Genomic DNA, 112,427 nt, shown 5'->3' with positions numbered 1-112,427 from the left:
TCCGAATGGCTGAAGATCATCAGCCTGATGCTGAACACGTTCTTCTCGATACTGATCGCCGGCCTCTGTCTCTTCGCCATTCTGAAAATTGCATTCGTAGGATAACCGTATCATGGCACCCTCTTCACCCGCTCAGAATGGGAAGGCCTACAAGTACGTCGACCACTCTTATGATGTGATCGTCGTCGGCGCCGGTGGCGCCGGTCTGCGCGCCACGCTCGGCATGGCAGAGCAGGGCTTCCGCACCGCCTGCATCACCAAGGTATTCCCGACGCGTTCGCACACTGTTGCCGCCCAGGGCGGCATTGCCGCGTCGCTGCAGAACATGACGCCGGATAGCTGGCAGTGGCACCTTTACGACACCGTCAAGGGTTCCGACTGGCTCGGCGACGTCGATGCCATGCAGTATCTCACCATGGAAGCGCCGAAGGCGGTCTATGAGCTCGAGCATTACGGCGTGCCGTTCTCGCGCAACGAGGAAGGCAAGATCTACCAGCGCCCGTTCGGCGGCCACATGCAGAATTTCGGCGAGGGACCGCCGGTACAGCGTACCTGCGCCGTCGCCGACCGCACCGGCCACGCCATCCTGCACACGCTCTATGGCCAGTCGCTGCGAAACAATGCTGAATTCTTCATCGAGTATTTCGCGCTCGATCTGATCATGTCGGAAGACGGCAGCCGCTGCACCGGCGTCGTTGCTTGGAACCTCGATGACGGCACGATCCATCGCTTCGCCGCCAAGATGGTGGTGCTGGCGACCGGCGGTTACGGCCGCGCCTATTTCTCGGCAACGTCGGCCCATACGTGCACCGGCGACGGCGGTGGCATGGTTGCCCGCGCTGGCCTGCCGCTGCAGGATATGGAATTCGTCCAGTTCCACCCGACCGGCATCTACGGTTCCGGCTGTCTGATCACGGAAGGCGCACGCGGTGAAGGCGGCTACCTCGTCAACTCCGAGGGTGAGCGCTTCATGGAACGCTACGCACCGTCGGCCAAGGACCTTGCCTCGCGTGACGTCGTCTCGCGCTGCATGACGCTGGAAATCCGCGAAGGCCGCGGCGTCGGCAAGAACAAGGACCACATCTTCCTGCATCTCGACCATCTCGATCCGGCCGTTCTGCATGAGCGCCTGCCGGGCATTTCCGAGAGCGCCAAGATCTTCGCCGGCGTCGACGTGACGCGCGAGCCGATCCCGGTTCTGCCGACCGTCCACTACAATATGGGCGGCATCCCGACCAACTATTGGGGCGAAGTGCTGAATGCCGACAGCAATAACCCTGAGCGGATCATTCCGGGCCTGATGGCTGTCGGTGAAGCGGGCTGCGCCTCGGTGCACGGTGCCAACCGTCTCGGCTCCAACTCGCTGATCGACCTCGTGGTCTTCGGCCGCGCCGCCGCAATCCGCGCCGGCGAGGTTATCGACCGCGCAGCGCCCGTCCCGCATCTCAACGTCGCTGCCTGCGACAAGATCATGGACCGCTTCGACGGCCTGCGCCACGCCAGCGGCGGTACGCCGACGGCGGTGCTGCGTGAAAAGATGCAGCGCGCCATGCAGGAAGACGCCGCCGTCTTCCGCACGCAGGAATCGCTGGAATCCGGTTGCCAGCGCATTTCGGCGATCTGGGGCGAGATGAAGGACATCAAGGTCACCGACCGCTCGATGATCTGGAACTCCGACCTCGTCGAAACGCTCGAGCTGCAGAACCTGATGGCCAACGCCATCACGACGATCTACGGCGCCGAGGCCCGCAAGGAGAGCCGCGGTTCGCATGCGCGCGAAGACTATACGGAAGGCGCATTCGCCGGCCGCGACGACGTCAACTGGCGCAAGCACACGCTTGCCTGGGTCAACGAGGCAGGTGACGTCAAGCTCGACTACCGCCCGGTTCACACCGAGCTGATTGCAGACGGCATCGATCCCAAGAAGATCGCGCCGAAGGCTCGCGTGTACTGATATGAAGGTATTTTGCTGCACCCTTATAATTGGAGCTGTAGCTGCCGCCTCTCCCGCACTCGCGGCAGAGCGGTACAAGCTCCGCGCGCCGGGTGGTGTTCCCGCTGCCGTCGTCAACGAGGTTGGCGTTTGGAAGTCGGCCAATGCCGCGCGCCGGGCGCGTTCGTCGCTTGACGGCGCGTTCATGTCACCAAATTTGGAATGCATCGTTCGGCCTGGGACAAAGGCCGAGGTGATCAAGCGTGAGGGGCCGGTCGCATACGTGCGGGCGAGCAATGCTGCTTTCGGCGGTTGCAGGGGGTACGTGAAAACGGACTTCCTGTCGGCAAACTAGGATCTTAACATGGTTGAACTCGCTCTCCCCAAGAACTCCCAGATCCGCGAAGGCAAGGTTTGGCCGAAGCCTGCGGGCGCCAAGAACACGCGCGAATTCCGCGTCTATCGCTGGAGCCCCGACGATGGCCAGAACCCGTCGATCGACACGTTCTATATCGATGTCGACGACTGCGGCCCGATGGTGCTCGACGGTCTGCTCTACATCAAGAACAAGATCGACCCGACGCTGACGCTGCGCCGCTCCTGCCGCGAAGGCATCTGCGGCTCCTGCGCGATGAACATCGACGGCACGAATACGCTCGCCTGCACCAAGGGTCTCGACGACATCAAGGGCTCGGTGAAGATCTATCCGCTGCCGCATATGCCGGTCGTCAAGGACCTCGTTCCCGACCTGACCAACTTCTACGCCCAGCACCGTTCGATCGAGCCCTGGCTGAAGACGGTCTCGCCGACGCCGGCGAAGGAATGGAAGCAGAGCCACGAAGACCGCCAGAAGCTGGACGGCCTCTACGAGTGCATTCTCTGCGCCTGCTGCTCGACCTCCTGTCCGAGCTACTGGTGGAACGGCGACCGTTATCTCGGTCCGGCTGTTCTGCTGCAGGCCTATCGCTGGCTGATCGACAGCCGCGACGAAGCGACTGGCGAGCGCCTCGACAATCTCGAGGATCCGTTCCGCCTGTATCGCTGCCACACGATCATGAACTGCGCGCAGACCTGCCCGAAGGGCCTGAACCCGGCAAAGGCGATCGCCGAGATCAAGAAGATGATGGTCGAGCGCCGCGTCTGACTGCAAATCGAACGGCGCCGCTTGCGGCGCCGTTTTTCTTCCGGTGGCCGGTCAAACCGGGGAAGAATGCGCGGTCATCACCTTGATGACAAATTCTGCCTTCAGAAGTCCTTCCGCACGGCTTGAATTGCCTCTGTTCCGGCTTAGGTCCTGTCACGGGCAATTTACGGCTGTGCCGACTTGATTAACCAAAGTGAAATACGTTAATTCGAAAATTAGTCCGATGACTATTTTTGATGCGGCAAAGCGAATATTCGGGAGCCTCAAGATGCAGTTGCGATATGCGATGACAGGTGTGGCGGTTGTTCTGTCACTCGCTGGCTGCCAGCGTACGGCCTATGACAACGCTAGTTACAGCAGCCAGCCGGCGCCGCTGACGGCGCAGCCCGTGCCGTCGGTGCAGGGCGGCCAGCTGCCCCCTCCGGGCGGCGCATCGCAGTTCCCGGCCGCACCGAGCGCGGCGCCTGCCGCTCCGGCAGCCCCGGGCGCCATGGCCGCAAACGCTCTCGATGTCACCAAAGAATCGATGGTTGGCAGCTGGCGCGTCAACGGCAGCTGCGACATGTTCCTGACGCTGACCAATCTCGGCAGCGGCTCGCGCGGCGGTACGCGCGGTTGCGCCGGCGAACTGACAGCGATGGGTTCCTGGGAAGTGTCCGGCAAGCAGGTTCTGCTCAAGGACCGCAGCGGCAACCAGATCGGCAGCGTCTACAAGACCGCCGACAACAGCTTCTCCGGCCAGACCAGCGGCGGCCAGGCAATCACCCTCAGCCGGTAATTCATCCGGCGGCAGGTCCGCCGGCCACGCATAGGCGGATTTGCTCTCATGCAGCCAATGCCAGACTACGCCCTGAGCGTCAGCGAACAGTTGAAGTCGCTGACGGCCAACGGTGATTTGCAGGTCGATTCCGCACAGATGGACGTGGCAAAGAACCTGGACCGGGTTCTTTCGCAGCTGAAGCAGCGCCGCCCCGCGGCCAAGTCCAGCGCTCTCGGCTGGCTGTTTGCTTCCAAGAAGAAGGCCGAGCAGGGGATCAAGGGGCTCTACATCCATGGCAGCGTCGGCCGCGGCAAGACGATGCTGATGGACATGTTCTTCGGCATGGCGCCCTGCAAGAAGAAACGACGGGCGCATTTCCACGAATTCATGGCCGACGTGCATAACCGCATCGCCGTCCACCGCCAGAAGCTGAAGGATGGCGAGACCAAGCAGGCGGATCCGATGCCGCCGGTCGCGGCCTCCCTCTATGAAGAGGCCGAGCTTCTCTGCTTCGACGAGTTCACGGTCACCGACATTGCCGATGCGATGATCCTGTCGCGACTGTTCTCAGAGCTTTTCGCCCGCGGTTGCGTGCTGATCGCGACGTCGAATGTCGAGCCCGACAATCTTTACAGGGACGGCCTCAACCGCGGCCTCTTTCTGCCCTTCGTCGAACTGCTGAAGAAGAATGTCGACGTCGTGACGCTCGATTCTCCCACCGATTACCGGATGGAGAAGCTGAACAGCCAGCCCGTCTATCTGACGCCGATCGACGAGCGGACGGATATGGCAATGGATGCGTCCTGGACGCAGATGCTGCATGGGCGCAAGGCGCAGCCGCTCGAAATTCCGATGAAGGGCCGGTCGATCCAGGTGCCGCTCGCCGTCGACCGGATGGCGCGCTTCGCCTTCAGCGATCTCTGCGACAAGCCGCTTGGCGCTGCCGACTTTCTGGCGATCACCGCGCGTTTCGACACGATTTTCATCGACCGCATTCCGCTGCTTGGTCCCGACAAGCGAAATCAGTCCAAGCGCTTCATCATTCTCGTCGATACCCTATATGACCATGGCGTGCGGCTTCATGCTTCCGCCGCGGCCATGCCCGAGGATCTGCTGACCGAACGCAGGGGCACGGAAGGTTTCGAATTCGATCGTACGGCATCGCGTCTCTTCGAGATGCGGAGCGCGGAATATCTTGCGCTGCATCATCAGAAGACCGCTGCCGAGTAACACTTTAGTGACAAATTATCTTACGTTTACGTAAGAATTTTGATATCTAAACGATTGAAAATGCTACACCAAAAATAACACGTTGCCATTTTTTGGCTTTAGGTCTATGCGATTGCGGCATTGGACGACGCCGCCGCGCGCCGCCCGACCGATTATATTCGCAAAGGAAAAGCGAAATGGCGCGTAATAAGATCGCACTCATTGGTTCTGGCATGATTGGTGGCACGCTGGCGCATCTCGCCGGTCTCAAGGAGCTCGGCGACATCGTTCTGTTCGACATTGCCGACGGCATTCCGCAGGGCAAGGGCCTCGACATCTCCCAGTCGTCTCCGGTCGAAGGCTTCGACGTCAACCTGACCGGCGCCAGCGATTACTCGGCGATCGAAGGTGCTGACGTCTGCATCGTCACCGCAGGTGTCGCCCGCAAGCCGGGCATGAGCCGCGACGACCTTCTCGGTATCAACCTCAAGGTCATGGAGCAGGTCGGCGCCGGCATCAAGAAGTATGCCCCGAACGCTTTCGTCATCTGCATCACCAACCCGCTCGACGCGATGGTCTGGGCCCTGCAGAAGTTCTCCGGCCTTCCGGCCAACAAGGTCGTCGGCATGGCCGGCGTTCTGGATAGCTCGCGTTTCCGCCTGTTCCTCTCGAAGGAATTCAACGTTTCCGTTCAGGACGTCACCGCATTCGTTCTCGGCGGCCACGGCGACACGATGGTGCCGCTCGCCCGCTACTCGACCGTTGGCGGTATCCCGCTGACCGACCTCGTCACCATGGGTTGGGTCACCAAGGAGCGCCTCGAAGAAATCATCCAGCGCACCCGTGACGGCGGCGCCGAAATCGTCGGCCTGCTGAAGACCGGCTCGGCCTATTACGCTCCGGCCGCTTCGGCGATCGAGATGGCTGAATCCTACCTCAAGGACAAGAAGCGCGTTCTGCCTTGCGCAGCGCAGCTCACCGGCCAGTACGGCGTCAAGGACATGTATGTCGGCGTTCCCACCGTCATCGGTGCCGGCGGTGTCGAGCGCGTCATCGAAATCGACCTGAACAAGGCCGAAAAGGAAGCCTTCGACAAGTCGGTGGCTGCTGTCGCCGGCCTTTGTGAAGCCTGCATCAACATTGCGCCTGCGCTGAAGTAATTCCCGCGCGCCCCCACGCAATTCAAACAGGAATAGATCCATGAATATTCATGAATATCAGGCCAAGGCTCTCTTGAAGGGCTACGGCGCGCCGGTCGCAAGTGGCGTGCCGATCCTCAAGGTCGAGGAAGCCGAAGCGGCTGCAAAGTCGCTTCCCGGCCCGCTCTATGTCGTCAAGAGCCAGATCCATGCTGGTGGCCGCGGTAAGGGCAAGTTCAAGGAACTCGGCCCCGACGCCAAGGGCGGCGTTCGCCTCGCCAAGTCGATCGACGAAGTCGTCGCTCACGCCAAGGAAATGCTCGGCAACACGCTGGTAACGGCGCAGACGGGCGAAGCCGGCAAGCAGGTCAACCGTCTCTATATCGAAGACGGCGCCGACATTGCCCGTGAACTTTACTGCTCGCTGCTCGTCGACCGCTCGGTCGGCCAGGTTGCCTTCGTCGTTTCGACCGAAGGCGGCATGGACATCGAAGCCGTTGCCCACGACACGCCCGAGAAGATCCACACGATCGCCATCAATCCGGAAACCGGCGTGACGGCTGCCGACGTGGCTGCGATCTCCAAGGCCCTGCAGCTCGACGGCGCTGCCGCCGAAGATGCGAAGTCGCTGTTCCCGGCGCTCTACAAGGCCTTCAACGAGAAGGACATGGCTCTCCTCGAGGTCAACCCGCTGATCGTCATGAAGGACGGTCATCTGCGCGTTCTCGACGCCAAGATGTCCTTCGACGGCAACGCGCTGTTCCGCCATGACGACGTCAAGGCGCTGCGCGACGAGACGGAAGAAGACGCCAAGGAAATCGAAGCCTCCAAGTGGGACCTCGCCTACGTTGCCCTCGACGGCAACATCGGCTGCATGGTCAACGGCGCAGGCCTCGCCATGGCGACGATGGACATCATCAAGCTGTACGGCAAGGAGCCGGCAAACTTCTGCGACGTCGGCGGTGGCGCCGGCAAGGAGAAGGTGGCTGCAGCCTTCAAGATCATCACTGCCGACCCCAAGGTCGAAGGCATTCTCGTCAACATCTTCGGCGGCATCATGAAGTGCGATGTCATCGCTGAAGGCGTCGTCGCTGCCGTGCAGGAAGTCGGCCTCAAGGTTCCGCTCGTCGTTCGCCTCGAAGGCACCAATGTCGAGCTCGGCAAGAAGATCCTGAACGAGTCGGGTCTGGCGATCACGGCGGCTGACGATCTCGACGATGCCGCGAAGAAGATCGTCGCGGCGATCAACGCCTAATTTGAGGACCTGATAGATGTCTATTCTCGTAAACAAGAATACCAAGGTTCTCGTTCAGGGCCTGACCGGCAAGACCGGTACCTTCCACACCGAACAGGCTCTCGCCTACTACGGCACGCAGATGGTCGGCGGTATCCACCCGAAGAAGGGTGGCGAAACCTGGACCGGCTCGAAGGGCGAAAGCCTGCCGATCTTCGCTTCCGTCGCCGAAGGCCGCGAGAAGACCGGCGCTGACGCGTCCGTCATCTACGTTCCGCCGGCAGGCGCTGCAGACGCGATCATCGAAGCGATCGACGCCGAGATCCCGTTCATCACCTGCATCACCGAAGGCATCCCGGTCATGGACATGGTCCGCGTCAAGGCTCGCCTCGACCGCTCCAAGTCGCGTCTGCTCGGCCCGAACTGCCCGGGTATCCTGACGCCGGAAGAATGCAAGATCGGCATCATGCCGGGCTCGATCTTCCGCAAGGGTTCGGTCGGTATCGTTTCGCGCTCCGGCACGCTAACCTATGAAGCCGTCTTCCAGACCTCGAACGAAGGCCTCGGCCAGACGACGGCTGTCGGCATCGGCGGCGACCCGGTCAAGGGCACCGAATTCATCGACGTGCTCGAGATGTTCCTGGCCGATGAAGCCACGACCTCGATCATCATGATCGGCGAAATCGGCGGCTCGGCTGAAGAAGACGCGGCCCAGTTCCTCAAGGATGAAGCCAAGAAGGGCCGCAAGAAGCCGATGGCCGGCTTCATCGCCGGCCGTACCGCTCCGAAGGGCCGCACCATGGGTCACGCCGGCGCGGTCGTTTCCGGCGGCAAGGGCGATGCGGAATCGAAGATCGCAGCCATGGAATCGGCAGGCATCAAGGTGTCGCCTTCTCCGGCTCGCCTCGGCAAGACGCTGGTTGAAGTCCTCAAGGGCTGATCCGACATAAGACCCGGGCGGCGGACTGCATCTGCCTCCTCCGCCCGGCTGACCTTTCGAATGCAGATGTGCCGCGGACAGGCGGCAAATGGAAATGCGGCAGCCGGCGAGATGGCCGGCAAACTCATCTTAGTCAGGAGGCGGGCGGAAGCGTCCGCATAACACCATGGCACGGCAAGAAGCCAACGAGCAGTTTCAGATCACTTCGTTTCTGGATGGCGCAAACGCTGCTTATATCGAGCAGCTCTACGCCCGTTATGAAGACGATCCGTCATCGGTCGACGAACAGTGGCGCACCTTCTTCAAGGCGCTCGACGACGATCCCGCTGATGTGAAGAAGGCGGCCAAGGGTGCATCCTGGCGCAAGAAGCACTGGCCGATCCCGGCCGGTGGCGATCTCGTCTCGGCGCTCGATGGCGACTGGGGCATCGTCGAGAAGGTCATCGAGACCAAGGTGAAGGCGAAGGCCGAAGCCGCAGGCAAGCCGGCGGAAGCCGCCGATGTCCTGCAGGCGACGCGCGATTCCGTCCGCGCCATCATGATGATCCGCGCCTACCGCATGCGCGGCCACCTGCATGCCAAGCTCGACCCGCTCGGCATCGCTGCTCCGGTTGAAGATTACCACGAGCTGTCGCCCGAAAATTACGGTTTCACAGCCGCCGATTACGATCGCAAGATCTTCATCGACAACGTTCTCGGCCTCGAATACGCGACCATCCGCGAGATGATCGAGATTCTCGAGCGCACCTATTGCTCGACGCTCGGCGTCGAATTCATGCACATCTCCAATCCGGAAGAGAAGGCCTGGATCCAGGAACGTATCGAAGGTCCGGACAAGGGCGTGGCGTTCACCCCCGAAGGCAAGAAGGCGATCCTGCAGAAGGTCATCGAAGCCGAAGGCTACGAGCAGTTCCTCGACGTCAAGTTCAAGGGCACCAAGCGTTTCGGTCTCGACGGCGGTGAATCGCTGATCCCGGCTCTCGAGCAGATCCTGAAGCGCGGCGGTTCGCTCGGCCTCAAGGAAGCCGTGTTCGGCATGGCCCACCGCGGCCGTCTGAACGTGCTTTCCCAGGTCATGGGCAAGCCGCACCGCGCCATCTTCCACGAGTTCAAGGGCGGCTCCTACGCGCCTGACGAAGTCGAAGGTTCCGGCGACGTGAAGTACCATCTCGGTGCTTCCTCCGACCGCGAATTCGACGGCAACAAGGTTCACGTTTCGCTGACGGCAAACCCGTCGCATCTCGAAATCGTCGACCCTGTTGTCATGGGCAAGGCCCGCGCCAAGCAGGACATGGGCGCTACCGTCTGGGACGGCGACACCATTCCGCTGTCCGAACGCTCCAAGGTTCTGCCGCTGCTGATCCACGGTGACGCGGCCTTCGCCGGCCAGGGCGTCATCGCTGAAATCCTCGGCCTTTCCGGCCTGCGCGGTCACCGCGTTGCCGGTACGATGCACGTCATCATCAACAACCAGATCGGCTTCACCACGAACCCGGCCTTCTCGCGTTCGTCGCCCTATCCGTCCGACGTCGCCAAGATGATCGAAGCGCCGATTCTGCACGTCAACGGCGACGATCCGGAAGCGGTCGTCTACGGCGCCAAGGTTGCCATGGAATTTCGCATGAAGTTCCACAAGCCTGTCGTCCTCGACATGTTCTGCTACCGCCGCTATGGCCACAACGAAGGCGACGAGCCGTCCTTCACGCAGCCGAAGATGTACAAGGTCATCCGCGGCCACAAGACCGTGCTGCAGATCTACGCCGAGCGTCTGATCGGCGAAGGCCTGCTGACCGAAGGCGAAGTCGAAAAGATGAAGGCCGACTGGCGTGCCCATCTCGAGCAGGAGTTCGAGGCCGGCCAGAGCTACAAGCCGAACAAGGCCGACTGGCTGGACGGCGAGTGGTCGGGTCTGCGCACGGCTGACAATGCCGATGAACAGCGCCGCGGCAAGACCGCCGTTCCGATGAAGCAGCTGAAGGAAATCGGCCGCAAGCTCTCCGAAATTCCGGAAGGCTTCCATGCACACCGCACCATCCAGCGCTTCATGGAAAACCGCGCCAACATGATCCAGACGGGTGAAAACCTCGACTGGGCAATGGCGGAAGCCCTGGCATTCGGCTCGCTGGTCACGGAAGGTCACAAGATCCGCCTGTCGGGTCAGGATTGCGAACGCGGCACCTTCTCGCAGCGTCACTCGGTCCTCTACGATCAGGAAACGGAAGAGCGCTACATCCCGCTCGCCAACCTGTCGCCGACCCAGGCGCGTTACGAAGTCATCAACTCGATGCTTTCGGAAGAAGCGGTTCTCGGCTTCGAATACGGCTACTCGCTGGCCCGCCCGAATGCGCTGACCCTCTGGGAAGCCCAGTTCGGCGACTTCGCCAACGGTGCACAGGTCGTGTTCGACCAGTTCATTTCGTCGGGCGAACGCAAGTGGCTGCGAATGTCCGGTCTCGTCTGCCTTCTGCCGCATGGCTATGAAGGTCAGGGTCCGGAGCACTCCTCGGCACGCCTGGAGCGCTTCCTCCAGCTCTGCGCCGAAGACAACATGCAGGTCGCCAACGTCACGACGCCGTCGAACTACTTCCATATCCTTCGCCGTCAGCTGAAGCGCGACTTCCGCAAGCCGCTCGTGCTGATGACGCCGAAGTCGCTGCTGCGCCACAAGCGTGCGGTTTCGACCCTGGCTGAGATGGCCGGCGAGTCTTCCTTCCACCGTCTCCTGTGGGACGATGCCGAGGTCATCAAGGACGGCCCGATCAAGCTGCAGAAGGATGCCAAGATTCGCCGCGTCGTGCTCTGCACCGGCAAGGTCTATTACGACCTGCTCGAAGAGCGCGAAAAGCGCGGCATCGACGACATCTACCTGCTGCGCGTCGAACAGCTCTATCCGTTCCCGGCAAAGGCGCTCATCAACGAGCTCAGCCGCTTCCGGAATGCGGAAATGGTCTGGTGCCAGGAAGAGCCGAAGAACATGGGTGCATGGTCGTTCATCGACCCGTATCTGGAATGGGTTCTCGCCCATATCGATGCGAAGTATCAGCGCGTCCGTTACACGGGCCGCCCGGCCGCCGCTTCGCCGGCAACGGGCCTGATGTCCAAGCACCTGTCGCAGCTTGCCGCATTCCTTGAGGATGCGCTGGGCGGCTGACCCTCGAAACGAACAACGATCGAAACAAACTGATCAACGGAAACTAAAATCATGGCCACAGAAATCCGCGTTCCAACTCTCGGTGAGTCCGTCAGCGAGGCGACAGTCGGCACCTGGTTCAAGAAGGTCGGCGATGCCATCAAGGCAGACGAGCCGATCCTCGAGCTTGAAACCGACAAGGTGACCATCGAAGTCCCGGCTCCGGCCTCCGGCACGCTGTCCGAAATCGTTGCCCAGGCCGGTGAAACCGTCGGCCTCGGCGCGCTGCTCGGCCAGATTGCCGAAGGTGCCGCCGCTGCAGCCCCGGCTGCCGCGCCCGCCGCTGCCGCTCCGGCCAAGGTTGCCGAACCGGTTGCTGCTGCACCGGCTGCACCGGCTGCCGCACCGTCCTCCATGCCGCCGGCTCCGGCTGCTGCAAAGATGCTCGCTGAAAACAACATCTCGGCGGAGCAGGTCGATGGTTCCGGCAAGCGTGGCCAGGTCCTGAAGGGCGATGTCATCGCTGCCGTTGCCAAGGGTGTATCGGCTCCGGCTGCTGCACCGGCCGCCCCGGTTGCCGCCCGCGCACCTTCGACCGTCGAAGACGCCGGCCGCGAAGAGCGCGTGAAGATGACGCGTCTGCGCCAGACGATCGCGAAGCGCCTGAAGGACGCCCAGAACACGGCTGCCATGCTGACCACCTATAACGAGGTGGACATGAAGGCTGTCATGGACCTGCGCGCCAAGTACAAGGACGTCTTCGAAAAGAAGCATGGCGTGAAGCTCGGCTTCATGGGCTTCTTCACCAAGGCCGTGACCCACGCGCTGAAGGAACTCCCGGCCGTCAACGCCGAGATCGACGGCACCGACATCATCTACAAGAACTTCTGCCACGTCGGCATGGCTGTCGGCACGGATAAGGGTCTTGTCGTTCCGGTCATCCGTGACGCCGACCAGATGTCGATCGCCGAGATCGAAAAGGAACTCGGCCGTCTTGCAAAGGCTGCCCGTGACGGTTCGCTGTCGATGGCCGACATGCAGGGTGGCACGTTCACGATCACCAACGGTGGCGTCTACGGCTCGCTGATGTCCTCGCCGATCCTGAACGCTCCGCAGTCGGGTATCCTCGGCATGCACAAGATTCAGGACCGTCCTGTGGTCGTCGGCGGCCAGATCGTCATCCGTCCGATGATGTATCTCGCGCTCTCCTACGATCACCGCATCGTCGACGGCAAGGAAGCAGTCACCTTCCTCGTCCGCGTCAAGGAAAGCCTGGAAGATCCGGAGCGTCTGGTTCTCGATCTCTAAGCGGAGCAAATCCGATGCGGAACCGGATCAAGCAGGCGGCATTGGCGCTTTTGTGCGCAGCCGCAGTGCATCTTCCGGTTCCGGCTTCCGCTGCCGCCTGGGATATCTCCAAGGCGAGCAGCAATTTCGACCTGGTCTCGCTGGATGATGCAGCCCTTGCCGAGCGCAAGATCACCACGGTGAAGATGGGCGACGTGCAGCTGACATCCGGCCGTATCATCGCCGCCGATCCGCTGGCCCAGCCTGACCGCCCTGCCTTTGTCAGGACCGTGCCTCCCGGCAACTATCCCGTGACTCTTTATCAGGCCTTCGGCCGCGTTGCCGCCGCCAGCATGCGCTTTGGCGAAGGCAAGCCGGTTCGCTGGGAGATGGCGGCGATCCCCGGGCAGGATCCGGCGAGCCTGAAGGACGACGAGATCTTCGGCTATCCTGTCGATGCCGGCCTCGGCGCTTACATGGATGCCGATACGCTGAAGCTCTTGGAAGAGCGGGCGGAGACCGCGCAGGCGGCAAAGCCGGACGAGGATGTGAACTACTACGACATCATCGCCCCGGAACTCGATGCCAACGGCGGGCGCTATGCGCTGCATTCGCCGGTATCGGGAAAGCCGGGCAATGTCGCGATTTTCTGGAGCGGCTGGGGCGACGGTTTCTATCCGGTTTTCTGGGGACTGGCCGAAGACGGTCATCCGCTGGTGATGCTGACGGATTTTTATGTGATCGAGAATTCCGACGGGCGTAAGGAGCCGGTGGCGCAATGAGCAAGAAAGCTAGCCTTGCAGCCCTGTTTGCGGTCTCTGCCCTGACCCTGCCGGATATCGCGGCAGCGGCGGATTGCCTGCAGTCGCATGCCGTCTATGCCGATCGCGATGGTATCTACCAGCTGAAGTTCCAGCCGCTGAACTCCGATGCGGCCGCTGCCAACAACCAGTTCAAGATGACCGTGAAGGACAGCGATGCCGTGCTCGACGGCTATGTCATGCCTTCGGAAGACCCGACGCGGACAATCGGCATGGTGATGTTCCATTGCCCCGATGGCGATGCGACAGGTGCCGATCTCGATGCCTGCACGATCTGGCAGGGGCCGGTCTACGGCGTCGATGCCAAGGGCGTGATCGACAATCTGCCGGCCGAGAAGGCGAATGCCGTCGACAGCATCGTGCTTCCGGCAATTGGTCCGGCGCTTCGCGATTCCACCATTCTCGGCGAAGGCAAACAGGTTGCCGCGCCCTGGGATGTCTTTGCCTTCAAGGAATGCACGAAATGAGCGGCGCACCTGTTCTCCTCGTCACCGGCGGAAGCCGTGGCATCGGTGCCGCGGTCTGCAGGCTTGCCGCTAGCCAGGGATGGCGCGTGGCCGTCAACTACGCATCCAACAAGGATGCCGCTGATGCTGTCGTCAGTGATATCGTAGGCCAGGGCGGGGACGCTTTCGCCGTCAAGGGCGATGTCGGCAATGCGGCCGATATCACCGCAATGTTCGCAGCCGTCGACAAGCATTTCGGCCGGCTCGATGGCCTCGTCAACAATGCCGGTATCGTCGATCAGCCGCAGCGCGTCGATGAGATGAGCGTCGAGCGCATCGAGCGGATGATGCGCATCAATATCACCGGTTCGGTTCTCTGCGCTGCCGAGGCTGTGCGCCGCATGTCGACCCGTCACGGCGGCAAGGGTGGCTCGATCGTCAACATCTCCTCGATGGCGGCGATCATCGGTTCGCCGTCGCAATATGTCGACTACGCGGCCTCCAAGGCGGCGATCGACACGTTCACGATCGGTCTGGCGCGCGAAGTCGCGACGGAGGGCGTGCGTGTCAATGCCATCCGCCCGGGCATCATCGATACCGATATTCATGCGTCCGGCGGCCTGCCGGATCGCGCCAAGGACATGGCGCCTTCCATTCCGATGCAGCGGCCCGGAACGGCCGGCGAGGTCGCGGATGCGGTGCTTTATCTTCTCTCTTCGAATTCTTCCTATGTGACCGGCGCCATCATGAATGTGAGCGGCGGGCGCTAGGCATTTCCATTTCCTGACCAACGGACAAACAAAAGGAAAAGAACAATGGCTTACGATGTGATCGTTATCGGAACCGGCCCTGGCGGTTATGTCGCGGCAATCAAGGCCGCGCAGCTCGGCCTGAAGGTTGCGGTCGTCGAAAAGCGTGCGACCTACGGCGGCACCTGCCTCAATGTCGGCTGCATTCCGTCCAAGGCGCTGCTGCATGCCTCCGAGATGTTCCATCAGGCCGCGCACGGCATGGACGCCCTCGGCATCGAGGTCGCGGCTCCGAAGCTCAATCTCGAAAAGATGCTGGCGCATAAGGATGCGACCGTGAAGTCGAACGTCGATGGCGTCGCCTTCCTGTTCAAGAAGAACAAGATCGATGCCTTCCAGGGCACCGGCAAGATCGTCTCCGCCGGCAAGGTTTCCGTCACCGCCGAAGACGGCAAGGTGCAGGAACTCGAAGCCAAGAACATCGTGATTGCCACCGGCTCCGACGTCGCCGGCATTCCGGGCGTCAAGGTCGATATCGACGAGAAGATCATCGTCTCCTCGACGGGTGCGATCGCGCTCGACAAGGTGCCGGAGACGATGATCGTCGTCGGCGGCGGCGTCATCGGCCTCGAGCTCGGCTCGGTCTGGTCGCGCCTCGGCGCCAAAGTCACCGTCATCGAGTATCTCGACAAGATCCTCGGCGCGATGGATGGCGACGTTTCCAAGCAGTTCCAACGCATGCTCGGCAAGCAGGGCATCGAGATTAATCTCAGCGCCAAGGTTACCGGCGTCGAGAAGGGCGGCAAAGGCGCGAAGGTCACCTTCGAACCGGTCAAGGGTGGTGACGCCCAGACCGTTGAAGCCGATGTCGTGCTGATCTCCACCGGCCGCGTGCCCTACACCGCCGGCCTCGGCCTCGAGGAAGCCGGCGTTAAGCTCGACAACCGCGGCCGCGTCGAGATCGACGGCCACTTCAAGACCAATGTCGACGGCATCTATGCAATCGGCGACGTCGTCAAGGGTCCGATGCTGGCCCATAAGGCTGAAGACGAAGGTGTGGCACTCGCCGAAATCCTCGCCGGTCAGCACGGCCATGTGAACTACGACGTCATCCCGAGCGTCGTCTACACGCAGCCGGAAGTCGCTTCCGTCGGCAAGACCGAGGAAGAACTGAAGGCTGCAGGCATCGCCTACAAGACCGGCAAGTTCCCCTTCACCGCCAACGGCCGCGCCCGCGCCATGCTGGCGACCGACGGCTTCGTGAAGATCCTGTCGGACAAGGAAACCGACCGCGTTCTCGGCGGCCACATCGTCGGCTTCGGCGCCGGCGAGATGATCCACGAGATCGCCGTTCTCATGGAATTCGGCGGCTCCGCCGAAGACCTCGGCCGCACCTGCCATGCGCATCCGACGATGTCGGAAGCCGTGAAGGAAGCTGCGCTGGCGGCGTTCTTCAAGCCGATCCATATGTGAGATCGGTAGCAGGTTAGTATGAAGCCGCGGTCTGAGAGGGCCGCGGCTTTTTTGTGCCTGGCGTTTTGGGCCTTAGCCGGCAGCTCGAGCCCGGAGCCCCCTCACCCTGCCCTCTCCCCGCGGGGGAGAGGGGAAGTTGGCGCAAGGGGCACCCTCGACTTTCCCTTCTCCCCAGCGGGGAGAAGGTGGCCCGAAGGGTCGGATGAGGGGGGCGCGGGGTATGGCGGCGCGCGCGCGTCTCTTCAGCCCAAGGACTTGGGCCGGCTGGATTCCCATGACGAGCACAGGAATGAGGGTGAGTTTGGGGTTTGAGACCTGTAGCCTTCCGGCTCAGTTCACCGCAGTGACCGTAAAGCCCTGCTGACGCAGCAGCTCGATAACGCCCTTGTCGCCCGGCAGGTGCAGGGCGCCGACGGCCATGAAGACGTTGCCGGCGGCGAGGATGGGGGCGGCGCGGTCGGCCATGACCTTGTTGCGGTCGAGGATGATGCGCTGCTCGAAGGCGGCATAGTCGCCGTCACCGCCTTCTTCGGGGGAGACGGTCTTCAGCATCGGGATGGTCATGCCGACGTTGCCCGAGAGGTAGAGGTCAGTCATGGTCTCGACGACGTCGTTCATCTTCGGGCCGAGTTCCAGCGTTTCGATCAGCGACTTCAGATGAAACTCCATCGGCAGCTCGGCCATGGCCTGCAGCTGTTCGGCAAGGGTTTCGAGACCCTTGACCTGCTTGCCTTCCTTGACGGCGTCGGCAGCGATCTTCTGGTCGAGGAACTGGACGCCCTTGGCCTTGCGGGCGATCTCGCAGGCGGGGAGGGCGACGGCGCTGGCAATCATCCAGGGGCGCATGCGCGAAACGGCCGCGAGCGGAATGCCGCGCTGCTTCAGGCCGGCGTCGAGGCGGGCGTAATCTTCCGGCGAGAGCAGCTTCTGGATCGTCGTGCCGTCGGTAAACATCGTCAGATCGGGACGGGCGAGCAGGGCGGCGGCAGCCTTCTTCTCGTCGAGGATTTCGTCGGATTCGATGACGATCGTATCGGCGTTGTCGTGGGCGGTCTGGGCGTAGGCGGGCAGATTCAGGACGCGCGGGTCGGTGACATGCATGCTGCCGAGCAGCCAGGACGGCTTCAGGCCCGGTTTCTCGATTTTCCAGAAGATACCTTTGCCGTTCGGCACGGCATCGGCTTCCTTGACGACTTCGGCATAGCGGGCGGGATCGGATTGCTTCAGCTCGGCCATCAGGTCCTTGCCGGAGCAGCTGTCATCGGCTGCCGCGGCAGGTGTGACCGAGAAGAGGACGGCGAGCAGCGACGCGGCGAGCAGCATGTGGAAGGCCGCGATCAGCCAGAGCAGGATGTTGCCCGGCTGCGCAATCTCAAATCTGCGATGGCCGATGGAAATCGTCATGATTGCTTCCGCTCGCTATGCTTAATCAGATCCATGCTCTACGCCGCCTTCGCGCATATTCCTTTAAGGGAAAGCGTTAACGAATGATTACGCCCTTGGATGGGCACGATCGTAGACCTCGAGCAACCTTGCCGAATCGACACCGGTATAGACCTGCGTGGTGGACAGGCTGGCGTGGCCGAGAAGCTCCTGAATGGTGCGAAGGTCGCCGCCACCGGCAAGCAGATGCGTTGCGAAGGAGTGGCGCAGCGCATGCGGCGTTGCCGTCTCCGGCAGGCCGAAGGCGCTGCGCATCTTCTGCATGGTACGCTGGATGATCGCCGGCTGCAGCTTGCCGCCGCGGGCGCCGCGGAAGAGAGGTTCGGCTGCTTCAAGATGAAACGGGCAGAGCGCGCGGTACTTGCCGACGGCCTCGCTGACGATGGCGAGAAGCGGCACGAGCCGGGTCTTGTTGCCCTTACCGGTGATACGCAGCGAGGTCGCGGCATCGTGGAAATCGCCGGGCGTCAGATCGAGTGCCTCGGATATACGCAGCCCGCAGCCATAGAGAAGCGTCATGACGGCAGCATCGCGCGCCGCGATCCAGGGGGCATCGTGCATCTGTGCCTCGTCACTGACGACGGTGACGGCCTGCCGGTCGGAGAGTGGCTTCGGCAGCGATTTCGGCTGCTTCGGTGAGCGCACCGCGCTGGCGCCTGCGGCGTTCACCAATCCCTTCTTCTCGAGATAGCGCAGCAGCGAGCGCAGGCCGGCGAGATTGCGGCCGAGCGAACGGGCGCCGGATCCTTCCTTGCGGCGGGCGGCGAGGAAGGCGCGGAAATCGGCGGGGCGGAGCGCCTCGATATCCTTCAGCGTCGTGGGGCCGCCGAGATGGCCGGTGAGGAAGGTCAGGAACTGGCGGCTGTCGCGCTCGTAGGCGTCGAGCGTGTGTTCCGAAAGACGGCGTTCGCTTTCCAGGCTCTGGAGCCAGGCGCTGCGCTCGGACATCAGGCGCGGATCGGCGATAATCAAAAGTTCGTTCACGGCTCGGGCCTTGATTTCGGGGCAGTCGCCGCCAATTTTCACCGAGGGACGGTTATGGAATTGCTAATATCGGCCAAGCGCTTGTCATGCTTCGATCATAATAGGTTGCGATAGCTGGTTCCCGGAACGAGGCAGGACTCTTGTATGGCGCGGCGCCACTCCACGACGGCTTTCGGACAGCTCGCGGAAGCAATCGCCCTGGTTTCTCACGGCAACCCCGGCCATATCGTCGATACGCTGATTGCCGAGCGCGGACAGCGGATCGTCAAGAACCCGCTCTGGCCGGTGATGCGGCCCTTCCTCTACACGCTGCTGCGCTACAACAAGGCGCTGCAATTCGCCAATGACGTGGCGAATATGCCGGGCTTCCAATGCTTCGAATATATGAGCAACCTGCTGAGGCTGGATATCCAGGTGCGGCATGCCGAGCGCATTCCGGAAACGGGCGGCTTCATTCTGGTCAGCAACCACCCGACGGGGATCGCCGATGGCGTTGCCGTCTTCGATCTCCTGAAGACGCGCCGGCCGGATATGATGTTCTTTGCCAATCGCGATGCGGTTCGCGTCAATCCGCGTTTTGCGGAGATGGTCATACCGGTCGAGTGGCGCGAGGAATACAAGACCAAGCTCAAGACCCGCGAGACGCTGCAGCTGACCAACCATGCTGTTAAGGAAGGCAAGGCGACAATCCTCTTTCCGTCGGGACGTATTGCCTATTGGGCGAATGGCAGGCTTAACGAGCGGCCATGGAAGAGTTCTGCGGTGGGATTGGCGCGCAAGTACAATCTGCCGATCCTGCCGGTGCATATGACGGCCCGCAATTCCGGGCTGTTCTACTGGTTTGCCAAGTGGTCGACGGAGCTTCGCGACATGACCGTTTTCCATGAACTCCTGAACAAGCGCGGTGACCGGTTCGATTTTACGATCGGCGATCTCATTCCGGTCGAGCATCTGGATGGCGATATCAACGATGTGACGAAGGCGCTCGAGCAGCACACCGTTTTCGGATTGGGCGCTGATGACAGCGCCCGCTTTTCGCCGGTCGCCCGGGAGCCGCAACCAGAGCCGCTGCTCGCCCATTCTTTTTGACGCTGGTTTGCGCTAAAGCGGTCTTATGCGTCTTCGCTCGATGTTTGCCCAGAATTACCGCTCCCTGCGTTCGATCCGTCTGGACCTGGCGGATACGACGCTGTTTCTCGGCGAGAACGGTGTCGGTAAATCCAATCTCTACCGCGCGCTACAGCTGGTGCAGGCGGCAGTGCGCGGGCGGTTGGCGCATGAGCTGGCAGCCGAGGGCGGCATGTTTTCGGTGCTCTGGTCTGGCACCCGGCGCAAATCCGATGGACCGGCGCGAATCCGGCTTGAGGTCGAGATCGTCGACGAGGAGCGGGCGGTCACGTTCCGCTATCACGTCGAAGCCGGGTTGCGTCCGCTGAAGGCCGCCGCTGGCTTTCCGCTCGAGCCGCAGGTGAAGGCCGAGGAGTTGACGGTCGAGACCGGCCGCCGGGCTGTGACGATGATGAAGCGGTCGGGTCCCGGCATTTTCGTGCGCGACGGCGACGGGCGGATGCAGGAGCATCCCGACGAGGCGCTGACATCGGAGACGGCGATCGCGCTGCTCGGCGATGCCGGCAATTTCCCCGAGGTCGCCGCCTTCCGGCGCATCGTCAACAACTGGCGCTTCTTCCATGGCTTCCGTACCGACCGCGCCTCGCCGCTTCGCCATCCCTGCCTTGCCGTGACAGGCCCGATGCTGGACGAAGATGGGGCCAATCTGGCCGCAGTCTTCGCGACGCTTGTGCATACCAGGCAGGATACGGTCGAGCTCGATCGCATTTTGGGCTCCGCTCTCGGCGGCGCGACGCTGGTCGTGCCGGAACCGGGCGAGACGGCGGAGTTCGGGTTGAAGCTGCCAGACTTTCCGCATCGGATATTCCAGCCGCGTGAACTTTCGGACGGGCAGATCCGGTTTCTCGGCCTGGCCGCCGCACTTCTCTCCTACCGGCTGCCGCCGCTGATCGCGCTCAACGAGCCGGAAGCCAGCCTGCACCCGGATATGCTAGGGCCGCTGGCCGATATGATCGCCGAGGCATCGAAGACCAGCCAGGTGTGGATCGTCACGCATTCGGCTCAGCTTGCCGAAGCCGTCCGCGAACGCTGCGGTGTGCGGCCACGCAAGGTGATCCGCGAGAACGGCGCAACCTGGATCGAGGGCATGCGGCTGACGGGCGTGATCTCGGGCGAAGAGGACGATGACGACTAGCATGCGGCGGGTTTCATTTTCACGCCGTAGCGGGCATGGTCTGGCGCGATGAGCACAGATTCGTCCGATCTCTTTGGCGCATTGTTCGAGACACCACCGGCAACCCGCACGGTTCCGGTGCTCGTACCCTTGCCTGCGCCGCGGCCCTATTCCTACGCCGTGCCGGAGGACATGGCCATCGAGCCCGGTTCCGTCGTGCAGGTGCCGCTCGGGCCGCGCCAGGTGATCGGCGTCGTCTGGGACGGCGGCGAGGATGGCGTCGATCCGAAGAAGCTGCGGCCGATCAGCCATGTCTTCGATTGCCCGCCGCTGACCAAGGAGATGCGCGATTTCATCGACTGGGTGTCGGCCTATACGCTCTCGCCGCCCGGTCTCGTGGCGCGCATGGCGCTGAGGGCTCCGAATGCGTTCGAGCCGGAGCCCATGGTGGAAGGTTTGCGCTTCGTCGGCGGCGAACCGGAGCGGATGACGCCGGCGCGGGCCCGCGTGCTCGAGCGTGCCTCCGATGGCGTTTCCTGGACGCGGACGGGGCTTGCCCATGCTGCCGGTGTTTCGACCAGCGTCGTTGATGGCCTGATCAGCCAGGGGATTTTCGAAACGATCTTCCTGCCGCCGCCGCCTGTCGTCGCAAAGCCGGATCCCGATTTTGCCGCCTCGCGATTGGCCGGTCCGCAGAAGGATGCGGCCGAGGATATTCTCGGCGAGGTGCGCAATGGCGCCTTCGCTGTATCGCTGATCGATGGTGTTACCGGTTCGGGCAAGACCGAGGTCTATTTCGAGGCGATTGCCGAGACGCTCAGGCGTGGCAAGCAGGTGCTGATCCTGCTGCCCGAGATCGCGCTGACGGCGAGCTTCCTCGAGCGCTTCCAGGATCGCTTTGGTTCGAAGCCTGCCGAATGGCATTCCGATCTGGCGCCGCGTATCCGCGAGAAGGTCTGGCGGCAGGCTGTTACCGGCGAGGTGCGTGTCGTCGCCGGTGCGCGTTCGGCGCTCTTCCTGCCGTTCGAAGATCTCGGCCTGATCATCGTCGATGAAGAGCATGATCCTGCCTACAAGCAGGAGGACCGCGTCTATTACAATGCCCGTGACATGGCCGTCGTGCGGGCGCGGATCGGTGATTTTCCGATCGTGCTGGTATCTGCAACGCCGTCGGTCGAGAGCCAGGTCAACGGCCAGAGCGGTCGCTATACGACGATCCATCTGCCGACGCGCTTCGGCGACGCGGCGCTGCCGGATCTGCATCTCGTCGATATGCGCCGTCATGCGCCGGAGCGCGGCGGCTTCCTGTCACCGGTACTGATCCGGGCGATCGGCAAGACGATCGAGAAGAAGGAGCAGGCACTGCTCTTTCTCAACCGGCGTGGCTATGCGCCGCTGACGCTTTGCCGCGTCTGCGGGCATCGCTTCCAGTGCCCGCAATGTTCGAGCTGGCTGGTCGAGCATCGCTTCCGCAGCCAGCTGCAATGCCATCAGTGCGGCTATACCGAGCGGACGCCGGAAGCTTGCCCGGAATGCGGCACGCTCGATCATCTGGTCGCCTGCGGCCCCGGCGTCGAGCGCATCGCCGAAGAGGTCGAGCGGCATTTCCCGGATGCGCGTACCATCGTGCTGTCATCCGATATTACCGGCGGCGTGAAACGGCTTCGCCTGGAGCTCGATGCGATCGCCAAGGGCGAGGCTGATATCGTCATCGGCACGCAGCTCGTTGCCAAGGGACATAACTTCCCACTGATGACGCTGGTTGGCATCGTCGACGCCGATCTCGGGCTGGCGAATGGCGATCCGCGCGCCGCGGAACGCACTTTCCAGCTGCTCTCGCAGGTGACCGGCCGTGCCGGGCGAACCGGTTTGAAGAGCCATGGTCTATTGCAGACCTACCAGCCGCAGCATCCTGTGATGCAGGCGATCGTCTCAGGCGATGCCGGGGCCTTCTACGAGCGGGAGATTACCGAGCGCGAGCGGGCGATTTTGCCGCCCTTCGGCAGGCTGGCCTCGATCATCGTCTCGGCCGAGACCCGCCAGGACGCGGAAAGCCATGCGCGCGGCATTCGCAGTTCGGCGCCGCAGGTGTCGGGCATTTCGGTGCTGGGTCCGGCTGAAGCGCCGCTGGCGATCGTGCGCGGCCGCCACCGTTTCCGCCTGCTGGTCCACGGCCGGCGCAATTCCGATATGCAGGCGTTCCTGAAAACCATGCTGGCGCAAGCGCCGAAGGAGCGGGGTTCGGTTCAGGTTCAGCTGGATATCGATCCGCAGAGCTTCCTTTAAAAACAGCTGATCGTGGCCGTTTCCGGCAGCAGACAATCATGCCATAAGGTCAAAAAACATGGGCATGATTTGGGGCTGATTCATGGAGTTCTATTTTCCGGAAACCTTCGGCGAGCAGCTGGCATTCTGCTGCGCGGCATTCACGGCGGCTGCGGGCTTTGTCATCATGTTCGCGCCCGGTTACGCCATGAAGCTCTTCGGTCTCGCGCCGCGCGGCGAGCGGCGGGATGGTTATGCGGAGCAGCGCTCGGTCGGCGGCTTCTATCTCGGCTTCGGTCTGGCGGCGATCATGCTCGCCCAGGACTTCATCTACATGGCGCTCGGCGCCGCCTTCGCGATGGCATTTTTTGCCCGCTTCATCTCCCTTCTTTCTGATAAGGGGAGCACAATTATCAACTATTTACTTCTGGTTGTGCAGGCGGTTCTCGCAGCGGTTCCGCTGGCCTATTCTTTTGGGTTCTTTGCAACCTGAATTACAGGGCTGACGGGCGCCCGCTCGCCTGCTCGAATGCCATTTCACGATTTTGCCGACAGAAAATCATTCGAAAGGCATATTCGGGCATTACGCGTGTTGCGAGTCCCTGCGTCCTATGTTAGACGGACCCCGAATTTCGGAAGAAGCAAGAGGCTTCTCTTGCGATTTCTGGGGGAAATCAAAACGAATTCAAGAGCATAGGTCAGGCGCCCGCCGACGGCCGGATTCTTGAATTGAAATCAGGGAAATTTGTGCCCGTGGCAGACACGTCCCAGCTTACTTCTGGTGTTGCAGAACGATATGCGTCCTCGCTATTCGATCTGGCGCTCGAAGAAGGTGCCGTCGAGAGCGTCACCGCAGATCTCGACCGTTTCCAGGCGATGCTGGATGAGAGCGACGACCTCAAGCGTTTCGTCGCCAGCCCGGTATTCTCGGCTGACGATCAGCTGAAGGCTATTGTTGCCATCAGCGAAAAGGCCGGTATTTCCGGTTTCGTCGGCAACTTCCTGAAGGTCGTGGCGCGCAACCGCCGCCTGTTCGCCCTCCCGGGCATGATCAAGGCCTTCCGTGTCATCGCTGCCCGTCAGCGTGGCGAAATTTCTGCCGAGGTTACCTCGGCCCATGCGCTCACCGCAGCGCAGGAAACCGAATTGAAGGCGGCGCTGAAGGGCGTCACCGGCAAAGACGTGGCGATTGCCGTCACGGTTGATCCGTCAATTCTTGGTGGTCTGATCGTCAAGGTCGGGTCCCGTCAGATTGATACGTCGCTTCGCACCAAACTTTCTACTCTCAAGCTTGCATTGAAAGAGGTTGGCTGATGGATATCCGCGCCGCGGAAATTTCCGCAATTCTCAAAGATCAAATCAAAAACTTCGGCAAAGAGGCTGAGGTTTCGGAAGTCGGCCAGGTTCTTTCTGTCGGCGACGGTATTGCTCGCGTTTACGGTCTGGACAACGTTCAGGCCGGTGAAATGGTCGAGTTCCCGGGCGGCACCCGTGGTATGGCTCTGAACCTCGAATCCGACAATGTCGGCGTCGTTATCTTCGGTTCGGACCGCGACATCAAGCAAGGCGACACCGTCAAGCGTACGGGCGCCATCGTTGACGTTCCGGTTGGTCCGGAACTCCTCGGCCGCGTTGTCGACGCTCTCGGCAACCCGATCGACGGCAAGGGCCCGATCAATGCCAAGCAGCGCGCACGCGTTGACGTCAAGGCTCCGGGCATCATCCCGCGCAAGTCGGTTCATGAGCCGATGTCGACCGGCCTCAAGGCTATCGACGCCCTCATCCCGGTTGGCCGCGGCCAGCGCGAGCTCGTCATCGGCGACCGCCAGACCGGCAAGACCGCGATCATTCTCGACGCGATCCTGAACCAGAAGGCCATTCACGACTCCGGTCCGGAAGGCGAAAAGCTGTTCTGCGTCTACGTCGCTGTCGGCCAGAAGCGTTCGACCGTTGCTCAGTTCGTCAAGGTTCTCGAAGAACGCGGCGCTCTGAAGTACTCGATCATCATCGCTGCCACGGCTTCCGATCCGGCTCCGATGCAGTTCCTCGCACCGTTTGCCGGTTGCGCCATGGGCGAATACTTCCGTGACAACGGCCAGCACGCCCTGATCGGTTACGACGACCTGTCCAAGCAGGCTGTTTCCTACCGTCAGATGTCGCTGCTGCTGCGCCGCCCGCCGGGCCGCGAAGCTTACCCGGGCGACGTTTTCTACCTGCACTCGCGTCTCCTCGAGCGCGCTGCAAAGATGAGCGACGAAAAGGGCGCCGGTTCGCTGACCGCTCTGCCGGTCATCGAAACGCAGGGCAACGACGTTTCGGCCTTCATTCCGACCAACGTGATCTCGATCACCGACGGCCAGATCTTCCTCGAAACCGACCTGTTCTACCAGGGTATCCGCCCGGCCGTTAACGTCGGTCTGTCGGTTTCGCGCGTCGGTTCTGCCGCGCAGATCAAGGCGATGAAGCAGGTCGCAGGCTCGATCAAGGGCGAGCTCGCCCAGTACCGCGAAATGGCGGCATTCGCTCAGTTCGGCTCGGACCTCGACGCCGCAACCCAGCGCCTCCTGAACCGCGGTGCACGTCTGACCGAACTCCTGAAGCAGCCGCAGTTCTCGCCGCTGAAGACCGAAGAACAGGTCGCTGTGATCTTCGCTGGCGTCAACGGCTACCTCGACAAGCTGCCGGTTGCATCGGTCGGCAAGTTCGAACAGGCTCTGCTCTCCTACCTCCGCTCGGAAGGCAAGGCGATCCTCGACACGATCCGCACGGAAAAGGCTATCAGCGACGATACGAAGGGCAAGCTCACTGCTGCTCTCGAAGCGTTCTCCAAGTCTTTTGCCTGATCGGACCCAGTTAGGACGGATAACGGATGCCTTCACTTAAGGATCTGAAAAACCGGATCGCCTCCGTCAAGGCGACGCAGAAGATTACCAAGGCGATGAAAATGGTCGCCGCGGCTAAGCTTCGGCGTGCGCAGGAGGCGGCCGAGGCCGCCCGGCCTTACTCGGAACGCATGGCGGCTGTTCTTTCGAACATCGCCAATGCGGTTACCGATGCCGACGGCGCACCGCTGCTCATGACCGGTACCGGCAAGGATCAGGTTCACCTGCTCGTTGTCTGCACCGCAGAACGCGGCCTTTGCGGCGGCTTCAACTCGCAGATCTCGCGCTTTGCCCGTGATCATGCGCGCAAGCTGATCGCCGAAGGCAAGACCGTGAAGATCTTCACGGTCGGCAAGAAGGGCTTTGACAGCCTGCGCCGCGAATTCGCATCGCTGATCGTCGAGCGCAAGGAATTGCGCGAGGTCAAGCGCGTCGGATTCGATAACGCGGACCAGATCGGCAAGCGCATCATCGAGATGTTCGAAGCCGGCGAGTTCGACGTTTGCACGCTGTTCTATTCCGAGTTCAAGTCGGTCATCAGCCAGATCCCGACGGCCCAGCAGATCATCCCGGCACAGGCGCCTGAAGGCGTTGTCGAAGATGCTGCCCATGCCGGCGCGGTCTATGAATATGAGCCGGATCCGGCTGCGATCCTTGAGGATCTGATCCCGCGCAACATCTCTGTCCAGATCTTCCGTGCACTGCTTGAAAACGCAGCCGGTGAAATGGGCGCCAAGATGAGCGCGATGGACAACGCGACGCGTAACGCAGGTGAGATGATCAACAAGCTGACGCTCAACTACAACCGTCAGCGTCAGGCGCAGATCACCAAGGAACTGATTGAAATCATTTCGGGCGCGGAAGCGCTCTGAGGTTAGAGAAAGAGGGTATTAAAATGGCTAGGGCAGCTACCCCGAAGGCGGCAGCGAAGACCGCCGCTAAGAAGACCGCCACAGGCTCTGTCGGCAAGGTCACACAGGTTATCGGCGCCGTCGTCGACGTTGCTTTCGAAGGCGAACTGCCGGCGATTTTGAACGCGCTCGAAACCACGAACATGGGCAACCGCCTTGTTCTCGAAGTCGCGCAGCACCTCGGCGAAAACTCCGTTCGCACGATCGCCATGGACTCGACCGAAGGTCTGGTTCGCGGTCAGGAAGTCACCGACACCGGCGCACCGATCTCGGTTCCGGTTGGCGACGAAACGCTCGGCCGTATCATGAACGTCATCGGCGAGCCGGTTGACGAAGCAGGTCCGCTGGTTACCGCTTCCAAGCGCGCCATCCACCAGGACGCTCCGGCTTACGTCGAGCAGTCCACGGAAGCGCAGATCCTCGTCACCGGCATCAAGGTCGTCGACCTTCTCGCTCCCTACGCAAAGGGCGGCAAGATCGGCCTGTTCGGTGGCGCAGGCGTCGGCAAGACCGTTCTCATCATGGAACTGATCAACAACGTCGCCAAGGCGCACGGTGGTTACTCGGTCTTCGCAGGCGTGGGTGAACGTACCCGCGAAGGCAACGACCTTTACCACGAAATGATCGAGTCCGGCGTTAACAAGCACGGCGGTGGCGAAGGCTCCAAGGCTGCGCTGGTTTACGGCCAGATGAACGAACCGCCGGGCGCACGCGCTCGTGTTGCTCTGACCGGTCTGACGGTTGCTGAACACTTCCGCGACCAGGGCCAGGACGTTCTGTTCTTCGTCGACAACATCTTCCGCTTCACGCAGGCTGGCTCGGAAGTGTCGGCTCTGCTCGGCCGTATTCCTTCGGCCGTTGGTTATCAGCCGACGCTCGCAACCGACATGGGTCAGATGCAGGAACGCATCACCACGACCACGACCGGTTCGATCACCTCGGTTCAGGCCATTTACGTCCCCGCCGACGACTTGACCGACCCGGCGCCGGCAACTTCGTTCGCCCACCTGGACGCAACGACCGTTCTGTCGCGTTCGATCGCTGAAAAGGGTATCTACCCGGCCGTTGACCCGCTCGACTCCACGTCGCGCATGCTCGACCCGATGGTTGTCGGCGAAGAGCACTACGAAGTGGCTCGTAAGGTTCAGTCGACGCTGCAGCGCTACAAGGCTCTGCAGGACATCATCGCCATCCTGGGTATGGACGAACTGTCTGAAGAAGACCGTCTGGCCGTTGCCCGCGCCCGTAAGATCGAGCGCTTCCTGTCCCAGCCGTTCTTCGTCGCCGAAGTCTTCACCGGTTCGCCGGGTAAGCTCGTTGCGCTCGAAGACACGATCAAGGGCTTCAAGGGCCTGGTCAACGGCGAATACGACCACCTGCCGGAAGCAGCCTTCTACATGGTCGGCTCGATGGAAGAAGCCATCGAAAAGGCCAAGAAGCTCTCCGCAGCTGCTTGATGAGCGACGCTCATGACGAGATCTTCTGCTGCGACTCCCTTCGGGAAGTCGTGGCAGATCTTCCGGCCCCTGCAGCCCCGACCGTCTATAGGGCGGATAACGGCCAGCTGATGATGGTGGTGGGACTGGTCCAGACCGAAGAGGGTCTCGGCTATCTCGATCAGGCGATACAGCACTGCCCGTTCTGCGGGACCAAACTGCAAGATGCAAAGGCCGAGAAGGTAAGTCACTGATGGCTGACAATTTCAATTTTGAACTCGTATCTCCGGAGCGTCTGCTTCTGTCGGAGATGGTGACGGAAGTTGTCATTCCGGCCACCGAGGGCGAGATGACGGTCATGGCCCACCATGCGCCGACGATGACGACCATCAAGCCCGGCATCGTCAGCGTTCGTTCGGCCTCCGGCAGCAAGCAGGACTATGTCGTGTTCGGCGGTTTCGCCGATATCCTGCCGACCGGCTGCACGCTGCTTGCCGAGTCCGCCGTTCCGGTTGAGGAAATCAACAAGGACGAGCTGACCCGCCGCATCGAGGCTGCGCAGAAGGACCTCGAGGATGCCGAGCATCACGAGCACAAGTCCAAGCTTGAGCAGTTCATCCTCGAACTCACGCATCTGCGTGGCGTCGTCGAGCAGGATTGATCGGGACTTTTCCCAAGTGATCGAAAGCGGCCTTCAGGGCCGCTTTTTTGTTTTCAGGCTACCGGATCGACCAGCGCACCCGGGCGGTGGCCTTGCCCGGGTGCGCATCGCAGCCGCGCACCTGCCAGAGCCGCGGCCGTGATCTCTAGGCCGCCGCCTGATAGGGCTGCTCGTTGCGGGCGGCGCGAAGGGCGCGCGCCCACCATTGCAGCCTGCCCATCATCCGGCTGAGATGCCGCAGCGCCTCTTCCGGGCGGTCGAAGTGCCCGTCCTTGTCGAGCCGGTCCCAGGGGGAGACGATGCTGACCGTATCGCGGATCGCGACTGCGTGGAGCTCGGCGAAGACCAGGCGCAGATGTTCGATGGCGCGCAGGCCGCCTGAAATGCCGCCATAGGCGACGAAGGCGATCGGCTTGACGTGCCAAGGCTCGTAGAAGGCGTCGACGAAGAATTTCAGCGAGGCGGGGAAGCTGTGATTGTATTCCGGCGTGACGATGATGAAGGCGTCGGCGCGCTGCAGCCTCGCGGCGATCTCGCCGGTTTCGTCGCCGCTATTGGGGACCAGGCCAAAATCGAGCGGGTCGATGATATCCAGTTCGATCAGCGGGTAGTGGCCGAGCTGGCTGACGAGCCATTTGACGACGCGGTCGCACATGCGGCCGGGCCGCGTGCTGCCGTAGATGACGGCCAATCTGATCGTGGTCTGCATGCATTGCTCCTTCTTTACGATCATCGGGAGCTCGGGTTATAAAACCTCAACTAATATTGAGGTCAACAGTCCATGCAGAAAAATTCGGATGGCATGATGAGCCGGCTGCTCAGCGTCGGCGAGGTAGCGGCACGCAGCGGTCTTGCGGTGTCGGCGCTGCATTTCTACGAGAGCAAGGGGTTGATCGCGAGCATCCGTTCGCGCGGCAACCAGCGCCGTTATGGCCGCGATGTGCTGCGCCGTCTCGGGATCATCAAGGTGGCGCAGCGGGTTGGAATTCCGCTTGCCGAGATCGAGGCGGCCTTCGCGACCCTGCCGCAGGGCCGCACGCCGACGGTCTCCGACTGGCGGACGTTGTCGCAGCTCTGGAAAAACGATCTGGACGACCGCATCAAGCGGCTGACACTGTTGCGCGACCACCTGACGGGATGCATCGGTTGCGGCTGCCTGTCGATCGAAAGCTGTCCGCTGCGCAACCCGCATGACAGGCTGGGCAGCGAGGGTACCGGTGCGCGGTTGCTCGAAGATATCTAGGCGGCGATGCGCTCGGCCTGCAGGAAGCTCTCCAGAGCCGCTGCCTCGTCCTTGCTGAGGTAGAGACCCTTCTTGCTCCGCCTCCAGAGAACATCCTCAGCGGTGAAGGCCCATTCATGCTGCATGAGATAGCGCACTTCGGCCTCATAGAGATCCGACCCGAAATGCCGCCCGAGATCGGTGATGGAGGCCGCCTTGCCGAGCAGGACGGTGGCCCTGGTGCCGTAGCGGCGCGTCAGCCGCCGCGCATGGGCGGGCGCCAGGAACGGATAGGCCGCCTGCAGCCTGGCGACCTCTGCCTCGTAACCCTGCGCCGGAAAGTCGCCGCCCGGCAGATGGCTCTTCGCCGTCCAGGGTGAGCCCTTGGCGCCGATCGCTTCGCCGATCTTCTCCAGCGCATGTTCCGACAGGCGCCGGTAGGTGGTGAGCTTGCCGCCGAAGACATTGAGAAGCGGCGCGGCATTCGCCTCGCTGCCGTCCTTGCCTTCAAGCTTCAGCACATAATCGCGCGTCGCCTCCTGCGCCTTCGAGGCGCCGTCGTCGAAGAGTGGGCGGACGGCCGAATAGGTCCAGACGATATCCTCGGGCCGGACCGGCTCCTTGAAATACTCGCTGGCCGCCTTGCAGAGGTAATCCGTCTCCTCCGCGGATATCCTCACATCCTTCGGATCGCCGCCGTAATCCCGGTCGGTGGTGCCGATCAGGGTGAAGTCGTCCTCATAGGGAATGGCGAAGATGATGCGGTTATCGGGGTTCTGGAAGAAATAGGCTTTGGGACTGTCGAACTTCTTCTTCACGATGATGTGGCTGCCCTGGACGAGGCGGACATGGCGGGCCTCGTTCTGGCCGAAGGCGGCACGGATGACGTGATCGACCCAGGGACCGGCGGCATTGACCAGCATGCGGGCCTGATGCGTTTCGCTGCGGCCCGAGAGCGTATCCACCGTCTCGACGACCCACAGCCCATTCTCGCGCCGCGCCGACACCACTTTGGTCCGCGGCATGATCAGCGCGCCCTTGTCGGCGGCGTCCCTGGCGTTCAGCACCACCATGCGGGCATCGTCGACCCAGCCGTCGGAATATTCGAAGGCTTTCGTAAACAGCGCCTTCAAGGGCTTGGCTGCCGGATCGCGGCGCATGTCGAGCACCGATGTCGGCGGCAGGAGCTTGCGGCCGCCGAGATGATCATAAAGGAACAGACCCAGCCGGATCAGCCAGGCCGGGCGGATGCCGCCCTTGTGATAGGGCAGGACGAAGCGCATCGGCCAGATGATATGCGGCGCCATCGCCCAGAGCACTTCGCGCTCCATCAGCGATTCCCGCACCAGGCGGAACTCGTAATGTTCGAGATAGCGCAGCCCGCCATGGATCAGCTTGGTGGCGCCCGACGAGGTGCCGGAGGCGAAGTCGTTCATCTCCGCCAGCGCCACCGAATAGCCGCGCCCCGCCGCATCACGCGCGATCCCGCAGCCGTTGATGCCTCCGCCGATCACGAATAGGTCGAAAGTCTGGCTGCCCACGCGGTTCTCCAACGATTTAGTGCTTAAAATGAAATCCACTAAGCGCTAAAACGAAAGAAAACGAATGTCAAACGAACCTTTTGCGACAGCGTAAGATTTAATCTTTGGTGCTGCCCGCCCGGTTGGTCTCCACCAGATTGATGCCGCCCTCGGAACAGATGCGGCGGAGCGAATCCAGCGTGCATTCGTCGGTCACGAAGGTATGGACCTGCGACAGGTGGCCGATGCGAACGGGCGCCGTGCGCTCGAATTTGGTGGAATCGGCGACCAGCACGACATGCCGGGCATTGGCCATGATCGCCTGGGCGACCTTCACTTCGCGGTAATCGAAATCGAGAAGCGCGCCATCGGGGTCGATCGCCGAGGCACCGATCACCGCATAGTCGACTTTGAACTGGCGGATGAAATCGACGGCCGCTTCACCGACGATGCCGCCATCCGAATGGCGCACGACGCCGCCGGCGATCACGACCTCGATCGACGGGAATAGTCGCAAGCGACTGGCGACATTGATGTTATTGGTGATGACCATCAATTCGTGATGCTCGATCAACGCTTCGCCGACTGCTTCCGTCGTCGTGCCGATATTGATGAAGAGGGAAGCATTGTTCGGGATGAGCGCGGCCGAGGCACGGCCGATCGCCGTCTTCTCGTTGGCCGCGATCGAGCGGCGCGCCTCGTATTTGACGTTTTCGGTACCGCCAGGGAAAATCGCGCCGCCATGGATGCGCGTCAGTACCCGGCTGTCGCAGAGATCGTTGAGGTCCTTGCGGATCGTCTGCGGGGTGACCGAGAAGCGGGCCGCTAGGTCTTCCACCAGCACGCGGCCCTCTGACTTTGCGATGTCGAGGATCTCGGTCTGCCGTCCGGACAGAAACATGCTGCGCCTCCCTTTCTTTCGTTTCTTGCGATCATATGTTAAAGCGAAAATTGCGCAATCGGCGACTGCCAGCCGGAGTGGGGAGGGCCTCAGCGTGTTTCATCCAAAGCTTTTCGAAAACCGCAATGTCGTCGTCACGGGGGCCGGGCGCGGCATTGGCCTCGAGGTCGCACGCCAGTTTCTCGATTGCGGCGCACGCGTCGCCGTTCATACCGGCCGCAGCAAGAGCCGCGACCTTCCGGACTTCCTGCTGACGGCCGAAGCCGATCGTCGCGCCGTGCTGATCTCAGGCGATTTCAGCGAGCCGGGCGGCACCGCCACTTTCGCCTGGAAGGTGCTGGATGCCTTCGGCACCATTCATGTGCTGGTCAATAACGCCGGGACGATGGTCGGCCGGTTTCCGGCGGGTGAGTTGACGGATCAGGATTATGAGGCGGTTACCCGGCTTAACCAGACCTCCGTCGTCGAGGTAACGCGCGCGCTGCTGCCGGCGTTGCGGGCCGCCAAGGGTGCGGCGATCGTCAACACCGTATCGATATCGGCGCTGACCGGCGGTAGCCCGGGATCGGCGATCTATTCGGCCTCGAAAGCCTTCGTTTCCACCTATTCGAAGGCGCTCGCGCGCGAGCTTGCGCCTGACATGATCCGGGTCAACTGTGTTTCGCCGGGCACGATCGAAACCGACTTCCATGAGCGCTATTCGTCGCGCGAAAAGCTTGAGGCGACACGCAAGACCATACCCTTGCAACGGCTCGGAACCTCCGAGGATTGCGCCCCCGCCTACCTGTTTCTGGCCGCGCCTTCCTTAGCGGGCTACATCACGGGGCAAGTTCTGGAGATCAATGGCGGCCAGCTTATCTGCTGATTTACTTGGACTATTTTTGGTATTTTAGTAAAATTGCGCAGTATATCGGTCTGAATATGGTATCGCTTGGGCCCGTCCCAACCCGTCCATCAGAGAATCCGAATGCGCTTGCCTACAACTGCGCCGGGAACAGCCGGTCAGGAACTGCAGAAGCTTGCCGAAAAAGCTCACGAAGCGAGCAGCCTCCTGAAGGCAATGGCACATCAGACGCGCCTTCTTATTCTCTGCATTCTCGCCGAGCAGGAAAAGACCGTCAGCGAGATCGAGGAACTGCTTGGCGTGCAGCAGGCCATGGTATCGCAGCAGCTGGCGCGGCTGCGCATGGAAGGACTGGTCAACACCCGTCGCGAAGGGCGTCTCGTCTATTACAGCCTCGGCAATGACAGCGTCGCATCCTTCCTGGATTCGCTTTTCGCCATGTTTCCGGCGCCCGCTGCCCGTTGAGGCAGGTCTTGCTAAGCTTATGATGTCCCGCCAAAGATGCCCGGACGCACAGTTCGGCAGGAGGCCGGATGATCGACAAGCTGGAATTCTTCATAGCTCTTGCCAATGAAAAGCATTTCGGCCGCGCCGCCGAAGAATGCGGTGTTTCGCAGCCGACGCTATCAGCCGCGATCCGGCAGCTGGAAGACCAGCTCGGCGTGATGCTGGTGCAGCGCGGCTCGCGTTTTCAGGGGCTGACGCCGGAGGGGCAGCGCGTGCTCGAATGGGCACGCCGCATCGTCGGCGATACGCGCACCATGCGCGAGGAGATGCGCACGGCCCGCAAGGGTCTTTCCGGACACCTGCGGATCGCCTCCATTCCAACGGCTCTGGCTATGCTGCCGCGGATCACCACGCCGTTTCAGGAGCGCCATCCTGACGTGACCTTCTCGATCGTCTCGCGCAATTCGCTGCAGGTTCTCAGCATGCTCGAAAATCTCGAGATCGATGCGGGTGTTACCTATCTGGAGAACGAACCGCTAGGGCGGGTAACTGCCGTGCCGCTTTATGCCGAGCGCTATAATCTGATCACCGCGGCCGGCAGCCCGCTTTCGGATCGCGAAACTGTGACCTGGCGTGAGGTTGGCAATCTTCGGCTTTGTCTATTGACCGCAGACATGCAGAACCGCCGTATCATCAACCGGCATCTCGCCGAAGCCGGGGCCACAGCGCATCCGACGCTCGAATCAGGATCGATGATCGTCTTGTTTTCCCACGTTCGAACGGGGCGCTGGGCGAGCATCATGCCGCGAAATGTCGCGGAATCATTCGGTTTTCCTGCCGAAATCCGGATGATCCCGATTGTCGAGCCCGAGGCCGATCATCTTGTTGGCCTGGTTGCGACGCATCGCGAGCCGTTCACGCCACTCGTCTCTGCGCTGTTGCATGAAGCAAGGATTCTCGCGGAGAGCGAAGATCTTTGATAGGAAAATCCTATCAACTGACGGAACAGCTTTATTGATCGGTTGCATGTTCCCTGAGACACTTCCTGTCACAATGTCATACCAAGCTGGGGGAGCATGGTGTGACGGCTGATAACGGGAAGCCTCGGGAGGCCTGCCACAATGAATGCTCACGTCGCCAATGGCGATATTGCCGAGCGCACCCGCGCGATCGTCTCGCACCTTCGTTCCCTCGAAGGCCCGCTCCTTCCAATCTTGCATGAAGTCCAGGATGAGTTCGGTTATGTGCCGCAGGAAGCGCTTCCTGTCATTGCGCATGAGCTGAACCTGTCGCGCGCCGAAGTGCATGGCGTGGTGACCTTCTATCACGACTATCGCGACCATCCTGCAGGCCACCATGTCCTGAAGCTCTGTCGGGCCGAGGCCTGTCAGTCGATGGGCGGCGACGCCGTGGCTGAGCGGGTCAAGAAGCTTCTCGGCATCGATTTTCACCAGACGACGCTCGATGGCAGCGTGACGCTGGAGCCGGTCTACTGTCTCGGGCTTTGCGCCTGCGCCCCGGCGGCAATGCTCGATGGCGAGCTCTATGGCCGCATCGATGACGAGACCATTGCCGAATTCGCAGCGGAGGTTCGGCGATGACCGTCAAGATTTTCGTTCCTCGCGATGCGGCTGCACTTTCGCTCGGCGCCGACAAGGTTGCCAAGGCGATCGCTTCAGAAGTTGCAGCACGCGGCCTCGATGTGAAGCTGGTACGCAACGGCTCGCGCGGTATGCTCTGGCTTGAGCCTCTCGTGGAAGTGGAAGTCGACGGCAGGCGTATCGGCTATGGTCCTGTGAAGGCCAAGGATGTCGCCGGATTGTTCGAGGCTGGGCTTGTGTCGGGTGGCGATCACGCGCTCTGTCTTGGGGAGGTCGAAAGCCTCCCATTCCTCAAGGAACAGACCCGCCTGACTTTCGCCCGCTGCGGCATCACCGATCCGCTGTCGCTCGACGATTACGAGGCGCATGGCGGTCTTGCCGGGTTGAGGCGCGCTGCCGCGATGGCGCCTGCCGATATCGTCAAGGAAGTCACCGATTCCGGTCTGCGCGGCCGCGGCGGCGCAGGCTTTCCGACCGGTATCAAGTGGAAGACGGTTCTCGACGCCCAGGGTCCGCGCAAATACATCGTCTGCAACGCCGACGAGGGCGATAGCGGTACCTTTGCCGACCGGATGATCATGGAAGGTGACCCCTTCGTGCTGATCGAAGGGATGGCCATCGCAGGTCTCGCGACCGGCGCCACCAAGGGCTTCGTCTACACGCGCTCGGAATATCCGCATGCGATCGCCGCGATGACGGCGGCGGTCGAAATCGCCCGCAAGGCCGGCGTGCTCGGTCCTTCGGTCATGGGCTCGGGCAAGGCCTTCGATATCGAAGTGCGCATGGGCGCCGGCGCCTATGTCTGCGGTGAGGAAACGGCACTGCTGAACAGCCTGGAAGGCAAGCGCGGCATCGTGCGCGCCAAGCCGCCGCTGCCGGCGCACAAGGGCCTGTTCGCATCGCCGACCGTCATCAACAACGTCATCTCGCTGGCCTCGGTGCCTGTCATTCTCGACAAGGGCGCGGCCTTCTATCGCGATTTCGGCATGGGCCGTTCGCGCGGCACGATCCCGCTGCAGATCGCCGGAAACGTCAAGCATGGCGGTCTCTATGAGACGGCCTTCGGCTTGTCGCTCGGCGATATCGTCGACAAGATCGGCGGAGGCACGGCGACCGGACGGCCGGTCAAGGCGGTTCAGGTCGGCGGCCCGCTCGGTGCTTATTTCCCACGCGCGCTATTCGATACGCCGTTCGACTATGAAGCCTTTGCCGCCAAGGACGGGCTGATCGGCCATGCCGGCATCGTCGTCTTCGACGACACGGCCGACATGCTGAAGCAGGCGCGTTTCGCCATGGAATTCTGCGTCGTCGAAAGCTGCGGCAAGTGCACGCCCTGCCGCATCGGCTCGACACGCGGCGTCGAGACGGCGGACAAGATTGCCCAGGGGATCGAACCGGAAAAGAACCGGGCGCTGCTCACCGATCTCTGCAACACGATGAAATTCGGCTCGCTCTGTGCTTTGGGCGGCTTCACCCCATATCCGGTGATGAGTGCGATGACGCACTTCCCGGACGATTTCGCTCCCACACCCCTTATCGAAGCGGCGGAGTAAAGACCCATGTCTCTCGTTCACGAAATTGACTACGGAACGCCGGCTTCGAAATCCGAAGCCATGGTCACGCTGACCATCGATGGCCGCGAAATCACCGTGCCGGAGGGCACGTCGATCATGCGTGCTTCCATGGAAGCCGGGATCCAGGTGCCGAAGCTCTGCGCCACCGATATGGTCGATGCCTTTGGCTCCTGCCGCCTCTGTCTCGTCGAGATCGAGGGCCGCAACGGAACGCCTGCGTCCTGCACCACGCCGGTTGCCGCTGGTCTCGTCGTCCATACGCAAACGGGCCGCCTGAAGGATATCCGCCGCGGTGTGATGGAGCTCTATATCTCCGACCACCCGCTCGACTGTCTGACCTGCGCTGCCAACGGCGATTGCGAATTGCAGGACATGGCGGGCGCCGTCGGACTGCGTGACGTTCGCTACGGCTATGAGGGCGACAATCACGTCAAGACGCGCAGCAACGGCGAGATCAATCTGAAATGGATGCCGAAGGACGAGTCGAACCCGTACTTCACCTATGATCCGTCGAAATGCATCGTCTGCTCGCGTTGCGTTCGTGCCTGCGAGGAAGTGCAGGGTACATTCGCGCTGACGATCGAGGGGCGTGGTTTCGGCTCACGCGTTTCGCCCGGCATGCACGAGCATTTCCTCGATTCCGAATGCGTTTCCTGCGGCGCCTGCGTGCAGGCCTGCCCGACGGCGACGCTGACGGAAAAATCGGTCATCGCCATCGGTCAGCCGGAACATTCGGCCGTCACAACCTGCGCCTATTGCGGCGTCGGCTGTTCGTTCAAGGCGGAAATGCGCGGCGAAGAGCTGGTGCGCATGGTGCCCTGGAAGGATGGTCAGGCGAACCGCGGCCACTCCTGCGTCAAGGGCCGCTTCGCTTACGGCTATTCGACACACAAGGACCGTATCCTCAACCCGATGATCCGCGAGAAGGTCACTGACCCCTGGCGGGAAGTGACCTGGGACGAGGCCTATGCGCATGTCGCCTCCGAGTTCAAGCGCATCCAGTATCAGTATGGCCGCGAAGCGGTCGGTGGCATTACCTCGTCGCGCTGCACCAACGAGGAGACCTTTCTCGTCCAGAAGCTGATCCGTGCCGGCTTCGGCAATAACAATGTCGATACCTGCGCCCGCGTCTGCCATTCGCCGACCGGCTACGGTCTCGGCCAGGCTTTCGGCACATCGGCCGGTACGCAGAATTTTGACAGCGTCGAGCATTCCGATGTCGTGGTCGTCATCGGCGCCAATCCGACCGATGGTCATCCGGTCTTCGGTTCGCGTCTGAAAAAGCGGTTGCGCCAGGGCGCCAAGCTGATCGTCATCGACCCCCGCCGCATCGATCTGGTGCGCACGCCGCATGTCGAGGCGGCCTATCACCTGCCGCTGAAGCCCGGCACCAACGTTGCGGTCATGACGGCGCTGGCGCATGTCATCGTCACCGAAGGCCTGTTCAACGAGAAATTCATCCGCGAGCGCTGCGACTGGTCGGAATTCGAGGATTGGGCGGCCTTCGTTTCGGAACCGCAGCATAGCCCCGAGGAGACCGAGAAGTTCACCGGCGTTCCGGCTGCCGATCTGCGCGGTGCGGCACGACTCTATGCGCTCGGCGGCAATGGCGCGATCTATTACGGCCTTGGCGTCACCGAGCACAGCCAGGGCTCGACGACGGTCATGGCGATCGCCAACCTTGCCATGGTGACCGGCAATATCGGCCGCGAAGGCGTGGGCGTGAACCCGCTGCGTGGCCAGAACAACGTGCAGGGTTCCTGCGATATGGGCTCGTTCCCGCACGAGCTGCCGGGCTACCGCCATATCTCCGATGACGCGACCCGCGATGTCTTCGAGAAGCTCTGGGGCGTGAAGCTCAACAACGAGCCTGGCCTGCGCATTCCGAACATGCTGGACGCGGCTGTCGATGGCACGTTCAAGGGCCTCTATATCCAGGGCGAGGACATCCTGCAGTCCGACCCCGACACCAAGCATGTGGCGGCTGGCCTCGCAGCGATGGAATGCGTCGTCGTGCAGGATCTCTTCCTCAACGAGACCGCCAACTACGCGCATGTCTTCCTGCCTGGTTCGACTTTCCTGGAGAAGGACGGCACCTTCACCAATGCCGAGCGCCGCATCAACCGCGTGCGCAAGGTGATGACGCCGAAGAACGGCTACGCCGACTGGGAAGTGACGCAGAAGCTCGCCCAGGCGATGGGCCTTAACTGGAACTACAAGCATCCTTCCGAGATCATGGACGAGATTGCCGCGACGACGCCGAGCTTTGCGATGGTCTCTTACGACTACCTGGAAAAGATGGGCTCGGTTCAGTGGCCGTGCAACGAGAAGCATCCCGAGGGATCGCCGATCATGCATGTCGACGGTTTCGTTCGCGGCAAGGGCAAGTTCATCCGCACGGAATATGTCGCGACCGACGAACGGACCGGCCCGCGCTTCCCGCTGCTGCTCACCACCGGCCGCATTCTCAGCCAGTACAATGTCGGGGCGCAGACGCGCCGTACCGATAACGTCGCCTGGCATCCGGAAGACCGGCTGGAAATCCATCCGCATGACGCCGAGCAGCGTGGCATTCGCGATGGCGACTGGATCAAGCTGCAGAGCCGCTCCGGCGATACGACGCTGCGGTCGCTTATCACCGAGCGCGTGGCGCCGGGCGTCGTCTACACGACCTTCCACCACCCGACGACACAGGCCAACGTCATCACCACCGATTTCTCCGACTGGGCGACAAACTGCCCGGAATACAAGGTGACGGCGGTGCAGGTTTCGCCTTCCAACGGGCCGACGGAGTGGCAGCTCGAATATGACGAGCAGGCCCGCCAGAGCCGCCGTATCTCCGGCAAGATGGAGGCCGCCGAGTAATGTCCGACCGGCACACGCGCATCCCTGTCAGCCGCATCGCCCGCAAGGGCGGTGTGGTCGTGCCGGGTGAGCGGATCGTGCCGGAAGAGGTGCCGATCGCCTTCTCCTATGGCGGCAGCTCGCATGCGGTGATGATGGCGACGCCCGGTGATCTTGAGGATTTCGCCGTCGGCTTCAGCCTGACGGAGGGTATCATCAGCTCGATGGAGCAGATCTCCTCGATCGAGGCTATCGATGGCGACATCGGCATCGACGTGCAGATCATGCTTGCCGATGACGTCGAGGATGCTCTGCGCGCCCGCCGCCGCAGCATGGCCGGGCCGGTCGGCTGCGGGCTCTGCGGCATCGAGTCGATCGAGCAGGCGGTACGAAAGGTGCCGGATGTGTCCGCTGCCGGTGTGACGCTGACGCATGCCGATATCGTCCGGGCGGCTTCGCTGCTGAACGAGGCGCAGCCGCTGCATCGCGAAACCCGGGCCGTCCATGGCGCAGGATTCTATCTGCCCGGCGAAGGGCTTCTTGCCGTCCGCGAGGATGTCGGCCGTCACAATGCGCTCGACAAGCTCTGTGGCGCGGTGATCCGCTCGGGCCGAAACGGTGCCGGTGGTGCCGTCGTCGTTACCAGCCGTATTTCGGTCGAGATGGTGCAGAAGACGGCGATCTTGGGGGCATCGATCCTGATCGCCATCTCGGCGCCGACAGCGCTTGCGATCCGCACGGCCGAAGAAGCCGGAATGACGCTTGTTGCGCTGGTGCGCGGCGAAGACTTCGAGATTTTCACCCATCCAGACCGCATCTCGCCCGAAAGCATCGCCGATGTCGCATGATACCCGTTCCAAGCTGGTCTACATGGCCAATCAGATTGCCACTTTTTTCAAGACCCAGCCGGCCAACGAGGCGGCTCAGGGAGTTGCCACGCATATCAATAAATTCTGGGAGCCGCGCATGCGGCGCCAATTTTTCGAGATTCTGGAGCAGGAGAATAACGGTTTCGATCCCTTGGTGATTGAGGCGTCTTCCCTGATCCGCAAGCCCGAGCCGGCGGAGCCTATCCGGCAGTAAGCATCGTTTCGCGCAAGGGGGGACGCAGGTTGTCATTGCCTGTTCGAGCGCGATTCATGTCAGCAAGGTCAGATCCAGGAGGAACTTATTCATGACCGCAGCGGATACATCAGGAGCAGGGGTAGTGGCGGGCGCTGGCCTGCTTGATCGTGAGCGAATAATTGCGCAGCCGGGGTTCAACCGCTGGCTCGTGCCGCCGGCCGCACTCGCCATTCATCTGTGCATCGGCATGGCATACGGCTTCAGCGTGTTCTGGCTGCCGCTGTCGAAATCTCTCGGCATCAGCGCTTCGACTGCCTGCCCGGATCTGACACTGGCTTCGGCCCTGTTCACCACCAGCTGCGATTGGCGCGTCGCCGATCTCGGCTGGATCTATACGCTGTTCTTCGTGCTCCTCGGCTGCTCGGCAGCGATCTGGGGCGGCTGGCTTGAGCGGGTCGGTCCGCGCAAGGCCGGTTTCGTTTCCGCCTGCTGCTGGTGCGGTGGCATTCTCGTCGCCGCCGTCGGCGTCATGACCCATCAGCTATGGCTGATGTGGCTCGGTGCCGGTGTGATCGGCGGTATCGGCCTCGGTCTAGGCTATATCTCGCCGGTCTCGACGCTGATCAAGTGGTTCCCGGACCGCCGCGGCATGGCAACCGGCATGGCGATCATGGGCTTCGGCGGTGGCGCGATGATCGGCGCTCCGCTCGCAAACCTGCTGATGAACACCTTCAAGACCGACACGTCGGTTGGCGTCTGGCAGACTTTCGTGGTCATGGCCGTCATCTACTTCGTCTTCATGATGGGCGGTGCCTTCGGCTACCGCATCCCGCCGGCCGGCTGGCGTCCGGAAGGCTGGACGGCGCCTGCCGCCAAGAGCAGCATGATCACCACCAAGCATGTGCATCTGCGCGATGCGCACAAGACCAAGCAGTTCTGGCTGATCTGGGCGGTGCTCTGCCTCAACGTTTCCGCCGGTATCGGTGTTATCGGTATGGCGTCGCCGATGCTGCAGGAAATCTTCGCCGGTTCGCTGATCGGCCTGCCGGATGTGGGCTTCGCGCAGCTTGATGCAGGCCAGAAGGCATCAATCGCAACGATCGCGGCGGGCTTCGCCGGTCTGTTGTCGCTCTTCAATATCGGCGGACGGTTCTTCTGGGCGTCGCTGTCCGACAAGATCGGCCGCAAGAACACCTACTTCACGTTCTTCATCCTCGGCATCGTTCTCTATGCGGCGGCACCGACGCTTGCCGACATGGGCAACAAGGCGCTCTTCGTTCTCGCCTTCGGCATCATCCTGTCGATGTATGGCGGTGGCTTTGCGACGATCCCGGCCTATCTCGCCGATATCTTCGGCACGCAGTTCGTCGGCGCCATCCACGGCCGTCTGCTGACGGCATGGGCGACCGCCGGTATCGTCGGCCCCGTCGTCGTCAACTATATCCGCGAGGCACAGATCTCGGCCGGCGTTGCACCCGGACCGGCGCTCTATACCGGCACGATGTATATCCTCGCTGGCATGCTGGCGCTTGGATTGATCGCCAACCTCTTCGTACGGCCGCTTGCCGACAAGTGGTTCATGTCGGACGCAGAAGTGGCATCGCTGCAGGCGAAATCGGCGGCCGCCAGCGCCGGGCCGAGCGGCTCGTTCGGCATCGGCCGCGGCGGTTTCGACGCCAAGGCGGCTCTTGCCTGGGCCGTCGTCGGCATTCCGTTGCTGTGGGGTGTCTGGGTGACGCTGAAGGCGACGCTTGCGCTGTTCGGCTGATCGGAACTGATGATTTGAGAGAGGGGGCATGCGCTTTGCGCGTGCCCTTTTTCGCATAAAAAAGGCGCCTCCGGGGCGAGGCGCGAAAATTCTGGAGTTGAGCTGTTGCCCAGGAATACCCGGCGCCGAGGCGCCGGGTACTGCCGGGGGAGGCGGTCACCGCATTGCGATGACCATGCGGCAGAGCTTGACGAGGCTCGCCTCGTAGCCGCCGGAGCCGAGGATGTCGCGGCAGCGCAGCTTGACCTTGGCCTTTTCTGCAGCCGACATGTCATTATAGGAGTAGGTCGGGCCGTTGGGGCCGCGCGGACCGTTCGGGCCATCAGGACCGCCGGGGCCGTCCGGATCGTTCGGGTCGATGCCAGGCAAGCCGAGGGCGATATCGACGAGCGTGTTGCCGCCGAGACCAGCCTTGGCCTTGGCGCTGACGAGGCCGGGACCGCCGACAGTGGCGTTCACATCCGCATTGAGCCCCTTCGTGCCGCCGACGCTGGCCGTGGTGCCGACGCCGAGGCCCTTGGTTGCGCCGCCGAGCGTCGTCTTGCTGTTGATACCGTTGGTGCCGCCGACGGATGCGTTAACGCCGAGGCCGCCCTTCGAGGTGCCGCCGACGCTGGCATTGACGCCACTGGAGCCGCCGATCGAGGCGCTTAGCCCGCGGCCGCCATTGTTGCCGACGCTGACGCCGTTGCTGCCGCCAATGCTGAGGCCGCCGCCACCGCTCTTGCTGCCGCCGCTGCTGCTGCTGCTCTTGGAGCCGCCGCCAAGGGCGCTCCCCAGGCCGCCGAGCAGGCCTTCAGCAGAAGCCTGTGCCGGAATGATGAGCGATGCACAGCTGATTGCGACTATGGCGATCGCCGATTTATGATACTGCATTTCCAACCTCCAAAACGATTCTGCCAGGACCCCATGCCCAGGCTTGGAAATCAAAATTGGAAGCGCGCGCTTTCCGTCTCGGGATGTCAGCAACCAAGAGTGGCTGTCTGGTCTCTCGTTGATACAATATAAGAATATACGTAAGTTCTAATGTTGTGTAGCTGTTTCGCGCTAAGGTTGGTTTTGCTTATTTGTACAGCTAAAGAGATCTAAACGAAAAAGATCGCAATCTGTATAGATCATTTTCCATTGCGCAATAATTGGAAAGTTCTGGAATTTATAGCGATTGCTTTTATTAGGATTCCCGGAAATTGGCTGCGGGAAAGCATTGTTCGCATTGTCGTATTGCATAACGGCGCTTGTGCCGCTCCGAATTTGATTTCGTCAATCGTAATATTCTAATTCAATCAAGGATTACGCATCTGGTGGCTGTTGATCAGCACGTTTTGCTTGCAATGATGGAATGAAAAGGCCCCGCAGAGCGGGGCCGGAGTAACAGTCGTGCTTGCCTGGAGCTTAGAATTCTTCCCAGCTATCGGCCGCCGGAGCGGCTGCGCCATGCGCCTTGGCAACGCGGGCGACCAGATGCAGGGCCGGGGAATTATGCATCTGCCGTGTGGCGGTGCGCTGTTGCATTTCATTGCCGAGACGGAACTGGCTGAGAAGCGATCTCAGGATCTCGGCTTCGGCCGCAAGCTTATGGCTTGCCGCCGTGCTCTCCTCGACCATGGCTGCGTTCTGCTGCGTCGCCTGGTCCATGGTGTTGATGGCCTGGTTGATTTCCTTCAGACCCGTTGCCTGTTCGCGTGAGCCTTCGACGATTGCCGAGACGTTGGTATTGATCGCGGCGACCTGCCCGAGAATTTCCTCGAGCGCCTCGCCGGTGCGGCCGACGAGGCTGACGCCGTTCTTCACCAGCTCGCTCGACTGGTTGATCAGCGCCTTGATCTCCTTTGCCGCACTCGCCGAGCGCTGCGCCAGTTCGCGGACTTCCTGTGCGACGACCGCGAACCCCTTGCCGGCCTCGCCGGCGCGGGCGGCTTCGACGCCGGCGTTCAGCGCCAGAAGATTGGTCTGGAAGGCGATGTCGTCGATAACGCCGATAATGTTGGTGATCTCGCGCGAGGATTGCTCGATCTGGCCCATGGCGGCGACCGCGTTGCGCACGACGACGCCGGACTGTTCGGCGCCCTGCTTGGTCTTGGCGACGAGCGAACCGGCCTCGGCGGCGCGGTGGCTGGAGTCGTTCACGGTCGTGGTGATCTCTTCCAGCGCCGCTGCCGTCTGCTCGACGGAGGCGGCTTGCTGTTCGGTGCGCTTGGAGAAGGAGTCCGCTGCGCCGCCGATCTCCTGCGAGCCTGCCGCGATCGCCACGGTATTCTCGCCAATCGTCGTCAAGGTATCGCGCAGCTTTTCGATTGCGGCGTTGAAATCATGGCGCAATTGCTCCATCGACGGCACGAAGGCGGTGTCGACGGTTTGTGTGAGATCGCCCTCCGAGAGCAGCTTCAGCGCTGCGCCGAGGCGGCTGATGGCGCTCATGCGTTCGGTGACATCGGTGGCGAATTTCACCACCTTATAAACGCGGCCATCGGCATCGATGATCGGGTTATAGGCGGCCTGGATCCAGATCTCCTTGCCGCCCTTGCCGTAGCGGACGAATTCATTGGCGATGAACTCACCGCCCGCGAGGCGGCGCCAGAAATTGGCGTATTCCTCGGTGCGCGCATAGGCCGGATCGCAGAACATACTGTGATGCTTGCCGGTGATTTCGGAGAGGCTGTAGCCGAGGCCTTTGCAGAAATTCTCGTTGGCCGTCAGGATCTCGCCGTTCGGCTTGAACTCGATGACAGCCTGGGAACGCGAGATGGCGTTCAGCTTGCCGGCGTCGTCGATCGACTGGCGCTTGGTCTCGGTGATGTCAGAGGCGAACTTGACGACCTTATAGGGCTTGCCGTTCTTGAAGACGGGATTGTAGGTCGCCTGGATCCAGATCTCGCGGCCACCCTTTGCGAGGCGCTTGTAGGCGCCGCTGTCATACTCGCCGCGGCCGAGCCGCGCCCAGAATTCGCGATACTCGGCGGTTGCCGCGTAGGCGGGGTCGCAGAACATGCTGTGGTGCTTGCCGGTGATCTCATCCAGACCGTAGCCAATGGCCCGGCAGAAGTTGTCGTTGGCCTTGAGGACATTGCCCTTCAGGTCGAATTCGATGACGGCTTGCGATTTCGAAATGGCATCAAGAATGTATTTTGCATCGGAAGATAAACCAAGCATCCCCGTTCCCCATTTGTGGCCGGCGCGCCCTGCGCCACGGCAGAAAATGCCCAAATGCAATCTATGGATTTCGACGGAGGCTATTCTCGCTAAACGGGATAACTTCAACTATCGGAAAACATAGTATGCTTTTGTCGCAACCAATGATGCTAACGGGAAGGTTAATTTAGCGTATAAAAGAGATTGCTAATAAGATTTGTTTTGGCCACAAGTTTTCATCGGTGATTTCTGCTGGGCATGAAATTCTACCGGGCACGAAAAAGGCCGCCTCAGAGGGCGGCCTTTTATTTGAGCTTCGTTGTGGCGCGCAGTGATCAGGCGGCCAGCTCTTCGGCTTCGTTTTCCTTGAACATCTTGGCGAGGTTCAGGAAGCAGATCATGCCGTTTTCCGAAGCGATGATGCCTTCGCAGTAAGCGCGGTCGAAGGAAGCGGTCACTTCCGGAACCGGCTGAACCTGGCTGGACGAGATCGTCAGGATGTCGGAGACGCGGTCGACCAGCATGCCGATGACCATGCTGTGAACTTCAGCAACGACGATTGCGCTGCGTTCGTTGGCGACGGTGCTCTTCATGCCGAGTTTGTAGGCGAGGTCGATGATCGGGATGACCGAGCCGCGCAGGTTCATGACGCCGATGACATCGGTCGGAGCATGCGGGATCGGCGTCGAAGGGGCCCAGCCACGGATTTCGCGGATGGTTGTCGTCTTCACGCAGAATTCCTGATCGTGCAGCCGGAAGGCAATGATCTCGAGCGTGTCGCCACTGAAACTATTGGAATTAATGGTGCTCATTAGAAATCTTCCCAGTTCTCGTAAGCCAGAGCGGCTGCGCCGCCATTGGCGCGGACAGTACTTACCCGTTGACCACGCGGCGTTCCGTAGGCGGCTGGCGCGTTTGTGGCTTTGTTGTTGAGCTTAGCCAAAGAGTGTTGCGCAAATCTAAACTGTGACAGCAGAACTCTGAGGTTTTCGGCCTCTTTGGAGAGCTTGCCGCTCGCCGCAGTCGTCTCCTCGACCATCGAGGCATTGTCCTGTGTCACCTGATCCATGGCGTTCACCGCCTTGTTGATCTCGTTCAGCCCTGTCGACTGCTCGCGGGCGGCTGTAACGATGGCGACGACGTTGCTGTCGATCTCGGTCACCTGCGAGACGATCTCTTCCAGCGCATTGCCGGTTTCGCCGACCAGGGTGACGCCGCTCTTCACATGCTCGGTCGATGCGGTAATCAGCGTCTTGATTTCCTTGGCCGCGTTGGCGGAGCGCTGGGCGAGTTCGCGGACTTCCTGGGCAACGACGGCGAAGCCCTTGCCGGCCTCTCCGGCGCGGGCAGCCTCGACACCGGCGTTGAGCGCCAGAAGATTGGTCTGGAAGGCAATCTCGTCGATGACGCTGATGATGTTGCTGATCTCGCGCGACGAGTTGGCGATCTGATCCATGGCGCCGATGGCCTTACGGACGATGCTGCCGGAGTGCCCAGCGCCTAGCTTGGTCTTGGCCACCAGTTCGCCAGCCTCGCCTGCGCGCTTGGCGCTGTCGGCGACCGTCTGGGTGATCTCCTCGAGAGCAGCCGCAGTCTCCTCGACGGTCGCGGCCTGGCGCTCGGTGCGGCGGGAGAGCTCATCGGCTGCGATGCTCATCTCGCGGGAGCCGTGGGCGATCGCGTCGGTATTTTCGGCAACGGTGCGCATGGCATCGCCCAGCCGCTCGACGGCGCTGTTGAAGTCGAGGCGGACCTTGTCGAGGGCGGGGAGGAAGGGCGTGTCGATCAAGCCGGTAAGATCGCCGGCGGCGAGTTTCGTCAGGCCCCGGCCGAGCTCGTCGACGGCGTGGACACGGCTGGTGATGTCGGTCGCGAACTTGACGACCTTGAAGACGCGGCCGTTCATGTCGAAGATCGGGTTGTAGGATGCCTGGATCCAGACGACCTTGCCGCCCTTGCCGATGCGCTTGAACTCTTCGGCGACGAACTGGCCGGACGCGAGCTTGGCCCAGAATTCGCGGTAGGCGGGCGAGCCGGTATAGGCCGGTTCGCAGAACATGCTGTGGTGCTTGCCGCGGATTTCGTCGAGCCTGTAGCCCACGACGTCAAGGAAGTTGCCGTTGGCGGTGAGGATCTCGCCGGCCGGGGTGAATTCGATCACGGCCTGGGCGCGGGAGATCGCCTCGATCTTGCCGATGGCGTTCGCCGACTCGAGCTTGGTCGCAGTGACATCGGTCGCAAACTTGACGACCTTGTAGGGCTTGCCGTTGGACAGAAGCGGGTTGTAGGTCGCCTGGATCCAGACTTCGCGGCCGCCCTTGCCTATGCGACGGTATTCGCCGGCGTCAAATTCGCCGCGGCCGAGCTTTGCCCAGAAGTCCTTATAGGCCTGCGAGGCGACGTATTCCGGCTCGCAGAAGATGCGGTGGTGCTTGCCGACAATTTCGGAAAGCTCGTAGCCGACTGTGCGGCAGAAGTTTTCGTTGGCGGTGAGGATATTGCCCTGCAGGTCGAATTCAATGACGGCCTGCGATCTGTTGAGCGCCGAGAACATCGCCTTGGCGTCGGTTCCTGAAACTATTGAAAATAACGGCATCGTCGTCCCTTATGGAGACTGCGCCTCAGGCGATACGGGGGCGGCTCTCTTGCCGGAACAGGGCAACAGGTGTCCGCACCTGCATCGCATCCGGTGCGGCAGGTCTGAGCTCAAATAAATCCTGAAAACCCGGCTCCTGCCCCCGCAAATACGCCCTGGTGTTTCTACTAAAGTAATATAATTATTTAGATTAAGAATGAGTAACTGCGGCATTTTACTGCCGCATATTAGTAATGTTTTCCTGAGGATGGCCGAAAATACTTCCCCGGAGTTGCGGCCGGGGAAGTGGCTGCAGACTTCAGGTAATCGTCTTTTCGATCTGCTCGACAGCCCACTCGACCTGCTCCTTGGTGACGACCAGCGGAGGGGCGAGGCGAATCGTGTTCTCGTGGGTATCCTTTGCGAGCAGGCCGCGCTCCTTGAGACCGTAGCAATATTGGCGGGCGCCACCTGCTTCCGGCTCCAGCTCGACGGCCAGCATCAGGCCGCGGCCGCGAACATCCTTGACGATGTTGGAGCGGATCGAGCGCAGGCCTTCGAGGAAGTAGTCACCCATCTTCTCAGCATTCTCGATCATGCCTTCTTCGGTCAAGACCTTGAGCGCGGTGCGGGCGACGGCGCAGGCGAGCGGGTTGCCGCCGAAGGTCGAGCCGTGCTGGCCGGGCTTCAGGACGCCGAGGACTTCGCTGTTCGAGAGAACGGCGGAAACCGGATAGAAGCCGCCGGAGAGCGCCTTGCCGATCAGCGTCACGTCGGCTTCGATGCCTTCATGCTCTTCGGCAAGCAGTTTGCCGGTGCGGCCGAGGCCGGTCTGGATTTCGTCGAGGATCAGCGTGACGTTATGCTGAGTGCAGAGCTCGCGGACGCGCTTGAAATAGCCCGCCGGCGGGATCTTGACGCCGGCTTCGCCCTGGATCGGCTCGATAAGGGCGGCAACGGTGTTCTCGTTGATGGCGGCGGCAAAGGCGTCTGCATCGCCGAAGGCAATGGTGCGGAAGCCCGGGGTGAAGGGTCCAAAGCCGGTGCGCGCATCGGGATCGGTCGAAAAGCTGATGATGCTCAGCGTGCGGCCGTGGAAGTTGTCCGAGCAGACGATGATCTCGGCCTTGCCCTCCGGCACGCCCTTCACTTCGTAGCCCCATTTGCGGACCGCCTTGATGGCGGTTTCGACGGCTTCGGCGCCGGAGTTCATCGGCAGGATCTTGTGCGAGCCGGTGAGCGCTGCAAGCTCTTCGTAGAGATAGGCCAGCTGGTCGTTGCGGAAAGCGCGCGACGTCAGCGTCAGGCGCCCGGCCTGCTCGACCATGGCGGCGAGGATCTTCGGATGGCAGTGGCCCTGGTTCACCGCCGAGTATGCCGAGAGGCAGTCGAGATATCGCTTGCCGTCGGTATCCCAGACGTAGACGCCTTCGCCGCGGGTCAGGACGACGTCGAGCGGCTTGTAGTTATGGGCGCCGAGCCGCTGTTCGGTGGCGATCAGGCTTTCAGATGCGTTCATGGCCGTGTTCCCTCAGATTATGCGGCGCGTGTCGGACGGTCGAAGATACGGCGGCCGAAGAGGCTTGCCGTCAGCTCGACGAGGACGCGGGCACTTTTGCCGCGGTCGTCGAGGAATGGATTGAGCTCGACGAGGTCGAGCGAGGAGACGAGGCCGCTGTCGGAGAGCATCTCCATGACTAGGTGGGCTTCGCGGAAGGTCGCGCCGCCCGGAACCGTCGTGCCGACGCCGGGCGCTATATCGGGATCGAGGAAGTCGACGTCCAGGCTGACATGGAGAAGGCCGTTCGCCGCTTCGACGGCAGCCAGGATTTGCTTCATGATCGCGGCAATGCCCTGCTCATCGATCGAGCGCATGTCGAAGACGTTGACGCCGTGCTGCTTGATCAGCACGCGCTCAGGCGCATCGACGGAGCGGATGCCGACCTGGAAGACATGGCGGGGATCGACGAAGGGGCGGTTCTTCGGCAGGATTTCGGCAAATTCTGCGTTGCCGCTGAAGAAAGCCACAGGCATGCCGTGGATGTTGCCGGAGGGCGAGGTTTCCGGCGTGTTGAAATCGGAATGGGCATCGAGCCAGATGACGAAGAGCGGACGGCCCTTTTCGGCGGCATAGCGCGCCATGCCGGAAACGCTGCCCATGGAGAGGGCGTGGTCGCCGCCCAGAATCAGCGGGAAGCGGCCGGCTGCTGCCGCTTCGTAGGTGCTTGCTTCCAAAGCGCGGGTGAAAGCGCCGACGATGCGCAGGTTATGGGCGTTCGGATGGTTCGGCAGATCGCGGGCGGGGACGATCTGCAGGTCGCCTTCATCCTTCACGTCGTGGCCAAGCTCGATCAGCGTCTGGTCGATACCGGCGATGCGTAGCGCTGCCGGGCCCATGGCCGCGCCTCTGCGGCCGGAGCCTTCTTCGAGGGGAACACCAATGAGGGTGACTGCGCGCGACTGAACGTCCATTCCGGGCTCCGTTTCCGAGTTTCGAGTTGCATATTCGGCTATCGGCGCGGCGGCAAAAAGATGGAAAATTGCCAAAAGAAAAGCGCCATTGTACAGATTGATCACATCATTTGAGCAAAGTGAACATCATGGATGATCTGGATCAGGAACTGCTGAGCGCGCTGCGCCACAATGCGCGCACGCCGGTATCGTCGCTTGCGGCAATGACCGGCGCGTCACGCGCCACCGTGGCAGCACGTATCGACCGGCTGGTAGCGAATGGCACGATCGCCGCCTTCACCATCCGTACCGGTCATGAAGTGCGCTCGGCCGGTGTCCGGGCCATCATTCTCATCGAGGTTCTCGGCAAGCTCGCCGACAAGGTGGCCGATCAGCTGCGCGGTCTTCCGCAGGTGCGCGCGCTTCACAGCACCAACGGCAAATGGGACTTTATCGCCGAACTGGAAGACCGTGATCTGGTTTCTTTCGACGAGACCCTCCGGCGCATTCGCCTGATCGACGGCATCAACGTTACCGAGACCAACATCCTGCTGAAGACCAGCAAGACGGTGTTCTGATCAGTATTCGTGCTCGTAGACAACGCCTGCTTCGCCAGAGCCGTTGCCGCCGGCCGCACCACGCAGCTTCACGCCGCGGCCGACATCGAGATTGATGACCGCCTTGGCGCCCGCTTCGCCGCCCTGCTGCAGCTCGAAATAGGTGCGTTCGTTGAGATAGCGGCCGACGCTGACGCTGGTCTGGCCCTTCTCGTCGGTGCTGATGTCGAGATCGTCGACGCCGAGCTGATTGCGCAGGCCTTCGAAGAGCGAGGTCGAGCGTCCGCCCGCCAACTGGCTGACGGCATCGGCAAGCTGGGCGATCTGCACCGGCGAGAGCTTCGACATCGACTGACCGAAGATCAGCTGCGCCAGCACTTCGTCCTGCGGAAGGGCGGGGGAGGAGGAGAAGGTAATGGCGGGATCGGTGGCGAGACCCGCGACATCGACGGTCAGCGTCGTCGTGCCCGATGTCGAGCTGGCTTCCATGTCGAGCGCCGGTGTCAGGTCGCCGGCGAAGGTGATGCGGCTCTTGTCGGTGAAGTTCATGCGCCGATTGAGGATCGTCAGGCGGCCGCGCCGCATGGTGAAGCCGCCGGAGACGACGGGCGAGGCTGCCGTTCCCTTGATCGTGACGCTGCCGCCGAGCTCGGAATCGATGCCGCGGCCGCGGACGAAGATCTGCGAGGGCGCATCGAGCCGCAGGTCGAGGGCGATGGTCGAGGATTTCTGGCTGGCGCCCTGGTTGCCTTCGTCGCGCAGCTGGGCGCGAACGGCGGCAGGCGCATGGATATGCTTGATGTTGATCTCGCGCAGCGATGTCGGCAGCTTTTCCGGTACCGTGATCGATGCCTTTTCGAGATTGAGGCGGCCGCTCAGCGTCGGATTGGACAAAAGCGGGCCGCGCATGCCGAGCGTGCCGTCCACCGTGGCGACAACCAGCGTGCCGTCGACATAGACGGCCTTGTCGAGCTTCACCTCGATATTGACGGGGTAGCCGCTGTTCGGCTGGATGCCGACCGTGCCGCTGGCGGAGATGGCACCGCCGCTGGCGAGATTGGCGCTGAAGCGGGAAATAGTCGCCTGCTGACCATTCATGGTGATGTTGGCGGTCAGGTTGTTGAGCGCAAGATTGCGGCGCACGTCGACCAGCTTGGCGCCACTGGTGTTGATCGTGCCGTTGATCACGGGGCCACCGGCGTTGCCGGTGATGCGCAGATCGATATCGGCAGCACCATCGGCGACAAGGCCCTGCTGGGCGAGTTGCGCGCCGAGAATGGCGAAGGGAAGATTGCCCTTGAACTGCAGGTTCAGGGCGCGCTGGCCTGCTATGCCGACGCTGCCGCCACCCTTCATCGACAGGCCGCCTTCGCCGCTGAGACCGGTATCGATCGTCAGGGTTTGACCTGCGAGCTTGCCATCGGCGGTGATGCCGAGCGGCGCGAGCCCGGCGCTCTTCGTCTGGCTGGTCGCGGCATTCTTCCAGTTCAGCTTGAAATCTACATTCGGGATCGGCAGCTTTCCGGCGGCGCTTGCACTGCCCGAGATCGCGCCCTCGGCGCCGAGACCGGGAACGAAAGCGTTGGCGATGCCGGCCGGCAGATTGGCGATGTCGGCATTGGCCTTCAGCGAATTGGCATCTGGACCGGCGACCGTGAAGCTGCCCTTGCCCTTCAGCGACAGGGCGCCGCTGCCGCTGGCATTGACGTTGAAGTTCAGCGTGTTGCCCGACAGCGTGCCATCGGCCGAGACGCCAAGGCCGGTGACGTTGGCGGCTTTCGTATGGCTCGTGGCCGCATTCTTCCAGGTCACCTTGAAGTCTGCAGCCGGGTTCGGAAGCTTGCCGGATGCCTTGGCGGTGCCGGAGATTAGGCCCTCGGCGCCGAGGCCGGGAACGAAGGGATTGGCGAGACCAGCCGGGACGTTGCTGATATCGGCACCGACATTCAGCATGTTCGCATCCGGGCCGGAAACGATGAAGTTGCCGTTCGCCTTCAGCGAGAGGCTGTTGGTGCCGCTCGCCGTGGCATCGAAATCGAGCTTGTCGTCGGCGAACTTGCCCTTGGCCGAGACATCGAAGCTTGCAAGCTTTGCCTTCTTCGTCTGGTCGGTCGCGGCATCGCTCCAGGTCAGATTGAAGTCGGCAGTCGGCCGCGGCAGTTTGCCGGATGCCTTGGCGGTGCCGGAGATCAGGCCTTCGGCGCCGAGGCCGGGAACGAAAGGATTGGCGAGGCCGGCAGGCAGATTGCTGACGGTCGCATCGACGGAGATCGCGTTGGCATCGGGGCCTGCGACCGTGAAATTGCCGAGCGCCTTCAGCGACAGGCTGTTCTTGCCGCTGGCGGCCGCATCGAAGTCCAGCCTGTTATCGGCGAACTTGCCCTTGGCCGTCACATCGAAGCTGGCGAGCTTTGCTTTCTTCGTCTGATCGGTTGCGGCGTTGGCCCAGGTCAGGTCGAAATCGGCGGTCGGCGCCGGAAGCTTGCCCTTGGCCTTGGCCGTGCCCGAGATCAGGCCCTCGGCGCCGAGGCCCGGCACGAACGGGTTTGCGAGACCGGCGGGGACGTTGCTGAGCGTCGCGTCGACTGAGAGCGTGTTGGCATCAGGCCCGGCGACGGTGAAGTTGCCGAGAGCCTTGAGAGACAAGCTGTTGGCGCCGTCGGCGCTGGCATCGAAATCGAGCTTGTTGTCGGCAAACTTGCCCTTGGCGGAGACGTCGAAGCTGGCGAGACCGGCCTTTTTCGTCTGGCCGGTTGCCGCGTCGGTCCAGGCAAGATCGAAGTCGGCGGTCGGGCGTGGCAATCTGCCGGTCGCCTTCGCCGTTCCGGAAATCATGCCTTCGGCTGCGAGATCCGGAACGAAGCCGTTGGCGAGGGATGCGGGGACATTGCTGACGGTCGCATCGACGGAGAGGGAGTTGGCCTGAAGGCCGGAGACAATGAAATTGCCGGTCGCCTTGAGGCTCAAATCCCTGGCGCCCGCCGCATCGACAGTGAAATCGAGCGCGTCTCCGGCGAAGGTGCCGTTTGCGGTTATGCCAAGCTTGGCGAGACCGGCTTTGACGGTCTGGCTGGTTGCGGCGTCCTTCCAGGTCACCTTGAAATCGGCGGTGGGTTGCGGAAGCTTGCCGGATGCCTTTGCCGTTCCGGAGATGATGCCCTCGGCGCCGAGATCGGGAACGAAGGCATTGGCGAGAGCAGCCGGCACATTGGCGATCTCGGCATCGACGGATAGCGCCTGTGCATCAGCGCCCGCTACCGTGTAATTACCCGATGCCTTCAGCGACAGCTTCTTGTCGCCTGCCGCGGTGGTCTCGAAATCCAGGCGGTTATCGGCAAACTTGCCGCCTGCCTCGATTGCGAAGCCGGAAAGGCCGGCCGCCTTGGTGTGGCTGGTGGCGGCATCCTTCCAGTCGAGCTTGAAATTAGCGAGCGGTGCTGCGGGTGTGCCGGTGACCGTGACCGTGCCCGAGATCGTTCCGGCCGCTTCGAGCTTGGGCACGAAGGTGTTCGCGAGGCTTGCCGGCAGATCCTTGATCGTGGCGTTGATATCGAGCGTTTCCCCGGCCGAGCCGGAAACGCTGACCGAGCCGTCGCCGGTGCGGATCGTCAGGCCGTCGAGTTTGGCTGCGCCACCCGAGATGGTGACTGCCGTCGGTGCAGCTAGGTCGACTGCAATGTTGCGTGGCTTGGCGGAGAGCTGGTTCAGCTCGATCTTCATGTCGCCGCCGTTGGTCTCGACGGCACCGGCCGCGACCAGCGGATTAGCATCGTAGGTCGACGACAGATCGAAATTTGTCCGGTTCTGCTGCTGGGTGAAATTCAGCGCCAGACCGCTGATCACATTGGCGCCCGACGAAATCTCGTCGGCCTTGACGACGCCGCTCGCGGCGAAGGCCTTGAGGTCGCTGATCGTCACATCGATATCGGGCCGGACGAGCGAGAGGCCGTCGCGGCGGATGCCGCTGCCGCTTGCCTTGGCGGCGATCGAAATCTTGCCGCCGTCATTGGCGATGTCGAAGCCGCCCTTGAGGTCGCCCTCGGCACGCTGACCGGCAAGCGCCGCAAGCAAGCCAACATCGGGGAAATCGAAGCTCAGCTTGCCGCTTGGCAGGAAGGAGGGCGTCAGCTCGATATTGCCGTTCAGCTTGTTGGCGCCGGCCTCGACGGAGATCGACGGGATGCTGGTGATGCCGTCCTTGGAAAGGGCGTTGGCATTGATCGTCAGCGGCTGGCCGTCGATCGCGCCCTTCGCCTCGATCGTTGCCTGCGGTGCGGCTGGGTCGGCGGTGCCGGTGATGTTGACGTCAAGGTTCGAAAGCGTGCGGTCGACCGTATGCAGCATCGCCGACTTGAGATTGGCCTTGATCGCAAGGGCCGAGAGCGCGCCGCTGACATTGACCGTGTAACCGACTTCACCGCTGGTGTTCTCGGCGAGCTTGGCGATATCGGGCAGGCGCCCGCTGAGATCCGCAGCCAGCGTGTCGCCGTCGAGCGTCACGTTGCCGGCTGTTTCGATCGTGCCGGATTTCACGATCAGGTTCGACAGGTTGATCTTCGACGGGATCGTGCCAGCGACCTGGGTCTCGATCGAGATCGGCGTATCGAAGCGTGGAGCGACGGCGGGCGGGAGAGCTGCCGGCTCGATGGTCAGCTTGGCATTGCCCGTCAGCGCCTGGCTTGCCAGCCGGTAGGTGCCGTTGACGCTGCCGCTGGCATTGGCGCTTTCGAGCGTCGTGCCGTTGAAGCCGATGCTGTCAGGGGCAATCTGGATCGGGGCAGCGAGCGTGACCGGGCCCTGGATTGCGCGGTTGAGGTTCGGATCGAGGAAAGCCGTATCGCCGGCCACCAGCCGGATCTGTACGCCGCCGCTACGCTTGGCGATGTTGAAAGCGTCGCTCTTGGCTGTGAGCTTGACGTTGCTTGCCGTTGCCTGCGGCAAGGTGACGGCGTCGAGCGAGGCGCTCGCGTTCAGGCGGGCTGCCTGGGCATCGCCCGTCAGCGCCAGATTGAGGCCGCTGATCAGGAAGCGCGCCTCGCCTTTTTCGAGCGGCCAGCGAAAATCGACCGGACCCGACGTCCCGAGCACATTGGCGTTGAGGCTGTTGTTGCCGGCGGGATCGAGCGTCCCGGAGGCGGCGATGACGACCGAGCCGGTCGCGAGATTGCCGGTCTGGATGTCAATCTTGCCCTTGTTGTCGAAAGTGGCGGCGAGATCGATATTCGTCTGGCCGGCAAAGAGCGGGCGGAAGGGTGGGGGAAGCAGCGAGCTCAGATCGCCGCCGCCTTTCAGGTTCAGTTGGTGAAGCCCCTCGGGCGTGAGCACATGCTGGCCCTCGATCGAGGCGCGCGGCTGGCCATCGAGCGAAGCCTGCAGCTTGGCTTTCCAGTTGGAGATCGGTCCGTCGCCGTCGATGGCGACATTGACGGCAGGTTCGCCCGGCAAAGACAGCAGCGTTGCCAGAAGCCCGCCCTTGGGCTCGGCCACCTGCGCCTTCAGCCGTAGCTGATTTTCTCCAGGGATGAAGGCGACGTCGGCGCTGAGCTTGGCGTCCGGCACGGACTGGCGGTTGACGTTGATGACGGCATGGCCGCCGTCTTGGTCGGCCTGCACATTGCCGTTCGCCATCAGCGTGAAGGCGCGTCCGGCCAGCTGTTCGCTGAGATTGATCTGCGGCAGGGCGATGTTGTCGACGGCGATATTGATCGGCAGTTTGAAGCCGCCTTCCTCGCCGGTATCGGGCGGGGAGGGCAGGGTGCGGATCGGTTTACGCACGACGGTCACCGACTGGATGCCGATCTGCTTGGCGTGGAAGGTGCCGGTCAGAAGTGCTAGCGGGTTCCAGTTGATCGAGATGCCGCGGGCTTCGGCAAAGACACCGCGCGTATCGGAAATCGTCACCTGCGCCGCATCGAGACCGCCGGTCAGCAGACTGCCGGGCTCGCGGATCGCGATGTTCATGTCGCGGTTGGAGATGATCTCGGCGACCTTCTCCGTCACGATGCGCGAACCGAAGGTGGTGAAGCCGAAGATGGCAATGGCGATCGCCGCGGCCACAAGCACGACGCCCAGCCCGTAGCCGAGCAGCCTTACGATCCAGTTGATGAGCTTCGTCAGTGCTTGCATGAAGGCGGACACTATCCCGTTCGCGAGGTGCTGCAGCGGCCAAGCGGCTGCTTGTCACACCGTTAGAATGATTGGCCTATGCCGGCATAGATGCCATAGGCCGTGCCATTTTCGTACTTGTTCAGCGGTACGGCAAAATCAAGCCGCAACGGGCCGAAAGGCGTTGCATAGCGGATGCCGACGCCCGCACCGGCCCGGAAATCCCCGAAATCCGGGAAGGTCTCGGCGGAGACCGTGCCGACATCGAGGAAGGGCACGATGCCGATCGTATCGGTGATCCTCACGCGCGCTTCTAGCGACGCGGTCACGTAGGACTTGCCACCCGTCGCCTCGTTGTCGGCGTCGTAGGGCGAGATTTCCTGATAGCCGTAGCCGCGCACCGATCCGCCGCCGCCTGCGAAGAAGCGGCGGGTCGCCGGGATGTCCTGCAGCTCTCCGCCGACCATGAAGCCGGCCGCGAGCTTGCCTGCAAAGACGACATTGTCCTCAGCGCCGATTGCCTGATAACCCGAGATCGAGCCCTCGAAGGAGGAGAAGATCGTGCCGTTGAAGGCTTCATAGCTCGGGGTTGCCGCGAGCGTCGCGCGGTAGCCTTCGGTCGGGTTGAACTTGTTGTCGCGGGCGTCGCGCTCATAGGTCAGCGGCAGAGCGAAGGTCAGGTATTCGTTCTGGCCGAAAGCGTCGTCGTCCTTTTCGTAGCTGATCTCGCCGGCTGCCGAGACGGTGTCCTGATCGCTGAGCTCATAGGCATAACCGAGCGAACCGGTAAGCAGCGAGGCATTGTAGGCATCCGGGTTTTCGGTCTTGGCGAGGATCGATGCCTTCAGCGTTCCGGCAGGCAGGAAGGCGCCGGGCTTGGTAAAGGAGATGCCGGCCGAGTAGTCGAGATTGCTGATGTCGTTTTCGCCGAGACGGCCGACAGCGCCTTCGATGCGCAGCGATTCCGCCTCGCCGAAAAGGTTGCGGTGGCCCCAGTAACCCTGAACGCCGAAGCCGTCGATCGTCGAATAATTGGCGCCGAAGCCGAAGTAGCGCTGCTTGCCTTCGGAGATCTCGATGGTCATCGGCAGTGTGCCATCGGCAGCAAGCTCGTTGGCTTCGTGAATGGTGACGCTGGAGAAGACGCCGAGCGCCCGCAGCCGGTCACCGGCCTTTTTCAAGGCTTCGGGCGAATAGGCATCGCCGCGGTTGAGGCGGGAATAGCGCTGGATGAAGTCCGGTTTCACACCCTTTTCGCCGGTGACGCCGACGGAGCCAACAGGTGCGACCGGGCCGCCTTCCGTGGTGATGATGATGTCGACGGTGTTGCTGCGGTGGTCCGCGACCACTTCGCGCTTGGTGAGCTTGGCAAGTGGGCGACCCTCGCTCTTCAGCTGCTCGACGATCTTGTCGCCGGCCTTGATGATGACGAGGGATCCGGCTTCCTGGCCGGGCGCGAGGTCATAGTCGGCCGGATTGCGCATCGCCGCATCGCCGCCGAACTGGACATCGCGGACATGGAAAACGGGGCCCGGATCGACGGAGACGTTGACCGGGACCGGTTTCGAGCGGTCGAAGACCGGATTGGGCGGCAGATCATCGATATTCTTGCCGCCGATGGTGATGGTGACGACACCGCCGTAGCGGGCCTTTTCGTAAAGCGTGGCGATCAGCCGGTCGCGATCGTCGCGCGCCTTGACGACGACGCCGAGATCGCCGGAGACGGGCTTGTCCTTGTCGCCGACGAGGCGCGAGCTGTTCTGCAGCGCTTCGGTGAGATCGGGATCGGCGGTGCCCGCGGTCAGGTCGACGTCATAGCGCACCGGATCAGGAACCTGCTCCGCGTCGCTATCGTCCTTGCCGAATATCGTTATGCCAAACAGCTTGAAGGCGTATGCCTCATCGACCAGAATCGGCGAAAGCGCGGCGGTTGCCGCGATCACCATCATGGTGCCTGTCCGCCGATACGCGAAACCCGCTTTCGGTGTCTTCCCTCTGATCTGCATCCGCCGCTTTTTGTTACATGAAAATGAAGCTTCGCGTTGCCCAGCCGCGGGCACCTTAGCGGCAAAAATGCGAAACGTGTACCAATTTAAGTTGTTGCTGGGCTAATTTAGTACAAAAAATGAAAAATCCCGGCGCTGGCCGGGATTTCTGCATCGTTGAATTTAAGTCTTAGTAGCCGCCGCGCGGGCAGTCGTCGATATAGCGGTTGCCGTTCCGGTCGCGGTAGTAGCACTGGCCAGGCTGCTCGGCGACACGGCCGATCAGGGCACCAGCGACACCGCCGATCGCTGCGCCAACAGCGGCACCACGAACATTACCGGTTGCAACGCCGCCGATCACGGCGCCGGATGCGGCGCCAATGCCGGCACCCTGCTGGGTTGGAGTACAGCTCGCGATCGAGAGGCCGACGAGTACGAATGCAATAATCTTCTTCATTTTCATCTCCTGGGTTGGCTGCCCCCCGGGCAGCAGCTGTCCCTCACGTGTTTTTCTTTTTGTCACGCTGCCTGCAAACTATGGCGTAAAGAAATCGTGTCCAGCAAGTGCCACGAAAAATCCGGTCACGCTTCATTTCAGAACGTTGCAAGAGGGTCGGCGGCTTTTCCTCCCGCATAGTGAAGCAAAATTGATACAACTCCCTAAAGTAGCGGTTGATAGTGCAGGGAAAAAGTCAAATGATGCCGCTTGTGCCTGGAGGAGGCACGAGGAGGACATCATGGCGAAAGTCAAACTGACGGTGAATGGCCGCGCGGTGAGCGGCGACTGTGAAGAAAGAACGCTTCTCGTCCATTTCATTCGCGAAAAGCTCGGCCTGACCGGCACCCATGTCGGGTGCGACACGACCCAATGCGGTGCCTGCGTCGTTCACATGGACGGCAAGTCGGTGAAGAGCTGCACGATCCTTGCCGTCCAGGCATCCGGCTCATCGGTGACGACGATCGAGGGGCTTGCCGCAAACGGCGAACTGCATCCGGTCCAGGCAGCCTTCAAGGAGCATCACGGCCTGCAATGCGGCTTCTGCACGCCCGGCATGGTGATGGCCTCGGTCGATATGATCAACCGGCATGGTGGCCAGCTGGACGAAGAGACCGTCCGCCACGAGCTCGAGGGCAATATCTGTCGTTGCACCGGCTATCACAACATCGTCAAGGCCGTGCTGTCTGCCAATGCCGAAATGCATGGCGGCGCCAAGCAGGCTGCCGAATAGCATCTCCCTGAATTCGTCTGGCAGCTGCCGAACACTGTACTCTTTGGCGGAATGCCAGGCCCGAAACCCCATTGGAGGACATCATGGGTGTTGAAGGAATTGGTGCACGCGTCGCACGCAAGGAAGACAAGCGGTTTTTGACCGGCAAGGGCCGCTATACCGACGACATGGTCGTCCCAGGGATGAAATACGGCTATTTCATCCGCAGCCCGCATGCACATGCAAAGATCAAGAATATCGACGTTTCTGCCGCCAAGGCGATGCCTGGCGTGATCGACGTGCTTGACGGCAAGCAGCTGCTCGCCGACGGCATCGGCAATCTGATCTGCGGCTGGATGATCCATTCGCGTGATGGTTCGCCGATGAAGATGGGTGCCTGGCGGCCGCTGGCGGTCGATACTGTCCGCTATGTCGGTGATGCCGTGGCGATCGTCGTTGCGGATTCGCTCGGCGAAGCACGGGATGCCGCCGAGGCCGTCAGCATTGATTATGAAGAGCTTCCTGTTGTCACGGAGGCCGTCGAGGCACTGAAGCCCGGGGCACCGCAAATACATCCGGAATCATCCGACAACCTGATCTTCGACTGGGTGATCGGCGACGAAGGCGCGACCGACAAGGCGATTTTGGAGGCCGCCCATGTCACCGAAATCGAGCTGACCAACAATCGTCTTTCGCCCAATCCGATGGAGCCGCGCGCGGCGCTCGGGGTCTACGATTCCGCCGAGGATCATTACACCTGCTACACGACCAGCCAGAACCCGCATGTCGCACGCCTTGTGATGAGCGCCTTCTATAATGTCGCGCCGGAAAACAAGCTGAGGGTGATCGCGCCCGATGTCGGCGGCGGCTTCGGATCGAAGATCTATATCTATCCGGAAGAAATCGTTTGTCTCTGGGCTTCGAAGAAAACCGGCGTTCCCGTGAAGTGGAACTCCGATCGCACCGAGGCGTTCCTGACGGATGCGCATGGGCGCGACCATGTCTCTAAGGTGAAGATGGCCTTCGACAAGGATCATCGCATCATCGGCCTGAAGGTCGATACGATCGCCAATCTCGGCGCCTATATGTCGCTCTTCTCCTCCGCGGTGCCGACCTATCTCTACGCGACACTGCTTTCCGGCCAGTACGACATCCCGGCGATCCACGCCAATGTCCGCACCGTCTATACCAACACCGCGCCTGTCGATGCCTACCGCGGTGCCGGGCGGCCGGAAGCGACCTATCTGCTCGAGCGGACGATGGAGACGGCGGCGCGCGAGCTCGGCATTTCGCCGGCTGAACTCCGGCGCAAGAATTTCATCCGCTCCTTCCCGCATCAGACACCCGTGATCATGATGTATGATGCCGGCGACTACGATGCGTCGCTGAATGCGGCGATGCAGGCTGCCGACTGGAGCGGTTTCGAAAGCCGCCGGGCGGAGGCTGCGAACCGCGGCATGAAGCGCGGCATCGGCATGAGCTGCTATATCGAAGCCTGCGGCATCGCGCCGTCTCAGGCGGTCGGCTCGCTCGGTGCTGGTGTCGGCCTGTGGGAATCGGCGGAAGTGCGGGTTAATGCCGTCGGCACGATCGAGGTTCTCACCGGCTCGCACAGCCATGGCCAGGGCCACGAGACAACCTTCGCACAGTTGGTGGCGGACCGTCTCGGTGTTCCGATCGACAGCGTTTCGATTGTCCATGGCGACACCGACAAGGTGCAGATGGGCATGGGCACCTACGGCTCGCGCTCCGGCGCCGTCGGCATGTCCGCAGTCGTCAAGGCGCTCGACAAGGTGGAGGCCAAGGCGAAGAAGATCGCCGCGCATCTGATGGAAGCCGACGAGAGCGATATCGTCGTCGAAAATGGCGAGCTGAAGGTTGCCGGTACCGACAAGGCGCTGCCGTGGTTTCAGGTGGCGCTCGCCTCCTACACCGCGCACAACCTTCCGGCGGGCATGGAGCCGGGCTTGAAGGAGACGGCGTTCTACGATCCGTCGAACTTCACTTTCCCGGCGGGTTGCTACATCTGCGAGGTCGAGGTTGATCCGGAAACGGGCCATACCAAGATCGTGCAGTTCGTCGCCGCCGACGATTTCGGCAATATCATCAACCCGATGATCGTCGAGGGGCAGGTGCATGGCGGTATCGCCCAGGGCATTGGCCAGGCGTTGCTCGAAGGCGTCCACTATGACGAGAACGGCCAGCTGCTGACGGCGAGCTACATGGATTACGCCATGCCGCGCGCCGACGACCTGCCGTCGTTCAAGCTGTCGCACCAGAACACGCCTTGCCCCAGCAATCCGCTCGGCATCAAGGGCTGCGGCGAGGCGGGTGCGATCGGCTCTCCGCCGGCGCTGATGAACGCCATCACCGATGCCATCGGCAACAACATGCTGACCATGCCCGCCACGCCGCAGAAGGTGTGGATGGCGGCACGCGCAACGAACTGAGGAGGACGGGCCATGTATGAACTCAATTATCACCGCGCTTCTTCAGTCGATGAAGCCGTCAAGCTGATCTCGGGCAAGCCGGAGGGCAAGTTTGTCTCCGGCGGCATGACACTGATCGCGACGATGAAGCAGCGGCTCGCCGCGCCGAGCGATCTCGTCGATCTGCGCCACATCGATGCGATGAAGGGCATCAAGGTCGATGGCCGCAAGGTGACGATCGGCGGGGCAACGACGCATGCCGAAGTGGCGGCCTCGTCCGCCATCCGCGGCGTGTGTCCGGCTCTCTGTGAGCTCGCCGGGCTGATCGGCGATCCGCATGTCCGGCACATGGGTACGATCGGCGGATCGATCGCCAACAACGACCCGGCCGCAGATTATCCGGCGGCGATGCTGGCGCTTGGGGCGGCCATCATCACCAGCAAGCGGCAGATCGCGGCAGACCAGTTCTTCACCGGTCTGTTCGAGACGGCGCTCGCGGATGGCGAGATCGTCACGGGTGTCAGCTTCGATGCGCCGGACAAGGCCGGCTACGCCAAGTTCCGCAACCCGGCCTCGCGCTATGCGATGACCAGCGTTCTCGTGACCAAATCTGGGGGGACGGTTCGCGTCGGTATCGCGGGTGCGGGCAGCAACGGCGCCTTCCGGCATGGCGGCCTCGAGGCGGCTCTTGCTGCCAACTGGTCGCCGGATGCGGCGATGGGCGTTCAGGTCGATGCAAGCGGCCTGCTGTCCGATCTGCATGCCAGCGCGGAATATCGCGCCAATTTGATAAAAGTCATGACGAAGCGCGCGGTTGCGGCTGTAGGTTAGCTACAGGGCAATTGACGGCATTCCCGATATGTCAACCCAGCCGCTTTATCGGCTGGGTTGAAGCTTTTTCGTCTGGAATGATTCAAAAATATGCGCCTTTTGCCGCAGTTGATGCTAAAGCAGGGGCCATGGGTTGACGCGCGTCGGTGTGCCCAGCAAAACGGTCGCGCGATACTGGAGCATATGCATGGATTTCGAAGCGTTTTTCAAAAGCGAGCTGGAAGGTCTTCACGCCGAAGGCCGCTATCGCGTTTTTGCCGACCTTGAGCGCCACCGCGGCAGTTTCCCGCGTGCGACGCGCCACACGGCCGACGGCCCGAAAGACGTAACAGTCTGGTGCTCCAACGACTATCTCGGCATGGGCCAGCATCCCAAGGTGATCGAGGCGATGAAAGCCGCCATCGAGCACTGTGGCGCGGGTGCGGGAGGCACCCGGAATATCTCTGGCACCAACCACTACCACGTTCTGCTTGAGCGCGAACTCGCCGATCTGCACGGCAAGGAAGCCGCGCTGACCTTCACGTCGGGTTATGTCTCGAACTGGGCCGCACTCGGCACGCTCGGCGGCAAGATCCCCGGCATGATCATCTTCTCCGACGCACTGAACCACGCTTCGATGATCGAAGGCATTCGCTATGCGAAGTGCGAGAAGGTGATCTGGAAGCATAACGACATCCACGATCTCGAAGCCAAGCTGGCGGCCGCTGATCCGAAGGCGCCGAAGCTGATCGCTTTTGAAAGCGTCTACTCGATGGACGGCGATATCGCGCCGATCAAGGAGATCTGCGATCTCGCCGACAAGTACGGCGCGATGACCTATCTCGATGAAGTGCATGCCGTCGGCATGTACGGCCCGCGCGGCGGCGGTATTGCCGAGCGCGAAGGCCTGATGGACCGGATCACGGTCATCGAAGGCACGCTTGCCAAGGCTTTCGGCGTCATGGGCGGTTATATCGCGGCGTCGACGGCGCTGTGCGATTTCATCCGCTCGTTTGCCTCGGGCTTCATCTTCACGACCTCGCTGCCGCCGGCGCTCGCTGCTGGTGCCGTCGCTTCGATCCAGCACCTGAAGTCGAGCCCGTTCGAGCGCGCCCGCCATCAGGACCGGGTCCGCAAGCTGAGGACGATGCTCGATCAGCAGGGCATCCCGCATATGCCGAACCCGAGCCATATCGTGCCGGTCATGGTCGGCGATGCGGCCAAGTGCAAGTGGATCTCGGATCTGCTGCTCGACAATTTCGGCGTCTACGTGCAGCCGATCAACTATCCGACGGTGCCGAAGAAGACTGAGCGCTTGCGCATCACGCCGACGCCGCAGCATACGGATGCCGATATCGAGCATCTGGTCGGCGCGCTGCATTCGCTCTGGTCGCGCTGCGCATTGGCGCGGCACGTTGCCTGAGCGGAAAAGAAAAATAGATTGATAAACAAATGGCCGCTTAAGCGGCCATTTCCTTTTGGGCGATGATTTCGCCGGCGCGGCGCCGCGCCTCGCCATCGGCGGCAAAGACGTCTTCCATCGTTGCCGCCGCCTTGTAGCCGGTCATGTCGTCCATGACGCGCTCGGCGATATCTGCCATCTCCAGGAAGCCGATCCGTCCATCGCAGAAGGCGTGGAAGGCGATCTCTTCGGCTGCATTCATGACGGCGCCCTGCAAGCCGCCACGCTCGAGCGCGGTGCGCGCGAGGCGCAGGGCAGGGAAGCGCACTTCGTCGGGCGCCTCGAAATCGAGCCGTGCGAGCTTTGCAAAATCCAGCCGTTCGACGTCGAGCTTCGAGCGGTTAGGGTAGGTCAGCGCATAGCCGATCGCCGTGCGCATGTCTGGGCAGCCGAGCTGCGCCAGCACCGAGCCGTCGACATAACCGACCATCGAATGGATCACCGACTGCGGATGGACGATGACTTCCACCTGGTCGGGACGCAGATCAAAGAGGTGTTTCGCCTCGATCATTTCCAGCGCCTTGTTGAACATCGAGGCGCTGCCGATCGAGATCTTCAGGCCCATCGACCAGTTCGGGTGGGCGCGGGCGATATCGGCGGTAACACCGGCCATCTGCTCACGCGTCCAGGTGCGGAACGGACCGCCGGAGGCCGTGAGAACGATGCGCTCGATCGCATGGTGCTGGCCGTCTTCGAGCGACTGGAAGATGGCGCTGTGTTCGCTGTCGACAGGGATAAGCTGCCCGCCGCCTTCGGCCACGGCCTTGACGAAGAGCTCGCCGGCGGACACCAGGCATTCCTTGTTGGCGAGCGCGATGTCGGCGCCGCGTCTGGCGGCTGCCAATGTCGGTTCCAAACCGGCCGTCCCGACGATCGCCGCCATGACGACATCGGCGTCGCGGGCGCCGGCCTCGATCAGGGCTTCGCGGCCTGCGGCGACCTCGATGCCGGTGCCGGATAGTGCATCCTTCAGGGCGCCGTAGCTTGCCTCATCGGCGGTTACGGCGAGCTCCGCGCCGCAGGCTTTTGCCTGCTCTGCCAGCAACGCGACATTGGCGTTGCCGGATATGGCGACGACCTCGAAAGCTTCGCGGCCACCAAGCTGGGTGACCACATCGAGCGTGTTGACGCCGATCGAGCCGGTTGAGCCGAAAATGCTGAGGCGCCGCGGCGCGTTAGGGCCGGTCTTCATGCGCGTGTCTTATCCAGAGCCGTCATTTGTCTTCGGCTCTAGCGCGCTTTCCGGGGTGCGGCAAGTGTGCAACGCAGCAGTTTTCTCTTCCAGCGGGGTTTACAGAGCGGCATCGGGATGGGATTCTTATAACATCCGTGGAGGATGACGGGATGCGCGGCTGCTTGCGCCATCGGTGTATCCCAGCGCTCCGGCGCATCGGGTAGAGGGCATCGCGATGCCTCTGCCATTTCAAAAATCGGGAGGATCGACAGAGGTGCCGCAAGGCGCATCTGCATGATTGTCGCGCGCTTCAGGCGCCAAGGGACCGGCTTGCTGACGATGCTGAAAATGACCTTTCTCTTCGCCGTAGGGGCTTTCGCCGCGCTTCCCGCGCGGGCGGATAATCTGCTGATCTGGAACCCCGTGCAGGTGTCCGATCAGTCCTACAAGGCGACGATGGGTTTCCGTCTGCCGTTCGAATGGGAAACGAGCGCTGGCGCCGATCTCGGCCTCGCGGCAACCGATGGCGATGCGATCCTGCCTGGATCGGGGCAGGCGACCCTCTGGGGCAAGATCACCCGCGTCAGGGTGACCCCGGCCGGCAATGCGCAACAATCGGCGGGCGTGCGGGTCGATACGCTGCGGGGCAGCGGATCGCTGATGCTCAGCCGAGCGAAGAGCTTCATCCTGTCCGACTCTCTCGACCTGCAGACCAGCCGCTTCGTCAATGTCGGCTACGATCCGCTTGCGGCGCGCCAGACCTCGGTGACGGCGACGCAGGCCGTCAAGCTCATCTATCCCTGGACGGGAACATCGCTGACGGCGAATGGCAGCGTTACCGATTTCGGGCAGGATTTTTCGAGCACCGTCGGCGTCAGCCAGAACATCCTGCCGAACCTCAATCTCAACGCTGCCGTCAACGATCCGCTCTCCGCCGGGCGCGCCGCCAGCGTCAACGTCAACTACCGCGTCACCTGGTGATCTGAAACCAAGCCCGGCCTCCGGCGTTTCTCTGAGATCACCAGAAGGAGGACGAGTGATGGTTTTCAAGGAAGCCACATTTCATGGCAAGCAGCCGGAGATCGAGGTGGAGTTCGTCAATCACGCGGCGTTGGAAATCGCCGCTGCCGAGGCGCTGGCGATCGCCGGAGATATCGATGCCTCGGACGTGCAGGTGACGTCCGATGCCGACGATATCGTGCTGACGGGCACGGTCGCGACCGTCGCCGAAATCGAGCGGGCGACCTCGATCGTCCGGGCTGTGCAGGGTGTCCACGACGTCCGCAACCAGATCCTGCTCGGGTAAAATTGCGCGCGTTAACCATTAACAAAAGATTAACGTTCTGTAATTGGACCCCACCTGCCTTGCGGCCTAGGTCTAGAGCCATGCAACTGGCTTAACCGGAGGTGCCGCAAATGCATCGCATGGAAGAGATGAACCGCAGGACCTGGCGCAATCCGATCGCCCGGCGCGATTACCGGGCGAGCACCGGCTTCATCAACGAAGGCGAACGGCTGGTGTTTGAGATCGCGCGAAAGCGCGCGATCGGCGGGCGGATACTTGATATCGGCATTGGCGGCGGACGGACGACCGGGCTGTTTTGCGATATCGCCGCAGACTATGTCGGCATCGACTATACGCCTGAAATGGTGGAGCTTGCCCTGCGCAATTATCCGCAGGCGCAGCTTGCGCATATGGATGCGCGCGATCTCTCTGCTTTCGGCAATGCCAGCTTCGATCTCGTGCTGTTCAGCTATAATGGCATCGATTCCGTCGATGCAGAGGGACGGCGAGCCGTCCTTTCCGAGGCGTCACGCGTGCTCAGGGCAGGCGGGACCTTCGTCTTCTCGACCTTCAATCGCAACTGGCATGGGTTCGGCGAAAAGCGGGCGCGCTCATCGATCGTCTGGTCGAACGATCCGCTGCGGCTCGGCTTTCGGCTGGTGAAGCATGCGATGGGTCTCGTTCGCGAGCGCCGGTTTGCCCCGCTTGAGCAACGCGAGGGCGAACATGCGATTCTGCTGCATCGCGCCCATGACTTCGGCATCATGGTCTATGCCACGACGCCGCAGCAGCTGCGGGCGCAACTGGGCGCCAGCGGTTTCGACGGCGATCCGATGCTGTTTTCCGTCGATGGCCATCTTCTCGGCGGCGAAATCCTTCCCGAGGAAGAGTATTTCCACGTGGTCGCCTACAAGCCGGCGCTCAGCTGATCAGCCGGCGAAGCGCTCGACAAGGAAATGCGAGCCAGTGCTGGCGCCGGCGACACGGTCGGTCTTCTGCGTGGTGACCGGACCCTGCGGATGATAGGCGAGCACCAGCAGGATGGCGCTGATCGCGACATAGGCGATGGTGAGCAAAGCAAGTTTCTGACGCATAACAAAACTCCTGTTTTGCCAGCTTAACGTCCGCCTTTTCTCAAAGTTCCAGCTGCGGCGATTGGCGTCCGCCAACTAAAAACCGGCCGCGTGGCGGCCGGTTTCAATCATGCAGAGTTACCTGTTAGCGGCAGACGCGGGTCTTCCTGACGACCCAGTGTCCGTGTTCGTGAATGCGGGCCGTCTTCGTGTAGCAATGCGTCATGACGTGCATCGGCTTGTGCCAATGATGGTCCGGACCGCGCTCGGTGGTGGTGACCGTCATGCTGGCCGCCTGGGACGGGGCGGTGGTGGAGACAATGGCGGCTGCGGCAAGCATGGAAGCAAGAATAAGAGATTTCATGGTTTTGGCCTTTCAATTAACCGGACGATGAACTCGCCAGACGGTGGGCCGGTTCCAACCTTACGAAATATTTAGGTTTTTCGCCCGAAGGCGGCTATGATCAGCTACCGCTCAATTTCTGCGTGGGGTTGCCCAAGCGGGCATTCGGACATCGAGTGCGGCCAATAAGCAACGGTCCTGCCTTCGAATTGTCCCCTTTGCGATCAGAACGTTAAGGACGTTCTTCATTGCCCATGGAAACAATGAAGGCTGTTTGGATCGTTCTGCGATCCCATACGTTATTTGTGGCTGGGTTTGCTTGCCGGTGCGTTTTCGATCTGAAGCTGCCGGTGCCATTTTGAGAAGGAGACCATGATGAAAAAGACCATTGCGATGGTAGTTGCAGCAGCTTCGCTTGCCCAGGCTTGCGTTACGGCGGCCAGTGCAGCCGATATGGTCCGGACCTACGAGGAACCGGATACGCGCGGCGGCGTCAAGATCGGCATGCTCACCTGCGATATCGGCGGCGGTCTCGGCTATGTGCTGGGTTCTGCCAAGGAAGCTGATTGCGTCTTTAGCTCGACGATCGGCAATGAGGTCACCGACCACTATACCGGCGATATCCGCAAGCTCGGCATCGACCTCGGCTTCACCACCCGCAGCCGCCTCGTCTGGGCCGTCTTCGCACCGACCGCCGGCTATCACCGCGGCTCGCTCGGCGGCCTCTATGTCGGCGCATCGGCCGAAGCCACCGTCGGTGCTGGCGTCGGCGCCAACGTCCTGATCGGCGGAACCTCCGGCTCGATCCACCTCCAGGCCCTCAGCGTCACCGGCCAGCTCGGCCTCAACGTCGCTGCCGGTAGCGCTTCGATGACGCTGACCCCAGGCTGATTTTAGGGCTATTCGCGCCCCTTCCGCGCGAGCGGGAGGGGTGTGCTACTTTTCAGCAACGCCGACATTCGCCGACGTTACGGCGGCGTGAGATGGCTTGGTTCCCTGATGTACCCGGGAACGCTGCGGGAACATCCCGCGATAAATTATGCCTATTTATCTGAAAATAATGGTGATTCCGACGCGATTCGAACGCGTGACCCTCAGATTAGGAATCTGATGCTCTATCCTGCTGAGCTACGGAACCACTTGGGGCTCATGCATACAAAAGGCTTGGCGGGAAGCCAAGCCTTTTTCAGGTTTCGCTGCAAGTATCGGATCAGGCGCCGAGGCGCTGTTCGGTGAGGCGGACCCAGTAGGAAATGCCGTGGGCGATCGCCTCGTCGTTGAAATCGTAGGCCCGGTTGTGCAGGCCTGCGGTGTCGCCGTTGCCGATGAAGATGAAGGCGCCGGGGCGGGCGTTCAGCATGTAGGAGAAATCCTCGCCGCCCATCATCGGATCGATCTCGGGATTGACGTTTGCCGCACCGGCGATGTCGGTTGCCGTCGCGATCGCGTGGCCGGTCTCGTCGGCGTGATTGACGGTCACCGGGTAATTGCGATGGAAGGCGATTTCGGCTTCGGCGCCGTGGGTGGCGGCAACGCCGTTCACCACCTGCTTGAATCGGCTTTCGGCGAGGTCGCGAACCTCACCATCGAGTGTTCGGATCGTGCCGGCGATCTGGGCGTCGTTCGGAATGACGTTATGGGCGAAGCCGGCGTTGAACTTGGTAACGGAGATGACGACCGAACGCAGCGGATCGACGGTGCGGGCGGCGATCATCTGCAGGTTGGAGACGATCTGGGCGCCGATGGCGATCGGGTCGATCGTCCGGTGCGGCTGGGCGGCGTGGCCGCCGCGGCCCTTGATGGTGACGGTGAATTCGTCGGTCGCTGCCATGATCGGGCCCTTGCGGATGGCAAACTGGCCGACGGGCAGGCCCGGCAGGTTGTGCATGCCATAGACCTCTTCGATGCCGAAGCGCTCCATCATGCCGTCCTTGACCATCAGGTTGCCGCCGCCGCCGCCTTCTTCGGCGGGCTGGAAGATGACGGCGACGTTGCCGGTGAAATTGCGGGTCTCGGCTAGGTATTTCGCGGCGCCGAGCAGCATGGCGGTGTGACCGTCATGGCCGCAGGCATGCATCTTGCCAGCCGTGGTCGAGGCCCAGGGCTTGCCGGTGATTTCGGTGAGCGGCAGTGCGTCCATATCGGCGCGCAGGCCGATGGTGCGGCCTTCGCCCTTGCCCTTAATCAGGCCGACGACGCCGGTGCGGCCGATGCCGGTCACGATTTCGTCAACGCCGAACTCCTTGAGCTTTTCGGCGACGAAAGCGGCGGTGTTTTCGACGGCGAACAGCAGCTCGGGCCGGGCGTGAATATGGCGGCGCCACTCGGTCACTTCATCCTGCAGTTCAGCGGCTCTGTTCAAAATCGGCATGCGAAAATTCCTATAGCGACAACGGGTTTTCCACGGCACCCAAGACATGGTGCCGCGAAAAGAACTTATTCAATGGCCTTTGCCATGTCATGGCCATATACGTTAAATAGGTGAAGGTTTCGAGATTTCCGGACAATTTAAGGACTAGACGTGTCGACGCGCCAGAATCGTTTGTTCGCTGCTTTGCGGCCGGTATCATTCGCAGTCAGTGCTGCTGCAGCTCTGCTTTCTTCGGTTCCGCTGGCGCAGGCCAATCCGCATATTCTCGTCGATGTCCAGAGCGGCCGCGTGATCGAGCATGAGGAAGCCTTCCGCAAATGGTATCCGGCATCGCTGACCAAGCTGATGACCGTCTATACGACCTTCGATGCCATCCGTTCCGGCCAGATCAGCCTCGACACCCCGATCGTCATGAGCAAGCAGGCCGCCGCCCAGCCGGCCGCCAAGATGTACTACAAGCCGGGCCAAAAGCTGACGCTCGACAGCGCGCTGAAGATCCTGATGGTCAAGTCGGCCAATGATATCGCTGTTGCTGTTGCTGAGGCCGTTGCAGGCACGCAGGATGCCTTCGTGCTGCGGATGAATGCCGAGGCCGTCAAACTCGGCATGACGGATTCGCATTTCGTCAATCCGAACGGCCTGCCCGGCAAGGGGCAATATACGACGGCGCGCGATCTGGCGATCCTGACGGTCGCTCTGCGCCGCGACTTCCCGCAATATGCCGGCTATTTCGCGCTCGAAGGCTTCACCAACGGCAAGACGAATACGCCGAGCATCAACCTGCTGATCGGCCGCTTCGCCGGTGCCGACGGCATGAAGACCGGCTTCATCTGCGCTTCGGGCTTCAACCAGATCGGTTCGGCCACCCGCAACGGACGCACGGTGGTTTCCGTCGTGCTCGGCACCGACAGCCTTGCGGCGCGCGCCGATGCGACGGCCAACCTGCTGGAAAAGGCATTCTCCTCGCCGACGTCTTCGGGCGATACGCTCCGCTCGCTCAAGCCCTATGGGCCGGGGCAGGATGCGGTGACAGACATCAGCGCCGACATCTGCAGCGCCAAGGGCGCCAAGGTGCGCAGCGAAACGCGCGATGAAGTGGGCCGCATGAAGGTGCAGTCGCCCTATATCCATGAAATGGACCACGAGCCGAACTTCGTCTTCGCCGGTCTGATCCCCGGCCAGGATCCGCAGCCCGACAAGAGCGCCAAGGCGGATGCGATTGGCGATGCTGCCAATGTTCCGGTGCCGCTGCCGCGTCCCACGTCCTTCTAAAGGCAAGTCCCATGAGCCTGCATACAGACCGGATCCCGGTCACCATCCTCACCGGCTTTCTCGGTGCAGGAAAGTCGACGCTTCTGAACCGGATCCTCAAGGATCCCGCGATGAAGGAAGCGGCCGTCATCATCAATGAGTTCGGCGATGTCGGTATCGATCACCTGCTGGTCGAAAGCTCCGGCGATGCGATCATCGAGCTTTCGGACGGATGCCTCTGCTGCACGGTGCGCGGCGAACTCGTCGATACGCTGGCCAATCTGATGGATGCGATCCAGACCGGCCGCGTGAAGGCTGTGAAGCGCATCGTCATCGAGACGACGGGGCTCGCGGATCCGGCGCCGGTGATGCAGGCGATCATGGGCAATCCGATCATTGCCACGAATTTCCAGCTGGATGGCGTCGTCACCGTCGTCGATGCGGTCAACGGGCTGCAGACGCTCGACAATCACGAGGAAGCCCGCAAGCAGGTGGCCGTTGCCGACCGGCTGATCGTCTCCAAGCGGCCGATGGCAGATGCAGGGATGTTGTCGAAGCTTGAGGCGCGGCTGCGCGATCTCAATCCGCGGGCGGCGCTGATGGATGCCGATGGCGGCGAGGCCGGCACGGCCGCCGTTCTCGTCAACGGGCTTTACGATCCGGACACGAAGATTGCCGATGTCGGCCGCTGGCTGCGCGATGAAGATGCTCATGATGCGCATCATCATCACCACCATGACCATGGTCACGATCATCATCACGGGCATCACCACCACCATCACGGCCACGACGATCAGGATCCACACGACGTGAACCGTCACGACGCCTCGATCCGGTCCTTCTCGATCGTCGAGGAGAAGCCGATCGATCCGATGGCGCTGGAGATGTTCATCGATCTGCTGCGCTCGGCACACGGCGAGAAGCTGTTGCGGATGAAGGCGATCGTCGCGGTATCAGACCGGCCGGACAAGCCGCTGGTGCTGCATGGCGTGCAGAACATCTTCCATCCGCCGGTGCGGCTGCCCGCATGGCCTGACGCCAGCGACCGGCGCACGCGCATGGTGCTGATCACCAAGGATCTGCCGGGGGATTTCGTGAAGACGCTGTTCGATGCGTTTCTCGGCAAGCCGCGTATCGATACGCCGGACCGTGCCGCACTTCACGACAATCCGCTCGCCATTCCCGGTATGAAGATCTGACGCTTATTTCCTGCGGATCAGGAAACGGTGGCCGCTTTCGGTCTTTACCGTTTCCAGCAGTTCGTGGCCGTCTTCATTGCAGAAATGCGGGATGTCGATGCCTGCCAGCGGGTCCGTGGTTTCCACGCGGATGAGCGCGCCGCTTGCCATGGATGACATCTTGCGGCGCGTCTTCAGGACGGGCAGGGGGCACTTCAGACCGCGAAGGTCATAAGTGACGGCGTCGGTACCGCTCAATTCTTGGACCAGAATTTCCAGAACGGCTTCTTGGAGGCGTCGGCAGTTTCCTGCGGCGGCTCGGGTGCGAAGGCGAGCGGGTTCTGCTGCGGAACCGGAACGTTTGGAGGCGTTGCTGCTGCCACGGCCGTGGTGTTGGCTGCGGCCGGAGCGGCGGCGGGCGCTGCCGTAGCCGGCGCTGCTGCCGGGGCAGCCGATGCGATCGTCGCTTCCGGTACCGTTGCGGGGACAGCCGGCTTCGACATCATGCCTTCGAGTTCGGCGACCTTGACCATGCGGCCAGCTTCCAGCGAGGTGCCGGTCGGGGCGTAGGCGAGCTCGCGGCCCTTGCGGGTCTTGGCGACGACTGCCTTGCGCTCGGCTTCTGTCGGATCGTACCAGGCGAGGCCGTCGAACTTCTTCTCGGCCTTGGCATAATCCATCGCGTAGGTCTTGTCGTAGGACGACAGCGCGGATGCGAGTGCCGGAGGCGTCGACATGGCCGGGCACTTGCCGGCCGGATTGAAGGCGCCGCCATCGGTGGTCTGCTGGTTGAAGACGTATTTCTTCTCGCAGACATTGACGTCAGGCGGACGTTTGGTGACTTCGAAATTGTCGTAGCCGACCTTCAGCATCTTCCAGAAGTCGTAGCTCGGATCGAGCCGGTGCTTATACATGTTTTCCGCGGTCATCCGGAACGGGAAGGCCTGCAGCTGCACCGAGGTCTCGCCACCCTTGAAGGCGTCGCGCGCGAAGGCGTAGATCTCGAGGACCTGTTCGTCGGTCATCGAGTAGCAGCCGGACGATGAGCAGGCGCCGTGGATCATCAGATCGGAACCCGTACGGCCGTTGACGGCGTCATACTTGTTCGGGAAGCCGGTATTGATCGCGAGGTAATATTTCGAATTCGGGTTCAGGTTGGCACGGGTGAGGTTGTAGAAACCTTCCGGGGCCTGACGGTCGCCGGTCTTCACCTTCGGGCCTAGGCGGCCGGACCAGGCGCAGATCTTGTAGTCGGCGATCTTGTCGAAACGGTTGTCGGTCTTCGCCTTCCAGATCTCGAGCGCGCCTTCCTCTTTGAAGATGCGGATCAGGATCGGCGAATTGCGATCCATGCTCTTGGCGCTCATCTGCGCCAGGATGCGCGGCGGCAGCGGTTGCTCCACCTTGTTCTTGACGGTGGAGAGGTCGATCTTGCTGGCGGATTCGAGAGTGTCGTTGCAGCCCGCAAGTGCGAGCGCCATCAGCGACACGTAGGCGAAATGACGAATGCGCATTCAACTAGCCCAACTAAGGATTCAGCCCACTCCGCACGCAGAGTTCCGGGCATTACCAGGAATCATAGGCGGCTTATACTTTACAAATCCTTACCAGCCTATGACCTGCCTGCGGCGCCCCCGCAAGCACGAAGTTCGGTAGATAACATTATTGTGGCCAAGATTTGGCCCCAATCGGGCCATTTTCACTGGCTTTGCCTTAGAGGTTACGACCCATCGACAGGAATTTCTGTCGGCGATCGTTGCGCAGCTGCTCGCCGGTGCGCGGCGAAAGCTCGGCCAGAGCGTTGGCGATGACATCGCCGGTCGCGGCAATCACGTTGTCCGGATCGCGGTGCGCGCCACCGAGCGGCTCGGGAATGATGCCGTCGATGATGCCCAGCGATTTCAGGTCTTCGGCGGTGATCTTCATGTTGGTCGCCGCTTCCTTGGCGCGGGTGGAATCGCGCCAGAGGATCGAAGCTGCGCCTTCCGGCGAGATCACGCTGTAGATCGAATGTTCGAGCATGAAGACCTTGTTGCCGGTGGCGATGGCGATCGCGCCGCCCGAACCGCCTTCGCCGATGACGACGGAGATGATCGGAACCTTGACGCCAAGGCACATTTCCGTGGAGCGGGCGATGGCTTCCGCCTGGCCGCGCTCTTCGGCGCCAACGCCCGGGTAGGCGCCTGCGGTGTCGACGAGGGTCACGACCGGGAGGCCGAAGCGGTCGGCCATTTCGAGAACGCGGATCGCCTTGCGATAGCCTTCAGGACGGGCGCTGCCGAAATTGTGCTTCAGGCGGCTCTTGGTGTCGTTGCCCTTTTCCTGGCCGATGACGGCGACAGGCTGGCCACGGAAACGGGCGAGGCCGGCCTGGATGGCGGCGTCCTCGGAAAACTTGCGGTCGCCGGCGAGCGGCGTGAATTCCTGGAACAGCACCTTGGCATAATCGACGAAATGCGGACGCTGCGGATGGCGCGCGACCTGCGTCTTCTGCCAGGCGTTGAGCTTGGAATAGATATCGACCATCGCTTCGCGAACGCGAACTTCGAGGCGGCCGACTTCATCCGACGTGTCGATGCTCTCGCCCTCGGACGCGAGCTTCTTCAGTTCGATGATCTTAGCTTCGAGGTCGGAGATCGGCTTTTCGAAGTCGAGATAGTTGTGCATGAGGTGCGTTTCCGTTCCTTGTGCCCAGGGCAAATTGCTGGCGTCGCCCCTTGTCGCCGGTCCTATTCGTGCTTTTTCGCCTGTTTTGCAAGAGGGTGATGCGTTTGCACCAGTTGTTGCAGGCGTTCTTCGAGGACGTGGGTATAGATCTGCGTGGTCGAAATGTCCGAATGTCCCAAGAGTTCCTGCACGACGCGAAGGTCTGCGCCATTGGCCAGGAGATGGCTGGCGAAGGCGTGGCGCATCACGTGCGGCGAGATCATCGACGGCGTCAGCCCGGCCCGGATCGACAGGTTCTTGAGATCGCGGGCAAAGACCTGACGGGGAAGATAACCTTCCTTCGAGGCAGCCGGAAAGAGCCAGGGGCTTTCCACAGGCTGTTTGCTATTGGCGTTTTCCAATGCCATCGAGCGGCCATAGACCTTCAGCGCGGCGATTGCCGATTGGGAGAGCGGAACGAGGCGTTCCTTGTTGCCCTTGCCGCGGATGATCAGGAAGCGGCCTTCCTGATCGAGGACGCGGGCGGGAAGCGAGACGAGCTCGCTGACGCGCATGCCGGTCGCGTAGAGCAGCTCCAGCAGGGCGAGCATGCGCTGGCGCTGCAGCTGGCCGGGGGCTGTGTCGGACGCTTCCTGTTCGGCCTGTGTCAGCAGTTTCGTGACTTCTGCTACGCCCATTGTCTTCGGCAGGGCGCGGCCTTTCTTCGGTGCGTCGAGGATGCCGGTCGGATCGTCGGTGCGGATGCCTTCGGCATAGAGAAACTTGTAGAATTGCCGCATGGCGGCGAGGCGGCGTGCCTGAGAGGAGGGCTTGAAGCCCTGGCTTGCGAGCGAGGAGAGATAGGCGGTCAGATCGGCGGAAGCGGCTTCGGTCAGGCGCACGCTCTTGCCGCTCAGGAATCCGTGTAGGTCGTCGAGGTCGCGCTCATAGGAGAGCAGCGTATTCTGAGCCGCGCCACGTTCGGCGCTCATCATCTCGAGAAAGGCTTCCACATGGGCGCGTCCGAGATCCCGCATTGGCTCACTTCTTTGCAGGGGCAATCGTTCCCGTCGCCGGCGGATTGATGCGCTCGGAGGGGATGCGGATCGTCACGTCACGGGGCTGCGGCTCGACGAAGGTCACGAGTGCGACCATGCCGCCATAGATGATCCCGGCTATGACAGCCAAGACAGCCAGAAAGCGGAAGAGGGTCGGCATTCCAGAACTCCATGGGCTCGGCTTCTTTTTAGGAAGAAGCGTGATTGCGTGCAAGAAGCGGCATTTGGATCATGTTTCCCTTGCCCGCGACTTGACGCTGTACCTGCATTTGTCGATACCGTTTGCAAACAAAGTGTGAATGGACCAATGAGTGATCCCGTTCTGACAGTTGCAGACAGTCTGAAAGACAGAGCTCGCGCCGCGCTCGGGTCCCGCAATCTTATCCTTGTCGGCCTCATGGGAGCCGGGAAATCCTCCGTCGGCCGCCTCGTCGCGAGCCAGCTCGGCATTCCCTTCGTCGATAGCGATGTCGAGATCGAGCGCGTGTCGCGCATGACGATTACCGAGCTGTTTGCCGCCTATGGGGAAGAAGAGTTCCGGGCGCTGGAAACGCGGGTGATGAAGCGGCTTTTAAAGAACGGCCCGCGCGTGGTTTCCACCGGCGGCGGTGCGTTCATCAACGATCGCACCCGTAAGCATATCAAGAAGGGCGGCCTGTCGCTCTGGCTGAAAGCCGATCTCGACGTGCTCTGGGAGCGCGTCAACAAGCGCGATACGCGGCCGTTGCTGAAGACCGAGAACCCGAAGCAGACGCTCGAAAACCTGATGAATGCGCGATACCCGGTCTATGCGCAGGCTGACGTCACCGTTCTGTCGCGCGATGTGCGCAAGGAACTGATGGCCGACGAAGTCTTGAAGGCCGTGATCGAATACCAAACCGAAAGTGCAGTGCCATGAATGCGATCGCTTCCGTTGCCACCGAAAAGAAGGTGCATGTGCCGCTCGGCGAGCGCGCCTATGACATCCTGATCGGTCCAGGGCTGATTGCGCGCGCCGGCGCGGAGATCGCCTCGCGTCTCAAAGGCCGCAAGGCTGCCGTGATCACCGATGCGAATGTCGCGCCGCTTTATCTCGACGCGCTGGTTTCGAGCCTCGAAGCCGCGGGCATTACTGCTTCTTCGCTTGTCCTGCCGGCTGGCGAGAAGACCAAGAGCTTCGAGCATCTGATGACTGTCTGCGACAAGGTGCTGGAAGCCCGTGTCGAGCGGAACGACTATGTGGTCGCGCTTGGCGGCGGTGTGATCGGCGATCTCGCGGGCTTTGCAGCCGGGATCGTGCGCCGCGGTGTGCGCTTCGTGCAGGTGCCGACCTCGCTTCTTTCGCAGGTGGATTCCTCCGTCGGCGGAAAGACCGGTATCAATAGCCGTCACGGCAAGAACCTCATCGGCGTCTTTCATCAGCCAGATCTGGTTCTCGCCGATACCGACGTGCTGAATACGCTCACGGAGCGTGAATTCCGTGCCGGTTATGCCGAAGTCGCGAAATATGGCTTGATCGACAAGCCGGATTTCTTTGCCTGGCTGGAGAAGAACTGGCAGGCGGTCTTTGCTGGTGGCGATGCCCGGATCGAGGCGATCGCCACGAGCTGCCAGGCGAAATCCGATGTCGTCGTCGCCGACGAGCGGGAAAATGGCCCCCGTGCGCTTCTCAACCTTGGCCACACCTTCGGCCACGCGCTGGAAGCCGTCACGGCCTATGACAGCGCCCGGCTCGTGCATGGCGAAGGCGTTTCGATCGGCATGGTGCTGGCGCATGAGTTTTCGGCGCGCATGAACCTTGCGAGCCCCGACGATGGCAAGCGCGTCGAGAAGCATCTGAAAGAAGTTGGCCTGCCGACGCGCATGTCCGATATTCCGGGCGAGCTGCCGCCGGCAGAGCGGCTGATGGAGGCGATGGCTCAGGACAAGAAGGTCAAGAACGGCAAGTTCACCTTCATCCTGACGCGTGGCATCGGGCAGTCGTTTATCGCCGACGACGTACCGCAATCCGAAGTGTTGAGTTTCCTGAAGGAAAAGCACCCTCAATGAGCATCGAAGGCACGCTGGCATTTCTTTCCGTCTACTGGCCAGAAATCGTCTCCATCGTGGCCCTCGTCCTCATGTCTGCCTTCTTCTCCGGCTCGGAAACGGCTTTGACCGCCGTTTCGCGCAGCCGCATCCATACGCTTGAGGCGAATGGCGAGGAGCGCGCCGGCGTCGTGCGCGAGCTCATCGAGCGGCGTGACCGGCTGATCGGCGCCATGCTGATCGGCAATAATCTCGCAAACATTCTCTCCTCGTCGCTGGCGACCAGCCTGTTCCTCGGGCTGTTCGGCAATTCGGGCGTGGCGCTGGCGACGCTGGCGATGACCGTCATTCTCGTCATCTTTGCCGAAGTGCTGCCGAAGAGCTGGGCGATCTCGACGCCTGACCGGTTTGCGCTCGGCGTCTCCCGTCCGGTCAAGATGTTTGTCGCCGTCGTCGGCCCGGTCTCTTCCTTCATCAATGGAATCGTTCGCAGGATCCTCGGCATTTTCGGGATCACGCTTTCACGCGAAACGTCGATGCTGACGGCGCATGAGGAGCTTCGTGGCGCGGTCGATCTGCTCCACCGCGAAGGATCGGTGGTCAAGGCTGACCGCGACCGTCTCGGTGGGGTTCTCGATCTCAGCCAGCTCGAACTTTCCGACATCATGGTTCACCGTATGGCGATGCGGGCAATCAATGCCGACGATGCCCCGGAGGCTATTGTCCGCATCATTCTCGAAAGCCCCTATACGCGCATGCCCCTCTGGCGTGGCACGATCGACAACATCATCGGCGTCGTCCACGCCAAGGACCTGTTGCGGGCGCTGGCAGAGCCGAATGTCGAGCCCGAAAATCTGGACATCGTGAAGATTGCCCAGAAGCCGTGGTTCGTGCCTGATAGCACCAATCTGGAAGACCAGCTGAACGCCTTCCTGCGCCGGAAGCAGCATTTCGCCGTCGTCGTCGACGAGTATGGCGAGGTACAGGGCATCGTGACACTCGAGGATATCCTCGAGGAGATCGTCGGCGATATTTCCGACGAGCATGATATCGACATGCAGGGCGTGCGGCAGGAGGCGGATGGGTCGATCGTCGTCGATGGCGGCGTGCCGATCCGCGATCTCAACCGCGCCCTCGATTGGCAGCTGCCAGACGAGGAGGCGACGACGATCGCCGGTCTGGTCATCCACGAGTCGATGACCATTCCCGAAGAGCGCCAGGCTTTCACCTTCTATGGCAAGCGCTTCATCGTCATGAAGCGCGAGAAGAACCGCATCACCAAGCTGCGCATCCGCCCGGCGGAAGAGGAAGCGACCAAAGCACTCTGAGCGGTTTTCGGTTGGATTGCCGGGCGGGAATGCCTATATGGAGGCTGTCTCCGCTACCAGCGGGTGGCTTCACCGGGTGCTGCCGGTTCGACGGCAAGGGCGTGCAGTCCGGCGTCGAGTTCCGGCTTCAACAGCTCGGTGATGGCACGGTGGCGGGCGAGCCTCGTCATTCCTGAAAATTTTTCAGAGACGATGCGAACGCGCATATGCGTTTCGCCTGTTCCTGTTATGTCAGGCTGGTGCCCGGCGTGGAGATGGCTTTCGTTGATGACGCTCAAACGTTCGGGCGCGAAAGCCTCGGTGAGTTTTTCTTCAATGCGGGCCTGCAGGGTCACGTTTTCGTCTCGTTGCTTGTGAAAAAAAGGGTTCCCAAGAAGCCAGCAACATTCCCGTTTGTCAATTCTTGTTGTCGCTTCGCGGCAGCCCCATAATTAGCGCCGTCATGAGACTTGATTCCAAATATTTCGATCGCATCCGGACCCGCCGCAAACGCGAGCAGGAGCCCGAAAAGGCTCCTCCGGTCTGTCAGTGGGATGGCTGCGATCAAAAAGGCGTGCATCGCGCTCCCGTCGGGCGCAATGCCGAGGGGCAGTTCTTTCTGTTCTGCTTCGAGCACGTCAAGGAATACAACAAGGGCTACAATTATTTCTCCGGCCTCTCGGACGGCGAGATCGCGCGCTATCAGAAAGAGGCGATCACCGGCCATCGGCCGACCTGGACTGTCGGTGTCAACAAGGACGCTAAGAACAGTCCGCTGCATTCGGACGTCCGTTCCGGCTCCTACAATCGCGTCCGCGACCCGTTCGGCTTCGTCAGCGGCACCAAGGGTGCCGGTCCGCGTTTTCCCGAGCAGCAGCGCAAGCTGAAGAGCCTGGAAGCGAAGGCTTTCGACACGATGGGGCTGGAGGCGAATGCGACATCGGCCGAGATCAAGACGCGCTACAAGGAACTCGTCAAGAAGCATCACCCGGATGCCAATGGCGGCGACCGTGGCTCCGAAGAGCGTTTCCGTGCCGTCATCCAGGCCTATCAATTGTTGAAGCAGAACGGTTTTTGTTAATTCCCGTCCTTGCTCTCCGCCTTCAATCGGGTATGGTCCAAATCGGCTAGGGCCGCAGGCCAACGCGGCATGCATTATTGCGTTTTGCTTCTGGCGCCTTTGCCTTCCTTCCGGACGCGGCGTTTCTTGTCCGGGACTTTGTTCTAAAATGCTCGGGCGTCATCATCCCGCCGAGGTTTCATTTCAGTCCCGGAGAAGCATCGCCGACGTTCTCACCACGGACGGCGCGGAATAGAACTGCGGCGTCGTGGTCGCGAAATGGCCTGAGAGATATGGCCGGGTGTTTTGCCCGCCTTGGAGACGTGATGAGCAAGATTGACTTAGATATTCCCGCTCTGCCGGATACCACCGTTTCGGTCCGGGAGGTTTTCGGCATCGATTCCGATATTCGCGTTCCCGCCTACAGCAAGGGCGACGCCTATGTTCCGGATCTCGATCCCGACTATCTCTTCGATCGCGAGACGACGCTCGCCATTCTTGCAGGCTTTGCGCATAACCGCCGCGTCATGATCTCCGGCTATCACGGCACGGGTAAGTCCTCGCATATCGAGCAGGTCGCTGCGCGCCTCAACTGGCCGTGCGTGCGTATCAACCTCGACAGCCATGTCAGCCGTATCGATCTCATCGGCAAGGACGCGATCGTCGTCAAGGACGGCCTGCAGGTCACCGAATTCAAGGACGGCATCCTGCCCTGGGCCTACCAGCACAATGTTGCGCTGGTCTTCGACGAATACGACGCCGGCCGCCCTGATGTCATGTTCGTTATCCAGCGCGTTCTGGAATCCGCCGGCCGCCTGACGCTGCTCGACCAGAGCCGCGTTATCCGTCCGCACCCGGCTTTCCGTCTGTTCGCGACCGCCAACACCGTTGGTCTCGGCGATACGACCGGCCTCTATCACGGCACGCAGCAGATCAACCAGGCGCAGATGGACCGCTGGTCGATCGTGACGACGCTGAACTATCTGCCGCACGACCACGAAGTGAACATCATCGCTGCCAAGGTGAAGACCTTCGGCAAGGGCAAGGAAGGCCGCGACACCGTTTCGAAGATGGTGCGCGTTGCCGACCTGACGCGCGCTTCCTTCATGAACGGCGACCTGTCGACCGTCATGAGCCCGCGTACCGTCATCACCTGGGCCGAGAATGCGGAGATCTTCGGCGATCTCGCCTTCGCGTTCCGCGTCACCTTCCTCAACAAGTGCGATGAGCTCGAGCGTGCGCTCGTGGCCGAGCATTATCAGCGTGCCTTTGGCGTCGAGCTGAAGGAAAGCGCTGCCAATATCGTGCTGGAGGCCTAAGGCCGGTCGATCATGGCATCTCGTGGTGACAATTCGAAAGCAAAGCCCAACGGCCCCGTCGATGTGGAGCCGTTGCGGCGTGCGATAACCGGCTGCGTTCGCGCAATCGCCGGTGACGACGAAGTCGAAGTGACCTTCGCCAACGAACGTCCGGGAATGACGGCCGAGCGTATCCGGCTGCCCGAACTTTCGAAGCGCCCGACGGCGCATGAGCTGGCGGTGACCCGCGGTCTCGGCGATTCCATGGCGCTCCGGCTTGCCTGCCACGACGAGAAGGTTCACACGACGATGGCGCCGCAGGGCTCGGATGCCCGCGCGGTCTTCGATGCCGTCGAGCAGGCGCGTGTCGAGTCGATCGGTGCGCTGCGCATGGAGGGCATGGCTGCAAACCTGCGCTCCATGACCGAGGAAAAATACGCCAAGGCCAATTTCTCCGGCATCGAACGCCAGGAAGATGCGCCGATCGGCGAAGCCGTCGCCATGATGGTCCGCGAGAAGCTGACCGGTCAGAAGCCGCCAGCGTCCGCAGGCAAGGTGCTCGATCTCTGGCGGCCCTTCATCGAAGACAAGGCCGGTGCCGAGCTCGATAACCTCTCGAACGTCATCAACGACCAGCAGGCCTTTTCGAAGGTGATCCGCAACATGCTGTCGGCCATGGAAATGGCCGAGGAGTATGGCGACGACGACAGCGAGCCGGAGACCGACGAAGATTCGGATCAGGACGATCAGCCGAGCGGCGACGAGCAGGATCAGGACGAAGTCGACGAAGATGCCGGCTCGGATGCAGCGCCTGTCGAAGACAGCGAAGTTGCCGACGAGCAGATGGAGGACGGCGAGACCGAAGGCGCCGAGATCTCCGACGACGACATGATGGAAGAGGGTGAGGACGATTCCGAAACGCCGGGAGAAACCCGCCGTCCGAACACGCCTTTTGCCGATTTCAACGAGAAGGTCGACTATCACGTCTTCACCGAGGAATTCGACGAGATCATCACGGCCGAAGAGCTGTGCGACGCTGCCGAGCTGGAGCGCCTGCGCGCCTTCCTCGACAAGCAGCTGGCGCATCTGCAGGGTGCCGTCGGGCGTCTCGCGAACCGCCTGCAGCGCCGCCTGATGGCGCAGCAGAACCGCTCCTGGGATTTCGACCTCGAAGAGGGTTACCTCGATCCGGCGCGCCTGACGCGTATGATCATCGACCCGATGCAGGCTCTCTCCTTCAAGATGGAGCGCGATACGCAGTTCCGCGATACCGTCGTGACGCTGCTGATCGACAATTCCGGCTCGATGCGCGGACGTCCGATCACGGTTGCCGCGACCTGCGCCGATATTCTGGCCCGCACGCTGGAGCGTTGCGGCGTCAAGGTCGAGATCCTCGGTTTCACCACCAAGGCCTGGAAAGGCGGGCAGGCGCGCGAGAGCTGGCTTGCCGGCGGCAAGCCGCAGACGCCGGGTCGCCTCAACGACCTGCGCCATATCATCTACAAGTCCGCCGATGCTCCGTGGCGCCGCGCCCGCAGCAATCTCGGCCTGATGATGCGCGAAGGTCTGCTGAAGGAAAACATCGACGGCGAGGCGCTGATCTGGGCGCATAACCGACTTCTCGCCCGCCGCGAACAGCGCCGCATCCTGATGATGATTTCGGATGGTGCGCCGGTCGATGACTCGACGCTTTCGGTCAATCCGGGCAACTACCTGGAGCGGCACCTGCGCGCCGTCATCGAGCAGATCGAGACGCGCTCGCCGGTCGAGCTGCTGGCCATCGGTATCGGCCATGACGTGACGCGCTATTATCGCCGTGCCGTCACCATCGTCGATGCGGACGAGCTTGCAGGCGCGATGACCGAGCAGCTGGCTTCGCTCTTCGAGGATCACGCCGCCGCCCCGCGGGGCGGGCGCCTCCGCCGCGCCAGCTGACTCATATGATCGCTCTTTCCCGCGTGGCCATGCTTGCCGCCTGCCTCGCGGGATTGCCGTCTGCGGTCTTCGCAGAAAGCGCTCCGATCGAGAGCCGCGTCATCACCACCTTCAAGATCGGTTCTGACGAGACCAGGTTCGGCCCGCTGGAATTTATCGGCGGGCTGGAGATGGTTTCGAGCAACCGGATCTTCGGCTCGTGGTCGTCGATCAAGGTCAATCCGGACCGCAAGCATGTGGCGGGCGTTCTCGACACCGGCCACTGGCTGACGGGTTCGCTGGTGCGCGATGCGCATGGCCGCCTCTCTGGTCTTGCCGATGTCGATATCACGCCGATGCGGGATCGCACGGGCCGCAGTTTCGAAGGCAAGGGCCGTATGGATGCCGAGGGGCTGGCGCTCGACAGGGACCGGGCGCTGGTCTCCTTCGAGGGCAATCACCGCGTCGATATCTATCCGCGCCAAGGCTTCGCGACATCAGCTGCCGTTGGCACGCTGCCGATCCTCATTCCGCGCGACGAGCTCAGGGGCAACCGCAGCCTCGAGACGGTGGCAATCGCGCCCGTAGAAAGCGCCCTGAAGGGCGCTGCAGTCATCGTTTCGGAAGAGAGCCTTGATGATGACGGAAACGTCTATGCGGCGATCCTGGAGGGGCCGCTGAAGGGCCGGTTTACAGTCAGCCGCACAGATGATTTCGACCCGACCGACGGGGCGTTCCTGCCGGATGGCGACTTGCTGCTTCTGGAGCGGCGCTTCAACATGGCAAACGGTATCGGCATGCGCATCCGGCGGATCGCTGCTGCCGAAATCCGGCCCGGTGCGGTTGCAAAGGGCAAGGTACTGATGACGGCCGATTTCGGCTATCAGATCGACAATATGGAAGGGCTCGATGCCTTCCAGGCCGAGGATGGCTCGACCCATATCATCCTCGTGTCTGATGACAACCATTCGATCCTGCAGCGCAACATGATGCTGGAATTCCGGCTCCTCGACTGAGCGCGCCGCCGAACAACTGTCACAACTCTCCGCTATCTGCTCCCTCCCTTCACCCATTTCGAGAGAGCCATGCTGAACATCCATGTCATGGGAGCCTCAGGCTCCGGCACCACCACGCTCGGTCAGGCGCTCGCCGAAAAGCTCGGGATCCGTCATCTCGATACCGATCACTTCTTCTGGATGCCGACCGATCCGCCCTTCACGACGCAGCGGCCGGTCGAGGCACGCGTAGAAATGCTGCGCGAGGCGATCGGGGCCGCCGATGGCTGGGTGCTCTCGGGCTCGGCGCTGAAATGGGCGGCCGAGTTCGAGCCGCTCTACGATCTTATCGTGTTTCTCAAGATCGATCCTGCAATGCGCATGGCGCGCATCCGGCGGCGTGAGGAGACGCGCTACGGCGACCGGATCAAGCCGGGCGGCGATATGGCGGAGAAGAGCCGGGAGTTTCTGGAATGGGCCGAGAGCTATGATACGGCGGAGCCGGAGCGGCGGAGCGCTGCCTCGCATGAGGAATGGCTGAAGGAGAGGGCCACGCCGTTGCTGAGGCTCGACTCGTCACAGCCGGTCGGCGATCTCGTTGCGCAGGTTCTGGGCCATGCAGCCGTCATGGCGAAAAGGCCGCAAGCTTAGCGCCGGCGGCCTTTGCTGCAATCAGCGGGCAGGCGTTGCCTGCATCGGGCGCAGGGTGTTCATCAGCGCGCCATAGGGCAGCAGCATGATGAGGCCGACCAGCATCTTCACCGTGAAGTCGCCGAGCGCCCAGGAAATCCAGCGCGGGGCCTCGATCGAGAGCACGCCGAGGATCGGTGCCGTTTCGAGCGCGAAGGGTTCGTTCGGGCCGAAGAAGACAAAGAAGGCTGCGAAGGCGAACGAGAAGAAGATGATCGTATCGAGCGCCGAGCCGATCAGCGAACCGACCAGCGGCGCGCGCCACCAGGCCTGGCGGCGAAGGCGGTTGAAGACCGAGATGTCGAGCAGCTGGCCTGCGAGATAGGCGGAACCGGAAGCGATCGCGATGCGCGGGACGGCCGTATAAAAGGACAGGCCGACGCCGACGACGAAGCCTGCGAAAACGACCTTGCGGGCGGTCTGCGGGCCGAACTGGCGGTTCGTCAGGTCGGTGATCAGGAAGGCGATCGGATAGGTGAAGGCGCCCCAGGTCAGGATGTCGGCAAGATTGATACCGGCAACCGTGGCGTTCAGCGGAAACTGGACGAGGAAGTTGGAGGCGACGACGACGAGCGTCATCAGGGCCACATAAATAAGCAGATAGCGTGTCTTCAGCATTTTTTTATCCTGGGTGATGCCACCAGTTGGAGTGAACAAATTTTGGCCGGCACCATGCCGGCAAAGCAAAAGGCTTGTCCGGTATCAACCGTGCAAGCCTTTTGAAACTTTCGAGAAGAAAGCTGGCCGATGCTTAAGCAGCAGCAGCGGCTTCTGCAGTCTTCTTGACGATCTGGCGGCGCAGCAGACGAGCGCGCATCGACAGTTCGTTTTCGCTTGCCTTGATCAGGAACGCATCGAGACCACCGCGGTGTTCAACCGAACGCAGAGCGTGGGCCGAAACACGGAGACGGTAACGCTGGCCGAGAGCGTCGGAGATCAGCGTAACCTGGCACAGGTTCGGCAGGAAACGACGCTTGGTCTTGTTGTTGGCATGGCTGACATTGTTGCCAACGAGGACGGCCTTGCCGGTCAATTCGCACACGCGAGACATTTGACACCTATTCTTGTTTTTCTCAGCCATCAAATTGCGACGCACGGCAAAACCGGGCTTGCAATCCAAGGCCATGATTGGAAAGTTGCGGTTCTATAGTCAGAGCGGCCGCCCGCGTCAAGCCAAACCTTGGCCTTTCCCGCAATTCTGTCAAAAAGCTCGTGTTTGCTTCGCGGGGCGGGCAGAGTATAGACCGCTTAACAGGGTGGATTTCGCCCGTCAAACAAGGCTTGCTTCATGGCTCTTTCGGGCAGACGAATTTTGATCGCGGCAACCGCGGCGCTGATGGCCGTTCCGGCGGGTGCGGAAGAAATCCGCCATCGCACGGAATATCGCGTCGCCCTCGGCATCCTGCCGATCGCGCGTGCGGCCTTCGTCACCAAGATCGAGGATGACAAGAGCTACAAGGTTTCCGGCGATATCAGTTCGGCGGGCCTTGCCGATCTGGTGACGACGATCTCGGCCAAGACCAGTGTTGACGGCGTCATCCGCGACGACCGGCTGCAGGCGCAGCGCTATTATCTCTATTACAAGAGCGGCAACCGGGCGCGCACCTATGAGGTTCGCTATGCTAACGGCAATATCGTCTCGACGACGGTGAAGCCGGAGCGGAAGCTGCCGAATAATTGGGTCAATCTCAAGCCGGGCGACATGCGCGCCGTGCTCGACCCGATCTCCGGGCTGATCTTCCCCGGCGATACAAAGCTCTGCTCGCAGCGGCTGCCGATCTATGACGGCGAGATGCGCATGGATCTGGTGCTGTCGCCGAAGGGATCGAAAGATTTCGAAACGGATGGCTTTGCCGGCCAGGCAACGGTCTGCAGCGTGCGCTTCGTGCCGAAGGCTGGATACAAGAAGGGCCGCAAGGATATCGATTACCTGAGCAAGAGCGGCCAGATGGAAATCTGGTTTGCCAAGGCCGACGCCGCGAATGTATATGCTCCTGTCTACGTCAGTATTCCGACGCAGTATGGAACAGTGACGATCAAGGCGGTGAAATACAGCGCAAGCTGACGGAGCCTGTCTCCGGTTTCGGGGGACATGATGAAGCTTCGGGCAACTTTGATCGGGTTCACGGCCATTCTGATGTGGTCGTTTCTGGCGCTCTTTACTGCCGCCTCCGGCAAGATGCCGCCGTTTCAGCTTTCGGCGATCTGCTTTGCGATCGGCAGTATTCCTGGAATTACCGTGCTCGTTCTCAATCCCTCGCGGCTCGCATTGCTGAAGCAGCCGGCGAAGGTGTGGATCATCGGCATCGCCGGTCTTTTCGGCTACCACTTTCTCTATTTCACGGCGCTCAGGAATGCGCCGGCTGTCGAGGCCGGGCTGATCGCCTATCTCTGGCCGCTGCTGATCGTCGTCGGCTCGGCGCTGCTGCCGGGCGAGAGATTACGCTGGTATCACGTTGCCGGCGCGCTTGCCGGTCTCTGCGGCACCTTCCTGATCGTTGGCCGCAACGGCATCAATTTCGATGGCGCCTATGCCGTCGGCTATGGTGCGGCTTTCCTCTGCGCTTTCACCTGGTCCGGCTATTCGCTGCTGACGCGCCGTTTCGATGCTGTATCGACGGATGTGGTGACCGGCTTCTGCCTTGCGACCTCCGTGCTCTCGCTGATCTGCCATATCGGCCTGGAGACGACGGTCTGGCCGGAAACGTCCTTCGAATGGCTGGCTGTGGTCGGCCTTGGGCTCTTCCCGGTCGGAGCAGCCTTCTATGCCTGGGATCACGGCGTCAAGAACGGTGACATCCAGATCCTCGGTGCCGCCAGCTATGCGGCGCCGCTGCTTTCGACGCTGATACTGACGCTGTTCGGCTTTGCCGAACCGAGCCTGCGGATTGCCTTCGCCTGCCTGCTGGTGACGGGTGGCGCGGTGCTGGCGGCGCAGGAGATGTTCAGGCGGAAATCGGCCGCAGCAGCAGCTGCCGCGGCCGATTAGTCAGGCTTTCGGCTTCCAGTCCGGCGGCGCCATCTCGAATTTCGAGAATTCGAATCCGGGCGCCACGGTGCATCCGACCAGCGTGAATTCGCCGAGCGTTTCGGCTGATTGCCACCAGTTCGCCGGGATGATCGCCTGCGGGCGTTCTCCCTTGGCGAAGTCGGTGCCGAGCTTCAGCGTCTCGCTGCTGCTGCCGTCTTCCGAGCGGTGCAGGGCGAGCGGCGCTCCGGCATAGTAGTGCCAGACCTCGGCAGCGTCGTGGACGCGGTGCCAATGCGACCGCTGCCCGGCTTTCAGGAGATAGTAGATCGCCGTCGAATGGCCTCGCTCGCCGCCATTGGTGTCGCGGAAGGTCTGGACGTACCAGCCGCCTTCCGGGTGCGGCTGCATCGAAAGCGTCTCGATGATCTCGTCTGGAGACATCAGAAATTGTCCTTGCGCTTGCGGATTTCCGCAAAGACCTCTTCGTTCGTCTTGGTTTCCATCAGCAGGTTGCGGCGGATGGCCGGATCGGCGGCGCGCAGGAAGGGGTTGGTTTCCTTCTCAAGCGCCAGCGTCGTCGGGATGGTGAAGCGTCCCTCGGCGCGCAGCGCCTCGATCTCGGCCGCGCGGGCCTTCAGCCGCTCGTTATCGGGGTCGATCGTCAGGGCGAAGCGGGCGTTCGACAGCGTGTATTCGTGGCCGAAATAGACGGCGGTCTCATCCGGCAGCACCGCAAGCTTCTGCAGCGAATGCCACATGTCGGCAGCAGGCCGCTCGAATAGGCGACCGCAGCCGAGCGCGAAGAGCGTATCGGCAGCAAAGAGCAGCTTGTCGTCCACGAAGTGGTAGCAGATGTGGCCGGCGGTGTGGCCGGGCGTCTCGATCACGTTCACATTATGGTCGCCAAAGGTGAAGCTGTCGCCATCGGCCATCGTCTTGTCGAGGCCGGGAATGGCAACGGCTTCGTTGACCGGGCCGATGATCTCGCAGCCGAACTGTTCCTTCAGCGCCAGATTGCCTTCGACATGGTCGGTATGGTGATGGGTGGTGAAGATATGCGAGATGCGCCAGCCGCGGCGCGTGGCAGCCGCCTCGACGGCAGCCGCATCCGGCGCGTCGATCGTTGCCGTCAGGCCGGTTTCCGGATCATGCACGAGAACGCCAAAATTATCGGATCGGCAGAGAAAAACTTCTAATTCCAAAGGTTTCATAGTCTAAGCGGCCTCTTTCCCACGGACATGTCCGGAATGTAGAGGCTCCGGCCTTGAAGTCCAACCGCCCACTGATAACATTTAGTGCAATGCACGCGGATATTGTCGATCTACGCCAGTTTTATCATTCCGAGCTTGGCCGTCTGGCGGAGCAGTCGATTGCCATGGCGCTGTCGTCGCTCTGGGTCCGGTTGCCGCAGGAGCGATTGATCGGTCTCGGCTATGCCGTGCCTTTCCTCGACCGTTTCAGTGCCGATACCGAGCGCACCTTCGCTTTCATGCCGGCAGGGCAGGGCGCGGTGAACTGGCCGATGGGCTCGCTGTCGTCGACTGCCCTGATCTTTGACGAAGAATTGCCGCTGCCGGACTCGTCCATCGATCGGGTGCTTATGGTGCATTCGCTGGAATTTGCCGAAAGTCCGCGGGAGACGCTGAAGGAGCTCTGGCGCGTGCTGGCGCCGGGCGGGCGGCTCGTCATCGTCGTGCCGAACCGCCGCGGCGTCTGGGCGCGCATGGAGCACACGCCCTTCGGTTCGGGCCGGCCCTATTCGCGTGGCCAGCTGACGCATCTGCTGCGCGAGACCAATTTTACGCCGGGTGCCACGGCCGAGGCGCTGTTCTTCCCGCCGTCCAAGCTGCGCACGGTGCTCAGCCTGCGGCGCGGCTTCGAGCGGATCGGGCGCACGCTCTGGCCGGCCTTTTCCGGCGTCATCATCGTCGAGGCGCAGAAGCGTCTCTATCAGGGCCTGCCGGTGGCCGCCCGCGCCTCGCGGCGCGTTTTTGTGCCGGTTCTGGCGCCGCACGGCGTTCCGACGACCCGCAACCGCTAAGTCCTGCTCGACAAAAGCCGCTTTCCCCTTTATTGCCACATGGCAATTTTGAGCTGGATTTCCCGGCATTTTTCCAAGGTCGAAGCTATGAGCGTTGAGAAGAGCAAGCCCGTTCCGCGTCCCGGTATCCTGGATATCGCAGCCTATGTGCCGGGCAAGGAACATGCGCCGGGCGTTGCCCGCGTCTACAAGCTCTCCTCCAACGAGACGCCGCTCGGCGCCAGCCCGAAGGCAATCGAGGCATTCAAGAGCGCTGCCGGCAATCTCGAGCGCTATCCCGACGGCCAGGCTCATGAGCTGCGCGAAGCGATCGCAGCGGTTCATGGTCTGAATCCGGCTAACATCATGTGCGGCAATGGCTCCGACGAACTGCTCGGCCTGCTTTGCCACGTCTATCTCGGCGCCGGCGATGAGGCGATCATCACCGAGCACGGCTTCCTGGTCTACAAGATCCAGATCATGGGCGCGGGTGCGACGCCCGTCACCGTCAAGGAAAAGGATCACGCGGTCGATGTCGACGCGATCCTCGCCGCCGTGACGCCGAAGACCAAAATGGTGTTCATCGCCAACCCGGGCAATCCGACCGGAACCTATGTGCCGGTCAGCGAAATCCGTCGCCTGCAGGCAGCGCTGCCGAAGGATGTCGTGCTGGTGCTCGATGCGGCCTATGCCGAATATGTCCGCCGCAACGATTACGAATCCGGTATCGAGATCGTCTCGTCCAACGCAAACGTCGTCATGACCCGCACCTTCTCGAAGGTCTATGGTCTGGCAGCGCTCCGCGTCGGATGGATGTATGCGCCGGCCGAGATCATCGATGCCGTCAACCGCATCCGCGGCCCGTTCAACATGAATGCGCCTGCAATCTCCGCAGGTGCTGCCGCTGTTCGCGACCAGGCGCATGTTCAGGACGCCGTCGCCTTCAACCTGATGTGGATCGAGAAGCTCAAGGGTGCCTTCGAGGCCATTGGCCTGACGGTTACGCCGTCGGTGACCAATTTCATCCTGATTCATTTCCCCGATATCGAGGGCAAGCGCGCTGCCGACGCCGACGAGTTCCTGACCAGCCGTGGCTACGTGCTGCGTGCGGTCAAGGGCTACGGCTTCCCGAACTCGCTGCGCATGAGCGTCGGTCCGGAAGAAGCAAACCGCGGCGTAATAGAGTCGCTCGGTGAGTTTATGGGGCGTAAGGTATGACGATCCAGTTCGACCGCATCGCGCTTATCGGTATCGGCCTCATCGGCTCTTCGATCGCCTATGACGTCAAGCGGCTCGGGATTGCCAAGGAAGTGGTGGTCTCGACCCGCAGTGCCGAAACGCTGAAGCGGGCGGAAGAGCTCGGGCTCGGCGATCGCTACGTGCCGTCGGCGGCGGAAGCCGTGAAGGGTGCGGATCTGGTGATTGTGTCGGTACCGGTTGGTGCCTCGGGAAGCGTCGCGAAGGAAATTGCCGGCACGCTGATGCCGGGCGCGATCGTCACCGATGTCGGCTCCACCAAGGCGTCGGTTATCGCGCAGATGCAGCCGCATATGCCGGAGAACGTCCATTTCATCCCGGGCCATCCGCTCGCCGGTACCGAAAAGTCCGGTCCGGATGCCGGTTTTCCGGGGCTCTTCGAGCAGCGCTGGTGCATCTTCACGCCGGTTCCCGACACGGACCCGGCTGCGATTGCCAAGCTCAGGGCATTCTGGGAAGCGCTCGGCGCCCGCGTCGACGAGATGGATCCGGAACATCACGACAAGGTGCTGGCGATCGTCTCGCATCTGCCGCACATCATCGCCTACAACATCGTCGGCACCGCCGATGATCTGGAGACGGTGACGGAATCGGAAGTCATCAAGTATTCGGCATCCGGCTTCCGCGACTTTACGCGTCTGGCGGCATCCGACCCGACGATGTGGCGCGACGTCTGCCTGCACAACAAGGATGCGATCCTTGAGATGCTGGCGCGCTTCTCGGAAGATCTCGCCTATCTGCAGCGCGCGATCCGCTGGGGCGAGGGCGACAAGCTGTTCGAGCTCTTCACCCGCACCCGCACCATCCGCCGCTCGATCATCCAGGCCGGCCAGGATGTCGATGCGCCGGATTTCGGCCGCCCGCATGGGCAGGACCAGAAGAAGAGCTGATCTGGAGGCGTTTCTCGAGAAACGCCTTAGATCGGAGGGATGGACCCCAGCGGAATGAAGCCGCTGACGGTCGCCTCGCCGCGATTGACCACCAGATCCACCGGGACACGATCTTTGCCGCCGGCCAGCGCCTTCAGGAGCTTGGCGGCGGTATCGACCGTCTTGGCGATCTGCGGGAAAGCCTGCTTGATGCTGTCGCGCCAGGGGCCGAGCTGCTCGATCTCCAGCTTGAACTTGCCTGAGAGGAAGCCCTGCTCGTCGAAGGAGAAGGGGCCGGTCAACGTCATCACCTTGCCGTCACCAATGTCGACCACGACCTTGCGCAGCTCGCCGCTCGCACCGTAAAGCCCCTGCCTGTCGCTACCGTCGATCATGCCGGCCTTGCCTGCGAGCGTGATGTCGGCGCTGGCTGAGAATTTGGGGAAGACCTGCGGCCAATCCTTGATGACGGTATTGGCGTCCTGCAGCGAAATCGCGCCGTCGAGATCGCCCTCGTTCTGACGCAGATGGATTTCCGTGCGGCCGGCATCGACATTGATCGTCTGCCCGTCATAGGAGGAAATCGCGGTTGCTTTCAGGCCCTCGATGACGGTCGAGGTGCGGTCGATGCCGCGCAGCTTGGTGATCAGGCTCGATTGCAGGTTCGCCCACTGGGCGTTGATCGTCAGGCCGTTGGCCGTGCGGATTTCGGCTGGAGAATCCAGTTCCCAGACGATATGGCCGGGCGCATAGACCTGTGCGGCGGAGCGCAGGGCGCCGAAGCTCGCGGATACGCCGTTCTTGTTGTCGTCGACATCCACTTTCGAGCAATAAAGCCCGATGCGGAAGGGATAGCCGCGGAAATCGATATCCGTGCACTCGCCGCTGACGCCAGCGGTATTGCGCGGCGCGATCGCCTTCAGCACCGTGTCCTTGAGCTGCGAGGCGGCATAGAACCAGCCGCCGGTATAGATCGCGATAACCAGAACGATGCCCAATCCAAGCCACCAGAATTTTCTGCTGCTACCGGATTGGCTTGACGCTGCCATGATGTTCTCCAATGGTGAATCGCGAATGGGAATCTCGGTCTGGCTTGCGATATGGACGAATTTTGGGTGTTTGGCTACGGATCCCTGATGTGGAATCCAGGCTTTGAGTTTGCCGAACGGTCGCAGGCTCTGATTTATGGCTACAGGCGTTCGCTCTGCGTCCGCTCCTGGGTTCATCGCGGTACCGAGCAAAATCCGGGGCTCGTGCTCGGGCTCGATCGCGGCGGTTCATGCCGCGGCATGGCGTTTTCGGTAGCGCCTGAGAATTGGGAAGAGGTGATCGAGTATCTCCGCGCGCGCGAGCTCGTCACCAATGTCTATCTGGAGCGGAAGGTGCCGCTTCTCCTGGCTGATGGACGCGCCGTGAAGGCGGTGACCTATGTCGTCGATCGCGCACACAGGCAGTATGCCGGCGCGCTCGATGCGCTTGAGGCGGCGCGCGTCGTCGATCAGGCAGAGGGCCAGTCGGGACCGAACGACGCTTACGTCTTCAATACGCTTGCCCATCTGAAGGAGATGGGCATTCGCGATCATTGGCTGGAACAGGTGGTCGGTGAAGTCGAGCGGTTGCGGGCCTAGATTATGCTGACGCGGCCTCTGTCTGGCGCAGGACCGCCAGACGATCGATCGCCGTCTGCGGCAGGGGGAGGTCCGGGTTGCGGGCAACGGTATCGAGCAGCAGCTCGTCGCTCGCCTTTTCCGTCACGTCGATCAGATGCGCAAAGAAGGCGTCGGGATCCATGCCCGGCTGGATCGGGGCGAGGATGCGGACCTTGAAATGGCCAGGATAGCGCATGGTGCTACGGCGCGGCCAGAACAGGCCGGGATGCATGGCGATGGGAACGACGGGGATGTTGAGGTCGCGGTACATGCGGGCGATGCCATATTTGTAGACCGGCTCGGCGCCCGGCGGACGGCGCGTACCCTCGGGATAGATGATCAGCTGGCGGCCGGTCGAAAGCTCTTCCTTGGTGCGCTTCAGCACCTCGACCATGACCTTGCCGCGTGCGCCGCGATCGACCGGGATCATCCGCTGCTTCTTGGCGTACCAGCCGAAGAGCGGGATCCACATCAGTTCGCGCTTTAGAATATAGACCGGATCCTTCAGCCAGGGCAGGATTGCGTAGGTGTCCCAGAAGGACTGATGCTTGGGCGCCAGGATGTAGCTGCCATCGGGCAGGTTCTCCAGGCCTTCGATCTCGAAGGTGGTGCCGACGATCTTTTCCATCAGCCAGTGATTGGAAAGCGCCCAGTTCTTCGGGATGCGGTAGGCGGCCTCGCGCGACACGATGAAGTAATAGGGCGAGAGCACGATCATCCGGATGATCAGGTTAGCGTAGAAGATCGTGTTGAAGAGAACGGAACGCAGGGCGAGCATAAGGATTCCCGAAAAGCCTATATCCGCGGGCAGCGCGGTTGCGATCTGCCTACACGATTATCGCTTCCATAAAAAGACGGTTTGGCTCAGCCTTCGCCGCCCATCTCCGCCGAGCGCAGGCCCGGATGGCGGCCGAAGCCGGTGATATTGCGGGCGCCGGCGAGCAGTACCTTGCCATATTCCGCCAGCATGACGCGCAGCGCATTCGGATCCATGAACCAGGCGCGGGTCTTCAGGTCGGAATTGACGACCGGGTAGGGAATGAACTGCGTGTCGCTATCGACATAGGCAAGTTCGGCGAGGCTCCGCGGCATGTGGTAATTGTTGGTGACCACGAGAACGCTTTTATAGCCCTTCGCGTGGATCCAGTTCGAGGCTTCCTCGGCATTGCCGATCGTGTCGATCGCGTCATAACCGATATCGACGCAGCAATCGAAGAGATCGGCGGAACCCGTCGTCGTCTTGCGGATCTGTGCGGGTGTCGTAGAGGGATGGACGCCGGAGATCAGCAGGCGCTTGCCGGCACCCTTCTGCAGAAGCTCGACGGCCTGGTCGATACGCTGGTAGCCGCCCGTCAGGACGACGATCGCGTCGGCCTTCGGGTCTGCCGGCGGCTTCATCGTGGTGATCGAATCGGCAAAACGCAGGAAGCCGCCGAAGATCAGGGCAATGGCGAGAATGCAGGCAAATCCGCTCCAGCGCAGCATCCGGCGCAGCGGGCCGCGGCGCGGCGTCTCGACCCGGTAGCTTGCAAGTGCCGGATCGGGCCGAATCGGATTGCGTCGCGTATAGCCCATGGTCATGAGTCGTGCATATATCGAGATTGCGGCGGGGAACAGGCAAAGGCGGCGGTAAATGTGATCGCTGTCATCAGCTCGCTATCCCGTCTGTTCGTGTCGGATCGGAGCGAAGTGTATCGATCTCGTATATCGTGCGGACGACCGTAACGCGCGCCGTCAGGGTCGTCAGCAGGGCGATGATGATCATCGTCGCGAAGATGCCGGCATAGCCGAGCGCGCCGACGGAGAAGGTGCCGAACAGCGCGGTTGCCTGATCGGTCTGCGGTGTGGCTATGGTCTTGCTCTGCAGGAAGCCGGCGCTGGCGAAGAAGAGGGCGGCAAGCGCGCTACCGATCGCCGAGCCCTTGAGGCTGATCTTCAGGAAGTGCTTCTGGAATTCGGTGGCGACGAAGGAGCTTTCGGCGCCGACGAAATGCAGCACCTCGACGATATGGCGGTTGCCGGACAGGGCGCCGCGTGTCGCGAAGACGACGGTCAGCACCATGGCGGTGAAGACCAGGAGCAGGATGCCGGTGCCGATCATCACGGTCGTATGCGCCATCGAGACCAGCCGGTCGACCCAGGTTCTGTGGTCGTCCAGCGTCGCCTGCGGGATACTGTCCTTGAGCAGCGAGCGCATTGCCTCGAAATCCGGCGGATTGTTTTCATCGATCGTGACGATAACGAGCCTGGGAACTGGGAGTTCCTTGAGATCGAGACCGCTGCCGAGCCAGGGCTCGAGCAGGCGCGCCGTGGCTGCCTCGTCGACGATCTGGCCGCTCTTGGTGCCGACGAAGGTCATGGCGATATCACGGGCCTGGTTCAGCGCCTTTTCCATGTCGAGGCCGTCGTCCGGCTTGATCTGAATGGTGATCTCGCGGGAGATCTGACTTTCCCAGCTGGCGGCAGTCGACCGCACCATGCTGACGCCGCCGAGCGTCAGGCAGGCGAGGAAAGCCATGATGGCGATCACCACCATCAGCGCGTTGCCCTGGATATTCGAGGGCGGCAGGATCGGGGCCGTCGGGCGCACGCGCATTTCCGGGCGCTTCTGCTGCGCTGCGGGTTCGGCCGCCGGTTTCTTGGAGGATCGCTCAGTCATAGACGTCGAGATGCCCCCCGGAAAGAATCATGCGGCGCGCCTCGACCTGGTCCATCAGGGCCAGATCGTGGGTGGCGATGACGACGGCGGTGCCGAGCCGGTTGAGCTCGAGGAAGAGATTGAGCAGGCGGCGCGCCATCGGCGGGTCGACGTTGCCGGTCGGCTCGTCGGCCAGCAGGATTTCGGGGCGATCGATCAGCGCGCGGGCAATCGCGGCGCGCTGTTTCTCGCCGCCCGAAAGCACCGGCGGCAGCACGTTGATGCGCTCGCCGAGGCCGACCCATTTCAGGAGTTCCAGCACATCGGTCTTGTAGGTGCTCTCGTCCTTGCCGCGCACGCGCAGCGGAAGCGCGACGTTTTCATAGGTTGTCAGATGATCGAGAAGGCGGAAGTCCTGGAAGACGATGCCGACACGGCGGCGCAGCAGCGGCAGCTCTGGCCGCGGAATATCGGAGATATCGCGGCCGAACATGCGGATCAGACCGCGGGTCGGCTGCAGCGACATGAACAGAAGGCGCAGCAGCGTGGTCTTGCCGGCGCCGGAGGGACCCGTCAGAAACTGGAAGGACTTTTTCGGAATGTCAAAGGTCAGGTCCCGGAGGATCTCCGGTCCCATACCATAGCGCAAACCGACATTCTCGAAGTGGATCAACGGGCAACTCAGATTGTTCGTGGTTTCACACCATCGACTTGTTAACCAACTCGATTAACAACCGGTAAATTTCGGCGGAAAGATGCCCGGCCGATGCCAGATTTAGCGAAGCATTAACCATTAAAATTTACGACTGGGCGGGATTCGTTTCAATGCCTGGGATCGTCCATGCACTGAAACCATGTGAAGAGCTGAAAGGCCGTCATCATGGAAGCATCTTCGTTCAGCCGCCGTTCGCCCGGCCATGCCTATGATTTCCTGCCGCCAGACCGGGCGGCGCGCCAGCCGCGGGCGAGCGCTCGCCCTGCCGATATCTCGGATGCCGAATTCGTCGTCATCGGCGGCCGGCAGTCGCAGGCGTTCAACGTCAAAAGCTTCAACGACAATCGCAAGCAGCAGGCCGCAGCCGTCAAGAAGCCGGAGCCTACCAGGGCGTTTTCGGCTGCGGCGCGCATTGCCCGCGGTGTCGAGGAGCATCTGCAGCAGGCGTCGTTCAAGAGCTTCACGGCGCTGGTCTTCCTGCTGTTCCTGCTGGTCTTCGGCCTCTCCGGCGGCTTCTCGGGGCTGCAGGCAGAGGATCAGTCGGCCGCGGGATCGCCGCTGCATTTCACCCATGTGACGATGACGCCGCGTGATGCCAACGGCATGCGCATCCTGATGATCAACGGCATTCTCGAAAACGAGAGCGGCACGACCCAGACCGTGCGGCCAATCCGCGCTGATCTCGTCAGCGACGGCAGGCTGACCGCAAGCATCGTCATCAACCCGCCCGCTGACGTCATCTATGGCGGCGAGAGTCGCGGATTCTCTGCGCGCGTCCAGCACTCTGGTGGAAAAATGCCGGAAGTCCGGCTGTCATTCATGCCCTAAGGGTGTTTCTCCGCGTCTAATGTGCTAACGGCTTACCCTTCATTTTCACGGAGCAAGCCGTATGCCTGTCGTGCGCGGAAAAAATATCGAGCCTCTTTTCACTGCCGAGCAGATTGCCGAGCGCAATGATGCGATGGCAAAGCAGATCGCCGAAGGCCCCACAAAGGACCTTCTGGTCATTGCCGTTCTGAAGGGGTCGTTCATTTTTGCCGCCGACCTTATCCGGGCGCTGCACAACAACGGTCTCGCCCCCGAGGTCGAGTTCATCACGCTGTCGAGCTATGGCACGGGCACGGTTTCGCAGGGCGTTCGCATCGTCAAGGATATCGACAGCGACGTGAAGGACCGCGACGTCCTCCTGATCGACGACATCCTCGAATCCGGCCGCACGCTGCTGTTTGCCAAGGAACTGCTGTTCGAACGCGGCGCCCGCAACGTGACGATCGCCGTGCTGCTCGACAAGAGCGTCAAGCGCAAGGAAAAGCTCGAAGCTGATTATGTTGGCTTCGAATGCCCCGACTATTTCGTCGTCGGCTACGGCATGGACGTCGCCTATGCCTTCCGTGAACTGCCCTTCGTCGGCGTCGTCACCGGCGACGCCTGAGCTGTCCTGGATGCAGACGGGTTGTTAACCATCCCGTCCATCGCCCGCCGCCGTTTACCGATCGCAAAGGAGCGGCGTGCGATCTCCGTCTTGGGGCATGAAGACGGAGCGATGCACATCATGGCAAAAATTCTGATCACGGAAGACGAAGATTCCCTCCGTTCTTTCGTCGCCCGGGCACTGCGGCTCGACGGTCACGAGACCGAAGAAGCGGCTGATGGTGCCGAGGGACTGGAGAAGCTGAAGGACGGCGTCTACGACCTGTTGCTCTCCGATATTCGCATGCCCGTCATGGACGGCATCGAATTGGCACACCAGGCAAAGTCGGCCTTTCCGGCGCTGAAGATCCTGCTGATGACCGGCTATGCCGAACAGCGCGAACGCGCTGACGATCTCGCTGAAAAGATCGTCGATGTGGTCTCGAAGCCATTTGCGCTTCCCGATATCCGCAAGGCGGTTGCCCGCGCTCTGGCTGCCTGATTTCGGGCAGCCTCAGTTATCGTCCGGGACGAACTTGCCTTCGTAGCGCACCCGAAAATTCCGCCTGTGAAAATCCTGCTCGAAGCAGACGAACACCAGTTCGATGTCATTGTCGCTGTCCCGCTTTCCGAGCAGGCTTAGCGTGATGACGATGACGCCGCTGTAGCCGCGGGTGATGCGGAAGGCGGCGTTGCGGATATCGGTCGCTTCCGGATCCCGCCTGTCTTCGCGGCGCTCGTAGATGATCCAGAAGCGGGCCGCATCCCAGGTCTTCCTGAGGATCTCGCTGACTTCGGCCTTGAACTCTTCGGCATGCATTGCCGGGCCCCAGGACAAGGCCGTCTCGCCGGCATCGCTGACGACGTTGAGATAACCGTCATATTGGTGGGCGCCGGACAGTGCCCGTTCGATCATCTCGAATGCCGAGTTTTCGCTGATTGCGGTCTTGAAGAGAATTGCCATCGAATCGCTGTCGTTCGTCAATCGTCAAGATTGACATTACGAAGCTGACCGAAAAACGCGAGCCCTTCAGCCGCCCGATCACTGAATATCGAGCAGCCGCTCCAGATAACGCCGCTCCATTTCCTGCGGCGGGTTGTTGCCGAGCTTCTCGCGGATGGCATCGAGAATCTCGCGGGCGCGCTGGACGTCGATCTCGTCGGGTACCTTGACGGTGTCGCCGAAATCGGGGCCGTCGGCTCGGCGCGGACGACCGAGCGGATCGCGGCCGTTCTGGTCACCCTGGCCAACCTGGCCGTTCGGTCCCTGTTGACCCTGCTGGCCCTGTTGCGCCTGCATCATCTGGCTCATCATGTCGCGGGCGCCCTGGCGCAGCGCTTCCAGCGCGCGGCCCTGGCCCTGGACGGCGGTATCGCCGCGGCCCTGGCCGAGTTCGCGTCCGGCGCCTTCCATCTCGCGCTGCGCCTGGCCGAAGCCCGGGCCGGGCTTCATGCCCATGTCGCCGAGACCCTTCTGCAGCTCGCCGAGCTGCTTGCCGAGTGCGTCCTGCTGCTCGCGCAGCTTTTTCAGCGCGTCACGCAGCTGCTGCTCGGTCATCTCATTCGACTGCTGGTCGCCCTGCTGACCGTTCTGGCCCTGCTGTTGCTGCTGGCCCTGATCCTGCTGCTCGCCGTCCTGGCCGGGCATCATGTTGTCCAGCAGCGGATCGTTCATGCCCATGTCTGGGTCGCCGCGCTGCATGCGGTCGCGCAGCTGCTGATCGAGCTTGAAGGTCTGTTCCATCAGCTGCTGCTGATCGCGCAGGATCTTGCCGAGCTTGTCCATCTGCTGGCGCATCTGGCTGTTGTCGCCCTGCTGCTGCTGGCCCTGCTGCGGCCTGCCTGCCTGCAGGTTATTCATCATCCGCTGCAGTTCGGACAGCATCTGCTGGGCCGCATCGCGGTTGCCGGAGCGGGCAAGGTTTTCGATCTGGTCCATCATGCGCTCCAGATCCTGCTGCCGCAGCATCTGCGCATTCTGGTTGGGCTGCGTCATCGGCGCATTCTGCATGCGCTGAGCGAGCTCCTTCATGTAGTCGTTCATCGCCTTGCGAAGCTCGTCCATCAGCTTCTTGATCTCGGCGTCGGGCGCATTGCGCTGCAAGGCGTCGGCGAGGTTCTGCTGGGCGTTGCGCAGGTTACGCTCCGCCTGCGAAAGGTCGCCATCCTCGATGCCGAGAGCGATGTCCCAGAGATAGTCGGCGGTGTCCTTCAGCTGTTCGTCGGTCCTGGCGAGTTTCATGCGCGCCAATGCGGATTCGATCAGCAGGTAATTGGTGAGCTTCGGGATCGTCTCTTCGGGGCGGATCGTCAGCGCCTCGTTCAGCGCGATCGCCTCGGGCATCTTGCGGGTATCGAGCGCGAAGACCTGGCGTTCCTCGGCAACGGCTGCGGCCAGCGGCTCGTTGAACGGACGAGCAGGCAGCGTCATCTCGTGCGGCGGGCTGCGGCCGATCTGGCCGGCGCCATCCTTGGCGACGAGCGTGACGCGGACGCGCTTGCCGGCGAGCGGGTGCTCGGTCAGGTTCTTGCTGCTGACACCCTTGGCATCGCGCGCGTTGCGGCGCGGAATCTCAAGGCGGAAATCGGGAAGCGGGTAGAGCGGCTTGGCTGACGGATCGGTCTCGACCGGCAGGATTTCGGCATGGGCTTCCTGGATGCCGTAATCGTCCTTAGCGGTGAACTTGATCTCCAGCGCGCCGTTGACGGTTGCCTTCGGGATGCCGTCGAAGGCGATTTCGGGTGCCTTGTCGGGGATGACGTTGAAGGTCCAGCTTCGGCCATTCACCTGCAGCGCGCCGTTTTCCTCGAGCTTCATCAGGTGCGTCTGGGCTGCGGGAACGGGTGTTTCGCCGGCTGCCGCCTGTTGTGGCTGCGGTTGTTGAGGTTGTTGCGGCGCGCCAAGCGGCTGCTGGCTTGCCTGCTTTTCAGCGGCAATCTCTTTCGCCTCGCCGTTCTCCTTCTTGAAGACGACTTTCTCGTCGGCTTGGCCGCCGCTGACGCGCACCGTCAGGTTGGAGAATTGCGGGACGTTGATGGGCGCCTGTTCGGTGCCCGTTGCCGTCAGGTAGACAGGCGCTCGGCCCGTATAGGAGGGCGGGGTAACCCAGGCGTCGATGCGCACCGCCGGATTGCTTTCACCCTGCGCGACCGGCGGCTGGAAGGCGTCGGCGATCAAGCCGCCATTGGTCGACAGCGAATAGCCGAAGCCCATCACGACGAGTAGCGCCGGAATGGCGCGAAGGGCGAACCGGTCGTGTTTGGCGATATCAGGGCGCGGGAAGCCGGCATCGAGTGCGGCGATTTTCTCGGCCATGCGCGTCTGGTGTTCGCGCCAGAGGGCACGGGCGAAGGGCGTGTCGAAGGCGGGTTCGTCTTCCTGCACGGTGACCGGCTGGTGCGGCAGGCCGTTGCGCTCTTCGAGAAGGCGGTCGGCTTCCGCCGTACCCGGCCAGCGCAGGCGGTGGAACGGAATCAGCGCAGCAATCAGCGCTCCGGCGAAGGCGATCAGCAGCAGAATGCGCGGGATATCGGGGACGCTGCGGAAAAGGCCGAACCAGGAGGCAGCCAGATAAAGCGCGATGACCGAAAGAACCGGCACCAGCGGCGGCAAGATTTGCTCGGAAAGGAGGACGACACGCGCGAAGAGCCGCTTTACCGCAACCAGCCTCGCAAGAGATGGCCTGATGGCAAATGCACCATGTCCCTGCCTGCCTGGGCTCTTCTTCAATCCGGTCTCCGCCATGGCGTGTTAGAGTAACAGTGGGCGCTTCCGGCGATTGCTCAGCAATTCGCTCGCATGCTGAAAGGATAACACTCTTTGTGGCGAAGGCGAGGGCGACCGGCTGCTAATGCCGGTTTTTCACGCCCAGTCGCCAAAAAGTGATGCTTCCGTCAGTCGAGCCAGGCCGGGACGGAATCGAGGCCGATCAGCTCCTCGTAGGTCCGGCGCGGCCGGATGACATGGAACTCGGAGCCCTTGACGAGGACTTCGGGCACCAGCAGGCGGCTGTTATACGTGCCGGCCTGGACCGCGCCATAGGCGCCGCCGGACATCACGGCGAAGAGGTCGCCGGGCTTCGGCATCGCCATTTCGCGGTCGAGCGCCAGGTAGTCGCCGGTCTCGCAGACCGGGCCGACGATATCGGCTTTGATGCGCGGCGCGTTGGCAGCCGAAATCACCACCGACTTGATCTCGTGATAGGCTTCGTAAAGCGTCGGGCGGATCAGGTCGTTCATCGCGCCATCGACGATGACGAAGGTCTTCTCGCCGCCGTCCTTCACATAGAGGACTTCGGTCACCAGGATACCGGCATTGCCGACGATGAGGCGGCCGGGCTCGGTGACGATCTTGCAGTTGAGGCTGCGCAGCTGGTTCTTGACGATCGCCGCGTAGGCATCGGGAAGCGGCGGCGGGTTGTCGTCGTCCTTGTAGGGGATGCCTAGGCCACCGCCGATATCGACGTGATGGATGTCGTGGCCATCGCCGCGCAGCGTATCGACGAGATCGCGCAACAGCTTGAAGGCGTCGTCGAAGGGCTGCAGCTCGGTGATCTGGCTGCCGATATGCATATCGATGCCGGTAACCTCGATGCCCGGCAGGGTGGCGGCGCGCGCATAGACGGCGCGGGCGCGTTCCCATGAAATGCCGAACTTGTTTTCCTTCTTGCCGGTCGAGATCTTCGAATGCGTCTTGGCATCGACATCAGGATTGATGCGGAAGGAAACGGGAGCCTTCTTGCCTGCCTTGACGGCGCGCTGGTTGAGGATCTCGAGCTCCGGCTCGGACTCGACGTTGAAGCAGTAGATGCCGGCTTCGAGCGCGAAATCCATCTCGTGCGGCGTCTTGCCGACGCCGGAGAACATGATGCGGCTTGCCGGAATGCCGGCGGCCAGCGCGCGGCGCAGCTCGCCTTCGGAAACGACGTCGATACCGGCGCCGAGCTTGCCCAGGGTCTTCAGCACCGCCTGGTTCGAGTTCGCCTTCATGGCGTAGCAGACCATGGAGTCGACGTCGTTGAAGGCTTCGGCGAAGACGCGGTAGTGGCGCTCCAGCGTCGCGGTGGAGTAGCAGTAGAAGGGTGTGCCAACGGCCTTGGCGATGTCGGGAACGGGAACGTTCTCGGCGTAGAGGATGCCGTCGCGGTACTCGAAATGGTTCACGGCTTTAGCCTATCAGAGCAGGGGATCGAGAAGGAAAGGCTTGTCTGCGACACCCGGCTGTTTCGTCGGCTTGGAGGAATCGCCACCCTTCGTTGCCATCGCGCTCGGCGGATCGAGATCGCCTTTGCGACCGCATCCGGCAACGGCAAGGCCGATGACGGCGAAAACGACCGTCAGGCGGATGAGGTGCGGCAAGCTGGTCTGCATGGGATTCCTCTTGGAGCGGCGCTGTTGGACACCTTCATAGCGAAGTTTATCCAGCTTGTGCACCCTGATTGTTGCGCTGATAGCGGCGGCCGGAACTCAGTTGCGGCCGCGCCAGTAGGCGATCTGCTTGCGCACTTCCGAGGGGGCGGTGCCGCCGAAGCTCTTGCGGCTGGCTACCGATGCTTCCACCGTCAGGACGCCATAGACGGCGTCGGTGATGGCAGAGTTGATCGCCTGCAGGTCGGCGAGCGGAAGCTCCGCCAGATCGCAGCCCTTGCTTTCGGCAAGCGCGACAGCGCGGCCGGTAACGTGGTGGGCGTCGCGGAAGGGAAGGCCGGCTTCGCGCACCAGCCAGTCGGCCAGATCGGTGGCGGTCGAGTAACCGGAACCGGCCGCCGCCTTCATGCGCGCGGTATTGATGGTCATGTCGCGAACCATGCCGGTCATCGCGGCAATCGCGAGCTCCAGGCTCTCTGCAGCGTCGAAGACCTGTTCCTTGTCTTCCTGCATGTCCTTCGAATAGGCGAGTGGCAGGCCCTTCATGATCGTCAGCAGCGCGACCAGCGAGCCGTTGATGCGGCCGGTCTTGGCGCGTACGAGTTCGGCAGCGTCAGGGTTCTTCTTCTGCGGCATGATCGAGGAACCGGTCGAGAAGGCGTCCGACAGGCGCACGAAGCCGAACTGCGGCGTCGACCAGATGACGATCTCTTCGGCGAGGCGCGACAGGTGCATGCCGCAGATCGCGGCGATCGACAGGAATTCGATGGCGAAGTCACGGTCGGAGACGGTGTCGATCGAGTTGCGGGTCGGCTCGCGGAAGCCGAGGGCCTTCGCGGTCATGTGGCGGTCGATCGGGTAGCCGGTGCCGGCCAGCGCTGCGGCGCCGATCGGGCTCTCGTCGAGATGCTCGATGGCGTGGCGCACGCGCGAGCGGTCGCGGCCAAACATTTCGACATAGGCCATGCAATGATGGCCGAAGGTGACGGGCTGAGCGGTCTGCAGATGGGTGAAGCCCGGCATGACGCTTTCGGCGTGCTCTTCGGCGCGATCGAGGAAGGCGGCGATCAGGCTCGTCAGCATCGCCTCGGTCTTCTGCAGCTCTTCCTTGACCCAAAGGCGGAAGTCGAGCGCCACCTGGTCGTTGCGCGAACGGGCGGTGTGCAGGCGGCCGGCTGCGGGGCCGATCAGCGTTGCGAGGCGCGCCTCGACATTCATGTGAATGTCTTCGAGCTGGCGCGAGAATTCGAAGTTGCCGCTTTCGATTTCTGACAGGATCGTGTTTAGCCCGTGAACGATCTTGTCCTTATCGTCGCCGGAAATGATGCCCTGATGGGCAAGCATTGTCGCGTGGGCGATCGACCCGCGGATATCCTGAGCGAATAGCTTCTTGTCGAAACCGATCGAGGCATTTATCTCCTCCATGATCGCATCGGGGCCAGAAGCGAAACGCCCGCCCCACATCTGGTTGGAGGATTTGGTGTCCGTGTTGCCGTCGGCCATCGAAGCTGCCTGCCTTGAGGATGCATGTCCTGGAGAATGAAATGACGACAAGAAAGCCGCTTGGGCTGCCATCCCTGAAATTGATCTCGATAGCCGCCGTTGCAGGCATAATTGCCGGTGCGGCAGCGGTTTACATTAAGGAGACGGGGTCTGGCAATGGCGGCGGCGAAACGGCGTCCGGCCAATGCGCTGCTGCGAAGGATCTGGCGCAGAAGATCACCCCCCTCGCCAAGGGGCAGGTTGCCGCCATGGTTGCCGCCAACGAGCCGCGCAAGCTGACTACGGTTGCCTTCAACGATGCCGACAACAAGCCGGTGACGCTCGACAGTTTTGCCGGCAAGACCGTGCTTCTCAATCTCTGGGCCACATGGTGCGTGCCCTGCCGCGAAGAGATGCCGGCGCTGAATGCGCTGGAGAAGGATATGGGTAGCGACAAGTTCCAGGTCGTCGCCGTCAATATCGATACGGGCGACGACGAGAAGCCGAAGGCGTTTCTCAGCGAAACCGGCGTCGATTCCCTGAAGCTCTATCGCGACAACACGATCGGCGTGTTCAACAATCTGAAGAAGGAAGGCCTGGCCTTCGGTCTGCCGGTCACGCTCTTGCTCGACGACAAGGGATGCCTGATCTCGGCGATGAACGGTCCGGCTGCCTGGGACAGCGAAGACGCCAAGGCGCTGATCAGGGGTGCGATCGGCCTGTAAGGCCGGTCAGCGGGTCGGAACCGGAACCTCGCCGCGGTAATCGTAGAAGCCGCGGCCGGACTTGCGGCCGAGCCAGCCGGCTTCGACATATTTCACCAGCAGCGGGCAGGGGCGGTATTTCGAATCCGCCAGGCCGTCATGCAGGACCTGCATGATCGACAGGCAGGTGTCGAGGCCGATGAAATCGGCAAGCTGCAGCGGGCCCATCGGATGATTGGCGCCGAGCTTCATGGCGGTATCGATCGCGTCGACGGTGCCGACGCCTTCGTAAAGCGTATAGATCGCTTCGTTGATCATCGGCAGCAGGATGCGGTTGACGATGAAGGCCGGGAAGTCTTCGGCGACCGTGACTGTCTTTTCGAGCGAGGCCACGAAGGCCTTGGCGGTCGCAAAAGTGGTCTCGTCTGTGGCGATGCCGCGCACCAGTTCGACCAGCTTCATGACCGGGACCGGATTCATGAAATGGATGCCCATGAAATGCTCGGGGCGGTCGGTTGCCGATGCAAGGCGGGTGATCGACAGCGACGAGGTGTTGGTGGCAAGAAGCGCTTCCGGCTTCAGGACCGGACAGACCTGCGCGTAGATCTTGCGCTTGACGGCCTCTTCCTCGGTCGCAGCCTCGATGACGAGGTCGGAGGGGGCGAGATCGTTGAGATTGGCGGAGCCGGAGATCAGCGCGAGGATCGACTTGCGCTCCTCGTCGGTCATCTTGCCGCTCGTCACCTGGCGGGCAAGATTGCCGTTGATGGTTGCCAGGCCCGATTCGATGCGCTCCTGGCTGAGATCGTAGATGTGGACCTTGTAGCCTGCGCCAGCCGAAACATGCGCGATGCCGCAACCCATCTGGCCCGCACCGACAATACCGATCGTCTTCAACACCGCGCTCATCTCCAGACCCCCGTAGCAGTCACCCCCGAAAGCGCTGCCGTATTTTCTAATGAAATTGCCGGGCAAAATGATCGCCCGGCAGCAGTAGTAGCGCCATAAAAGATAATTTTCCAGTCATTCGCAAGTGCGAAAAACCGGCAATCTGCCCGCTCAGAGAGCTTTCTGCAGCTCTGGCAGGATGTCGAAGAGATCGCCGACGAGGCCGTAGTCGGCGACCTGGAAGATCGGCGCTTCCTCGTCCTTGTTGATGGCGACGATGACCTTCGAGTCCTTCATGCCGGCGAGATGCTGGATGGCGCCCGAGATGCCGCAGGCGATGTAGAGTTGCGGAGCAACGACCTTGCCGGTCTGTCCGACTTGCCAGTCGTTCGGGGCGTAGCCCGCATCGACGGCAGCGCGCGAGGCGCCGACGGCGGCACCGAGCTTGTCGGCAACCGGCAGGATGACTTCCTGGAACTTTTCGGCAGAGCCGAGCGCACGGCCGCCGGAGATGATGATCTTGGCGGAGGTCAGTTCCGGACGGTCAGAAGCCGAGAGCGCGTCCTTGACGAAGGTCGAGAGACCCGGATCGGAAACGGCCGGGATGGCATCGACCGAAGCCGAGCCGCCTTCTGCTGCGGCAGCGAAGGAAGCGGTGCGGACGGTAATGACCTTCTTGGCATCACTCGCTTGTACGGTCTGGATCGCATTGCCGGCATAGATCGGTCGCTTGAAGGTGTCGGCGGAGACGACTTCGATGATCTCGGAGATCTGTGCGACATCGAGCAGAGCGGCGACGCGCGGCAGGACGTTCTTGCCGGTCGAGGTCGCAGCCGCGATGATCGTGTCGTAGCTGCCGGCCAGCGAAACGATCAGGTCGGAGAGCGGCTCGGCCAGATTGTTGGCGAGTTCGTCGCTTTCGGCGAGCAGAACCTTGGAGACGCCTGCGAGCTTGGCAGCCGCATCGGCAGCAGCCTTGGCGCCCTTGCCGGCGACCAGCACATGGATGTCGCCGCCGATCTTGGAAGCAGCTGTCAGTGCCTTGCCGGTCTGGTCGGAAAGGGTTGCATTGTCGTGGTCAGCCAGAAGAAGAATGGCCATGGTCGTAAATCCTTTCTCGAACCTTAGAGGACGCCAGCTTCGGTCTTGAGCTTTTCGACAAGCTCGGCGACCGACTTGACCTTGACGCCTGCCTTGCGGCCGGACGGCTCTTCAGTCTTCAGCACCTTGAGGCGCGGCTCGGTGGAGACGCCGAAATCAGCCGGGCTCTTCTTGTCGAGCGGCTTCTTCTTCGCCTTCATGATGTTCGGCAGCGAGGCATAGCGCGGCTCGTTGAGGCGAAGGTCGGTGGTGACGACAGCCGGGAGCTTGACGTCGATCGTCTGCAGGCCGCCGTCGACTTCGCGGGTGATCCTCGCTGTGTCGTCAGAAAGCTCGATTGCGGAGGCGAAGGTTGCCTGCGCTACACCCAGAAGTGCGGCGAGCATCTGGCCGGTCTGGTTCGAGTCGTCATCGATCGCCTGCTTGCCGACGATGATCAGGCCGGGCTTTTCAGCATCGGCAACGCCCTTCAGGATCTTGGCAACGGCGAGCGGCTCGACGGCATCGTCGGTTTCGACGAGAACGGCGCGGTCGGCACCCATGGCGAGCGCGGTGCGCAGCGTTTCCTCGGCCTTTGCCGGACCGATCGAGACGACCACCACTTCCTCAGCCTTGCCGGCTTCCTTCAGGCGCAGAGCCTCTTCGACCGAGATCTCGTCGAACGGGTTCATCGACATCTTGACGTTGGTGAGTTCAACACCCGTGCCGTCAGGCTTGACGCGGATCTTCACGTTGTAATCAACCACCCGCTTCACTGGGACGAGAATTTTCATGGGGTCCTTCCTTCAACTCTTTCGCCAAGAAAATGCGCGCTTCGGCGCTGCTCCGATTGTCGAATGGCGACATGGATACGCGTTTTTCCTCCAAACACAACGCTTGCCGGTCGCAGACAGACAAATTGGAGAACGGAAATATATTACGTTTACGTGAACGTCAATATTGCGGTCGTGGGCTTATGGCGTGCCGTCTTCGGTCGCCACCGTGCGCCGGATTGCAGGGGTGCTACGAACGGCGCGGGGCGTGACGATCTCTCGGTCGAAAAGCGGAACGCCGCGCTGGCGGAAGAAGACGATGAGGACGGCGCCGGCGATGATGCCGCCGACATGCGCGCCCCAGGAGACATCGCCGTCGCGGTTGATGACCAGCATGAAGAACTGCTGGCCGATCCAGAGCAGCAGCGGAATGAAGGCCGGGAGCGGCAGGGGCACTCGGAAGAAGACAAGAACCCAGACTTTTACCCGCGGGTGCAGCACTAGGTAGGCTGCGACAACGCCGGATATGGCCCCGGACGCGCCGATCAGCGGCGCCTGGGATTCCGTTGCCAGCAGGCCGTGGCAAAGCGCGCCGAATGCGGCGCAGGCAAGATAGAAGACCAGGAAGCGGATGTGCCCCATCGCGTCCTCGACATTATCGCCGAAGACCCAGAGGAAGATCATGTTTCCCGCGAGATGCCAGAAGCTGCCGTGCAGGAATGCGTAGCTGATATAGGTGAGCGGCTCGGGGACGAGCTCCAGTTCCGGCGGCAGGATCGCGTGGTCGAAGGCGACGGCGGGGATATAGCCGAGGCCGACGGTGGCCGCCTTGGCGAGATCGGGTGCGGCAAAGCCGGTGAACAGCCAGATCGCGACATTGGCGGCAATCAGCCCGAGTGTGACCCACTGAACCTTGATGTGCTTCAGCGTGTTGGCATCATGCAACGGAATGAACATGGAAGGCCGCCCCCGGCTATCGTCGATGCCGGACCCTATCTGTTTTTTCCGGGAACCCAAAGCACATCCGCGCGGCCCTGGTCATTGGCATGACGGGCGGCGACGAAGAGGAAGTCCGAGAGGCGGTTCACATATTTCAGCGCCTCGGCGCCGACGATCTCGCCTTCGGTGCGCGACAGCGCCACCATCAGACGCTCGGCCCGCCGGGAGATCGTGCGTGCGAGGTGGAGATGCGCTGAGGCCGGAGAGCCGGCGGGGAGCACGAAGGATTTCAGCGGCTCGAGATCGGCATTCAGCGCGTCGATATCGCCTTCCAGGCGCGTGACCTGCGCGGCGACGATGCGCAGCGGCTCGTAGTCGAGTGGCTTGCCGGTATCGGGCGTTGCGAGATCGGCGCCGAGATCAAAGAGG

At 61.9% G+C, this 112,427-nt stretch carries 106 protein-coding genes and 1 tRNA gene (2 of these 107 running past the window's edge); 63 read left to right on the top strand and 44 right to left on the bottom strand.

All coding sequences use genetic code 11. The annotated features are described in order from the left end of the window. The 14 genes from sdhD to lpdA form a co-directional block, all read left to right on the top strand. On the top strand, positions 1 to 105 hold the final stretch of the coding sequence (gene sdhD, locus ACODR6_RS09270; RefSeq protein WP_203427790.1) for a succinate dehydrogenase, hydrophobic membrane anchor protein. It extends 276 nt beyond the left edge of the window; the window shows 105 of its 381 coding nt (coding positions 277-381); its start codon lies beyond the left edge, outside the window; its stop codon occupies positions 103 to 105. A 7-nt stretch (positions 106 to 112) separates the two neighbouring features. Next, positions 113 to 1,954 (top strand): succinate dehydrogenase flavoprotein subunit, encoded by a 1,842-nt coding sequence (sdhA, locus tag ACODR6_RS09265; protein WP_130283281.1) that lies wholly within the window; start codon positions 113 to 115, stop codon positions 1,952 to 1,954. 343 nt (positions 1,955 to 2,297) lie between these two features. Continuing rightward, complete coding sequence (locus ACODR6_RS09260; RefSeq protein WP_489022359.1) at positions 2,298 to 3,077, top strand: succinate dehydrogenase iron-sulfur subunit; 780 nt, start codon at positions 2,298 to 2,300, stop codon at positions 3,075 to 3,077. Positions 3,078 to 3,345: 268 nt separating this feature from the next. Then, positions 3,346 to 3,855: a protease inhibitor Inh/omp19 family protein gene (locus ACODR6_RS09255; protein ID WP_199627870.1), complete on the top strand. Its 510-nt coding sequence runs from the start codon at positions 3,346 to 3,348 to the stop codon at positions 3,853 to 3,855. A 48-nt stretch (positions 3,856 to 3,903) separates the two neighbouring features. Further along, entirely contained in the window at positions 3,904 to 5,067 is a 1,164-nt protein-coding gene (gene zapE / locus ACODR6_RS09250; RefSeq protein WP_489022358.1) for a cell division protein ZapE, read from the top strand. A 176-nt stretch (positions 5,068 to 5,243) separates the two neighbouring features. Continuing rightward, positions 5,244 to 6,206: a malate dehydrogenase gene (mdh, locus tag ACODR6_RS09245; protein ID WP_112385778.1), complete on the top strand. Its 963-nt coding sequence runs from the start codon at positions 5,244 to 5,246 to the stop codon at positions 6,204 to 6,206. A 40-nt stretch (positions 6,207 to 6,246) separates the two neighbouring features. Beyond that, on the top strand, positions 6,247 to 7,440 hold the full coding sequence (gene sucC / locus ACODR6_RS09240) for an ADP-forming succinate--CoA ligase subunit beta (RefSeq protein WP_112717924.1): 1,194 nt from the start codon (positions 6,247 to 6,249) through the stop codon (positions 7,438 to 7,440). 16 nt (positions 7,441 to 7,456) lie between these two features. Beyond that, a complete protein-coding gene (sucD, locus tag ACODR6_RS09235) occupies positions 7,457 to 8,359 on the top strand; it encodes a succinate--CoA ligase subunit alpha (protein ID WP_112717926.1) in 903 nt (300 codons plus the stop codon). A gap of 166 nt (positions 8,360 to 8,525) precedes the next feature. After that, positions 8,526 to 11,510, top strand: coding sequence for a 2-oxoglutarate dehydrogenase E1 component (locus ACODR6_RS09230; RefSeq protein ID WP_130283293.1), 2,985 nt, complete (start codon positions 8,526 to 8,528; stop codon positions 11,508 to 11,510). A gap of 51 nt (positions 11,511 to 11,561) precedes the next feature. Next, positions 11,562 to 12,797, top strand: a complete 1,236-nt coding sequence (odhB, locus tag ACODR6_RS09225; protein ID WP_489022357.1) for a 2-oxoglutarate dehydrogenase complex dihydrolipoyllysine-residue succinyltransferase — start codon at positions 11,562 to 11,564, stop codon at positions 12,795 to 12,797. 14 nt (positions 12,798 to 12,811) lie between these two features. Then, positions 12,812 to 13,558, top strand: coding sequence for a DUF4241 domain-containing protein (locus ACODR6_RS09220; protein WP_112717932.1), 747 nt, complete (start codon positions 12,812 to 12,814; stop codon positions 13,556 to 13,558). Beyond that, positions 13,555 to 14,064: a hypothetical protein gene (locus ACODR6_RS09215; protein ID WP_199627864.1), complete on the top strand. Its 510-nt coding sequence runs from the start codon at positions 13,555 to 13,557 to the stop codon at positions 14,062 to 14,064. The genes ACODR6_RS09220 and ACODR6_RS09215 overlap by 4 nt, the downstream gene beginning before the upstream one ends. Further along, positions 14,061 to 14,813, top strand: a complete 753-nt coding sequence (locus ACODR6_RS09210; RefSeq protein ID WP_489022356.1) for an SDR family oxidoreductase — start codon at positions 14,061 to 14,063, stop codon at positions 14,811 to 14,813. Before ACODR6_RS09215 ends, ACODR6_RS09210 begins: the two co-directional genes overlap by 4 nt. 45 nt (positions 14,814 to 14,858) lie before the next feature. Then, entirely contained in the window at positions 14,859 to 16,265 is a 1,407-nt protein-coding gene (gene lpdA / locus ACODR6_RS09205; protein WP_130283303.1) for a dihydrolipoyl dehydrogenase, read from the top strand. Between the two features lie 330 nt (positions 16,266 to 16,595). Here lpdA and ACODR6_RS09200 read toward each other — a convergent pair whose 3' ends face one another. After that, positions 16,596 to 17,669 (bottom strand): TraB/GumN family protein, encoded by a 1,074-nt coding sequence (locus ACODR6_RS09200; RefSeq protein ID WP_489022355.1) that lies wholly within the window; start codon positions 17,667 to 17,669, stop codon positions 16,596 to 16,598. 87 nt (positions 17,670 to 17,756) lie between these two features. After that, the gene (locus tag ACODR6_RS09195; RefSeq protein WP_489022354.1) at positions 17,757 to 18,692 is read right to left on the bottom strand and encodes a tyrosine recombinase XerC; all 936 of its coding nucleotides are present in this window, start codon (positions 18,690 to 18,692) and stop codon (positions 17,757 to 17,759) included. Positions 18,693 to 18,836: 144 nt separating this feature from the next. On the opposite strand from ACODR6_RS09195, the gene ACODR6_RS09190 reads away from it, so the two are divergent. The 10 genes from ACODR6_RS09190 to ACODR6_RS09145 all read left to right on the top strand — a co-directional run bounded on the left by ACODR6_RS09190 (position 18,837) and on the right by ACODR6_RS09145 (position 29,089). Then, positions 18,837 to 19,781 carry a GNAT family N-acetyltransferase gene (locus ACODR6_RS09190; RefSeq protein WP_489022353.1) on the top strand — a complete coding sequence of 315 codons (945 nt, stop codon included), beginning with the start codon at positions 18,837 to 18,839 and terminating at the stop codon, positions 19,779 to 19,781. Between the two features lie 25 nt (positions 19,782 to 19,806). Beyond that, complete coding sequence (locus ACODR6_RS09185) at positions 19,807 to 20,955, top strand: AAA family ATPase (protein WP_489022352.1); 1,149 nt, start codon at positions 19,807 to 19,809, stop codon at positions 20,953 to 20,955. 48 nt (positions 20,956 to 21,003) lie between these two features. Continuing rightward, positions 21,004 to 23,220: a primosomal protein N' gene (locus ACODR6_RS09180; protein WP_489022351.1), complete on the top strand. Its 2,217-nt coding sequence runs from the start codon at positions 21,004 to 21,006 to the stop codon at positions 23,218 to 23,220. Between the two features lie 82 nt (positions 23,221 to 23,302). Further along, complete coding sequence (locus ACODR6_RS09175; protein WP_489022350.1) at positions 23,303 to 23,692, top strand: AGROH133_08824 family phage infection protein; 390 nt, start codon at positions 23,303 to 23,305, stop codon at positions 23,690 to 23,692. A 254-nt stretch (positions 23,693 to 23,946) separates the two neighbouring features. Next, positions 23,947 to 24,513: a F0F1 ATP synthase subunit delta gene (locus ACODR6_RS09170; RefSeq protein WP_112717954.1), complete on the top strand. Its 567-nt coding sequence runs from the start codon at positions 23,947 to 23,949 to the stop codon at positions 24,511 to 24,513. Further along, positions 24,513 to 26,042, top strand: coding sequence for a F0F1 ATP synthase subunit alpha (gene atpA / locus ACODR6_RS09165; protein ID WP_489022349.1), 1,530 nt, complete (start codon positions 24,513 to 24,515; stop codon positions 26,040 to 26,042). Before ACODR6_RS09170 ends, atpA begins: the two co-directional genes overlap by 1 nt. Before the next feature lie 26 nt (positions 26,043 to 26,068). After that, positions 26,069 to 26,953 (top strand): F0F1 ATP synthase subunit gamma, encoded by an 885-nt coding sequence (locus ACODR6_RS09160; protein ID WP_112717958.1) that lies wholly within the window; start codon positions 26,069 to 26,071, stop codon positions 26,951 to 26,953. Positions 26,954 to 26,976: 23 nt separating this feature from the next. Then, a complete protein-coding gene (gene atpD / locus ACODR6_RS09155; RefSeq protein WP_112717960.1) occupies positions 26,977 to 28,449 on the top strand; it encodes a F0F1 ATP synthase subunit beta in 1,473 nt (490 codons plus the stop codon). Beyond that, positions 28,449 to 28,682, top strand: coding sequence for a hypothetical protein (locus ACODR6_RS09150; RefSeq protein WP_112717962.1), 234 nt, complete (start codon positions 28,449 to 28,451; stop codon positions 28,680 to 28,682). The genes atpD and ACODR6_RS09150 overlap by 1 nt, the downstream gene beginning before the upstream one ends. Further along, positions 28,682 to 29,089: a F0F1 ATP synthase subunit epsilon gene (locus ACODR6_RS09145; RefSeq protein ID WP_112717964.1), complete on the top strand. Its 408-nt coding sequence runs from the start codon at positions 28,682 to 28,684 to the stop codon at positions 29,087 to 29,089. The genes ACODR6_RS09150 and ACODR6_RS09145 overlap by 1 nt, the downstream gene beginning before the upstream one ends. Positions 29,090 to 29,234: 145 nt before the next feature. Here ACODR6_RS09145 and ACODR6_RS09140 read toward each other — a convergent pair whose 3' ends face one another. Continuing rightward, positions 29,235 to 29,798 carry an NADPH-dependent FMN reductase gene (locus ACODR6_RS09140; RefSeq protein WP_489022348.1) on the bottom strand — a complete coding sequence of 188 codons (564 nt, stop codon included), beginning with the start codon at positions 29,796 to 29,798 and terminating at the stop codon, positions 29,235 to 29,237. A gap of 72 nt (positions 29,799 to 29,870) precedes the next feature. On the opposite strand from ACODR6_RS09140, the gene soxR reads away from it, so the two are divergent. Beyond that, positions 29,871 to 30,332: a redox-sensitive transcriptional activator SoxR gene (gene soxR, locus ACODR6_RS09135; protein ID WP_489022347.1), complete on the top strand. Its 462-nt coding sequence runs from the start codon at positions 29,871 to 29,873 to the stop codon at positions 30,330 to 30,332. Here soxR and glpD read toward each other — a convergent pair. Both glpD and ACODR6_RS09125 read right to left on the bottom strand, forming a co-directional pair. Next, entirely contained in the window at positions 30,329 to 31,852 is a 1,524-nt protein-coding gene (gene glpD / locus ACODR6_RS09130; protein WP_489022346.1) for a glycerol-3-phosphate dehydrogenase, read from the bottom strand. The genes soxR and glpD overlap by 4 nt on opposite strands. Before the next feature lie 97 nt (positions 31,853 to 31,949). Next, positions 31,950 to 32,732: a DeoR/GlpR family DNA-binding transcription regulator gene (locus ACODR6_RS09125; protein WP_112720146.1), complete on the bottom strand. Its 783-nt coding sequence runs from the start codon at positions 32,730 to 32,732 to the stop codon at positions 31,950 to 31,952. 94 nt (positions 32,733 to 32,826) lie between these two features. Here ACODR6_RS09125 and ACODR6_RS09120 point away from each other — a divergent pair, with 94 nt between their 5' ends. From ACODR6_RS09120 to ACODR6_RS09080, 9 genes are all read left to right on the top strand, one after another. Beyond that, positions 32,827 to 33,597, top strand: a complete 771-nt coding sequence (locus ACODR6_RS09120; protein ID WP_130284332.1) for an SDR family NAD(P)-dependent oxidoreductase — start codon at positions 32,827 to 32,829, stop codon at positions 33,595 to 33,597. 102 nt (positions 33,598 to 33,699) lie between these two features. Beyond that, positions 33,700 to 34,041, top strand: coding sequence for an ArsR/SmtB family transcription factor (locus tag ACODR6_RS09115; protein ID WP_112720148.1), 342 nt, complete (start codon positions 33,700 to 33,702; stop codon positions 34,039 to 34,041). Between the two features lie 68 nt (positions 34,042 to 34,109). Beyond that, entirely contained in the window at positions 34,110 to 35,003 is an 894-nt protein-coding gene (locus ACODR6_RS09110) for a LysR family transcriptional regulator (protein ID WP_130284330.1), read from the top strand. A gap of 141 nt (positions 35,004 to 35,144) precedes the next feature. Then, positions 35,145 to 35,624: a formate dehydrogenase subunit gamma gene (locus ACODR6_RS09105; RefSeq protein WP_489022345.1), complete on the top strand. Its 480-nt coding sequence runs from the start codon at positions 35,145 to 35,147 to the stop codon at positions 35,622 to 35,624. Further along, a complete protein-coding gene (locus tag ACODR6_RS09100; protein WP_489022344.1) occupies positions 35,621 to 37,177 on the top strand; it encodes a formate dehydrogenase beta subunit in 1,557 nt (518 codons plus the stop codon). The genes ACODR6_RS09105 and ACODR6_RS09100 overlap by 4 nt, the downstream gene beginning before the upstream one ends. Before the next feature lie 6 nt (positions 37,178 to 37,183). Further along, complete coding sequence (fdhF, locus tag ACODR6_RS09095) at positions 37,184 to 40,063, top strand: formate dehydrogenase subunit alpha (protein WP_199627851.1); 2,880 nt, start codon at positions 37,184 to 37,186, stop codon at positions 40,061 to 40,063. After that, positions 40,063 to 40,890 carry a formate dehydrogenase accessory sulfurtransferase FdhD gene (gene fdhD, locus ACODR6_RS09090; protein ID WP_489022343.1) on the top strand — a complete coding sequence of 276 codons (828 nt, stop codon included), beginning with the start codon at positions 40,063 to 40,065 and terminating at the stop codon, positions 40,888 to 40,890. The genes fdhF and fdhD overlap by 1 nt, the downstream gene beginning before the upstream one ends. Further along, the gene (locus tag ACODR6_RS09085) at positions 40,880 to 41,125 is read left to right on the top strand and encodes a formate dehydrogenase subunit delta (RefSeq protein ID WP_112720154.1); all 246 of its coding nucleotides are present in this window, start codon (positions 40,880 to 40,882) and stop codon (positions 41,123 to 41,125) included. The genes fdhD and ACODR6_RS09085 overlap by 11 nt, the downstream gene beginning before the upstream one ends. A 91-nt stretch (positions 41,126 to 41,216) precedes the next feature. Continuing rightward, positions 41,217 to 42,875 carry an OFA family MFS transporter gene (locus ACODR6_RS09080; protein WP_489022342.1) on the top strand — a complete coding sequence of 553 codons (1,659 nt, stop codon included), beginning with the start codon at positions 41,217 to 41,219 and terminating at the stop codon, positions 42,873 to 42,875. 156 nt (positions 42,876 to 43,031) lie between these two features. Here the strand turns inward: ACODR6_RS09080 and ACODR6_RS09075 are convergent, their stop codons facing one another. From ACODR6_RS09075 to rocF, 6 genes are all read right to left on the bottom strand, one after another. Further along, complete coding sequence (locus ACODR6_RS09075; RefSeq protein ID WP_489022341.1) at positions 43,032 to 43,751, bottom strand: polysaccharide biosynthesis GNAT family N-acetyltransferase UppQ; 720 nt, start codon at positions 43,749 to 43,751, stop codon at positions 43,032 to 43,034. Positions 43,752 to 44,267: 516 nt separating this feature from the next. Next, on the bottom strand, positions 44,268 to 46,025 hold the full coding sequence (locus ACODR6_RS09070; RefSeq protein WP_112720157.1) for a methyl-accepting chemotaxis protein: 1,758 nt from the start codon (positions 46,023 to 46,025) through the stop codon (positions 44,268 to 44,270). A 314-nt stretch (positions 46,026 to 46,339) separates the two neighbouring features. After that, on the bottom strand, positions 46,340 to 46,816 hold the full coding sequence (locus ACODR6_RS09065; RefSeq protein WP_112720158.1) for a chemotaxis protein CheW: 477 nt from the start codon (positions 46,814 to 46,816) through the stop codon (positions 46,340 to 46,342). Beyond that, complete coding sequence (locus ACODR6_RS09060; RefSeq protein ID WP_489022340.1) at positions 46,816 to 48,600, bottom strand: methyl-accepting chemotaxis protein; 1,785 nt, start codon at positions 48,598 to 48,600, stop codon at positions 46,816 to 46,818. The genes ACODR6_RS09065 and ACODR6_RS09060 overlap by 1 nt, the downstream gene beginning before the upstream one ends. A 298-nt stretch (positions 48,601 to 48,898) precedes the next feature. After that, positions 48,899 to 50,098: an ornithine--oxo-acid transaminase gene (rocD, locus tag ACODR6_RS09055; RefSeq protein ID WP_112720160.1), complete on the bottom strand. Its 1,200-nt coding sequence runs from the start codon at positions 50,096 to 50,098 to the stop codon at positions 48,899 to 48,901. Positions 50,099 to 50,115: 17 nt separating this feature from the next. Beyond that, entirely contained in the window at positions 50,116 to 51,051 is a 936-nt protein-coding gene (gene rocF, locus ACODR6_RS09050; RefSeq protein ID WP_112720161.1) for an arginase, read from the bottom strand. A gap of 128 nt (positions 51,052 to 51,179) precedes the next feature. Here rocF and ACODR6_RS09045 point away from each other — a divergent pair, with 128 nt between their 5' ends. Next, positions 51,180 to 51,608, top strand: coding sequence for an Lrp/AsnC family transcriptional regulator (locus tag ACODR6_RS09045; protein WP_112720162.1), 429 nt, complete (start codon positions 51,180 to 51,182; stop codon positions 51,606 to 51,608). Here ACODR6_RS09045 and ACODR6_RS09040 read toward each other — a convergent pair whose 3' ends face one another. The 3 genes from ACODR6_RS09040 to ACODR6_RS09030 form a co-directional block, all read right to left on the bottom strand. After that, positions 51,609 to 57,713, bottom strand: a complete 6,105-nt coding sequence (locus tag ACODR6_RS09040; RefSeq protein WP_489022339.1) for a translocation/assembly module TamB domain-containing protein — start codon at positions 57,711 to 57,713, stop codon at positions 51,609 to 51,611. A gap of 62 nt (positions 57,714 to 57,775) precedes the next feature. Continuing rightward, positions 57,776 to 59,698 carry an autotransporter assembly complex protein TamA gene (locus ACODR6_RS09035; RefSeq protein WP_489022338.1) on the bottom strand — a complete coding sequence of 641 codons (1,923 nt, stop codon included), beginning with the start codon at positions 59,696 to 59,698 and terminating at the stop codon, positions 57,776 to 57,778. 169 nt (positions 59,699 to 59,867) lie between these two features. Then, complete coding sequence (locus ACODR6_RS09030; RefSeq protein ID WP_112385738.1) at positions 59,868 to 60,134, bottom strand: YMGG-like glycine zipper-containing protein; 267 nt, start codon at positions 60,132 to 60,134, stop codon at positions 59,868 to 59,870. A gap of 280 nt (positions 60,135 to 60,414) precedes the next feature. On the opposite strand from ACODR6_RS09030, the gene ACODR6_RS09025 reads away from it, so the two are divergent. The 4 genes from ACODR6_RS09025 to hemA all read left to right on the top strand — a co-directional run bounded on the left by ACODR6_RS09025 (position 60,415) and on the right by hemA (position 65,547). Further along, on the top strand, positions 60,415 to 60,906 hold the full coding sequence (locus tag ACODR6_RS09025) for a (2Fe-2S)-binding protein (protein WP_112720165.1): 492 nt from the start codon (positions 60,415 to 60,417) through the stop codon (positions 60,904 to 60,906). An 83-nt stretch (positions 60,907 to 60,989) separates the two neighbouring features. Then, positions 60,990 to 63,335 (top strand): xanthine dehydrogenase family protein molybdopterin-binding subunit, encoded by a 2,346-nt coding sequence (locus tag ACODR6_RS09020; protein ID WP_489022337.1) that lies wholly within the window; start codon positions 60,990 to 60,992, stop codon positions 63,333 to 63,335. A 12-nt stretch (positions 63,336 to 63,347) separates the two neighbouring features. Further along, a complete protein-coding gene (locus tag ACODR6_RS09015) occupies positions 63,348 to 64,145 on the top strand; it encodes an FAD binding domain-containing protein (RefSeq protein WP_489022336.1) in 798 nt (265 codons plus the stop codon). A gap of 187 nt (positions 64,146 to 64,332) precedes the next feature. Further along, on the top strand, positions 64,333 to 65,547 hold the full coding sequence (gene hemA, locus ACODR6_RS09010; protein ID WP_489022335.1) for a 5-aminolevulinate synthase: 1,215 nt from the start codon (positions 64,333 to 64,335) through the stop codon (positions 65,545 to 65,547). A 37-nt stretch (positions 65,548 to 65,584) separates the two neighbouring features. On the opposite strand, the gene dxr is transcribed toward hemA, so the two are convergent. Then, a complete protein-coding gene (gene dxr, locus ACODR6_RS09005) occupies positions 65,585 to 66,778 on the bottom strand; it encodes a 1-deoxy-D-xylulose-5-phosphate reductoisomerase (RefSeq protein ID WP_112720169.1) in 1,194 nt (397 codons plus the stop codon). Between the two features lie 330 nt (positions 66,779 to 67,108). Here dxr and ACODR6_RS09000 point away from each other — a divergent pair, with 330 nt between their 5' ends. The 3 genes from ACODR6_RS09000 (at position 67,109) to ACODR6_RS08990 (ending at position 68,974) form a co-directional block, all read left to right on the top strand. After that, entirely contained in the window at positions 67,109 to 67,741 is a 633-nt protein-coding gene (locus tag ACODR6_RS09000) for a hypothetical protein (protein ID WP_246777428.1), read from the top strand. Between the two features lie 58 nt (positions 67,742 to 67,799). After that, positions 67,800 to 68,066: a BON domain-containing protein gene (locus ACODR6_RS08995; RefSeq protein WP_489022334.1), complete on the top strand. Its 267-nt coding sequence runs from the start codon at positions 67,800 to 67,802 to the stop codon at positions 68,064 to 68,066. A gap of 110 nt (positions 68,067 to 68,176) precedes the next feature. Next, complete coding sequence (locus ACODR6_RS08990) at positions 68,177 to 68,974, top strand: class I SAM-dependent methyltransferase (RefSeq protein WP_489022333.1); 798 nt, start codon at positions 68,177 to 68,179, stop codon at positions 68,972 to 68,974. On the opposite strand, the gene ACODR6_RS08985 is transcribed toward ACODR6_RS08990, so the two are convergent. Together ACODR6_RS08985 and ACODR6_RS08980 are read right to left on the bottom strand one after the other, a co-directional pair. Beyond that, entirely contained in the window at positions 68,975 to 69,139 is a 165-nt protein-coding gene (locus tag ACODR6_RS08985) for a hypothetical protein (protein WP_489022332.1), read from the bottom strand. A 124-nt stretch (positions 69,140 to 69,263) separates the two neighbouring features. Then, a complete protein-coding gene (locus ACODR6_RS08980; protein ID WP_112720172.1) occupies positions 69,264 to 69,482 on the bottom strand; it encodes a hypothetical protein in 219 nt (72 codons plus the stop codon). Between the two features lie 354 nt (positions 69,483 to 69,836). On the opposite strand from ACODR6_RS08980, the gene ACODR6_RS08975 reads away from it, so the two are divergent. Further along, a complete protein-coding gene (locus tag ACODR6_RS08975) occupies positions 69,837 to 70,352 on the top strand; it encodes a DUF992 domain-containing protein (protein WP_199627837.1) in 516 nt (171 codons plus the stop codon). Positions 70,353 to 70,522: 170 nt separating this feature from the next. On the opposite strand, the gene ACODR6_RS08970 is transcribed toward ACODR6_RS08975, so the two are convergent. Together ACODR6_RS08970 and ACODR6_RS08965 are read right to left on the bottom strand one after the other, a co-directional pair. Further along, positions 70,523 to 70,599: transfer RNA gene (locus ACODR6_RS08970), tRNA-Arg, on the bottom strand. Positions 70,600 to 70,671: 72 nt separating this feature from the next. Beyond that, positions 70,672 to 71,832, bottom strand: coding sequence for a M20 aminoacylase family protein (locus ACODR6_RS08965; protein ID WP_489022331.1), 1,161 nt, complete (start codon positions 71,830 to 71,832; stop codon positions 70,672 to 70,674). A gap of 150 nt (positions 71,833 to 71,982) precedes the next feature. Here ACODR6_RS08965 and ACODR6_RS08960 point away from each other — a divergent pair, with 150 nt between their 5' ends. Together ACODR6_RS08960 and ACODR6_RS08955 are read left to right on the top strand one after the other, a co-directional pair. Continuing rightward, positions 71,983 to 73,104, top strand: a complete 1,122-nt coding sequence (locus ACODR6_RS08960; protein WP_489022330.1) for a D-alanyl-D-alanine carboxypeptidase family protein — start codon at positions 71,983 to 71,985, stop codon at positions 73,102 to 73,104. An 11-nt stretch (positions 73,105 to 73,115) separates the two neighbouring features. After that, positions 73,116 to 74,282 carry a CobW family GTP-binding protein gene (locus tag ACODR6_RS08955; RefSeq protein WP_489022329.1) on the top strand — a complete coding sequence of 389 codons (1,167 nt, stop codon included), beginning with the start codon at positions 73,116 to 73,118 and terminating at the stop codon, positions 74,280 to 74,282. A 3-nt stretch (positions 74,283 to 74,285) separates the two neighbouring features. Here ACODR6_RS08955 and ACODR6_RS08950 read toward each other — a convergent pair whose 3' ends face one another. The 5 genes from ACODR6_RS08950 to ACODR6_RS08930 all read right to left on the bottom strand — a co-directional run bounded on the left by ACODR6_RS08950 (position 74,286) and on the right by ACODR6_RS08930 (position 78,125). Next, positions 74,286 to 74,519 carry a sulfurtransferase TusA family protein gene (locus ACODR6_RS08950; protein WP_130284284.1) on the bottom strand — a complete coding sequence of 78 codons (234 nt, stop codon included), beginning with the start codon at positions 74,517 to 74,519 and terminating at the stop codon, positions 74,286 to 74,288. Next, positions 74,516 to 75,775, bottom strand: coding sequence for a L,D-transpeptidase family protein (locus ACODR6_RS08945; protein WP_489022328.1), 1,260 nt, complete (start codon positions 75,773 to 75,775; stop codon positions 74,516 to 74,518). The genes ACODR6_RS08950 and ACODR6_RS08945 overlap by 4 nt, the downstream gene beginning before the upstream one ends. A gap of 199 nt (positions 75,776 to 75,974) precedes the next feature. After that, positions 75,975 to 76,928: an acetyl-CoA carboxylase carboxyltransferase subunit alpha gene (locus ACODR6_RS08940; protein ID WP_112720180.1), complete on the bottom strand. Its 954-nt coding sequence runs from the start codon at positions 76,926 to 76,928 to the stop codon at positions 75,975 to 75,977. Positions 76,929 to 76,990: 62 nt separating this feature from the next. After that, the gene (xerD, locus tag ACODR6_RS08935; RefSeq protein WP_489022327.1) at positions 76,991 to 77,944 is read right to left on the bottom strand and encodes a site-specific tyrosine recombinase XerD; all 954 of its coding nucleotides are present in this window, start codon (positions 77,942 to 77,944) and stop codon (positions 76,991 to 76,993) included. A gap of 4 nt (positions 77,945 to 77,948) precedes the next feature. Further along, a complete protein-coding gene (locus ACODR6_RS08930) occupies positions 77,949 to 78,125 on the bottom strand; it encodes a hypothetical protein (RefSeq protein ID WP_165402768.1) in 177 nt (58 codons plus the stop codon). Positions 78,126 to 78,272: 147 nt separating this feature from the next. Here ACODR6_RS08930 and ACODR6_RS08925 point away from each other — a divergent pair, with 147 nt between their 5' ends. The 3 genes from ACODR6_RS08925 to ACODR6_RS08915 are packed head-to-tail and all read left to right on the top strand — an operon-like array spanning position 78,273 to position 81,300. After that, positions 78,273 to 78,863 (top strand): shikimate kinase, encoded by a 591-nt coding sequence (locus ACODR6_RS08925; RefSeq protein ID WP_112720182.1) that lies wholly within the window; start codon positions 78,273 to 78,275, stop codon positions 78,861 to 78,863. Further along, complete coding sequence (gene aroB / locus ACODR6_RS08920; RefSeq protein WP_489022326.1) at positions 78,860 to 79,993, top strand: 3-dehydroquinate synthase; 1,134 nt, start codon at positions 78,860 to 78,862, stop codon at positions 79,991 to 79,993. The genes ACODR6_RS08925 and aroB overlap by 4 nt, the downstream gene beginning before the upstream one ends. Next, positions 79,990 to 81,300, top strand: a complete 1,311-nt coding sequence (locus ACODR6_RS08915) for an HlyC/CorC family transporter (protein ID WP_112720184.1) — start codon at positions 79,990 to 79,992, stop codon at positions 81,298 to 81,300. Before aroB ends, ACODR6_RS08915 begins: the two co-directional genes overlap by 4 nt. Positions 81,301 to 81,353: 53 nt before the next feature. Here the strand turns inward: ACODR6_RS08915 and ACODR6_RS08910 are convergent, their stop codons facing one another. After that, the gene (locus ACODR6_RS08910; RefSeq protein WP_130284274.1) at positions 81,354 to 81,635 is read right to left on the bottom strand and encodes a BolA family protein; all 282 of its coding nucleotides are present in this window, start codon (positions 81,633 to 81,635) and stop codon (positions 81,354 to 81,356) included. A gap of 107 nt (positions 81,636 to 81,742) precedes the next feature. Between ACODR6_RS08910 and ACODR6_RS08905 the strand changes: the two genes are divergently transcribed. From ACODR6_RS08905 to ACODR6_RS08885, 5 genes are all read left to right on the top strand, one after another. Continuing rightward, the gene (locus ACODR6_RS08905) at positions 81,743 to 82,360 is read left to right on the top strand and encodes a J domain-containing protein (protein WP_112720186.1); all 618 of its coding nucleotides are present in this window, start codon (positions 81,743 to 81,745) and stop codon (positions 82,358 to 82,360) included. 305 nt (positions 82,361 to 82,665) lie between these two features. Further along, positions 82,666 to 83,658: a cobaltochelatase subunit CobS gene (gene cobS, locus ACODR6_RS08900; RefSeq protein ID WP_489022325.1), complete on the top strand. Its 993-nt coding sequence runs from the start codon at positions 82,666 to 82,668 to the stop codon at positions 83,656 to 83,658. A 12-nt stretch (positions 83,659 to 83,670) separates the two neighbouring features. Continuing rightward, complete coding sequence (cobT, locus tag ACODR6_RS08895) at positions 83,671 to 85,572, top strand: cobaltochelatase subunit CobT (RefSeq protein ID WP_112720188.1); 1,902 nt, start codon at positions 83,671 to 83,673, stop codon at positions 85,570 to 85,572. A gap of 5 nt (positions 85,573 to 85,577) precedes the next feature. Further along, the gene (locus ACODR6_RS08890; RefSeq protein ID WP_489022324.1) at positions 85,578 to 86,567 is read left to right on the top strand and encodes an esterase-like activity of phytase family protein; all 990 of its coding nucleotides are present in this window, start codon (positions 85,578 to 85,580) and stop codon (positions 86,565 to 86,567) included. 69 nt (positions 86,568 to 86,636) lie between these two features. Continuing rightward, a complete protein-coding gene (locus tag ACODR6_RS08885; RefSeq protein WP_203427831.1) occupies positions 86,637 to 87,197 on the top strand; it encodes an AAA family ATPase in 561 nt (186 codons plus the stop codon). 21 nt (positions 87,198 to 87,218) lie between these two features. Here the strand turns inward: ACODR6_RS08885 and ACODR6_RS08880 are convergent, their stop codons facing one another. Both ACODR6_RS08880 and rpmB read right to left on the bottom strand, forming a co-directional pair. Further along, positions 87,219 to 87,854 carry a VUT family protein gene (locus ACODR6_RS08880; protein WP_199627828.1) on the bottom strand — a complete coding sequence of 212 codons (636 nt, stop codon included), beginning with the start codon at positions 87,852 to 87,854 and terminating at the stop codon, positions 87,219 to 87,221. Positions 87,855 to 87,987: 133 nt separating this feature from the next. Further along, on the bottom strand, positions 87,988 to 88,287 hold the full coding sequence (gene rpmB, locus ACODR6_RS08875) for a 50S ribosomal protein L28 (RefSeq protein WP_112386143.1): 300 nt from the start codon (positions 88,285 to 88,287) through the stop codon (positions 87,988 to 87,990). A 237-nt stretch (positions 88,288 to 88,524) separates the two neighbouring features. On the opposite strand from rpmB, the gene ACODR6_RS08870 reads away from it, so the two are divergent. Continuing rightward, positions 88,525 to 89,301: a DUF3108 domain-containing protein gene (locus tag ACODR6_RS08870; RefSeq protein WP_489022323.1), complete on the top strand. Its 777-nt coding sequence runs from the start codon at positions 88,525 to 88,527 to the stop codon at positions 89,299 to 89,301. A gap of 30 nt (positions 89,302 to 89,331) precedes the next feature. Continuing rightward, the gene (gene yddG / locus ACODR6_RS08865) at positions 89,332 to 90,225 is read left to right on the top strand and encodes an aromatic amino acid exporter YddG (RefSeq protein ID WP_489022322.1); all 894 of its coding nucleotides are present in this window, start codon (positions 89,332 to 89,334) and stop codon (positions 90,223 to 90,225) included. Here yddG and ACODR6_RS08860 read toward each other — a convergent pair whose 3' ends face one another. Both ACODR6_RS08860 and gloB read right to left on the bottom strand, forming a co-directional pair. After that, positions 90,226 to 90,648 carry a cupin domain-containing protein gene (locus tag ACODR6_RS08860; protein WP_489022321.1) on the bottom strand — a complete coding sequence of 141 codons (423 nt, stop codon included), beginning with the start codon at positions 90,646 to 90,648 and terminating at the stop codon, positions 90,226 to 90,228. After that, a complete protein-coding gene (gloB, locus tag ACODR6_RS08855) occupies positions 90,648 to 91,418 on the bottom strand; it encodes a hydroxyacylglutathione hydrolase (RefSeq protein ID WP_199627826.1) in 771 nt (256 codons plus the stop codon). The genes ACODR6_RS08860 and gloB overlap by 1 nt, the downstream gene beginning before the upstream one ends. A 53-nt stretch (positions 91,419 to 91,471) precedes the next feature. On the opposite strand from gloB, the gene ACODR6_RS08850 reads away from it, so the two are divergent. From ACODR6_RS08850 to ACODR6_RS08840, 3 genes are all read left to right on the top strand, one after another. After that, on the top strand, positions 91,472 to 92,248 hold the full coding sequence (locus ACODR6_RS08850; RefSeq protein ID WP_112720196.1) for a class I SAM-dependent methyltransferase: 777 nt from the start codon (positions 91,472 to 91,474) through the stop codon (positions 92,246 to 92,248). Positions 92,249 to 92,335: 87 nt separating this feature from the next. Next, entirely contained in the window at positions 92,336 to 93,445 is a 1,110-nt protein-coding gene (gene hisC, locus ACODR6_RS08845; RefSeq protein WP_203427832.1) for a histidinol-phosphate transaminase, read from the top strand. Further along, positions 93,442 to 94,374: a prephenate/arogenate dehydrogenase family protein gene (locus tag ACODR6_RS08840; protein WP_489022320.1), complete on the top strand. Its 933-nt coding sequence runs from the start codon at positions 93,442 to 93,444 to the stop codon at positions 94,372 to 94,374. Before hisC ends, ACODR6_RS08840 begins: the two co-directional genes overlap by 4 nt. Positions 94,375 to 94,400: 26 nt before the next feature. Here the strand turns inward: ACODR6_RS08840 and ACODR6_RS08835 are convergent, their stop codons facing one another. After that, positions 94,401 to 95,402 (bottom strand): DUF2125 domain-containing protein, encoded by a 1,002-nt coding sequence (locus ACODR6_RS08835; protein ID WP_130284250.1) that lies wholly within the window; start codon positions 95,400 to 95,402, stop codon positions 94,401 to 94,403. 87 nt (positions 95,403 to 95,489) lie between these two features. Here ACODR6_RS08835 and ACODR6_RS08830 point away from each other — a divergent pair, with 87 nt between their 5' ends. Beyond that, positions 95,490 to 95,981, top strand: a complete 492-nt coding sequence (locus ACODR6_RS08830; RefSeq protein ID WP_489022319.1) for a gamma-glutamylcyclotransferase — start codon at positions 95,490 to 95,492, stop codon at positions 95,979 to 95,981. Between the two features lies 1 nt (position 95,982). On the opposite strand, the gene ACODR6_RS08825 is transcribed toward ACODR6_RS08830, so the two are convergent. From ACODR6_RS08825 to ftsE, 4 genes are all read right to left on the bottom strand, one after another. Next, a complete protein-coding gene (locus ACODR6_RS08825; protein WP_489022318.1) occupies positions 95,983 to 96,780 on the bottom strand; it encodes a lysophospholipid acyltransferase family protein in 798 nt (265 codons plus the stop codon). Between the two features lie 86 nt (positions 96,781 to 96,866). Further along, positions 96,867 to 97,583 (bottom strand): YdcF family protein, encoded by a 717-nt coding sequence (locus ACODR6_RS08820; protein ID WP_112720202.1) that lies wholly within the window; start codon positions 97,581 to 97,583, stop codon positions 96,867 to 96,869. 67 nt (positions 97,584 to 97,650) lie between these two features. Beyond that, a complete protein-coding gene (locus ACODR6_RS08815; protein ID WP_246777552.1) occupies positions 97,651 to 98,598 on the bottom strand; it encodes a cell division protein FtsX in 948 nt (315 codons plus the stop codon). A 55-nt stretch (positions 98,599 to 98,653) separates the two neighbouring features. Further along, positions 98,654 to 99,313: a cell division ATP-binding protein FtsE gene (gene ftsE, locus ACODR6_RS08810; RefSeq protein ID WP_112720204.1), complete on the bottom strand. Its 660-nt coding sequence runs from the start codon at positions 99,311 to 99,313 to the stop codon at positions 98,654 to 98,656. A 207-nt stretch (positions 99,314 to 99,520) separates the two neighbouring features. Here ftsE and ACODR6_RS08805 point away from each other — a divergent pair, with 207 nt between their 5' ends. The 3 genes from ACODR6_RS08805 to ACODR6_RS08795 all read left to right on the top strand — a co-directional run bounded on the left by ACODR6_RS08805 (position 99,521) and on the right by ACODR6_RS08795 (position 101,267). Continuing rightward, positions 99,521 to 100,183: a hypothetical protein gene (locus ACODR6_RS08805; protein ID WP_489022317.1), complete on the top strand. Its 663-nt coding sequence runs from the start codon at positions 99,521 to 99,523 to the stop codon at positions 100,181 to 100,183. A 61-nt stretch (positions 100,184 to 100,244) separates the two neighbouring features. Next, a complete protein-coding gene (gene hpt, locus ACODR6_RS08800; protein WP_112720206.1) occupies positions 100,245 to 100,787 on the top strand; it encodes a hypoxanthine phosphoribosyltransferase in 543 nt (180 codons plus the stop codon). A gap of 120 nt (positions 100,788 to 100,907) precedes the next feature. Next, complete coding sequence (locus ACODR6_RS08795; RefSeq protein ID WP_130284240.1) at positions 100,908 to 101,267, top strand: response regulator; 360 nt, start codon at positions 100,908 to 100,910, stop codon at positions 101,265 to 101,267. Between the two features lie 12 nt (positions 101,268 to 101,279). Here ACODR6_RS08795 and ACODR6_RS08790 read toward each other — a convergent pair whose 3' ends face one another. The 5 genes from ACODR6_RS08790 to argH all read right to left on the bottom strand — a co-directional run bounded on the left by ACODR6_RS08790 (position 101,280) and on the right by argH (position 107,635). Further along, positions 101,280 to 101,729: a hypothetical protein gene (locus ACODR6_RS08790; RefSeq protein WP_130284238.1), complete on the bottom strand. Its 450-nt coding sequence runs from the start codon at positions 101,727 to 101,729 to the stop codon at positions 101,280 to 101,282. A gap of 78 nt (positions 101,730 to 101,807) precedes the next feature. Next, on the bottom strand, positions 101,808 to 104,495 hold the full coding sequence (locus ACODR6_RS08785) for a TIGR02302 family protein (RefSeq protein WP_489022316.1): 2,688 nt from the start codon (positions 104,493 to 104,495) through the stop codon (positions 101,808 to 101,810). 164 nt (positions 104,496 to 104,659) lie between these two features. Beyond that, a complete protein-coding gene (gene lysA, locus ACODR6_RS08780; RefSeq protein WP_489022315.1) occupies positions 104,660 to 105,928 on the bottom strand; it encodes a diaminopimelate decarboxylase in 1,269 nt (422 codons plus the stop codon). A gap of 12 nt (positions 105,929 to 105,940) precedes the next feature. Continuing rightward, positions 105,941 to 106,135 (bottom strand): LPS translocon maturation chaperone LptM, encoded by a 195-nt coding sequence (lptM, locus tag ACODR6_RS08775; RefSeq protein WP_130284234.1) that lies wholly within the window; start codon positions 106,133 to 106,135, stop codon positions 105,941 to 105,943. Positions 106,136 to 106,231: 96 nt separating this feature from the next. Then, entirely contained in the window at positions 106,232 to 107,635 is a 1,404-nt protein-coding gene (gene argH / locus ACODR6_RS08770) for an argininosuccinate lyase (RefSeq protein ID WP_199627820.1), read from the bottom strand. Between the two features lie 41 nt (positions 107,636 to 107,676). On the opposite strand from argH, the gene tlpA reads away from it, so the two are divergent. Then, positions 107,677 to 108,339 carry a thiol:disulfide interchange protein TlpA gene (gene tlpA, locus ACODR6_RS08765; RefSeq protein WP_413710396.1) on the top strand — a complete coding sequence of 221 codons (663 nt, stop codon included), beginning with the start codon at positions 107,677 to 107,679 and terminating at the stop codon, positions 108,337 to 108,339. Positions 108,340 to 108,345: 6 nt separating this feature from the next. Here tlpA and ACODR6_RS08760 read toward each other — a convergent pair whose 3' ends face one another. The 5 genes from ACODR6_RS08760 to ACODR6_RS08740 form a co-directional block, all read right to left on the bottom strand. Further along, on the bottom strand, positions 108,346 to 109,227 hold the full coding sequence (locus ACODR6_RS08760) for a 3-hydroxybutyryl-CoA dehydrogenase (RefSeq protein WP_489022314.1): 882 nt from the start codon (positions 109,225 to 109,227) through the stop codon (positions 108,346 to 108,348). A gap of 150 nt (positions 109,228 to 109,377) precedes the next feature. Then, a complete protein-coding gene (locus ACODR6_RS08755; RefSeq protein WP_489022313.1) occupies positions 109,378 to 110,307 on the bottom strand; it encodes an electron transfer flavoprotein subunit alpha/FixB family protein in 930 nt (309 codons plus the stop codon). Positions 110,308 to 110,330: 23 nt separating this feature from the next. After that, on the bottom strand, positions 110,331 to 111,080 hold the full coding sequence (locus tag ACODR6_RS08750; RefSeq protein ID WP_489022312.1) for an electron transfer flavoprotein subunit beta/FixA family protein: 750 nt from the start codon (positions 111,078 to 111,080) through the stop codon (positions 110,331 to 110,333). A gap of 180 nt (positions 111,081 to 111,260) precedes the next feature. Then, positions 111,261 to 112,016, bottom strand: coding sequence for a rhomboid family intramembrane serine protease (locus tag ACODR6_RS08745; RefSeq protein WP_489022310.1), 756 nt, complete (start codon positions 112,014 to 112,016; stop codon positions 111,261 to 111,263). Positions 112,017 to 112,051: 35 nt separating this feature from the next. Further along, a protein-coding gene (locus tag ACODR6_RS08740) for a cob(I)yrinic acid a,c-diamide adenosyltransferase (RefSeq protein WP_489022308.1) crosses the window boundary here: on the bottom strand, positions 112,052 to 112,427 show its 3' portion. The gene runs 203 nt beyond the window's last position; only the last 376 of its 579 coding nucleotides appear in the window; the start codon falls outside the window, past its right edge; it ends in the stop codon at positions 112,052 to 112,054.

Source organism: Rhizobium sp. FG96 (genome assembly GCF_057808655.1).
Note: the sequence above shows the minus strand (reverse complement) of the source record. Positions and strands in the feature narration are given on the sequence as shown.

Excerpts from the sequence above, each read along its gene's own strand:
- sdhA (WP_130283281.1), top strand. The coding sequence starts at position 113 with ATGGCACCCTCTTCACCCGCTCAGAATGGGAAGGCCTACAAGTACGTC.
- ACODR6_RS09260 (WP_489022359.1), top strand. The coding sequence starts at position 2,298 with ATGGTTGAACTCGCTCTCCCCAAGAACTCCCAGATCCGCGAAGGCAAG.
- ACODR6_RS09255 (WP_199627870.1), top strand. The coding sequence starts at position 3,346 with ATGCAGTTGCGATATGCGATGACAGGTGTGGCGGTTGTTCTGTCACTC.
- zapE (WP_489022358.1), top strand. The coding sequence starts at position 3,904 with ATGCAGCCAATGCCAGACTACGCCCTGAGCGTCAGCGAACAGTTGAAG.
- mdh (WP_112385778.1), top strand. The coding sequence starts at position 5,244 with ATGGCGCGTAATAAGATCGCACTCATTGGTTCTGGCATGATTGGTGGC.
- sucC (WP_112717924.1), top strand. The coding sequence starts at position 6,247 with ATGAATATTCATGAATATCAGGCCAAGGCTCTCTTGAAGGGCTACGGC.
- sucD (WP_112717926.1), top strand. The coding sequence starts at position 7,457 with ATGTCTATTCTCGTAAACAAGAATACCAAGGTTCTCGTTCAGGGCCTG.
- ACODR6_RS09230 (WP_130283293.1), top strand. The coding sequence starts at position 8,526 with ATGGCACGGCAAGAAGCCAACGAGCAGTTTCAGATCACTTCGTTTCTG.
- odhB (WP_489022357.1), top strand. The coding sequence starts at position 11,562 with ATGGCCACAGAAATCCGCGTTCCAACTCTCGGTGAGTCCGTCAGCGAG.
- ACODR6_RS09220 (WP_112717932.1), top strand. The coding sequence starts at position 12,812 with ATGCGGAACCGGATCAAGCAGGCGGCATTGGCGCTTTTGTGCGCAGCC.
- ACODR6_RS09215 (WP_199627864.1), top strand. The coding sequence starts at position 13,555 with ATGAGCAAGAAAGCTAGCCTTGCAGCCCTGTTTGCGGTCTCTGCCCTG.
- ACODR6_RS09210 (WP_489022356.1), top strand. The coding sequence starts at position 14,061 with ATGAGCGGCGCACCTGTTCTCCTCGTCACCGGCGGAAGCCGTGGCATC.
- lpdA (WP_130283303.1), top strand. The coding sequence starts at position 14,859 with ATGGCTTACGATGTGATCGTTATCGGAACCGGCCCTGGCGGTTATGTC.
- ACODR6_RS09200 (WP_489022355.1), bottom strand. The coding sequence starts at position 17,669 with ATGACGATTTCCATCGGCCATCGCAGATTTGAGATTGCGCAGCCGGGC.
- ACODR6_RS09190 (WP_489022353.1), top strand. The coding sequence starts at position 18,837 with ATGGCGCGGCGCCACTCCACGACGGCTTTCGGACAGCTCGCGGAAGCA.
- ACODR6_RS09185 (WP_489022352.1), top strand. The coding sequence starts at position 19,807 with ATGCGTCTTCGCTCGATGTTTGCCCAGAATTACCGCTCCCTGCGTTCG.
- ACODR6_RS09180 (WP_489022351.1), top strand. The coding sequence starts at position 21,004 with ATGAGCACAGATTCGTCCGATCTCTTTGGCGCATTGTTCGAGACACCA.
- ACODR6_RS09175 (WP_489022350.1), top strand. The coding sequence starts at position 23,303 with ATGGAGTTCTATTTTCCGGAAACCTTCGGCGAGCAGCTGGCATTCTGC.
- atpA (WP_489022349.1), top strand. The coding sequence starts at position 24,513 with ATGGATATCCGCGCCGCGGAAATTTCCGCAATTCTCAAAGATCAAATC.
- ACODR6_RS09160 (WP_112717958.1), top strand. The coding sequence starts at position 26,069 with ATGCCTTCACTTAAGGATCTGAAAAACCGGATCGCCTCCGTCAAGGCG.
- atpD (WP_112717960.1), top strand. The coding sequence starts at position 26,977 with ATGGCTAGGGCAGCTACCCCGAAGGCGGCAGCGAAGACCGCCGCTAAG.
- ACODR6_RS09150 (WP_112717962.1), top strand. The coding sequence starts at position 28,449 with ATGAGCGACGCTCATGACGAGATCTTCTGCTGCGACTCCCTTCGGGAA.
- ACODR6_RS09145 (WP_112717964.1), top strand. The coding sequence starts at position 28,682 with ATGGCTGACAATTTCAATTTTGAACTCGTATCTCCGGAGCGTCTGCTT.
- ACODR6_RS09140 (WP_489022348.1), bottom strand. The coding sequence starts at position 29,798 with ATGCAGACCACGATCAGATTGGCCGTCATCTACGGCAGCACGCGGCCC.
- soxR (WP_489022347.1), top strand. The coding sequence starts at position 29,871 with ATGCAGAAAAATTCGGATGGCATGATGAGCCGGCTGCTCAGCGTCGGC.
- ACODR6_RS09125 (WP_112720146.1), bottom strand. The coding sequence starts at position 32,732 with ATGTTTCTGTCCGGACGGCAGACCGAGATCCTCGACATCGCAAAGTCA.
- ACODR6_RS09115 (WP_112720148.1), top strand. The coding sequence starts at position 33,700 with ATGCGCTTGCCTACAACTGCGCCGGGAACAGCCGGTCAGGAACTGCAG.
- ACODR6_RS09110 (WP_130284330.1), top strand. The coding sequence starts at position 34,110 with ATGATCGACAAGCTGGAATTCTTCATAGCTCTTGCCAATGAAAAGCAT.
- ACODR6_RS09105 (WP_489022345.1), top strand. The coding sequence starts at position 35,145 with ATGAATGCTCACGTCGCCAATGGCGATATTGCCGAGCGCACCCGCGCG.
- ACODR6_RS09100 (WP_489022344.1), top strand. The coding sequence starts at position 35,621 with ATGACCGTCAAGATTTTCGTTCCTCGCGATGCGGCTGCACTTTCGCTC.
- fdhF (WP_199627851.1), top strand. The coding sequence starts at position 37,184 with ATGTCTCTCGTTCACGAAATTGACTACGGAACGCCGGCTTCGAAATCC.
- fdhD (WP_489022343.1), top strand. The coding sequence starts at position 40,063 with ATGTCCGACCGGCACACGCGCATCCCTGTCAGCCGCATCGCCCGCAAG.
- ACODR6_RS09085 (WP_112720154.1), top strand. The coding sequence starts at position 40,880 with ATGTCGCATGATACCCGTTCCAAGCTGGTCTACATGGCCAATCAGATT.
- ACODR6_RS09080 (WP_489022342.1), top strand. The coding sequence starts at position 41,217 with ATGACCGCAGCGGATACATCAGGAGCAGGGGTAGTGGCGGGCGCTGGC.
- ACODR6_RS09075 (WP_489022341.1), bottom strand. The coding sequence starts at position 43,751 with ATGCAGTATCATAAATCGGCGATCGCCATAGTCGCAATCAGCTGTGCA.
- ACODR6_RS09070 (WP_112720157.1), bottom strand. The coding sequence starts at position 46,025 with ATGCTTGGTTTATCTTCCGATGCAAAATACATTCTTGATGCCATTTCG.
- ACODR6_RS09065 (WP_112720158.1), bottom strand. The coding sequence starts at position 46,816 with ATGAGCACCATTAATTCCAATAGTTTCAGTGGCGACACGCTCGAGATC.
- ACODR6_RS09060 (WP_489022340.1), bottom strand. The coding sequence starts at position 48,600 with ATGCCGTTATTTTCAATAGTTTCAGGAACCGACGCCAAGGCGATGTTC.
- rocD (WP_112720160.1), bottom strand. The coding sequence starts at position 50,098 with ATGAACGCATCTGAAAGCCTGATCGCCACCGAACAGCGGCTCGGCGCC.
- rocF (WP_112720161.1), bottom strand. The coding sequence starts at position 51,051 with ATGGACGTTCAGTCGCGCGCAGTCACCCTCATTGGTGTTCCCCTCGAA.
- ACODR6_RS09045 (WP_112720162.1), top strand. The coding sequence starts at position 51,180 with ATGGATGATCTGGATCAGGAACTGCTGAGCGCGCTGCGCCACAATGCG.
- ACODR6_RS09040 (WP_489022339.1), bottom strand. The coding sequence starts at position 57,713 with ATGCAAGCACTGACGAAGCTCATCAACTGGATCGTAAGGCTGCTCGGC.
- ACODR6_RS09035 (WP_489022338.1), bottom strand. The coding sequence starts at position 59,698 with ATGCAGATCAGAGGGAAGACACCGAAAGCGGGTTTCGCGTATCGGCGG.
- ACODR6_RS09030 (WP_112385738.1), bottom strand. The coding sequence starts at position 60,134 with ATGAAGAAGATTATTGCATTCGTACTCGTCGGCCTCTCGATCGCGAGC.
- ACODR6_RS09025 (WP_112720165.1), top strand. The coding sequence starts at position 60,415 with ATGGCGAAAGTCAAACTGACGGTGAATGGCCGCGCGGTGAGCGGCGAC.
- ACODR6_RS09020 (WP_489022337.1), top strand. The coding sequence starts at position 60,990 with ATGGGTGTTGAAGGAATTGGTGCACGCGTCGCACGCAAGGAAGACAAG.
- ACODR6_RS09015 (WP_489022336.1), top strand. The coding sequence starts at position 63,348 with ATGTATGAACTCAATTATCACCGCGCTTCTTCAGTCGATGAAGCCGTC.
- hemA (WP_489022335.1), top strand. The coding sequence starts at position 64,333 with ATGGATTTCGAAGCGTTTTTCAAAAGCGAGCTGGAAGGTCTTCACGCC.
- dxr (WP_112720169.1), bottom strand. The coding sequence starts at position 66,778 with ATGAAGACCGGCCCTAACGCGCCGCGGCGCCTCAGCATTTTCGGCTCA.
- ACODR6_RS09000 (WP_246777428.1), top strand. The coding sequence starts at position 67,109 with ATGACCTTTCTCTTCGCCGTAGGGGCTTTCGCCGCGCTTCCCGCGCGG.
- ACODR6_RS08995 (WP_489022334.1), top strand. The coding sequence starts at position 67,800 with ATGGTTTTCAAGGAAGCCACATTTCATGGCAAGCAGCCGGAGATCGAG.
- ACODR6_RS08990 (WP_489022333.1), top strand. The coding sequence starts at position 68,177 with ATGCATCGCATGGAAGAGATGAACCGCAGGACCTGGCGCAATCCGATC.
- ACODR6_RS08985 (WP_489022332.1), bottom strand. The coding sequence starts at position 69,139 with ATGCGTCAGAAACTTGCTTTGCTCACCATCGCCTATGTCGCGATCAGC.
- ACODR6_RS08980 (WP_112720172.1), bottom strand. The coding sequence starts at position 69,482 with ATGAAATCTCTTATTCTTGCTTCCATGCTTGCCGCAGCCGCCATTGTC.
- ACODR6_RS08975 (WP_199627837.1), top strand. The coding sequence starts at position 69,837 with ATGAAAAAGACCATTGCGATGGTAGTTGCAGCAGCTTCGCTTGCCCAG.
- ACODR6_RS08965 (WP_489022331.1), bottom strand. The coding sequence starts at position 71,832 with ATGCCGATTTTGAACAGAGCCGCTGAACTGCAGGATGAAGTGACCGAG.
- ACODR6_RS08955 (WP_489022329.1), top strand. The coding sequence starts at position 73,116 with ATGAGCCTGCATACAGACCGGATCCCGGTCACCATCCTCACCGGCTTT.
- ACODR6_RS08945 (WP_489022328.1), bottom strand. The coding sequence starts at position 75,775 with ATGCGCATTCGTCATTTCGCCTACGTGTCGCTGATGGCGCTCGCACTT.
- ACODR6_RS08940 (WP_112720180.1), bottom strand. The coding sequence starts at position 76,928 with ATGCACAACTATCTCGACTTCGAAAAGCCGATCTCCGACCTCGAAGCT.
- xerD (WP_489022327.1), bottom strand. The coding sequence starts at position 77,944 with ATGCGGGATCTCGGACGCGCCCATGTGGAAGCCTTTCTCGAGATGATG.
- ACODR6_RS08930 (WP_165402768.1), bottom strand. The coding sequence starts at position 78,125 with ATGCCGACCCTCTTCCGCTTTCTGGCTGTCTTGGCTGTCATAGCCGGG.
- ACODR6_RS08925 (WP_112720182.1), top strand. The coding sequence starts at position 78,273 with ATGAGTGATCCCGTTCTGACAGTTGCAGACAGTCTGAAAGACAGAGCT.
- aroB (WP_489022326.1), top strand. The coding sequence starts at position 78,860 with ATGAATGCGATCGCTTCCGTTGCCACCGAAAAGAAGGTGCATGTGCCG.
- ACODR6_RS08915 (WP_112720184.1), top strand. The coding sequence starts at position 79,990 with ATGAGCATCGAAGGCACGCTGGCATTTCTTTCCGTCTACTGGCCAGAA.
- ACODR6_RS08905 (WP_112720186.1), top strand. The coding sequence starts at position 81,743 with ATGAGACTTGATTCCAAATATTTCGATCGCATCCGGACCCGCCGCAAA.
- cobS (WP_489022325.1), top strand. The coding sequence starts at position 82,666 with ATGAGCAAGATTGACTTAGATATTCCCGCTCTGCCGGATACCACCGTT.
- cobT (WP_112720188.1), top strand. The coding sequence starts at position 83,671 with ATGGCATCTCGTGGTGACAATTCGAAAGCAAAGCCCAACGGCCCCGTC.
- ACODR6_RS08890 (WP_489022324.1), top strand. The coding sequence starts at position 85,578 with ATGATCGCTCTTTCCCGCGTGGCCATGCTTGCCGCCTGCCTCGCGGGA.
- ACODR6_RS08885 (WP_203427831.1), top strand. The coding sequence starts at position 86,637 with ATGCTGAACATCCATGTCATGGGAGCCTCAGGCTCCGGCACCACCACG.
- ACODR6_RS08880 (WP_199627828.1), bottom strand. The coding sequence starts at position 87,854 with ATGCTGAAGACACGCTATCTGCTTATTTATGTGGCCCTGATGACGCTC.
- rpmB (WP_112386143.1), bottom strand. The coding sequence starts at position 88,287 with ATGTCTCGCGTGTGCGAATTGACCGGCAAGGCCGTCCTCGTTGGCAAC.
- ACODR6_RS08870 (WP_489022323.1), top strand. The coding sequence starts at position 88,525 with ATGGCTCTTTCGGGCAGACGAATTTTGATCGCGGCAACCGCGGCGCTG.
- yddG (WP_489022322.1), top strand. The coding sequence starts at position 89,332 with ATGAAGCTTCGGGCAACTTTGATCGGGTTCACGGCCATTCTGATGTGG.
- ACODR6_RS08860 (WP_489022321.1), bottom strand. The coding sequence starts at position 90,648 with ATGTCTCCAGACGAGATCATCGAGACGCTTTCGATGCAGCCGCACCCG.
- gloB (WP_199627826.1), bottom strand. The coding sequence starts at position 91,418 with ATGAAACCTTTGGAATTAGAAGTTTTTCTCTGCCGATCCGATAATTTT.
- hisC (WP_203427832.1), top strand. The coding sequence starts at position 92,336 with ATGAGCGTTGAGAAGAGCAAGCCCGTTCCGCGTCCCGGTATCCTGGAT.
- ACODR6_RS08840 (WP_489022320.1), top strand. The coding sequence starts at position 93,442 with ATGACGATCCAGTTCGACCGCATCGCGCTTATCGGTATCGGCCTCATC.
- ACODR6_RS08835 (WP_130284250.1), bottom strand. The coding sequence starts at position 95,402 with ATGGCAGCGTCAAGCCAATCCGGTAGCAGCAGAAAATTCTGGTGGCTT.
- ACODR6_RS08830 (WP_489022319.1), top strand. The coding sequence starts at position 95,490 with ATGTGGAATCCAGGCTTTGAGTTTGCCGAACGGTCGCAGGCTCTGATT.
- ACODR6_RS08825 (WP_489022318.1), bottom strand. The coding sequence starts at position 96,780 with ATGCTCGCCCTGCGTTCCGTTCTCTTCAACACGATCTTCTACGCTAAC.
- ACODR6_RS08820 (WP_112720202.1), bottom strand. The coding sequence starts at position 97,583 with ATGACCATGGGCTATACGCGACGCAATCCGATTCGGCCCGATCCGGCA.
- ACODR6_RS08815 (WP_246777552.1), bottom strand. The coding sequence starts at position 98,598 with ATGCGCGTGCGCCCGACGGCCCCGATCCTGCCGCCCTCGAATATCCAG.
- ACODR6_RS08805 (WP_489022317.1), top strand. The coding sequence starts at position 99,521 with ATGGAAGCATCTTCGTTCAGCCGCCGTTCGCCCGGCCATGCCTATGAT.
- hpt (WP_112720206.1), top strand. The coding sequence starts at position 100,245 with ATGCCTGTCGTGCGCGGAAAAAATATCGAGCCTCTTTTCACTGCCGAG.
- ACODR6_RS08795 (WP_130284240.1), top strand. The coding sequence starts at position 100,908 with ATGGCAAAAATTCTGATCACGGAAGACGAAGATTCCCTCCGTTCTTTC.
- ACODR6_RS08790 (WP_130284238.1), bottom strand. The coding sequence starts at position 101,729 with ATGGCAATTCTCTTCAAGACCGCAATCAGCGAAAACTCGGCATTCGAG.
- lptM (WP_130284234.1), bottom strand. The coding sequence starts at position 106,135 with ATGCAGACCAGCTTGCCGCACCTCATCCGCCTGACGGTCGTTTTCGCC.
- argH (WP_199627820.1), bottom strand. The coding sequence starts at position 107,635 with ATGGCCGACGGCAACACGGACACCAAATCCTCCAACCAGATGTGGGGC.
- tlpA (WP_413710396.1), top strand. The coding sequence starts at position 107,677 with ATGACGACAAGAAAGCCGCTTGGGCTGCCATCCCTGAAATTGATCTCG.
- ACODR6_RS08760 (WP_489022314.1), bottom strand. The coding sequence starts at position 109,227 with ATGAGCGCGGTGTTGAAGACGATCGGTATTGTCGGTGCGGGCCAGATG.
- ACODR6_RS08755 (WP_489022313.1), bottom strand. The coding sequence starts at position 110,307 with ATGGCCATTCTTCTTCTGGCTGACCACGACAATGCAACCCTTTCCGAC.
- ACODR6_RS08750 (WP_489022312.1), bottom strand. The coding sequence starts at position 111,080 with ATGAAAATTCTCGTCCCAGTGAAGCGGGTGGTTGATTACAACGTGAAG.
- ACODR6_RS08745 (WP_489022310.1), bottom strand. The coding sequence starts at position 112,016 with ATGTTCATTCCGTTGCATGATGCCAACACGCTGAAGCACATCAAGGTT.